The sequence below is a fragment of the Petropleomorpha daqingensis genome (genome assembly GCF_013408985.1).
In the GTDB taxonomy this organism is placed as follows: Bacteria; Actinomycetota; Actinomycetes; order Mycobacteriales; family Geodermatophilaceae; genus Petropleomorpha; species Petropleomorpha daqingensis.
In genome coordinates this window covers 1,463,409-1,574,351 of sequence record NZ_JACBZT010000001.1, presented here as the reverse complement: position 1 = coordinate 1,574,351, position 110,943 = coordinate 1,463,409, and the positions used below count along the sequence as shown (strand labels likewise).

Below are 110,943 nucleotides of genomic sequence, written 5' to 3'. Positions count from 1 at the left end.
TCGGGCAGGGACGAGGCGCTCACGAGCCCGAATGTAATCGCGGGTGCCGACGGCGTCGCGGGGCTCAGGAACAGCTCACCCGGCCCGACCGCATCCGCGGAGACACCGTGCCGATCCCGCCGCGTCCGCGGATCGAGACGCTGCACCGACGTTGCACCCGGAGGCTCCCCGGTCGTCGCCGAAAACCAGCGGCGGATCGTCGTCCGGCGTTGCTACCGTCGATGTCGCCACCCGAGAGACCGGCGGGGCAAACCCCGCACTCGCTTGTGGCCAGGAAGCGCGAGAACAGCCGTGTCCGCCCGCACCGTCTTTCGTCCCTACGCCTCGCTGTTCGCCGTCCCGGGCGCCCTGGCCTTCTCGCTGGTCGGCTGGCTGGCCCGGCTGCCGATCCCGATGATCGGCCTGGGCACCGTCCTGCTGGTGGCCGGCGAGACCGGCAGCTACGGCCTGGCCGGCGCGCTGTCCGGGGCGCTCGCCCTGTCCTTCTCGGTGGTCAGCCCCCAGTGGGCGCGGCTCACCGACCGGCGGGGGCAGAGCTCGGTGCTGCGCGTGCAGGTGAGCGCCTACCTGCTCTTCGGCGCGGCGTTCGCGGTCGCCGTGATCGTCGGCGGCCCGCACTGGCTGTGGTTCGCCCTGGCCGCGCTGACCGGCGCCACCTCGCCGAACATCGGGGCGCTGGTCCGCGCCCGGTGGGCGAACGCGCTCGACGGCGCCGGCCGGCAGACCGCCTTCGCGTACGAGGCCGTGGTCGACGAGGTGGTCTTCGTCGTCGGTCCCCCGCTCGTCACGCTGCTGGCCACGCTGATCTCCCCACCGGCCGGCTACCTCGCCGGGCTGGCCATCGGCGTGATCGGCGGCTTCTGGTTCGCCGGGCTGCGCGCCACCGAGCCGCCGATCCACGCGGCCGACCCCAGCGGGCCGTCCCGGCGCCGGGCGCTGCTCAGCCCGACCGTGCTCGTCGTGGTCATCGTCTACGTCGCCATGGGCACGGTCTTCGGCGCCATGGACGTCGTCGTCGTCGGGTTCGCCCAGGAGGCGGGCAGGGCGGCGATGGCCGGCGTCGCGCTCGCCGCCTTCGCGTTCGGCAGCCTGGTCGCCGGGCTCGTGTACGGCCTGGCCCGGCTGCCCGGGTCGCTGGCCGCGCGGTTCCTCGGGTGCGCCGTGCTCTTCGGGATCGCCGTCCAGCTGGTGCTGGTCGTGGGCTCGCTCGCCGTCCTCGTCCCCGTCGCGTTCGTCGCCGGGCTGTCCATCGCGCCCGCGCTCGTCTCCGGCACGTCGCTGGTCGAGGCGCGGGTGCCGCGGTCGGCGCTGACCGAGGCGCTCTCCTGGACGACGACCGGGCTCACGCTCGGGGTGACCGCGGGGTCCGCGCTGGCCGGGGCCGCGGTGGACGCCTGGGGTGCGGAGAGCGCCTTCGCCGTCCCGGCGCTGGCCGCGGGCGTGGCCGGCGTGCTGGCCCTGGTCGGTGCGCCGTTGCTGCTGCGGGCCCGATCGGTGGACCATCCCGCCGAGCCTCTTCCCGCCGCTTCCGGCGCTGGGTGATGCTGGCCCGGTGAGCACCCGGCGACTGCACGGCGCGGCAGCGCATCCCGACGAGGGCCCGGCGGAGCCGATCGTCGAGTTCGCCGAGGCGACGCCGTACGAGCAGTACGTCGGCGTCCGGCAGCTCCAGGCTCTGGTGCGGACGGTCACCGACCACCCCGCCGAGCCGTCGTTCCTCGTCGTCACCCAGGTCATGGAGCTCTGGTTCATCCTGCTGCGCCGCGAGTGGGAGCTCGCCCAGCGACGGCTGCGGGTCGACGACCTGGACGGCGCGATCGCGGCGATTCAGCGCTCGGTGCACCACCTGCGCTCGCTCAACGCCTCGTGGGGTTCGCTGCTGTGGCTCACGCCGAGCGAGTTCAACGGCTTCCGCGACCAGCTGGGCGAGGCCTCGGGCTTCCAGTCCTACGAGTACCGGCACGTGGAGTTCCTGCTCGGGCTCAAGGCGGAGTCCGTCGTCCGGCCGCACAAGGGCCTGCCGGCCGTGCACGCCGACCTGGAGAGGGCGCTGGCCGCGCCGTCCCTGGAGGACGACGTCCTTGCCTACCTGGCGCGACGCGGGCTGGCGGTGCCGGACGACGTCCTGACCCGCGACCGAACCGAGACGCACGACGCGCACCCCGCCGTCACCGAGCTGTGGGCGGAGATCTACCGCGACCCGCGGCCGGGCGACGAGCTGTTCGTGCTGGGCGAGGCGCTGACCGACGTCGCCGAGGAGTTCACCACCTGGCGGCAGCGGCACGTCACCGCGGTGCGCCGCTCGATGGGCGCCAAGCCCGGCACCGGTGGCTCGGCCGGGCTGGCCTGGTTGGAGCGCAGCGCCGCCCGCGTCGTCTTCCCGGACCTGTGGGCCGCCCGCACCGTGATCTGAGCGACCGGTTGAGCGCGCGGTCGACGGGTAGCCGACCGGCACCGGACGAAAGGAACTTCTCGTGGCATCCGTGCCCACCATCGCGCTCAACAACGGCGTCGAGATCCCCCAGCTGGGATTCGGCGTCTTCCAGATCAAGCCCGCCGACACCGTCGAGGCCACCGTCGCCGCGCTCGAGGTCGGCTACCGGCACATCGACACCGCCGAGATGTACGGCAACGAGAAGGAGGTCGGCGAGGCCATCCGCCGCTCCGGCGTCCCCCGCGAGGAGGTCTTCGTGACCTCCAAGCTGAACAACGGCTTCCACGCCCGCGAGGCCGCGCTCACGGCGTTCGACGGCACGCTCGAGGCCCTCGGCTTCGACTACCTCGACCTGTTCCTCGTGCACTGGCCGCTGCCGGGCATCGACGTCGACTACGTCGAGACGTGGAAGGCGATGGAGGAGATCTACGCCGGCGGGAAGTGCCGCGCGATCGGCGTCTCCAACTTCAAGCAGCACCACCTGAACCGGCTGTTCGACGAGACCGAGGTCCGGCCGGCCGCGAACCAGATCGAGATCCACCCCTACCTGGCGCAGGACGACCTGCGCGCCTTCGACGCCGAGCACCAGATCGTCACCGAGGCCTGGTCGCCGATCGCGCAGGGCAAGGTGCTCGACGACCCGGCCATCGTCGCGATCGCGGAGAACGTGGGGCGCACGCCGGCGCAGGTCGTGCTGCGCTGGCACGTCCAGCGCGGCGACGTCGTGTTCCCGAAGTCGGTGAACCGGGCGCGGATGGAGGAGAACTTCGCGCTGTTCGACTTCGAGCTCGCCGAGGGCGACATGGCCACGCTGACCGGGCTGGACCGCGGCGAGCGCACCGGCCCCGACCCGGACTCGTTCAACTACATCCCGAAGTGAGCCCGTGCGGAGGCTGAGGAGCGAGGTTTCCTCGCTCCTCAGCCTCCGTCAGTCGGTGGTCACGAAATCGATGAGCTCCTCGACCCGGCCGATGAGCGCCGGCTCGAGGTCGGTCCAGGTCTTCACCCGGGCGAGGATGCGCTGCGCCCAGACGTAGCCGGTGTCGTCCTCCCAGCCGAGCCGGCGGCAGACGCCCTCCTTCCAGGACTCGCCCTTCGGCACGGTCGGCCACTCGCGGATGCCGACCACCGACGGCTTGACCGCCTGCCAGATGTCGATGAACGGGTGGCCGACGACGAGCGCGTGCTGGCCGGTCACCTGCTCGGCGATGCGGGACTCCTTGGACCCGCGGACGAGGTGGTCGACGAGGACGCCGAGCCGCCGTCCCTGGCCGGGCCGGAAGTCGCGCACGATCGCGGGCAGGTCGTCGACGCCGTGCAGCGGCTCGACGACGACGCCCTCGATGCGCAGGTCGTGGCCCCAGACCTTCTCCACGAGCTCGGCGTCGTGCTTGCCCTCGACGTAGATCCGCCCCTCGCGGGCGACCCGCGCCTTGGCCCCGGCCACGTAGGTGGAGCCGGAGGCGCTGCGCGCCGGCCCCTTCGGCGCCTCGATCCGCGGCCGCACCAGCACGACCGGGCGGCCGTCGACCCAGAAGCCGGGGCCGAGCGGGTAGGCGCGGACGCGGCCGTTGCGGTCCTCGAGGTGGACGACGTCCTTCTCGCACCGGACGACGGCGCCGACGAAGCCGCTGCTGGGGTCCTCGACGACGAGGTCTCGCTCAGCGGCGATCTGCGGCACCTGCTTCTTCACGGTGCGGGGGTGGACCAGGTTGTCGTACGGCGAACGGGGAGGCACCCGACCATGCTGAGCAGAACCTGTCCGCCACGGGCGCAGACGCGCCGTGACACGCCCGGGGAGCATCCGCCCGCTCGAGTTCCTCAACCCGGGACGACGTGGTGTCAATCGAGTGGCGCGCGACCGTATGGCGCGTCCCACCTGCGGCGTCACCGCGCCCGACGGCGGAAACCTGCGGCGCCGCGACACCCCCGGGCGTGCCGTCCTCAAGGGACGAATTCGTTTCGCGTCCTCTGCCACGGTCACCCCTGTCGGCGACCAGATCGAACGAGCCAAGACGGGAGCCCACCATGATCGGCACCGAGACCATCGACCGCGTGATCGGCAAGGACGTCTACGACGCCTCCGGCGAGAAGATCGGCTCCGCCTCCGAGGTGTACCTCGACGACGAGAGCGGCCGGCCGGAGTGGGTGACGGTGCGGACCGGCCTGTTCGGCACCAAGGAGTCCTTCGTCCCGATCCGGGACGCCGACCTCACCGACGACGGCGTGCGGGTACCGGTGAGCAAGGACCGGGTGAAGGACGCACCGAAGATCGACGCCGACGGCCACCTCTCGCCCGAGGAGGAGCAGGAGCTCTACCGCTACTACGGCAACGTCAGCGATGGCTACGCAGGCACCGACACTGCGGGTATGCAGACGGCGCGCACGGACGCCGCTGGCACGGTCGGCCACGACACCTCGGGTCCGACCACGGACCACGCCATGACGCGTTCGGAGGAGCGGCTCGAGGTCGGCACCCGCTCGGAGGAGATCGGCCGGGCGCGGCTGCGCAAGTACGTCGTCACCGAGAACGCCACCGAGACCGTCCCGGTCGCCCGCGAGGAGATCCGCGTCGAGCGCGAGCCGATCACCGACGCCAACGTCGGCGCCGCGATGGACGGCCCGGCGATCAGCGAGGAGGAGCACGAGGTCACGCTCCGCGCCGAGCGGCCCGTGGTGGAGAAGGAGGCCGTCCCGGTCGAGCGGGTACGCCTGGACAAGGAGACGGTGACCGACACCGAGACGGTGTCCGCCGACCTCCGCAAGGAGCAGATCGAGGTGGACGGCGCCGCGGATCGCGACCGCGGTCGCTGACCCCGCAGGCCCACCGACGACGGTGGCCGGCCGAGGACCAGACTCGGCCGGCCACCGTTTCCACGTGCAGTGGGATGCTCGGTGGCGTGACCGACCCCACCCCGCCGGTGCAGGACCTGCCCTCGGACCTGTCCAGCCCGGAGAAGCTCGCCGCGGCGCTGGAAGCGACCGGCTACCTGCCCGACGAGGGGCTGGCCACCGCGGCCTACCTGGCGCTGGTCATGCACCGCCCGCTGTTCCTCGAGGGCGAGGCCGGCGTCGGCAAGACCGCGCTGGCGCACGCGCTGGCCGAGGTCACCGGCCGGCCGATCTACCGGCTGCAGTGCTACGAGGGTCTGGAGGCCAGCCAGGCGCTCTACGACTGGGACTTCGGCCGGCAGCTGCTGCACCTGCGCGCGGCCGAGGCGGCGCACGTCAACGACAACCCGGACGCGCTCGAGGCCTCCCTGTACGACCGCCGGTTCCTGCTGGCCCGGCCGCTGCTGCAGGCCCTGGAGGACTCGCCGTCCGTGCTGCTGGTCGACGAGGTCGACCGCGCCGACGACGAGTTCGAGGCGTTCCTGCTCGAGGTGCTGTCGGACTTCACCATCTCGATCCCCGAGCTCGGCACGGTCCGGGCGGTCACCCCGCCGCTGGTGATCCTCACGTCCAACCGGACCCGTGAGGTGCACGACGCCCTCAAGCGCCGCTGCCTCTACCACTGGCTGCAGCACCCGGACTTCGACCGCGAGGTGGCGATCCTGCGCCGGCGGCTGCCCGAGGTCACCGAGCAGCTGGCTCGCGAGGTCGCGCGGGCGACGGCGAAGCTGCGCACGCTGGACCTGCTCAAGCCGCCGGGGATCGCCGAGGCGATGGACTGGGCGACCGCGCTGCACACGCTCGGCGCCCGCGACCTCGACCCCGACGTCGCCGCCCGCACGCTCGGCGCGGTGCTGAAGTACCGCGAGGACACCGAGCGCGTGCAGATGCAGGTGCGGGGGGCGCTCTTCGGTGGCGGCTGACGTCGTGGCGCGCGATGTCGTCGACACCGTGCTGGGCTTCGCGCGCACGCTGCGCGCGGCGGGTGTGGCCGCCTCCCCGGACCGCGTCGAGGCGATGCTGGCCGCCGTCGGCTCGCTCGACGTCCTGGACGCCCGGGACGTCTACTGGGCCGGCCGGCTGACGCTGTGCTCCGGCCCCGACGACCTCGACCGCTACGACGCCGCGTTCACGGCCTACTTCGCCGGCGAGCGGCCGCGGCCGACCCGCACCGCGCCACCGGAGCAGCAGATCGTCTCGGCGATGGCCCCCCTGACCGAGGGCTCGGGCGAGGGCGACCAGTCCTCCGACGCCCAGGAGCTCGCCGTGCAGGCCAGCGCCGCGGAGGTCCTCCGCCACCGCGACGTCTCCGAGCTGACCGTCGCCGAGCGCGAGCACCTGCGGCGGCTGTTCGCCCTGCTCCAGCCGGCCTCGCCGATGCGCCCGGCGCGGCGTCGTCGTCCCAGCCCGGTCGGCTCGGTCCACCCTGCCCGCACCGTCCGCCGCGCGCTCCGCGACGGCGGTGAGGTCACCCGCCTGCTGCACCGCCGGGCCGCGCCGCGCCCGCGCCGCGTCGTCCTGCTGGTCGACGTCTCCGGGTCGATGAGCCCGTACGCCGACGCGCTGCTGCGCTTCGCGCACGCGGCGGTGCGCGCCCGGCCGTCGTCCACCGAGGTGTTCACGATCGGCACCCGGCTGACCCGGGTCACCCGCGAGATGCGGCTGCGCGACCCCGACAAGGCGCTGGCCGCCAGCGGCTCGGCGATCCCGGACTGGTCCGGTGGCACGCGCCTGGGCGAGGTGCTCAAGGCGTTCCTGGACCGGTGGGGTCAGCGCGGCATGGCCCGCGGCGCGGTGGTCGTCGTCTGCAGCGACGGCTGGGAGCGGGGCGGCACGGAGCTGCTCGGTGAGCAGATGGCCCGGCTGCGGCGGCTCGCGCACGCGGTCGTCTGGGTCAACCCGCACAAGGGCCGGGAGGGCTACGAGCCGCTCACCGGCGGGATGCAGGCCGCCCTGCCCTCGGTCGACCACTTCGTCTCGGGGCACAGCCTCGCGGCGTTCGAGGAGCTGACGGGAGTGATCGAGCGTGCGTAGGACGTTGTGGAGTGCCACGGGCGCGTTTTCCGCGCCGTGGCACTCCGAGATGAGGAGTCGGAATGCGTGACGTGCTCGACGACCTGGTCGGCTGGTGGCAGGCGGGACAGACCGTGGGGATGGGCACCGTCGTCGCCACGTGGCGTTCGGCGCCGCGCCCGGCCGGCGCCTCGATGCTGGTCGGCCCCGACGGGACAGCGGTGGGCAGCGTCTCCGGTGGCTGCGTCGAGGGCGCGGTCTACGAGGAGGCCAAGGACGCCGTCGAGACCGGCGAGGCGACGCTGCAGCGCTACGGCGTGAGCGACGACGACGCCTTCGCCGTCGGGCTGACCTGCGGCGGGATCCTCGACGTTTTCGTCGAGTCGGTCTCCCGCGAGTCGTTCCCCGAGCTGGGGGAGATCAAGGACTCCGTCGACCGGCACGAGCCGGTCGCCGTCGTCACCTGCGTGAAGGGTCCCGACGACCGGCTGGGACGGCGGATGGTGCTCTGGCCCGACCGCACGTCGGGCTCGTTCGGCCTGCAGCGCATGGACGACGCCGTGGCCGCCGACGCCCGCGGCATGCTCGCCGCCGGCCGCACCGGGATGCTGCACTTCGGCCACGACGGCGAGCGCCGCGGTGACGACCTCGAGCTGTTCGTGAACTCCTTCGCGCCGCCGGCGCGGATGGTGGTCTTCGGCGCGATCGACTTCGCCGCCGCGGTGGCACGGGTCGGCTCGTTCCTCGGCTACCGGGTGACCGTCTGCGACGCCCGCCCGGTGTTCGCGACGCCCAAGCGCTTCCCGGACGCCGACGAGGTGATCGTCGAGTGGCCGCACCGCTACCTGCAGGGCGAGGTCGACGCCGGCCGGATCGACGAGCGCACCGTCCTCTGCGTGCTCACCCACGACCCGAAGTTCGACGTCCCGCTGCTGGAGGTCGCGCTGCGGCTGCCGGTCGCCTACGTCGGCGCGATGGGGTCGCGGCGCACGCACGAGGAGCGGCTGGCGCGGCTGCAGGAGGCGGGCCTGTCGAAGGAGGAGATCGCCCGGCTGTCCTCGCCGATCGGCCTCGACCTGGGCGCCCGGACGCCGGAGGAGACGGCCGTCTCGATCGCCGCGGAGATCATCGCCGGCCGGTGGGGCGGGTCCGGCGAGCGGCTGTCCGGCATCGAGGGCCCCATCCACGCCACCGCCGAGCGCTGACCCCCGTGGTTTCGCGCGCTTAACCGCGCGCGGTCAAGCGCGCGAAACCGTGGCGGCCATACCGGATGAGGTATACCGTTTCCGGTATGGCTCCGTCGCGTCGCAGTCGCTTCCCGGGTCTGGATGGCCCAGGGGAGCGCCGCCGCGAGCTGATCGAGGAGCTGGCCCGGCTCCGCCGCGAGAGCGAGCTCAGCCAGACCGAGATCGCCGCGCGCATGGGGACGTCGCAGTCGGCCGTCGCCCGCCTCGAGAGCGGCGAGCTGGACGCCCGGCTGTCCACGGTGGAGCGCTACGCGGCCGCTCTCGGCCGCACCGTCGACTGGCAGGTCCGCACCAGCGAGGAGTCGCCATGACCCGAGCCACCTGGCCGCCCGTTCCCCCGGGACCGCCGCCGCCCCCGTTCCCGCCCCAGCCGCCGCAGTACCCGCCGCCCTCGCCGTGGCGGGTCGAACCGCGGCCCGGAGTGCCATCGGGGCCGTCGGTGTCCGTCGTCGTGGGCGCCGACAACTGGCTGGCCGAGCGGCTGCTCGAGCAGCGGGTGGTCGCGCTGTCCGGCGCGCTCGACGCGGACGACGTCAACCGCGCGGTCGCCGAGCTGGCGCTGCTCGACTCGTCCGGCGACGAGCCCGTCCAGCTGCGCCTGTCCGGCGTGAGCGCCGACCTCGACGGGGCACTCACCCTCGTCGACGCCCTCGACCTCATGGGGGCGCCCGTCCACGCCACCGTCCTCGGCACGCTGACCGGGGCGGCGGTCGCCGTCCTGGCCGTCGCCGACCGGCGGACGGCCGGCGCGCACGCCGTCGTGCACCTGACCGAGCCGCGCAGCCCGCGCCGCGGGCTCGGCCGGGACGTCGAGGCGCTCGCCGCCGAGCACGCCCGGCAGCTGCGCCGGCTGCAGGAGAGGCTGGCCGCGGCGACCGGGCGGGACGTCGAGCAGATCGCGGCCGACATGCGCACCGGGCGGCTGCTGTCGACCGAGGAGGCCCAGGAGTACGGGCTCGTAGACCGCTGAGCAGGGCGTCGCCAGAATCTGCCCGTGACGACGATCCTCCTGGTGGACGACGAGGCGGCGATCACCGACAACCTCGCACCGTTCCTCAAGCGCGCCGGGTTCTCGGTCGTCGTCGCCGCCACCGGCGAGGAGGCGCTCGCCCGGCTGCCGGCGGTCAGCCCCGATCTCGTGGTGCTCGACGTCCTGCTGCCCGGCATGGACGGCCGCGAGGTGCTGCGCCGGGTCCGGCACGAGCGGCGGCAGGTGCCGATCATCCTGCTCACCCAGGTCGGCGAGTCCGGCGAGCGGACGATGGCCCTGGAGGAGGGCGCGGACGACTACCTCAACAAGCCGTTCGACCCGTACGAGCTGGTCGCCCGCATCCGCGCGGTGCTGCGCCGCGGCGGGCGCAACGACCCTTCGCTGCGCGGTGCCCAGCGGCTGCGCAGCGGCGACGTCGTCCTGGACCGGGCGTCCCAGCGGGTGTTCAAGGCCGACCGCGAGGTGGCGCTGACCCCGCGGGCCACGGTGCTGCTCGGCTACCTGATGAGCCATCCCGACGAGGTGCTCACGCGCGAGCGGCTGCTCGAGGCGGTCTGGGGGTGGTCGTACCAGAGCAGCACCCGCTCGGTGGACACCCGCATCGCCGAGCTGCGGCGGGCGCTGGAGCACGATTCCGGCTCACCGGAGCTGATCACCACGGTGCCGGGCCTCGGCTACCGCTTCTCCGCCCGGGTCGAGAGCGTCTGAGCCGTGCGCCTCACCCGGTGGCTCCTCGCCCTGCTCCCCCTCGCCGTCGGCATGGGGCTCTGGGTGGCGGCCCGTGCCGGCGCGTACGCGAACGACCGGCTGCTGGTCAGCGCCAGCGCGTACCGCGGCGACTGGCTGCTCGCCATCGGCGCCGTCCTCAGCCTGCTGGCCTGTGCCGGGCTCGCGATCGCCGGCCGCCGCGACGCACACGCCCGGCGGGAGCTGCGGGAGCAGGCCGACGCCTATGCCCGGGATAGAAGGCTGCTGCTCTCCCGCCTCGACCACGAGCTGAAGAACCCGCTGACCGCCATGCGCGCCGCGGTGGCGAACGTCGCGGCCGCCGGGCCGGACGCCGACCGGGCCGCTGCGGTCCGCAGCATCGAGGAGCAGGTCCTGCGCCTGTCCCGCCTCACGGCCGACCTGCGCAAGATCGCCGACGTCGAGAGCGGGTCGCTGGACCGCCGTCCGGTCGACGTCACCGCGCTGCTCGAGGAGGCGGTGGACGTCGCCCGCGAGCAGCCCGGCGCCGACGGGCTGGAGATCAGCCTCGACCTGCCGCGCGCGCCCTGGCCGCTGCCCAAGGTGTCCGGCGACGCCGAGCTGCTGTCGCTCGTGGTCGGCAACCTGCTGGACAACGCGGTCAAGTTCACGCCGGCCGGCGGCCGGGTCGAGGTGCGGGCCCGGGAGGCCGGCGGCGACGTCGTCGTCGAGGTCGCCGACACCGGCTCCGGGATCGAGCCCGCCGACGAGGCCCACATCTGGGAGGAGCTGTACCGCAGCCCCCGCGCGCGCACGGTCCCGGGCAGCGGGCTGGGGCTGGCGCTGGTCCGCACCGTGGTGGAGCGCCACGGGGGCACGGCGACGGCGGAGAGCCGGGTGGGCCGCGGCACGGTGGTCCGCGTCCGGCTCCCCGCCGGGGCCGGCGAGGGCTGAGCTCAGAACGCCGCGGAGCCCGCGACGTAGGCGTTCTGCTGGATCAGCCCGTGCTGGCAGACCGGGCCGAACGACCACGACCGCAGCAGCGCCGACGTCTGGTCCGGAGGCGTGACGACGACGCCGGTCGCCGTCGGCTCGCAGGCCGCGCCGTTCTCGTCGGCGGCCGGGATCGCCGCCCAGTGCAGCAGCGAGCGGGCGGAGGCGCCGGGGGCGAGGGTCACGGTGTGCGGGGCCGGGGAGGAGACCCGGCGCAGGTCGGTGGGCACGCCCTGGCCGGGCGCGCCGAGCAGGGCCAGCCCGCCGTAGCCGGTCACCGAGCAGGTGCGTCCGCCGGCGTTGGTGAGGACGACGGTGGCGTACCGCTGGCCGGCGCCCGGGGAACCGGGCAGCAGCTTCGCGCTCAGCTCGGCGGTGCTGCACTCCGGCGTGGTGCTGCTGGCCCCGGCCGGTGCGGCTGCCGCGGTGATCAGGCCGAGGCCCAGCACCGCGGCGCCGACCAGCCCGATCGCCCGCAGTCTGGTTCGCAGGTTCATCGTTGCCTCCCTCGAGTCGTGGTGAGCTCGACGCTAGGAAGGCGGTGTGGCGCCGTGATGCCGTTGATGTCCAGGGTTCGACACCGCGTGTGCCGGTTTCGGCACAGCTACCCGGCGGCGTAGGGCTGCTGGTCGATGGTGCCGGCCTCGCAGACCGGGCCCTGCGTCCACGGGATGGAGAGCGGCGCGGTCTCGTCGGGCGGGATGACCTGCAGCGCGCCGGGCGTGGGCTGGCAGTCCCCGCTGGTCGAGTCGCCGGTGCCCGGGACGGCGGCCCAGTGCAGCTGCGAGCTCGCCGAGCCGCCGGGCCTCAGCGTCACCGTGGTGGGCGAGGGGGAGACGCGGTTCTGGTGGGTGGGCAGCGCCGCGCCGGAGGCGTTCACCAGACCGATCCCGCCGTACCCCTTGATCGTGCAGGAGCGGCCGCTGGTGTTGCGCAGCACCACCGTGGCGTAGCGCTGCCCGGCGCCGGGGCTGCCCGGCTGCAGGCTGCCGGCCAGGTCGGCGGTGTGGCAGCGGCCGGTGGTCCCGCTGCCGGAGGTCGTCGACCCGGCAGGCGACCCGCTGGACGAGCCGCCGGACGAGGAGCCGCCGGCCGACGAGCCGCTGGTCACCGGCGCGGCCGAGGACGACGTCGCAGCGCTGCTGCTCGTCGTCGTCCTGCTGGAGGACGAGCTCGAGCCGCTGCCGGCGTCGGTGACCGAGCCCTGGAAGGAGCAACCGGCGACGGCGACCAGCGCCAGAGCCGGCAGGAACAGCCTGGAGAGCCTCACCGCTCCCACGCTAGAGATCTCGTGTGACCGTGGACCGGTTGTCGCGTTCCGATTCCGGGACGTCGTGCGACGGATCCGACACAGGGAAGAGGGCTGGATGCGGTACCGGTACGACGTCGAGATCGTCGGGCTGCTCGCCTCGCCGGAGCACCGCTACGACGGCCGCCCGGGGAACCTCGTCCCGCCCCAGGACGACGACCGCCGCACCGAGCTGACCGTGCGCGGCGGGGTCGGCATCGTCGGGGACCGCTACTCCGGCCGGCCCGCGCACCGCGACGCCCAGGTCACGGTGCTGGGCGTCGAGGGGATCGAGTCGCTCGCCGCCGAGCTGGGGCTGCCGGTCCCGGACCCGCTGCTCGCCCGCCGCAACGTCGTCCTGCGCGGGGCGGAGGTGGAGGCGCTGCGCGGCGAGGAGTTCTCGCTGGACTGCGGCCAGGGGGAGGTGCAGCTCCGCGGCGGCCGGCCGGCCAACCCGTGCGCCTGGCTGGACGTCGCGCTCGGCCCGGGGTTCCACCGCGGGTTGCGTGGCCGGGCCGGCATCCGGTGCGCGGCGCTGACGGACGGCGTCCTGCGGCTCGGCCCCGCCGTCCTGCGCTCCGCCGTCCCGCTCGACGCGACCCGGGCCGGCGAGGTCCACCGACTCCAGCCGACCCGCCGCTGACGTTGCACCGACGCTGCCCGGAGCTGGCCTTCGGAGCCGCCGGGTAGTAGGGACGACAGCATGTCTGCGACCGACGTCTACCGCGCCGCCCGCGACCAGCTGCTGGCCCTGCACGGCGACCACGCCAAGGCCGTCGCCGAGTTCCGCTGGCCGGAGTTCGACGGGCCGTTCAACTGGGCGATCGACTGGTTCGACGCCTACGCCCGCGGCAACGGCGGCACCGCCCTCCACATCGTCGAGGAGGACGGCCGCTCGGCCCGCTACAGCTTCGACACGATGGTCCGCCGCTCCGACCAGGTGGCGGCCTGGCTGCGGTCGCACGGCGTCGGCACGGGCGACCACGTCGTCCTCATGCTCGGCAACCAGGTCGAGCTGTGGGAGCTGATGCTCGCCGTGATCAAGCTGGGCGCGGTGATCATGCCGACGACGACGGCGCTCGGGCCGGCCGACCTGACCGACCGCATCGAGCGCGGCGGCGCGAAGCACGTGATCGTCAACGCCGGGGACGCGGGCAAGTTCGACGGCGTCCCCGGCGACTACACCCGGATCGCCGTGGGGGAGGCACCGTCGGGGTGGCTGGCGTACTCCGACTCGGAGACCGCCGACGACGCCCCGACCGCGCATCCGGGCACGCTGCCCGGCGACCCGCTGCTGCTCTACTTCACCAGCGGGACGACGAGCCGGCCCAAGCTGGTCGAGCACACCCAGGTCAGCTACCCGGTCGGGCACCTGTCGACGATGTACTGGCTGGGCGTCCGGCCCGGCGACGTGCACCTGAACATCAGCTCGCCCGGCTGGGCCAAGCACGCGTGGAGCTGCTTCTTCGCGCCGTGGATCGCCGAGGCGACGATCTACCTCTACAACTACACGCGCTTCGATCCCGCAGCCCTGCTCGGCCGGATCCGCGAGGACGGCGTCACCACCTTCTGCGCGCCGCCCACGGTCTGGCGGATGCTCATCAAGGCCGACCTCTCGGGCGGCCCGGGCACGATCCGCGAGGCCGTCGCCGCCGGCGAGCCGCTCAACCCCGAGGTGATCGAGCAGGTCAGGGCCCAGTGGGGGCTCACCCTGCGCGACGGCTACGGCCAGACCGAGACGACGGCGTCGGTGGGCAACACCGCCGGCAGCGTCGTCAAGCCCGGCTCGATGGGCCGGCCGCTGCCCGGCGTCCCCGTCGTCCTGGTCGACCCCGTGACCGGGCAGCTCGCCGACGAGGGGGAGATCTGCCTCGACCTGTCGGCGTCCCCGCTCACCCTCATGACCGGCTACCAGGGCGACCCCGAGCGCAACGACGAGGCGATGGCCGGCGGCTGGTACCACACGGGCGACGTCGCGAACCGCGACGCCGAGGGCTACATCACCTACATCGGGCGCACCGACGACGTCTTCAAGGCCAGCGACTACAAGATCAGCCCGTTCGAGCTGGAGAGCGTGCTCATCGAGCACCCGGCGGTCACCGAGGCGGCCGTCGTCCCGGTCCCCGACCCGGTGCGCGCGGCGATCCCCAAGGCCTACATCGCGCTGGCGCCCGGGTACGAGCCCACGCGGGAGACGGCGTTCTCGATCCTCAAGCACGCGCGCGAGAACCTGGCCCCGTTCCTGCGGGTCCGCAAGATCGAGTTCTGGGAGCTGCCCAAGACGATCAGCGGCAAGATCCGCCGGGTCGAGCTGCGCGAGCGCGAGGAGCAGCTGGCCCCGCAGGGCAGCGACGGCGAGTACACCGACACCGACTTCCCCGAGCTGCGCGGCTGACCGGTCACAGCCCGTCCAGCAGCCGGTCCAGGCCCCAGCGGAACTGCGCATCGCCGTTGTAGGCGGCCACCACGTCGGCGGCCGCCGCGGTCCGCGGCAGCAGCGCGGGATCGGCGCCGCCCAGCGCCCGGCGGCGCTCGGCGGTCCGCGCGGCATCGTCGGGCCGGGCGGCCCCGGGCGGTAGCTCGGCCGCGTCCAGGGCCACCGTTCCGAGCACGTAGGTCTGCAGCAGGTAGGACGCCCGGGCGGTGTCGTCGGCGGGGAGTCCGCCGCGGGACAGCAGCTCCAGGAGGACCTCCCCGGCGACCAGTGCCCGCGGGCCGGCGAACCCGGCGTGCAGGAGCAGCGGGACGACGCCGGGGTGCGCGAGCAGCGTGGCGCGCAGGTCCGCGGCCAGCCGGACGACGGCCGAGCGCCAATCGGCGTCGCCGAGCGCCGCGTCCAGATCGAGGCGGCCGAGGAGGTCGTCGCCCAGCGCGGCGACCAGGTCGGCCTTGGTGCGGAAGTACGTGTAGAGCGCGTTGGGCGCGACACCCATCTCGGCGGCCACGCTGCGCACCGAGAGCGCCTCCGCGCCGCCGGCGTCCACGAGCCGGAGGGCCGCGTCGAGGATGGCCCGCTCGGTGAGGCCGCGACGCGGACCCGGGCGCGAACGCGGCGGAACGGATTCGGTCACGGAACTCCCTTGACGACATCTCTGTACGGCGTACAAACTACCGCCATCCAATCTTGTACACCGTACAGAGATGAGTCGGCCGTGACCCTCCCCACCCCTCGGACCACCGGCACGCTGTTGATCGGCGCCGCCGTCCTCGCCAACGCCGCCTTCGTCGGGCTGAGCTCGGTGTTCGGCTACCCCGACGTGCTGCAGCTGCCCGCCCAGGAGGCGCTGGCGCGGTTCGCCGAGCAGGCCCCGCTGGTCCCGGCGCTGTTCGTCGTCCTCGCGGCGGCCGCCGCCCTGCTGGCTCCGGTCGCGCTCGGGCTCTCGCGGTTGGGCGCGGGCCGGTGGCGGCGGGTCGTCCTCGCGGCCGGCGTCGGGGCCGCGCTGGTCCAGGTCGTCGGGTTGCTGCGGTGGCCGCTGCTGGTGCCCGGTCTCGCGGCGACCGCCACCGACCCGTCGGCCTCGGTGGCCGCGCGGGCGGCGGCGGGCGACCGGTTCGAGACGCTGGGCACCGTGCTCGGCCAGGTCGTGGGCGAGTCCGGCGGCTACCTGCTGACCGCGGTGTTCACCGTCGCGGTCGTGCTGGCGCTGCGCGAGCGCTTCCGGCTGTCGCGGCTGCAGGTCGTGCTCGGGCTGGGCTCGGTGCCGCTCGTGCTCGTCGGGCTCCTCGTGCCGCTGGGCGTCCCGGGCGCCGACGCGGCCAACTTCGCCGGGTACGTGGTCTGGACCGCGTGGTGCATCGTGCTCGGTGTGCGCCTGGTGCGGACCGGCGAGCCCGGCCGGCCCCTCGGCACCGAGGCGCCCGCCCTCTCCGAGCTGCACGCCTGACGCGGACGGGGAAGGCTGGACGACGTGGAGTACCGGACCCTCGGGCGCAGCGGCTGCGCCGTCTCGACCCTGACCCTCGGCACGATGACGTTCGGCAACGAGACCGACGAGGAGGGCTCGCACGCCCAGCTCGACCGGTTCCTCGAGGTCGGCGGCACGCTCGTCGACACCGCCGACGTCTACACCGCCGGTGCCAGCGAGGAGATCATCGGCCGCTGGCTGGCCAAGCAGCCGTCCGGCGTCCGGGAGCGCGTCGTCCTGGCCACCAAGGGGCGCTTCCCCATGGGCGAGGGGCCCAACGGGGTGGGGCTGTCCCGCCGGCACCTCGCCGACGCGCTCGAGGGCTCGCTGCGGCGCCTCGGCGTCGACACCGTCGACCTGTACCAGGTCCACGCGCACGACCCGTGGACGCCGATCGACGAGACGCTGCGCTTCCTCGACGACGCCGTCGGCGCGGGCAAGATCCACTACGTCGGGCTGTCCAACTTCACCGGCTGGCAGCTGCAGCGCGCCGTCGACGTCGCCGAGCACCGGGGCTGGTCGGTGCCGGTGACCCTGCAGCCGCAGTACAACCTGCTGGTCCGCGAGATCGAGTGGGAGATCGTGCCGGCCGCGCAGGCCAACGGCCTGGGGCTGCTGCCCTGGTCGCCGCTGGGCGGCGGCTGGCTCACCGGCAAGTACCGGCGCGACGAGGAGCCGACCGGCGCCACCCGGCTCGGGGACGACCCGAACCGCGGGATGGAGGCCTACGGGCGGCGCAGCACGGTCGAGCGCACCTGGGACGTCGTCGACGCGGTCCGCGGGGTCGCCGAGGCGCGCGGCTGCTCGATGCCGCAGGTCGCGCTGGCCTGGCTGGTCGACCGGCCGGCGGTCACCTCGGTGATCCTCGGGGCGCGCACGCTCGAGCAGCTCGAGGACAACCTCGGCGCCGCGGACCTGCACCTCAGCGACGAGGAGACCGCCCGGCTGGACGCCGCCAGCGACCCGGCACCCCCGGACTACCCCTACGGCGAGCTCGGCGTCGACCAGCGCAGCCGCAAGATCGGGGGCGGTCGCTAACCCAGCAGGTCCCGGACGGCGGCCGGCGCCTGCGACGGTCGGTGCAGCGGGGCGACCCGACCGCCCCCGGCCGAGGCCAGCGCGGCGCAGGAGGTCATCGCCTCCTCGTCGGCCGACAGCGCGAGGACGTGGAGGCGGGCCGGGACGCGGGCCAGCGAGGAGGCGGCGTCGACCGGATCGGGGCTCTCGGTGGCCAGGCCGTCGGAGAGCAGCAGCACCTGCCGGTCGGCGGCGCGGGAGCGGGCCACCTGCGCCGCGGCCGTGCGCAGCGCCAGCTCGAGGTCGGTGGTGCCGCCACCGCGCAGGTCGCAGAGCCGGTCGACGACGACGTCCACCCGCGGATCGGCCGACAGCGGCCGCAGGACGACGGCCTTCGACCAGAACGCGACCACGCCCAGCTCGTCACCCGGCCGCAGCCGCTGCACCAGCGCCGAGGCGGTCAGGACGGCGGCCGCCAGCTCGTCGCCGGCGACCGAGCCGGAGGCGTCGACCAGCAGCAGCATGGCCCGGCCGGTGGAGCGCCAGCCGCGGGTGTGCAGGTGGGCGGCGCGCCAGTGCGGTTCCGCGCCGCGGGCGGCGAGCGTGGCGTCGAGGTCGACGTCGGAGCCGGTGGGATCGCGGCGGGTGACCATCCGCGACACCCCGGGGCGGTCGGCGACGCCGGTCCGCGGGTTGCCGAGCGGGAGCCGGGCGGCCAGCGCCCGGGCCGCGGCGCGCAGCGCGGGGTCGAAGGCCCTGGCGGCGTCGGCGAGCACGCGCAGGGCGGCGTCCGGGTCGCGGGCGGCGAGCTCGGCGACGGCGGCGGCGTCGAGCTGGCCGGCCTCGGGGGAGACCGCGTCGAAGTCGGGGTTGCTGCGGGAGAGCTGGTCGCGGCTGGCGCGGCGGGCGGCCGAGTCGCGCAGCAGCTGCTCGACCTCGGCGGGGTCCTCCACCACGCGCGGGCGGCCGCTGGGCGGTGCGCTGCCCGCCTCCCCGGGGGACGGCGGCGCGTCGTCCCCCGGCGTCAGGCTTTTCCCGGCTCCTCACCGGCCCGGCGCCAGATGTCGGCGACGACGTCCTCGACCGGGCGCGTGACGCCGTCGGCGAGGGTGACCTTGCCGGTGAGCGCGGCCAGCGCGGCGTCCAGGCCGGTGTCGCCGTCCGTGCCGGTGCCGCGGACGACGGCGAGCTCGAGGGCGATGAGCACGGTGTCGATGGCGCCGCGGACCGAGGCGCCGATGCGCAGCTCGGGGGAGTCGCGGGTGATCCGCACGGCGCGCACGGCCTGCGTGACCAGCTCGGCCGGGCCCTCGGTGACCGCCGCGACGATGTCCAGCTCGGCGTGCTCGTCCTGGTAGCCCATGGCGACCCGGCAGGAGCGGTCGTAGAGGGCGGGGGTGACCCGCGCGGTGCCGACGGCGTCGAACGGGTTCATCGCCGCGACCAGCCGGAACGTCGGCCGCGCGGCGACCCGGCCGTAGCGGGGCACGTGCATCTCGCGCTCCGAGAGCACCCCGAGCAGGACGTTCATCGTCTCCTCGGGCACCCGGTTGAACTCCTCGACGTAGAGCAGCGCGCCCTCGGTCATCGCCCGGGTGAGCGGGCCGGGCACGAAGTTCTCCGGCCGGTAGTCCTCGGACAGCACGCGGGAGGCGTCGTGGTGGCCGACCAGCCGGGTCGGCGTCAGCTCGGCGTTGCCCTCGACGAGCACGAGCGGGACGCCCGCGCCGTCGGCCAGCGAGCGCAGCAGCGTCGTCTTTCCGGTGCCCGGGGGTCCCTCAAGGACGACGTTGCGGCCGGCCGAGAGCGCGGCGGCGACCACCTCGGCCTCGCGCAGCCGGGCGACGACCCGCTCGCGGGCGATCCGGACCATGCCTCCGACGTCCAGCCGCGACGCGGTCGTGCTCCCCACAGGACCTCCTGACGGCAGAAGTCGCGATTCCTGCCGGGCAGGAATCGCGACTTCTGCGATGGGCTCAGTCGTCGTAGATGATCACGCCGCGGATGTTCTTGCCCGCGTGCATGTCCTCGTAGCCCTGGTTGATCTCGTCGAGCTTGTACTTCTTGGTCACCAGCTCGTCGAGCTTGAGGTTGCCCTCCTGGTAGAGCCGCAGCATCCGCAGGATGTCGGCGTGCGGGTTCGAGTCGCCGAACAGCGCGCCCTTGATCTCCTTGGCGAACAGCGTCAGCTCGCCGATGGAGATCGGCAGGCCCACCTCGGTGATGTTGCCCAGGCCGGTGACGACGACGGTGCCCGCCTTGCGGATCGAGGAGAACGCCTGGGCCACGTGCTCGCCCTTGGTGACGCCGATGGTGACGATCGCCTTGTCCGCGCCCTGGCCGTTGGTGACGCTGCGGGCGAACTCGGCTGCCTCCTCGATGCTCTCGAACGCCTCGGTGGCGCCGAGCTCCATCGCCTTCTCCCGCTTGAACGGGACCGGGTCGACGGCGATGACGTGGCTGGCGCCGGCGTAGGCGGCGCCCTGGACGGCGTTGATGCCGATGCCGCCGACGCCCATGATGATCGCGGTCTCGCCGGGGGAGACCTTCGCGGCCTGGACCGAGGAGCCCCAGCCGGTGCCGACGCCGCAGCCGGTCAGGCAGGCGACCTCGAGCGGGATGTCCTTCGGGATGACGACGGCGGACTCGGCGTTGACGGTGGTCACGCCGGCGAAGGTGCCGAGGCCGCACATCTGGCCGACCGGCGTCCCGTCCGACGTGGTGAAGCGGAAGCTCTCCAGGTCGTCGAAGCGGGCGCCGACGAGCAGCCCGGCACCGAGGTCGCACAGGTAGGACATGCCGTTGGCGCACCAGCGGCACTTGCCGCAGGCGGGCAGGAAGGAGAAGACGACGTGGTCGCCCTCCTTGTAGCCCTTGGTGTTCGGGCCGACGGCGGTGACGACGCCGGCACCCTCGTGGCCGCCGGCCATCGGGTAGTGCGCGACCGGGATGTCACCGGTCGCCAGGTGGTCGTCGGAGTGGCACATGCCGGACGCGGCCAGCTTGACCTGGATCTCGCCCGGGCGGGGGTCGTCGGAGACGAGGTCGACGACCTCGAACTTGCCGGGAGCTTCGCGGATGATCGCGCCGCGGGTCTCTACGGGCACAGGGAACCTCCTCGTCGCCCTCGTCGAGGGCCCGTGTCTGGGCATGCGCGAGCGCGCAGGCTGCCCCGCACGTTATGGCCCCCGTCACATCGGGGGAAGAGTCGTGCAACGTTCATCGCTACGTTTGCGCCGCGACCGTCGTCCGTAGCACGTCAGACTGGGCCGGTGCAGCGGGTGGTCGTGGTGGGCGCGGGCCCGGTCGGGCTGACCGCCGCGCTGCTGCTCGCCCGCCGCGACGTGCCCGTTCTCGTGCTGGAGCGCTACCCCGAGCCGTATCCGCTGCCGCGCGCCGTGCACCTGGACGACGAGGTGCTCCGGGTGCTGCAGGACGCCGGCGTCGCCGACGAGGTGGTCGCCGGCAGCCGGCCGATCGCCGGGATGCGGCTGGTCGATCGGCAGCTGCGCACGCTCGCCGAGTTCCCCCGCCGGGCCGAGGACGGCGTGCACGGCTGGCCGCCGGGGATCCTGTTCCGCCAGCCCGACCTCGAGGCCGTGCTGCGGGCGGCGGTGGCGCGGACCCCCGGCGTCGAGCTGCGCCCGGGCTGCACGGTGACCGGTCTCGAGCAGGACGACGACGGGGTGACGCTCACCGTGGACGGCGGGACGGAGCGGTCCGTCTTCGCCGCGTACGTCCTGGGCTGCGACGGCGCGGGCAGCACGGTGCGGGAGCTGCTCGGCGTCCGCATGCGCGACCTCGGCCGGCCCGACCGCTGGCTGGTCGTGGACGCCCGCTGGCCCTCGGCGCCTGCTGTCTGGCCGGGGGTCCACCAGGTCAGCGACCCGGCACGGGCGGCCACGTTCATGCCTCTTCCCCGCGACCGGTACCGCTGGGAGTTCCGGCTGCACGCGGGGGAGACGGCGTCGTCGGTCGACCTGCCCGGTCTGCTGGCGCGCTGGAACGCCACCGACGTCGAGGTGGAGCGGGCAGCCGCGTACGAGTACCGGGCGGCCGTCGCCGATCGGTGGCGGGTCGGGCGGGTGCTGCTCGCCGGCGACGCGGCGCACCTGACCCCGCCGTTCATCGGGCAGGGGCTGGGGCTCGGGCTGCGCGACGTCCACCAGCTCGCATGGAAGCTGGAGTCGGTGCTCGCCGGGCGGGTGGACGCCGGGCTGCTGGACACCTACGGCGCCGAGCGCGAGCCGCACGCGCGGGCGCTGATCGGGGTCGCGCTGCGGCTCGGCGGGCTGATGACCGGCGGTGGGCGGGCGGCTGACGTCGTCCGCCGGGTGGTCCTGGCCGGCTACCGCCGGGTCCCGGTGGCGGCCGCGCTGGCGCGGGGGAGCCGCACGCCCGCGCTGCGCCGCGGGCCGCTGGTCCTCACGCGGGGTGCCGGGTCGCTGGTCCCCCAGCCCGAGGTGGAGGTCGACGGACGACGGTGCCGGCTCGACGACGTCCTCGGCCCGGACTGGGCGCTGCTCACCGCGGGCGGCCTGCCGCTGTCGCCGCCGCTGGCCGACCCGGTGCGCGTCGTCCGGGTCGGGTCGGGGCCGGGGGAGGTGCGCTCACCAGAGCTGGTGAACTGGCTGGGCGGGCGCTCGGTGCTGCTGCGCCCCGATCGCATCGTGGCCGCCGTCAGATCTGCCTGAACTTTGAAGTTCCTTAGCGTCGCCTTGGGGTGGTCGGTCCGAGGCTTCCCGCCATGAAGAAGACAGTTCTCGCCGCAGCCACCGCCACGCTCAGCGCCGGCCTCATCGGCCTGGCCGCCGTCGCCTCCGCGAGCGGGCCGTCGTCGTCGGGCTCGGACGACGTCTCCCCCGCGTCGTCGTCCACGGTCGAGCTCCGCCACGGCGCCGACGACCCGGTCACCCACGACGTCGGCGACGACCACGGCTCCGCCGGTCAGGGGGCGGACGACGTCCCGGCGGTGACCCCGTCGGCCGTGCCCGCTCCCGCCCCGGCGGCTGCCCCGGCTCCGGTCGCCGTGCCGGCCGCCCCGACCGCCGGCGGACGCCACGGCGCCGACGACCCGGTCGGCCACGACGTGGGCGACGACCACGGGGTGGACGACCCGGCCACGCACGACATCGGCGACGACCACGGCGGCCTCAGCGGAGGCCACGGCGCGGACGACCCCGCGAACCACGACGCCGGTGACGACCACGGTGGCCACCGCCACGGGTCCGACGACTGAGAGGACCGCTCAGACCGGCCGGACGTCCACCGGGGCGTCCGGCCTGTCGTCGCCGAGGCGCCGCTCGAAGCCCGGCGGCAGCACGACGTCGGCCCGGCAGAACTGGTCGATCGACTCCCGGCCCAGGCCGACCATCGCGGCGCCGAGGCCGTCGCGCAGCAGGTCGAGCACGTTCTCCACGCCGGCCTGCCCGTTCGCGGCCAGCCCCCACAGGTAGGCCCGGCCGATCATCACGGCCTTCGCCCCCAGCGCCAGCGCCTTGGCGACGTCGGCGCCGCGGCGGATGCCGCCGTCCAGGAGAACCTCGACCTGGTCCCCGACCGCCTCGGCCACCGCCGGCAGCGCGCGGATCGAGGCCGGGGTGCCGTCGAGGTTGTTGCCGCCGTGGTTGGACACCGAGATCGCGGTGACCCCGGCGTCGACGGCACGCTGCGCGTCGTCGACCCGCATGACGCCCTTGAGCATGAACGGCGCATCCGGCCACTGGGCGCGCAGCCAGGCGACGTCCTCCCAGGTCGGCATCGGGGACTGCATCCACATCCCGTAGGCGCCGAAGAAGGTCGGTGCCGGGTCGCCCGGGGTCGGCACCATGTTCGGCACGGTGAGGTCGGGCAGCTTCTTGGTCTTGGCGAAGTCCCACAGCCAGCGCGGCTTGAGCGCGACCTGCGGGGCGTACCGCCGGACCGCCTCGAGGTTGATCTTCTCCGGGATGAACGGGCTGCCCCAGTCGCGGCCGTAGGAGAACGACCAGTCCAGCGTGGCGATGATCCCTGCCGCGCCGGCGCGACGGGCCCGGTCGACCTTGGCCGCCATGACGTCGCGGTCGCCGACCCAGTAGAGCTGGAAGAACGTCTTCGAGTTGGCCGCGATGACCTCCTCCATCGGCTTGCTCGCCATGGAGGACAGCCCCATCGCGGTGCCGCGGGCGGCCGCGGCGCGGGCCACGGCGACCTCGCCGTCCGGGTGCACCGCCTGCACGCCGGTGGGGCTGATCAGCACCGGCAGCGAGACCTCCTGGCCCATCACCGTGGTGGCCATGCGCTTGGCGTTGGCCAGGTCGGCGGTGTGCGGGGCGAAGCCGACCTCGTCGAACGCGGCGATGTTGTCCGCGGCCGTCAGCCCCTTCTCCGCGCCGGCGACCAACGCCCCGTACACGCCCTTGGGCAGCCGCCGCTTGGCCCGCCGCTGTGCCTCGGCCACCGTCTCGAACCAGGGATTCGCCATCGCGGTCATCGTGGCACTCAGTGCCACGGCCCCGTCAAGGGCCGGGGGTCCTGAGGGCCGGGAAGGCGCCGGCCAGCTCCGCGAAGGCGGCGTGCAGGTCGTCGGTCAGCCGCGTCCGCCCGTCGGCGAGCCAGACCTCGAACGCGGTCGTCGCGGCGGCCCGGGTGGTGGTGGCGACCAGGCGGGGGAGCAGGTCGTCGGGGCGGGCGCCGGTCCGCCGGGCCACGTGCTCGGCCACCGCGCGGTCGATCTCGGCGTAGCGCAGCTCGGAGTGGGCCAGCAGCGCCGGCTCGCCGAGGATCAGCCGCATCCGCTCGCGCAGCACCGGCAGGTCGGCCTGCGCGTAGTCGTTGACCTCGACGTAGGCCGCGCACACGCGCTCGAGCACCGGGCGGCCGTCGTCCTCACCGGCGAGCAGCCGCTCCAGGCGCGCGACGTGCGCGCCGAAGTCGCCCCACACGGCGTCGGCCTTGGTGGCGAAGTAGCGGAAGAACGTCCGGCGGCTGATCCCGGCGGCAGCGGCGACGTCGTCGATCGTGACGTGCTCGAAGCCCTTGAGGCAGAAGAGCTCGAGCGCCGCGTGCTCGATCCGGGCACGGGTGTCCGCGCGGGCGTCCGACCCCGTCTCGGTCACGCCGCGCATTGTGCGCCATCGCGGCCCCCGGCGGTTGCCCGTGGCACCCGGTGCCACTAGCGTCCGCGACGTCCCCACCGCACCTGCTCCGGAGGCCCGCATGCCCGAGACGACGACCGTTCCTGACGTCGAGGCCGACGTCGAGACCGAGGTCGAGGCCCCCGCCGCCGAGGAGGCGCTGGTGGAGGAGTCGCTGGTCGAGGAGGTCTCGATCGACGGCATGTGCGGCGTCTACTGATCCCTGCCGTGGACGAGTTCGACCCGGGCCTGGCCTGGCGCCGGTCAGCCTCGGTCGCCCTGCGGCCGGAACCGTTCGGCGCGCTGGTCTACTCCTTCCGCAACCGCAAGCTGTCGTTCCTCAAGTCGCAGCAACTGGTGACCGTGGTCGAGTCGCTGGCCGACCACCCGTCGGCGACGGCGACCCTGGCCGCCTGCGGGGTGGCCGAGGCGCAGCGCCCGGCGTACGTGAAGGCGCTGGCCGACCTGGCCCGCTCGGAGATGATCGAACCCCGGGAGTCCGTGTGACCGCCGTCCTGCCGGCCCGATCGCAAGTTGGGCGGCTGATCGACCAGTTCGAGTACGGGCTGGACGCGCCGATCTGCCTGACCTGGGAGCTCACCTACGCCTGCAACCTGGCGTGCGTGCACTGCCTGTCGTCGTCGGGACGGCGGGACCCCCGCGAGCTGACCACCGCCGAGGCCGAGGCGGTGATCGACGAGCTGCAGCGGATGCAGGTCTTCTACGTCAACGTCGGCGGCGGCGAGCCGACCGTGCGGCCGGACTTCTGGCACCTGCTCGACTACGCGATCGACCACCAGGTCGGGGTCAAGTTCTCCACCAACGGCGTCAAGCTGAGCCGCTCGCGCGCCGCCCAGCTGGCGGCTACCGACTACGTGGACGTGCAGATCTCCCTGGACGGCGCGACCGCCGAGGTCAACGACCGGGTCCGCGGCGCCGGCTCGTTCGCCACCGCGGTGCGCGCCCTGGAGAACCTGGCCGAGGCCGGGATGAAGGACTTCAAGGTCTCCGTCGTCGTCACCCGGGAGAACGTCGCCCAGCTCGACGACTTCAAGGCCCTCACCGACCGGTACGGCGCCCAGCTGCGCATCACCCGCCTGCGCCCGTCCGGCCGCGGCGCCGACGTGTGGGACCAGCTGCACCCGACCCAGGCCCAGCAGCGCGAGCTCTACGAGTGGCTGCTGGCCAACGGCGACGACGTGCTGACCGGGGACTCCTTCTTCCACCTCTCCGCCTACGGGCAGGCGCTGCCGGGGCTGAACCTGTGCGGTGCGGGGCGGGTGGTCTGCCTGATCGACCCGGTCGGCGACGTGTACGCCTGCCCGTTCGCCATCCACGAGCAGTTCCTGGCGGGCAACGTGCGCTCCCCGGGCGGTTTCCAGGCCGTGTGGCAGCAGTCGGAGCTGTTCGCCGAGTTGCGCAGCCCGCAGACCGGCGGCGCGTGCACGAAGTGCGGGCACTTCGACGCGTGCCGCGGCGGCTGCATGGCGGCGAAGTTCTTCACCGGCCTGCCGCTGGACGGTCCGGACCCGGAGTGCGTGCAGGGCTTCGGCGAGACGGCGCTGGCCGCCCGCGACGGCTCGACGGCCACGCCGAAGAGCCACCTCGACCACTCGCACTCCGGCCCGGTCCGCGGCCAGCCGACGTTGCTGGGCATGCCGACCATCCCGGCCAAGATCTGCGACGAGTCCCCGCTCGCCGGCGTGCCCCGCGTCTGATCAGGTGACCTGATCGAACGCTGTCCTCCCGCAGCAACGCTGGTGAGGGAGGCCAGTCATTGCTGCGGGGGGACGTCGCGCGGCCGGCACGGATCAGAGGTCGACGCGCTCGTTCTCGCCGCCGTCGTAGGGCTGCCCGGTCAGCTTGGCCTTGGCGAAGCTGATCACGCTGGCCAGCCGGCCGCCGGGGGAGTCCCAGTACTCCGCCGACGCGGCGTCGACCCGCAGCAGGACGACGTCCGGGTCCTCCGGTCCGTCGGGGAACCACGCCTCGACGACCGTGTTCCAGAGCGTGCGCTTCTTGTCCAGGTCGTCGATGACGACGGCATGCCCGGTCAGCGACACCCAGCTCGAGCTCCCCGACGTCGAGACGTTGACCTGCGGGTTCGCCGTGATGTGCGCGACCTTGCGCGAGTTCCGCTCCGCGAAGAACCACAGGTCGCCGTCGAACTCGACCTCCTGCATCGCCATCGGCCGGCTGATCAGCGTGCCGTCGGGCGCGATCGTGGTGAACAGGCCGGTCCGCTCGTCCTTCAGCAGGTCCGCGACCTTCGTCGTCTCTTCCGTCGTCATGCGCCCTCCCTGCCCGCGACCCGGGGTTCCTAAGCTGCGGTGATGAGATCGCTGGCCGGTGCGGTGTGGCCCGACCTGACCCACCGGCCGCTGCTCGTCGTCCCGCTGGGGTCGGTCGAGCAGCACGGCCACCACCTGCCCCTCGCCACCGACACGGTCGTCGCGTGCGCGGTGGCCGAGGCCGCGGTCGGCGAGCTGGACGACGCCCTGCTCGCGCCGGCCCTCGCCTACGGCGCGAGCGGCGAGCACGAGGGCTTCCCGGGCACGATCTCGCTCGGCACCGAGGCGCTCACCGGGCTGCTCGTCGAGTACGGCCGGTCGGCCTGCCGCTGGGCGTCGCGCGTGCTGCTGGTCAACGGGCACGGCGGCAACCACGAAGCCCTGGCGGCGGCGGGCGGCGTCCTGCGCCGGGAGGGCCGCGACGTCGCCTGGTTCCCCTGCGGCGTCCCGGGCGGCGACGCGCACGCCGGGCGCACCGAGACCTCGCTCATGTTGCACGTGGAACCAGAGGGAGTCCTGGGGGATCAAGCGGTCGCGGGGGAGACCCGGCCGATCGGGGAGCTCATGCCCCGGCTGCGCCGCGAGGGGGTGCGTCCGGTCAGCCCGACCGGCGTCCTCGGCGACCCGGCCGGCGCCTCCGCCGAGGAGGGCAAGGAACTGCTCGGCGCGCTGGTCGAGGGCCTGCTCGCCGCCGTCGCCGGCTGGGACGTCGACGCGACCGGCCGCCTGCGCCCTCGCGCTTTGTCGCGGTAAAGCGCGTCGTTAGGGTTCCGCGTCATGACGCAGCAGCCGACCCGCGATGTGGTCTCCGAGGCCGCGACCCCGCGGGTCGCCGTCGAGACCAACGGCATCAACGTCATCGCCGAGGAGGAGCGCAAGGGCCGGCCGGCGCAGCTGTTCTGGCCGTGGTTCGGCTCGAACGTCAGCGTCTTCGGCCTGGCCTACGGCTCCTTCCTGCTCGGCTTCGGCATCTCGTTCTGGCAGGCGATGATCGCCGGGATCATCGGCATCGTCGTCTCGTTCCTGCTCTGCGGGCTGGTCGCGATCGCCGGCAAGCGCGGCTCGGCGCCCACCCTCGTGCTCAGCCGCGCCGCCTTCGGCGTCAACGGCAACCGGGTCCCGTCGATCCTGTCGTGGGTCCTCACCGTGGGCTGGGAGACGGCGCTGGTCTCCCTCGCGACGCTGGCCACCGCGCAGCTGTTCGACCAGCTCGGCTGGAGCGGCGGCACGGTCACCAAGGTCGTCGCCCTGCTCGTCGTCGCCGCGCTGGTGGTCGGCGGCGGCGTCCTCGGCTTCGACGCCATCATGCGGATGCAGACCGTCATCACCTGGGTGACCGGCATCCTCACCGTCGTCTACATCGTGCTGGTCGCCGACCACGTGGACTGGTCGACGGTGTCGTCGCTGCCCAGCGGCACGCTCGCCGCCTTCGTCGGCGCGCTGGTCCTGGCGATGACCGGCTACGGCTTCGGCTGGGTCAACGCGGCCGCCGACTACTCCCGCTACCTGCCGCGCTCCGCGTCCTCCCGCGGCGTCGTCGGGTGGACGACGTTCGGCGGCGCGCTCGCCCCGGTGATCCTGCTCATCGCCGGTGGCCTGCTCGCCGGCTCGGACCCCGAGCTCTCCGCGAACATCGGCCTGGACCCGATCGGCGCCCTGGGCACTCTGCTGCCCACCTGGTTCCTCGTGCCGTTCATCGTCGTCGTCCTGCTCGGGCTGATCGGCGGCGCGCTGCTGGACATCTACTCGTCCGGCCTGTCCCTGCTGGCCGCCGGCCTGCGCGTGCCGCGCCCCGTGGCCGCCTCGATCGACGGCACGCTCATGGTGCTCGGCACGATCGCGGTGGTCTTCTTCGCCGACAGCTTCATCGGACCGTTCCAGGGCTTCCTCATCACCCTGGGCGTCCCGATCGCGGCCTGGTGCGGCATCTTCCTCGGCGACCTGGCGATGCGCCGGCGCGACTACGCCGAGCGCGACCTGTTCGACGCGCGCGGCCGTTACGGCAGCGTGCAGGCAGTTCCGCTGGTGCTGCTCGCCGTCGGCACCTTCCTGGGCTGGGGCCTGGTCACCAACACCTACGCCGGCTGGCTGAGCTGGCAGGGGTACCTGCTCGGTCCGTTCGGGCTGGGCGGCAAGGACGGCGCCTGGGCCTTCGCCAACCTCGGCGTGCTCGCCGCGTTCCTGGTCGGCCTGCTGGGCATGCTGCTGCTGCGCCGTTCCGCCGTCCGGGCGCAGGAGGCCGCGTGACCCCGCCGGGCTGGCTGGTCGTCGTCGACATGCAGCGGGTGTTCGGGGACGCCGGCTCCCCCTGGACCACGCCGCGGTTCGAGGAGGTGCGGCCGCGCATCCAGCGGCTGGTCGAGGCCTTCGACGGCCGCGTCGTCGTCACCCGGTTCGTCGCACCCGCCGAGCCGGTGGGTGCCTGGCGCCAGTACTACGACACCTACCCCTTCGCCCTGCAGCCGCCGGACGCGCCGCTCTACGAGCTGGTCGACGACCCGGGCTCGGCGAAGGTGCTGACCGCGACCACGTTCGGCAAGTGGGGCCCCGACCTCGCCGAGATCGTCGGCGACGGCCCGCTCACCGTCACCGGCGTCGCCACCGACTGCTGCGTGATCTCGACGGTCCTGCCCGCCGCCGACGCCGGGCTGCCGGTCCGGGTGGTCACCGACGCCTGCGCCGGGTCCACCGACGACGACCACGACCGCGCGCTGCGGCTCATGTCGCTCTACGAGCCGATCGTCCGGCTGACCACCACGGCCGAGGTCCTCGCGGGTTGACCGTCGGTCCGCCGCCGTCGGGCCGGCTGCCCGACGGGTTCGCCGTCCGGCTGGATCCCGCGGTGCAGCGGCGGGACGACGGCGCGACGCTGCTCGGCGGCTCGCCCCTGCGGCTGATGCGGCTCTCGGCCCGCGCGCGGGCGCTGCTCGCCGACCGGCTGACCGTCCGCGACGCGACCACCGCCGAGCTGGCCGCCCGGCTGCTCGACGCCGGCCTGGCGGTTCCCGCGGTGGTGCCACGCCGTCCGGACGACGTCACGGTCGTGATCCCGGTCCGCGACCGCGCGCCCGAGCTGGCCCGGCTGCTGGCGGCGCTCCGGGCCGAGCCGGCGACCGCGCAGGTGCCGGTGATCGTGGTGGACGACGGCTCCGTCGAACCCGTGGTCGCGGACGGCGCCACGGTGCTCCGGCACGCGAGCGCGCGTGGCCCCGCGGCCGCCCGCAACACCGGGTTGCGGGCCGCGACGACCGCGACCGTGGCCTTCCTCGACTCCGACTGCGTGCCACGACCCGGCTGGCTGGCGGCGCTGAGCCCGCACCTCGACGACCCGCGGCTGGCGCTCGTCGCCCCGCGGATCGTCGGGCTGCCGGCCGCCCGGCCGACCTGGCTGACCCCGTACGAGCACGCGGTCAGCGCGCTGGACATGGGCGACCGGCCGGCCGCCGTCCGTCCCCTGTCCGCCGTCTCGTACGTGCCCAGCGCCGCGCTGCTGGCCCGGCGGGCTGCGCTGGGCGACGGGTTCGACGAGTCCATGCCGGTCGCCGAGGACGTCGACCTGGTCTGGCGGCTGGCCGCGGCCGGCTGGCGGGTGCGCTACGAGCCGGCGGCGCTGGTCGCGCACGAGCACCCCGCCGCGCCGAGGGCCTGGCTGCGGCGGCGCGCGTTCTACGGCACGGGGGCCGCGCTGCTCGCCGGCCGGCACGGCTCCGCGGTCGCGCCGGTGGTGATCTCGCCGTGGTCGGCCGCGGTGTGGGGGCTGCTGCTCGCCGGCCGCCGCGGCGTGCTGCCCGCCGCCGGGGTGCTGGCCGTGGCGTCGGCCCGGCTGGCCCACCGGCTGCGCCGGCCCGGCGACCGGGTGCCCGCCGGGTTCGCGGCCGGCCTGGTGCTGCGCGGCACCGCCACCGCCGGGACGACGCTGGCCCGCTCCCTCACCCGGCACCACTGGCCGCTCGCGCTGATCGCCGCGGTGGTCTCCCGCCGCGCCCGCCGGGTGGTGCTCGCGGCCGCGGTCGCCGACGCGGGGCTCGCGTGGTGGCCGCACCGTGCCGAGGTCGGACCGCTGCGCTTCGCCGCCGCCCGCCGGCTCGAGGACCTCGCCTACGGCGCCGGACTGTGGGCCGGTGCGCTGCGGGCCCGCGACGCCCGTGCTCTGCTGCCCGCCGTCCCCCCGAGGTTCTAGAGCCCGCCGGCGACGCGCAGCACCGCGCCGCTGATGTAGGAGGCGCGCGGGTCGAGCAGCCACCCGATGGCGGGGGCGATCTCGTCGACCTCCCCCGGCCGGCCGAGCGGGATGCGGGCCGCGACGCGCTCGGGGCGTCCGGGGTCGCCGGCGGCGGCGTGGATCTCCGTGCGCACCGTGCCCGGCGCGACGGCGTTGACCCGGATGCCGTCGCCGGCCAGCTCCTTGGCCAGCCCGATCGTGAGGGCGTCGACCCCCGCCTTCGCCGCGGCGTAGTGCACGTACTCGTGGGCGGAGCCCAGCGTCGCGGCGGCCGACGACACGGTGACGATCGCCCCGCCGGAGCCGCCACGGCGGGTGGACATCGTCCGGGCGGCCCGGCGGCAGCACAGCAGGACGCCGAGCAGGTTGACGTCGAGCACCCGCCGGATGACCTCGACGGAGGTGTCCGCGAGGTCCCCGACGTGCAGGGTCGCGCCGGCGTTGGCGACCACGCCGGTCACCGGGCCGAGCTCGGCGGCGGCGTCGAACAGCCGGTCGACGTCGTCCTCGTCGGTCACGTCCGCCCGGACGGCGACGGCCCGCGCGCCGTGCCCCGCGGCCTGCGCCGCGACCGACTCGGCCGCCGCGCGGTCCCGCCGGTAGCCGAGCACGACGTCGTGGCCGGTCCCGGCGAGGTGCCGCGCCGTCGCGGCGCCGATGCCGCGACCCGCTCCGGTGATGACGGTGACCGGTCGTCGGCTCGTTGGCACGGGGCCATGCTCCCCTGACCAGGCCGGTTGTCCACAACCGGAGAGCTGGTGCAAACGCGTCGCAGCGGTCACGATGAGCGCGATGAGTTCTCGCAGCGTGGCGGAACGATGACGACGGTGAACCCCTGGCTGGCGCTCCCCGAGGGCCGCCCCAGCCCGGGGCTGACCAAGCGGCTGCGCGCTGCCCACGAGACGCTCGTGACCTCGGGCCCCGGGCCGGCGCGCGGCGACGTCCGCACCGTCGTCTGGGACTCCTGGCGGCGCTGTCTCGGCAGCGGCGTCGATCCCGACGGCACGGCCCCACCGGTCGACCTGCTCGACGGCGACCTGCTCGCCTACCGCGCGGCGCACCCGCTCGCCCCGGTCATGCCGGTGATCCGGCGGCTGCTGGTCGAGGACGCCGAGGCCGATCAGATGATCGTCGCGGTCACCGACGCGACGGGGCGCATGCTCTGGGTCGAGGGCGACCACCGGCTGCGCTCCCGCGCCGCGGGGATGAACTTCGTCGAGGGTTCCCGCTGGGCCGAGGAGGTCGCGGGCACCAACGCCCCCGGGACGGCGCTCGCGGTCGACCACGCCGTCCAGATCTACGGCAGCGAGCACTTCCGCCGGCCGGTGCAGCCGTGGTCGTGCTCGGCCGCGCCGGTGCACGACCCGGTCAGCGGGGTGCTGCTCGGCGCGATCGACGTCACCGGCGGCGACCACGTGGCCAGCCCGCACGTGCTCACCCTCGTCCGCGCCACCGTGGCCGCCGTCGAGTCCGAGCTGCTGCTGCAGCGGCGCGCGCACGCGGGGCAGACCTTCCACCCGCCGCCGCCCGTGCTGCGCACCGTCCCCCAGCTCGACGTGCTCGGCCGCGAGCGGGCGCGGCTGACCCTGCCCACCGGCGTCCAGGAGCTGTCGCTGCGGCACTCGGAGCTGCTGCTCCTGCTCGCCGAGGCGGCCGCGGCGGGAGAGGGCCGGTCGGCCGAGCAGCTCGCCGCCGAGTGCCACGCGGGTGGGACGGCGGCGGTCACCGTGCGCGCCGAGCTGTCGCGGCTGCGCCGGCTGGTCGGCTCGTCGCTGGTGGGCTCGCGCCCGTACCGGCTGCTCGGGCCGCTGGACACCGACCTCGACCGCGTCCGTCGAGCCCTGAGCCGGGGCGCCGTCGGTGCCGCGCTGGAGCGCTACGCCGGCGGGGTGCTGCCGTCGTCCCGGGCGCCCGGCGTCGTCGCTGCCCGCGAGCGGGTGGCCGCGCTGCTGCGGCACCACGTGCTGCGCAGCCGTCGTCCGGAGCTGCTGATGAAGTACAGCGCGCTGCCCGAGGCACGCGACGACGTCGCCGTCTGGCAGGCCTGCCTCGAGCTGCTGCCGCCGAGCTCGCCGCGGCGGGCCGAGGCCGCCGCCAGCCTGATGCGCCTGCGCCGGGGCGTCCGCCCCCGCTGACGCCCCGGTCACATCCGTCCCACCTGGGAATGCGGCTCGCCGGACGGCGCCTTGGCAGTACTACGTGAGTTCCGAGCCGACGTCCGCCCCTTCCCGAGTCGACCCCCGGGCCGTCGTGGCGATCGCCGCGCTGGCGGTCGGCGGCTTCGCGATCGGCACCACCGAGTTCGTGACGATGGGCGTGCTGCCCGACATCGCCGACGGCGTCGGCGTGAGCATCCCCGAGGCCGGGCACATCGTCAGCTTCTACGCGCTCGGTGTCGTCGTCGGCGCCCCGATCATCGCCGCGCTGTCGGCCCGGCTGCCGCGCCGCGCGCTGCTCGTCGCGCTCATGGCCGCCTTCCTCGTCGGCAACGCGGCCAGCGCGCTCGCCCCCGGCTTCGCCACGCTCTCCCTCGCCCGATTCGTCAGCGGCCTGCCGCACGGCGCGTTCTTCGGCGTCGCCTCGCTGGTCGCCGCCTCCCTCGTGTCGCCACGGCTGCGCGGCCGCGCGGTCAGCTCGGTGCTGCTCGGCCTGTCGGTCGCGATGGTCGCCGGCGTCCCGCTGGCCACCTGGCTCGGTCAGCAGGTCGGCTGGCGCGCGGCGTATTGGCTGGTCGTCGTCCTGGCGGCGCTGACGATGGCCGCCGTCCTCGCCGTCGTGCCGCACTCCCCCGGCAACGCCGACGCGACCGTCCGCGGGGAGCTCGACGCGCTGCGCCGTCCGCAGGTGCTGCTCACGCTGCTGGTCGGGATCGTCGGGTTCGGCGGCATGTTCGCCCTGTACAGCTACATCGCGCCGGTCGCGACCGACGTCGCCGGCTTCGCCCGCGGCACGGTCCCGTGGGTGCTGCTCGCCTACGGCGTGGGCGGTCTCGTCGGGACGGCGCTCGGCGGCCGGCTGGCCGACCTGGCGCTCTTCCGCTCGCTGGTCGGCAGCATCGTCGTCCTCGGGGTGCTGCTCGCCCTGGTCGCGCTGACCTCGCCGTGGAAGCCGGCGCTGTTCGTCGGCGTCTTCCTCGTCTCGGTCGCGGCCTCCTGCCTGGCGATCTGCCTGCAGCTGCGGCTCATGGAGACCGCCGGCGAGGCGCAGATGCTGGGCGCCGCGCTCAACCACTCGGCGCTGAACCTGGCGAACGCGCTCGGCGCCTGGCTCGGCGGCCTGGTCATCGCCGCGGGCCTCGGCTACCGCGCGCCGAGCGTGGTCGGCGCCGGTCTCGCCGCCGCCGGGCTCGTGCCGCTGGCGGTGTCCGCGGTCCTCCGCCGCCGGTGGCACCAGGAGGCCGCCGTCCGGCAGCGCGAGGAGCTCGTCGCCCTTCGCTGACCGGTCGGGCTCGCCTTGCGAAACTGCCCGGTTGCTTTCCGTTAGTGCGCGCCCCTAGGTTGTGCCGCGGATCACATCCCGCCGGTACGGACCAGAGGGGCAGGGCGACATCTCCATGCGCATCCAGGGGGCACGCGGCACCGTTCGATCGGTCCTCGTCGGGACCGCCCTCGTCCTGGCGGTGGCGGTCGTGCCGGCGGGCACGGCCGGTGCGGCTCCCCCCGCGCCACCGGGGGTGCCCGATCTCGGCCCCAACGTGCACGTGTTCGACCCGAGCATGCCGGTCGCGGAGATCCAGGCGGCCGTCGACGCCGTGTACGCGCGGCAGGTCGACAACCAGTTCGGCACCGAGCGGGACGCGCTGCTCTTCCTGCCGGGGACCTACGGGTCGGAGGCCACGCCGCTCGACGTCCGGGTCGGCTACTACACCGAGGTCGCCGGTCTCGGCCAGGACCCGGGCGCGGTCACCATCAACGGTGGGGTGACCGCCACCGGCCAGAACGGCAGCGGTGCGCTGAACACCTTCTGGCGTTCGGTCTCCAACCTGACGATCCACGTCGTCCCCACCGCCGACGGCTGCCACACCGGGAACGAGATGTGGGCGGTCTCGCAGGCGGCGCCGATGCGCCGGGTCCACGTCGAGGAATACACGACCTTCATGCCCTACTGCGAGAACCCGAACTTCGCCAGCGGGGGCTTCGTGGCCGACTCCCGCCTCCAGGGCGGCGCGCTCAACGGGTCGCAGCAGCAGTTCTACGTGCGCAACAGCGATCTCGGCGCGGGCTGGTCCAACGGCGTGTGGAACCAGGTGTTCTCCGGCGACCTCAACGCCCCGCCGCAGGACTTCGGGGTCGGTCCCAACCAGTACACGACGCTGGCCACGACGCCGGTCTCCCGGGAGAAGCCGTACCTCTACGTCGACGCGAGCGGTCGCTGGAACGTCTTCGTGCCGTCCGCGCAGCAGAACTCGGTCGGTACCACCTGGGCTGCCGGCCACACCCCGGGCCGATCGATCCCGATCGGCGACTTCTTCGTCGCGACGCCGAACTCCTCCCTCGCGAAGATCAACTCGGCGCTCGCCCAGGGCAAGAACCTGCTGCTCACGCCGGGCGTCTACGACGTCGACCGCACGATCGCGGTGAAGCGGGCCGACACCGTCGTCCTCGGCCTGGGCCTGGCCACCCTCACCGCCCAGAACGGCGCCACGGCACTGTCGGTCGCCGACGTGCAGGGCGTCGACATCGCCGGTCTGACGATCGACGCCGGCCCGGTCAACTCCCGGGTCCTGATGCAGGTGGGCTCCGGTCAGGACAAGGGCGGCCCGCACGTCGCCGACCCGGCGAACCCGACCGCGTTGCAGGACGTCTTCTTCCGCATCGGCGGCCCGCACCTGGGCAAGGCCACGGTCAGCCTCGAGGTCAACAGCGACCACGTCGTCCTCGACGACATCTGGGCGTGGCGGGCCGACCACGGCAACGGCGTGGGCTGGACCCAGAACACCGCCGACACCGGTCTCGTGGTCAACGGCGACGACGTCACGGCCACCGGCCTGTTCGTCGAGCACTACCAGAAGTACGAGGTGATCTGGAACGGCGAGCGCGGTCGCACCGTCTTCTTCCAGAACGAGCTGCCCTACGACCCGCCGAGCCAGGCCGCGTGGCAGCACGACGGGATCCCCGGCTGGGCGGCCTACAAGGTGGGCGACCAGGTGCGCACCCACCAGGGCTGGGGGATGGGCAGCTACATCTTCATGAACCAGGGCCTGGACATCCACGAGGCGCACTCCTTCGAGGTGCCGGTGACCCCGGGGGTGCAGATGCGCGACCTGGTCACCGTCTTCCTCGACCCCACCAACGGCAACGGGACCATCGAGCACGTCGTCAACGACACCGGCGGCTCGGCTTCCAAGGCCAATCCGGACGTCCCGGTCGACGTGATCAGCTACCCCTGAGCCGGAGGGGATGGTCAGCCGCGTGACCGGAGGGCAGCCGCGCCGTGGTTCAGCTGTCCATCCGGTCGCGCGGCTACCGCTGCCCTGCAACGACCCTGCAACGTTGCAGCTCGCCGCGATCCGGAGCGTCGTCCGCTGCTCGCCTCCGCATCTGCGGAACCTGACGCCCCAAACCTCCGCTGGCGCGGAGCGGCTCCGCAGGCCCGCTCAGGTAAGCGTGGCCTAAGTCAGGGACGGCGCGTAAGACTCCGCTCGCGTGGCCGCGGCGTGACGGCGGCCACACGAACCTGCGATCGAAGCGGAGGATTCGTGACTCAGATTTCCGTGCGGGTCGACGGCGCGAACTACACCGACGACGTCGAACCGCGGACCCTCCTGGTCCACTACCTGAGAGAGCAGCTCGGCAAGGTCGGCACCGTCGTCGGCTGCGACACGAGCAACTGCGGCGCCTGCACCGTCCACCTGGACGGCGAGGCGGTGAAGAGCTGCACGGTCCTCGCCGTGCAGGCCGACGGCAGCGAGATCACGACCATCGAGGGGATCGCGGAGAACGGTTCCCTGCACCCGGTGCAGAAGGCCTTCCACGAGCTGCACGGTCTCCAGTGCGGCTTCTGCACGCCCGGGATGATCATGGCCTCGATCGACCTGCTCAAGGACAACCCGAACCCCAGCGAGGACGAGGTCCGCGAGGGCATCGAGGGCAACCTCTGCCGCTGCACCGGCTACCAGAACATCGTCCGCGCCGTGCAGCAGGCCGGACGCGAGATGAGCGGCGCCACCGAGGCCGCCGAGCCCGCGGGAGCGCAGGCATGACCGTCACCGAGGAACGCCCGGTCGAGACCCCGGCCCGCGAGGTCGGCAAGGCCCGCCGGCGCAAGGAGGACGCCCGGCTGATCACCGGCCGGACGCAGTGGACCGACAACCTGGTGCTGCCGGGGATGCTGCACCTGGCGATCGTGCGCAGCCCCGTCGCCCACGCCAAGATCGGCAACGTCGACCTCGAGGCCGCCCGCTCGGCGCCCGGGGTCATCGCCGTCTTCAGCGGTCGCGACTTCGCCGAGGAGCAGGGCTCGATCCCCTGCGCCTGGCCGGTGACGCCGGACATGGTCAACCCCGGCCACCCGTCGCTCGCCGTCGAGGAGGTCAACCACGTCGGCGAGGCGGTCGCCGTCATCGTCGCCCGCAGCAAGGCCGCCGCCCAGGACGCCGTCGAGCTCGTCGACGTCGACTACGACCGGCTGCCCGTCGTCCTGGACATGGAGAAGGCGCTCGCCGAGCAGGGCGCCGACCTCTGCCACGACCACCTGAGCTCGAACGAGAGCTTCCGGTTCGTCTTCGAGTCCGGCGCGGCCGGCACCGGCCAGGACACCGACCAGGCCTTCGCCGACGCCGAGGTCGTGGTCAGCCGGCGGTTCGTGCAGCAGCGGCTGATCCCGGCGTTCATGGAGCCGCGGGCCACCGTCGTCCAGCCCCAGGGCGACAACTACACGATGTGGTCCTCGACCCAGATCCCGCACATCCTGCGGCTGATGCTGGCGATGGTCACCGGCACCCCCGAGCACAAGATCCGGGTCATCGCCCCCGACGTGGGCGGCGGGTTCGGCGGCAAGCTGCAGATCACCCCGGAAGAGATCATCACGCTCCTGGTGGCCAAGCGGCTCGGCAAGCCGGTCAAGTGGACCGAGACCCGCAGCGAGTCGCTGATGAGCGCCCACCACGGCCGCGACCAGATCCAGTACATCGACATCGCCTCCGACCGCGAGGGCAACGTCAAGGGCCTGAAGGTCCACATCCTCTCGGACATGGGCGCCTACCTGCGGCTGGTCAGCCCGGGCGTGCCGATCCTCGGCGCGTTCATGTACCCGGCGATCTACAAGTTCCCGTCCTACCGGTTCGACTGCCAGGGCGTCTTCACCAACAAGACGCCGACCGACGCCTACCGCGGCGCCGGCCGTCCCGAGGCGACCTTCGCGATCGAGCGGATCATGGACGAGCTCGCCCTCGAGCTCGGCATGGACCCGCTGGAGCTGCGGCGCAAGAACTGGATCAAGGCCGAGGAGTTCCCGTTCACCACGATCGCGGGCCTCGAGTACGACAGCGGCGACTACGAGCAGGCCACGCGGGAGGCGCTCGAGCTCATCGGGTACGACGAGCTCCGCGAGGAGCAGCGCCGTCGCCGTGAGTCGAACGACCCGGTCCAGCTCGGCATCGGCTTCTCCACCTTCACCGAGATGTGCGGCCTGGCGCCGTCCCGGGTGCTCGGCTCGCTGTCCTACGGCGCCGGCGGCTGGGAGCAGGCGTCGATCCGGATGCTGCCCACCGGCAAGGTCGAGGTCGTCACCGGCTCCAGCGCCCACGGGCAGGGGCACGAGACGGCCTGGAGCCAGCTGGTCGCCGACGAGCTCGGCGTCCCGTTCGAGGACATCGAGGTGCTGCACGGCGACACGTCGGTCTCCCCCCGCGGCCTGGACACCTACGGGTCCCGGTCGCTGGTGGTCGGCGGCGCCGCGGTGGTGAACGCGGCGCAGAAGGTGGTCGCCAAGGCCCGCAAGGTCGCCGCCCACCTCCTCGAGGCCAACGAGGACGACCTCGAGTTCAGCGACGGGAAGTTCGCCGTCCGCGGCACCCCGGGGACGGCGCTGTCGATCCAGGAGATCGCGCTGGCCACCTTCGCGGCGCACAACTTCCCGGAGGGCGTGGAGCCGTCGATCGACGCCGACGCGACCTTCGACCCGGTCAACTTCTCCTTCCCCCACGGCACGCACATCTGCGCCATGGAGGTCGACACCGAGACCGGGCTGGTGAAGATCCGCAAGTACGCCTGCGTCGACGACGTCGGGAAGATCGTCAACCCGCTGATCGTCGAGGGCCAGGTGCACGGCGGGCTCGCCCAGGGCATCGCGCAGGCCCTCTACGAGGAGGCCGTGTACGACGCCGACGGCAACCTCACCACCGGCACCTTCGTCGACTACCTGGTGCCCTCGGCCGCCGACCTGCCGCACTTCGACACGGGCAACACCGTGCACGAGGCACCCGGCAACCCGATCGGGGCCAAGGGCGTGGGTGAGGCGGGCTGCATCGCCAGCACACCCGCCGTCGTCAACGCCGCCCTGGACGCCGTCCGGCACCTGGGGGTCTCCGACATCCTGATGCCGCTCACCCCCGAACGCGTGTGGCGGGCGATCCACGAGGGCGGGGACGGCGGCGGCCGCGCCACCGCCGGCACCAACGCCTACGGCGGCGCGCAGACCGAGACCACCGCCGGCGTCTCGACGCCGGAGTCGTCGCTGGGAGGCGACCGATGATTCCTGCAGCATTCGACTACGCGCGCCCGTCGTCGGTGGACGAGGCGCTGCAGGCGATCGCCGCCGGCGGGGAGGACGTCAAGATCCTCGCCGGCGGGCAGTCCCTGATCCCGGTCATGCGGCTGCGCCTGGCCGCTCCGTCGACGGTGGTCGACCTCGGGCGGGTGCAGGAGCTGCGCGGCGTCCGGGACGACGGCGACGCGATCGTGATCGGCGCGATGACGACGCACGCCGCCGTCCTCGAGGACCCGCTGGTCAAGCAGCACGCGCCGCTGATCGCCGAGGCGACCGAGACGGTGGCCGACCGGCAGGTGCGCCACCGGGGCACGTTCGGCGGGGCGCTGGCCCACGCCGACCCGGCCGGTGACCTGCCGGCGGTCGCGCTGGCGCTGGACGCGGAGTTCGTGGTCGCCGGCCCGAACGGGCGGCGCACGGTGCCGGCGCGGGACTTCTTCGTCGACTACCTCACCACCGCCCTCGAGGACGGCGAGCTGCTGGTCGAGGTGCGCATCCCGAAGCTCTCGGGCGAGTGGGGCATGCACTACGAGAAGTTCAACCGGGTCGCGCAGGCCTGGTCGATCGTCGCGGTCGCCGCTGCGGTGCGCCGGGAGAACGGGCACATCGCCGAGGCGCGGATCGGGCTGACCAACATGGGCCCGACCCCGCTGCGGGCGACGGCCGCCGAGCAGGCACTGGCCGGCGCCGACGCCAGCGCGGAGGCGATCGCGTCCGCCGCGGACCACGCGGCGGAGGGCACCGAACCGGTCAGCGATCTCAACGGCCAGGCCGACTACCGGGAGCACCTCGCGCGGGTGCTGACTCGCCGGGCGGTCAGCGCGGCCGCCGGGTTGTAACGTCCGGCTAGCCGCCCCGGTCGTATCGCACCGGTCCGTACCGTTCCGTCTCGGCCGGCCCGCCCTACCCGGGCGGACCGGCCGAGCCGCAACTCTGTCGCAGGAGGTTCGCGTGCAGCTCGAGAACTCGTTCACCGTGCCCGTGCCGATCGACGAGGCGTGGCGGGTGCTGCTCGACATCGAGCGCATCGCCCCCTGCATGCCCGGCGCGGCTCTCGACTCGGTCACCGGCGACGACTTCACCGGCCGGGTGAAGGTCAAGCTCGGCCCGATCAACCTGACCTACCAGGGCAAGGCGTCGTTCGTGGAGAAGGACGAGGCGGCGCACAAGGCGGTCATCGACGCCCGCGGCAAGGACCAGCGCGGCAACGGCACGGCGGCCGCCGTCGTCACCGCCCAGCTCAAGCCGGAGGGCGACGCCACGCGGGTCGACGTCCTCACCGACCTGAACATCACCGGGCGGCCGGCCCAGTTCGGCCGCGGCGTGATGACCGACGTCGGCAACAAGCTGCTCGGCCAGTTCGCCGACAAGCTCGCCGCGCAGCTCGGCGCCGGGGAGTCGGCGCCCGAACCGTCGGCCCCCGCGAAGGCGGCGGCGACGGCCGGCGGCGCGGTGGAGGAGGTCGCCGCCGCGGCCGAGCAGGCCGCGCCGGAGGGCCCGGCCAAGAAGGCCGCCGCGGCGACGAAGAAGGCCGCCGCCTCGACCACCGACCGGGTGACCGCGAACAGCACCGTGCCGGCGAAGAGCGAGACCCCGGAGAAGGCCGCGCCGGCCAAGAAGGCGGCTCCGGCGACCCCGGCTGCGGCCGCCCCGAGCACGCCGGCCGCCCCGGCGACCGCGCCGACCGCCGTCCCGAGCCGGCCGCGGCCGGTGTCCGAGCCCGAGCCGATCGACCTGCTCGAGGTCGCCGGAGGTGCGGCGGTGGCCCGCTACGCCAAGCCCGCCGCCGGCCTCGGCCTGCTCCTGCTGCTGATCTTCCTGGTCGCCCGCCGCCGCCGCGACTGAGCTCTCTGCGCTTTATCGCGATAAAGCACGCGTGCTTTATCGCGATAAAGCGCGGGATCAGCGGGTGTAGTAGCCGGACTCGAGGTCGGCGAGGAGGCCGGGGCCGCTCGGCTGCCAGCCGAGCAGCTCCTGCGTGAGCGCGCTCGACGCCGGGATGTCGGCGGCGAGGAACGCGCCCAGCCAGCCGAAGTGCTCGGCCGCCTGCTCCGCCGGGATCGACACCACGGGCAGATCGAGCTTGCGGCCGATCACCTCGGCGATCTCGCGGATCGGGATGCCCTCGTCGCCGGCGCCGTGCAGCACCGACCCGGCCGGCGCCTGCTCCAGCGCCAGCCGGAAGAGCCGGGCGGCGTCGAGCCGGTGCACGGCCGGCCAGCGGTTGGCGCCGTCCCCGATGTAGCCCGAGACACCCTTCGTCCGCGCGATACCGGCGAGAGCGGCAATGAAGCCGGAGTCGCCCTCGCCGTGCACCGACGGGGCCAGCCGCACCACCGAGGAGCGCACGCCGCGCTCGGCGACGGCGAGCGCGGTGCGTTCGGAGGCCGCCCGCGGGGAGTCGGCGACGATGGTGTCCCGCTCGGTCGCCGGCCGCCCGAACGACATCCCGGCCAGCCCGGCGGTGTTCACGAACGGCCGGCCCGAGCCCTCCAGGGCGGCGCCGAGCGTCTCGACCGCCCGCAGGTCGGTCCCCACGGAGCGCTGGTAGTCGGAGAAGTCGTGGATGAAGGCCAGGTGGACGACGCCGTCCGCGGCCTCGGCGCCCCTCCGCAGGACGTCGAGGTCGTCGAGCGTGCCGCGCAGCACCTCGGCGCCGGCCGCCTCGAGCTTCCCGGCGGAGGCGTCGGAGCGGGCGAGCCCGACGACGGTGTGCCCCGCGCCGAGCAGTTCTGGGACGACGGCCGAGCCGATCCAGCCGGAGGCGCCGGTGACGAACACGCGCATGGTGATCTCCTTGATGTCAGTGACTGACATGAGCCTAGTCCGACATGTCAGTCCCTGTCATCACCTACGATCGGCGGCATGAGCCGCTGGGAGCCCGACGCGCGTGGCCGGCTCGCGCAGGCGGCGATGGAGCTCTACCGCGAGCGCGGCTACGAGCAGACGACGGTGGCGCAGATCGCCGAGCGCGCGGGGGTCACCGAGCGGACGTTCTTCCGGCACTTCGCCGACAAGCGCGAGGTGCTCTTCGACGGCGGTCAGGCGTTGCAGGAGCACATGGTGGCCGCGGTCGAGGCAGCCCCGCCGTCCGAGAGCCCGCTCGACCTGCTGGCTGCGGCGCTCGACGCGGCCGCCGGGCAGTTCGCCGAGATGCCGCCGGAGTTCCCGCGCCGGCGGCAGGAGGTCGTCGCCGCCCACCCGGCGCTGCAGGAGCGCGAGCTCATCAAGCTGGCCCGCCTCTCCGCCGCGCTGAGAGAGGCGTTGCGCCACCGCGGGGTGGCCGAGCCCGCCGCCGGCCTCACCGCGGAGACCGGTGTCGCCGTCTTCCGGGTCGCCTTCGAGCGCTGGGCGGCGGGTGAGGCCGGCCCCGACCTCGCCGTCGTCCTCCGCGACTCCCTCGCCGAACTCCGCGCTCTATCGCGGTAGAGCGCGCAGCCAGGGGACGACGGCGGCCGCCACGGCGGCGGTGTCCTTCTTCAGCGCGTGGTCCCCCCCGACACCGGCCACCTGCGCGTGCGGGGCGGCCGCGGCGACCTCGGCCGGTCCGCCGAACGCGTCGGTCTCGCCCTGCACCACCAGCAGCGGGACCTCGACCAGCGCGAGCTCGCCGGCGCGGGACTTCTCCGGCCGTCCCGGCGGGTGCAGCGGGAACGCCAGCGCGAGCACACCCGCCGCCCCCTGGGCCGTCGCCGTCCGGCAGGCCACCCGCGCCCCCGCGCTGCGACCGCCGAGCACCAGCGGGCCGGCGAGCGCATCGAGGGACCGCAGGTGGTCCAGCACCGCCGTCCAGGCGAGATCGAGTCGCGGCGGAGCGGGCGCGATCCGCTTGCCCGCCACCCGCCACGGCTGCTCGACCCCGGCAACCCGCCAGCCCGCGCCGCAGGCGGCCTCGGACACGGCGTCCAGGTCGGGTGCGGCGATGCCGCCGCCCGCGCCGTGCCCGAGCACGAGCGTCCCCCGCGGCGGACCGGCCGGATCGCGGAGCAGCACCCGCGCCGGGCCCAGCGGGGTCTCGACGTTCACGCGTCCGGCAGCGCCAGCAGCGCGCCCACCGCCCCGGCCAGGTCGGCGGCGGTGACGTGCGGCGGGTCGAACACCTCGGGGTAGACCCGCTCGCTGCGGGAGAACCAGGCGCCGGTGAGCCCGGCCCGCTGCGCACCCTGCACGTCCCAGCCGTGCGCGGCGACCAGCGCGCAGCGGTCCGGCGGCACGTCGCAGACGCCGGCCGCCCACAGGTAGACCTCGCGGTTCGGCTTCCAGGCGCGGATGGCCTCGCTCGACAGCGTCCGCTCGACGAGGGGCGCGATTCCCCCGCGCTCCAGCGCCGCCTCGGCCACGCCTGGCGAGCCGTGCGAGAGGGTCACCACCCGCACGCCGGCCTCGGTCAGCGCCCGCAGCGCCGGCTCGACGTCCGGGTGCGGGGCCAGCTCGCCGAACGCGTCGGCCACCCGGGCCCGGTCGACCGGCGACAGGTCGGTGGTCTGGGCGAGGGCGGTGTCGAACGCGTCGCGGAACCGGCACCAGCCGCCGACGGTCGCGGCGGCGAACCCGGTCAGCAGGGTCCGGGTGAAGACGGCGGGCAGCAGGTGATCGGGCTCGCCGGCCTCGATCAGCGCGGCGCGCACCGGCGCGAGGTCGAGCAGCGTCTCGTTGACGTCGAAGGCGACGACGGAAGGCCGGAGCCGGGCGGCGGTCACCCCTCCAGCCTGCTGGAACGCCGCCGCAGCCGCCTACCGACCCCCAGCCCGACCACCAGGACGACGCCCACCACCAGGACCACGTCGAGGACGCCGACCCACCGCTCCACCAGCTCGTGCTGCGTCCCCAGCGCCGCGCCCGCGCCGATCAGGGCGCCGTTCCACACCGCGCTCCCGATCAGCGTGTACGCCAGGAACTGGGGCATGCGCATGCGGACCACGCCGGCCGGCACCGAGACGAAGCTGCGCACGACGGGGACCAGCCGGCCGAGCAGCACCGCCGAGCGGCCGTGCCGCTCGAACCAGGCGAACGTGCGGTCGACGTCGGCGGCGTCCACCAGCGGCAGCCGGGCGAGCATCCGCCGGCTGCGGGACGGCCCGAGCCAGGCGCCGAGCTGGTAGAGCAGCGCCGCGCCGAGCAGGGAGCCGGCGGTGGCGGCGAGGAACGCCGCGACCAGCGACATCCGGCCGGTCTGCGCGAGGTAGCCCGACAGCGGGAGCACCACCTCGCTGGGGATGGGCGGCACCACCGTCTCGACCAGGATCGCCAGCCCGACGCCGACGGCGCCGAGGGCCTCCATCGCGTCCAGCACTGTTCCCGTGAGCCCGCCCGGGTCGGCGGCAGCAGCCGTCGGCACGTCCGGCCAACGGGCGGCACCGAGAGGGAAGTTCCTGTGCGGCCCCCTGCAGGGCCCCGGCGCGAGCGTGCGAGCGTTGGGGGGCAGGGGGTCCTTATAACGTTCCGCCATGCAGCGCTTCACCGCCCGTGCCGTCGTCGTCGGTGACCGGGCCGGCACCGTCGTCCCCGATGCCGTGCTGGACGTCGACGACGGCGAGATCCGCTGGGTCGGGCCGGCCGCCGACGCCGCCCCGGCCCCCGACGCCGAGACCGTCGACCTGCCCGGCGTGCTGCTCCCGGGCCTGGTCAACACCCACTCGCACGCGCCGATGGTGCTGTTCCGGGGGCAGGCGGAGGGGCTGCCGCTGGACCGGTGGCTGGGTGAGGTCATCTGGCCGCGGGAGGCCCGCCTCACCGGGGACGACGTCGAGGTCGCGATGACGGCGGCGTCGGCCGAGATGCTCCGGAACGGCGTCACCACCAGCGTGGAGATGTACTTCTCGCCCGAGCGGATCGCCGCCGCCGTCACCGCGACCGGCGCCCGGGCGGTGATCGCGACGCCGCTGATCCCGCTGCCGGGCATGCCGCCGCTGGAGGAGCAGCTGCAGCACTCCGTCGAGCTCGCCGCGGGCACCCCGACCGGCGGCACCGTCGAGTACGGGCTCGGCCCGCACGCGGCCTACACGCTGCCGCTGTCGATCCTCACGTCCGCCGCCGCGGCCGCCCGGGAGCACAACCTGCTGCTGCACCTGCACGTCGCCGAGACCGCGACCGAGGGCGACGAGCTGCTGGCGCGGCACGGGCTGTCGGTGCCGACGCTCCTGGCCGCGCACGACGTCCTCGGCGGGCGGGTGCTGGCGGCGCACTGCGTGCACATGGACGACGCCGACCTCGAGCTGTGGCAGGAGTACGACGTCGCCGTCGCGCACTGCCCGGCCTCGAACGCGAAGCTGGCCAGCGGCGTGATGCGGCTGCGCGAGATGCTCGACCGCGGCATCCGGGTGGGGCTGGGCACCGACGGTCCGGCGTCCAACGACGGGCTCGACCTGCTCGCCGACGCGCGGCTGGCCGCCCAGCTGGCCCGGCTGCGGGAGGCCGACCCCACCGCGCTCACCGCGGCCGAGGCGTTCTGGCTGGCCACCGGTGCGGCGGCCGACGCGATCGGCCGCCCCGACCTGGGCCGGCTCACCCGCGGGCGGCAGGCCGACCTCGTGCACGTCGACACCCGCGACCTGCGCTTCGAGCCGGTCGGCGACAAGGAGGACCTGCTCACCCACCTCGTGTGGTCGGGCATCACGCCGCTGGTCCGCGACACCTGGGTGGCCGGCCGGCAGGTGGTCCGCGACGGCGTCTGCACGACCGTCGACGCCGAGGCGCTGCGGGCCGACGTCGCCGAGCGCGCGGCGCGCCTCGCACACGGAGGCTGAGAGCGGAGGAAACCTCGCTCGTCAGCCTCCGAAGCGGGCCGACAGCCAGGCGTCGAACTCGGTGGCCACGATCCGCTCGTCGTGCACTCCGGCGCCCTCCGGCGAGCACAGGAACCGGATCGGCGGACCCATCACCGCCGGGGCGAGCAGGCCCGCGCGGTGCTCCGGCGGGAAGTCGTCGGGGATCATCCCGGTCGCCGTCGCCCCGCCCGGCAGCAGGATGTTCGCGGTGACGCCGGAGCCGGTCAGGTCGGCGGCCATGATCCGGGCCAGCGCCTCGGCGCCCGCCCGCGCGGGTCCGTACGGCACGAAGCCGCGCCGGTTCATCGTCGAGTGGTTCATCGAGACGTTGACCACCCGCCCGGCGCCGGCCGCCAGGAACCGGGGGACCACGGCGCGGGCGACGAGGAAGTAGCCGGTGAGGTTCGTCGCCACCAGATCCCGGAAGCCCTCGGGCGACACGACCCAGAACGGCTGCGGGTCGGTGAGGAAGCGCGGGTTGACCGTGCGCATGCCGATCCCGGCGTTGTTCACCAGGACGTCGAGGCCGCCGAGCAGCTCGTCGGCCCGGTCTACCCCGCGCGCGACGTCGTCCTCGTCCCGGACGTCCATGCCGATGCCCGCGCACCCGAGCTCCGTGGCCGCCGAGGTCGCCCGGCCGGCATCACGGCCGGTGATGGCGACGGTGGCGCCGGCCTCGAGCAGGGCCCGGGCCATGGCCGCACCCAGCCCGCTGGTCCCACCCGTGATCAGCACCCGCACCCCGTCGGCTCGGAAGTCCGCGGTCATCGGAGGCTGATCCGCTCCCCGCGGTGCACCGTGCGGATCTCCCCCGGCAGCTTCCGCTTCGCCACCTCGGCCACGAACTCGCCGAGCGGGCTCCTGAAGCGGGAGTAGTCGTCGAAGTGCACCGGCACGGTGACCGGCGGCTTGAGCAGCTCGACCAGGTCGGCGCCCTGCCTCCCGTCCATGGTCACCGTGACGCCGAGCGCCTTGGTCCCGCCGAGATGGGGGACGACGACGTCCAGCCGGCCGAAGCGCTCCAGCACCTCGCCGAGGAAGGGCCGGAAGATCGTGTCGCCGCTGATGTAGCCGCGCCAGCTCACCGTGCCGCCCTCGACCAGCTCGAGCACGCTGCCCATCACCGGCGGCAGCAGCTTCGCCATCGGGCCGGGGCCGTGGACGCCGGGTGCCGAGGTGATGCGCAGCGTCCGGCCGTCGCGGCTGAACTCGTGCGACTCCCACGGCCGCAGGTCGGCGGTCGCGCTGAAGCCACGGCGGGTCAGGGCCTGCGCAGCGGCCGGCGTGGTCAGCACCGGTGTCGACTTCGGCAGCGATCGGGTGGCGATGCGGTCCCAGTGGTCGGCGTGCAGGTGCGAGAGCACGATGCCGTCGAGCGCGGGCAGCTGGGTGGGCTGCAGCGCCGGCTCGGTGAGCCGCTTGGCCCACAGCCCCTTGCCCAGGTAGGCGCGCTGCCCGCGGTGCAGGAAGTTCGGATCGGTGAGCAGCGTGAACGGGCCGATCCGCAGCAGCATCGTGGCGTTGCCGCCGAAGGTCATCGTGACGTCGTCGGCGGGCACGCAGAAACGGCTACCCGCTGCGGCGGCCCCCTACCCTGACGGCGTGCGAACCGCCGCCGAGCTGCTCGAACGCATGGTCCAGGGCGTCTTCGACGAACCGGATCCCGACCGGCGGGCGGCGGTGATCGAGGAGATCTTCACCGTCGAGGTCATCTTCACCGATCCGCACGCCACCGTCGTCGGACGGGAGGCGCTGGGCGCCGCCGTCACCGCGCTGCGGGAGCGGATCGGGGCGGCCGCGTTCACCCCGGCCGGCCCACCGCGCGAGGTCGGGGACCTCGGCATGCGGGCCTGGCGGCTCGGCGTCGAAGGCCAGGAACCGGTGGGCAGCGGGCTCGACGTCGTCCTCGTCCTGGACGGCCGGATAGCCCGGCTGTGGACCTTCCTGGACTGAGGGTCCCGGCTGGTAAACAAGGGGGATGCCCGGCCGAACCGTCGACGAGTCCTTCCTGGCGCTGCCGCTGTCCGCGCTCACCGACGCCGCGCTGACCCGCGCGGTCGACCTCGGCTGCGAGCACGCCGACATCCGGGTGGAGCGGATCCGCACGCAGACGATCAGCCTGCGCGACGCCCGCCTGGAGTCGCTGGCCGACGGCGAGGACCTCGGCCTGTCCGTCCGGGTGGTCCACGAGGGGACGTGGGGCTTCGCGGCCGGCGTCGTCCTCACCGCCGCCGAGGCCGTGCGGCTGGCCGAGGAGGCGGTCGCCGTCGCCCAGGTGTCGGCGTCGATCAACACCGACCGGGTCGAGCTCGCCCCCGAACCGACCTACGACGGCGAGTGGGTGTCGGACTACGCCGTCGACCCGTTCGAGGTCGCCGACGCGGAGAAGACCGGCCTGCTCACCGAGCTGTCCGAGCAGCTGCTGGCCGCCGACGGCGTCGAGCACGTGCAGTCGGGCTGCATGCACGTCAAGGAGCAGAAGTACTACGCCGACACCGCCGGCACCCGCACCCGGCAGCAGCGCGTGCGCATCCACCCCGAGTTCACCGCGCTGACCGTCGACCGCAGCACCGGCGCGTTCGAGAGCATGCGCACGCTGGCGCCGCCGGTCGGCCGCGGCTGGGAGTACCTCACCGGCACCGGCTGGGACTGGCGCGGCGAGCTGGCCGAGATCCCCGAGCTGATGATGGAGAAGACCAAGGCGCCGTCGGTCGAGCCCGGCCGCTACGACCTGGTCATCGACCCGTCGAACCTGTTCCTCACCATCCACGAGTCGATCGGCCACGCCACCGAGCTCGACCGGGCGCTCGGCTACGAGGCCGCCTACGCGGGCACCAGCTTCGCCACCGTCGACAAGCTCGGCACGCTGCAGTACGGCTCGCCGCTGATGAACGTCACCGGCGACCGCACCGCGCCGCACGGCCTGTCCACGGTCGGCTGGGACGACGAGGGCGTCGCCGGCCAGCAGTGGGACCTGATCGAGGACGGCGTCCTCGTCGGGTACCAGGTCGACCGGAACATGGCGCGGCTGCGCGGCCTGCCCCGGTCCAACGGCTGCGCCTTCGCCGACTCCCCCGGTCACGTGCCGGTGCAGCGGATGCCCAACGTCTCGCTCCAGCCGGCCCCGGGCGGGCCGTCGACCGAGGAGATCATCGCCGGCGTCGAGCGCGGGATCTTCGTCGTCGGCGACAAGAGCTGGTCGATCGACATGCAGCGCTACAACTTCCAGTTCACCGGCCAGCGGTTCTACCGGATCGAGAACGGGCGGCTGGCCGGCCAGCTGCGCGACGTGGCCTACCAGGCGACGACGACGGACTTCTGGGGCGCGATGTCGGTGGTCGGTGGCCCGCAGACCTACGTGCTGGGCGGCGCGATGAACTGCGGCAAGGCCCAGCCCGGGCAGACGGCGCCGGTCAGCCACGGCTGCCCCGCGGCCCGCTTCGACCAGGTCAACATCCTCAACACGGTGCAGGAGGGCGGCCGATGAGCACGCTGAGCCCGCAGGACGTCGTCGAGAAGGCGCTCGCCGCCTCGACCGCCGACGGGCAGGTCGCCTTCGTCGTCGAGAGCTCGGAGGCCAACCTCCGCTGGGCGGGCAACAGCCTGACCACCAACGGCTCGATGCGCTCGCGCCAGGTCGTGGTCGTCTCGTTCGTCGACGGCGGCGCCGGCATGGCCACCGGCACGGTCGCCCGCACCGGCATGCCCGACATCGCCGAGCTGGTGGCGGCCAGCGAGCGTGCCGCCCGCGACGCCGGGCCGGCCGAGGACGCCGTCCCGCTGATCAGCGAGGCGCCGCCGGGGGCGGGGGACTGGGACGCGGAGGCCGCGCAGACCTCGATCGGCGTCTTTCGCGACTTCGCGCCCGCGCTGGGGGAGGCGTTCCGCGGCGCGCAGGACCGCGACGAGCTGCTCTTCGGCTTCGCCGAGCACCAGATGGCGACCACCTACCTCGGCACCTCCACCGGCCTGCGGCTGCGCACCGACCAGCCGACCGGGCGGGTGGAGCTCAACGGCAAGAGTCGCGACTTCAGCCGGTCGGTGTGGGCCGGCATGGGCACCCGGACCTTCGCCGACGTCTCGGTGGCCGACCTCGCCGCGCAGGTGCAGCAGAAGCTGGCCTGGTCGCAGCGCCGCATCGACCTGCCGGCCGGCCGCTACGAGACGGTGCTGCCGCCGTCGGCCGTCAGCGACCTGTTCATCTACGCCTACTGGACGATGACCGCCCGGGACGCCGACGAGGGGCGCAGCGTCTACGCCAAGGCCGGCGGGGGCAACCGGATCGGCGAGCGGCTGGCCGCCCTGCCGCTGACCCTGCGCAGCGACCCGGCGGCGCCGGGGCTGGAGACCGCGCCGTTCCAGGTGGTCGGCGCGTCGTCCGGGTCGGCGTCGGTGTTCGACAACGGCATGCCGACCCCGGCGGTCGACTGGATCCGCGACGGCGTCCTGGCCAACCTGATCCGACCGCGCGCCTGGGCCCTGAAGACGACGGCGCCGGCCGTCGGCGCCGTCGACAACCTGATCCTCGAGGACCCCACCGCCACCGCGACGCTGGACGACATGGTCGCCGGCACCGAGCGGGGGCTGCTGCTGACCACCCTCTGGTACATCCGGGAGGTCGACCCGCAGACCCTGCTGCTGACCGGGCTGACCCGAGACGGGGTCTTCCTCGTCGAGGGCGGGGAGGTCACCGGGGCGGTGAACAACTTCCGGTTCAACGAGTCGCCGATCGACCTGCTGGCCCGCGTCACGCAGGCCGGACGCACCGAGCGCACCCTTCCGAGGGAGTGGAACGACTGGTTCACCCGGACGGCGATGGCCCCGCTGCGGGTGCCGGACTTCAACATGAGCAGCGTCAGCCCCGCGAGCTGACGGCGGGCGACCTCCCCGATTGGCACATGGTGCCAATGGGCGCGCGGAGAACACGCCGCCCGCCTCAACATGTGCCCGCGGGTACTCCCATCGGGTGTATTTGCGTTGTTACGCTGCGTCCACTGCACTGAACGCACCCGCTCAAGTACAGGGTGTGACGCGCCGATGGTGACGCTGCGGTGCAGAGGAACACCGCACACCCGGTTCCGACGAGCCGGGACCGTCGAGGGGGGAGGCTCCCATGAGCCGGAGTCGTAAGCCGTCGGTCTTCCAGATCGGCAAGATCCGGGACGACGGCCGCACGGTGGTCATCTCCGGTTGGGGTCTGGGCCTCTGCGCGTCCGCGTGCACCTGCCACCGGCACCCCGTCGCCGGTCACCTCGCCATCGCCGAGGACCAGGCGGGCGGCACGCTCGGCCTGGTGAGCTTCCGCGAGGACGGCTGCGACTGCTGCGAGCCGTGGACCGCCGACGAGCTCGCCGGTGTGCTGCGCGACTTCGAGACGCTCTCCCGCCTGGACGCCGCCGAGCCCCTGGCCGGCTGACACAGCCCACAGCGCTTCCGCAGGGCCCGCGACGGATCGCCGTCGCGGGCCCTGCGCACGTCCGGGGTGTGACAGCTGGGGCAGGTGCGCGCCGGGGCGACCACTGGGACGCAGGAGGTTGAGCCGAGGACTTGACCAGCGCGCCTACCAGTACTTGTCGACATCGGATCCCTACCGTCCGTTGTGGCGCGCGGAGAACGTCGTCCCTTCCCCGGACGCGGCGCGACCACCCGGATGGAGGCTCGACGGTGCAGCGCACTCGGACGACGACCCGCCGTTGGAGGCGAGCGGTTCTCGTGCTGACGGCGGCGCTCTCGGCCTCCCTCGCCGGCACGCTCACCCCCGCCGCCGCGGCGCCCAGCAGCGCCGCCGACGCGAAGACCCTCGTCGAGCAGACCGGCGCCCAGCTCTCGCAGCTCGACGAGCAGGTCCACCAGGCCGAGGCCATCGTCGCCCAGCAGCAGCAGGCCGCCACCGACGCCGCCGCCCAGGCCGCGGCCGCGAAGGCCGCCGTCGACGCCTACGGGCCGCAGCTGCAGGCGATCGCGAAGAGCGGCATCAGCGGCTCCACCCAGTCGCGGCTCGCGGCGTTCCTCACCAGCGAGTCCGCCGCCGACCTCGTCGACCAGATGACGACGCTGGACATGATCGCCTCCCACGTGCAGGGCGTGATCTCCGCGGTCGCCGCCGCCCAGGCCCAGGCCGCCGCCGCGCAGGCGGCCGCCGACCAGGCCGCGGCGCAGGCCCAGTCCTCGCTCGCCCAGCTGCAGGCGCAGCAGCAGCAGCTGCAGCAGCAGGCCGACCAGTACGAGGCCGACTTCAAGCGGCTGAGCGCGGCCGAGCAGGCGCAGGTCTCCACCGCGCTGGGCGGCCCGTCGCTGTCCGCGCCGAACGCCGACGTCATCGTCTCCGGCGTCGCCAACGAGGTCATCGCGACGGCGATCCGCACCGCCCTGGCGCAGGTGGGCAAGCCCTACGTCTTCGGTGCCTCGGGCCCCAACGGCTTCGACTGCTCGGGTCTGACGATGTTCGCCTACGCTGCGGCCGGTGTCTCGCTGCCGCACTCCAGCTCCGCGCAGTCCCGGCTCGGCGTCGCCGTCTCCCGCTCGGAGCTGCAGCCCGGCGACCTCGTCTACTTCTACTCGCCGGTCAGCCACGTGGGCCTCTACATCGGCAACGGGATGATGGTGCACGCCCGGACCTACGGGCAGCCCGTCGCCGTCACCACCGTGGACATGAACGGCTACGCCGGCGCCCGGCGCATCATCACCGGCGGCTGAGCGCCCCCGCGCAGCGTGGATCAGGTCACCTGATCCACGGCTTCCTCAGTGGATGGTGCGGCCCTCGGCCAGCATCTGCGCCAGCGTGGCGATCCGTTTCGCGCGCGTCTGCGGGCTGGCCGCGGTGTGCACCCGCCACAGGACGGCGTAGCGGTTGGTGCTGTCGAGCTTCTCGAAGAACTCCGTGGCGCCGGGGTGCTCGGCCAGCGCCGCGGTGAGGTCGTCGGGAACGGTGATGGACGCCGGTCCGGCGTAGGCGCGGTCCCACCGGCCGTCGGCCTTGGCCGCCTCGACCGCGGCCATGCCCGCCGGGCGCATCCGGCCGGCCTCGACCAGCCGACCCACCCAGTCGACGTTCTTCTTCGACCACACGCTCTTCGCCCGTCGTGGCGTGACCCGCACGGTGAAGTGGTGGTCGTCGAGCTTGTTGGCGCGCCCGTCGATCCAGCCGAAGCAGAGCAGCGACTCGACCATCTCGGCCTGCTTGAGCGTCGGCTCGGGCGCGCCCTTCTTGGCGATGACGACGTAGATGCCGGGCGCGCGCTCGTGCTCGGCCTCCAGCCAGGCCTCGAACGCCGCCTGGTCGGCGAACCGGTGAACGGGCAGGTCGGTCGGGGCAGTCACGGGGCCCATCCTGTTTCACGGCACCGACAGTCGGCTAACGGCCTGGCGTGGGCGGACAGCGGGTTCCGGGACCGGCGGCCGTGTGGCTGGTGCGGCACGGCGAGAGCATCGGCAACGTGGCCGACGCCGAGGCGCACGTGCAGGGCGCCGGTCGGCTGAAGCTCGACGTCCGCGACCCCGACGTACCGCTGTCGGAGACCGGCTGCTCCCAGGCCCAGGCGCTCGGCCGATGGATGGCCGACCTGCCCGAGGAGGAGCGCCCGACGGCGGTGCTCAGCTCGCCGTTCACCCGAGCGCTGACGACGGCGCAGCTGGCCGCCGAGCCGCTCGGGTTGCGGGTGCGGATCGACGAGCGGCTGCGCGAGCGGGACTTCGGCGCGTTCGACGGGATGACCGGCGCCGGGATCCGCGAGGAGTACCCGCAGGAGGCCGAGCGGCGGGACCTGCTCGGCAAGTTCTACTACCGGCCGCCGGGCGGCGAGAGCTGGGCCGATGTCGCGCTGCGGATCCGCAGCATCCTGGCCACCGAGGCGCTGCGGCACGACGGCGAGCGGCTGCTGCTCGTCGCACACCAGGCGGTGATCATGGTCTTCCGGTACGTGCTGGAGGAGCTGACCGAGCAGGAGCTGCTGGAGATCGACGGCGCCGAGCGGGTCGCCAACACCTCGCTCACCCGCTACGAGACCGAGGACGGCGAGCTGCGGCTCGTGCAGTTCAACGCCGTCGACCACCTCGCCGCCGAGGACGAGGACGTCACGAAGGAGCCGCATGCCGCCGAGCAGACCTGAGCCCGCGCTGGTCACCCCGCCGCTGCTGCGGGGGTGGGCCCTGCCCGAGCCGACCGGCGGCAAGGAGGCGCGCGGCTCGATCCTCGTGATCGGCGGCAGCAGCCAGACGCTCGGCGCGGTCCTGCTCGCCGCCGAGGCGGCGCTGCGCGCCGGCGCCGGCAAGCTCCAGGTGGCGACGGCGGAGTCGGTGGCCCCGTTCGCCGCCACGGCCCTGCCCGAGGCGCTGGTGCAGGCGCTGCCGCAGAGCGACAGCGGGGCGATCCTCGCCGAGGCCGCCGACGTCGTCCGCGAGCTGGCCGAGGCGGCCGACGCCGTCCTGATCGGTCCCGGCATGCAGGACGTCGAGGAGACCCAGGGCTTCGGCGACCGGCTGCTGCCGCACCTGCGGGGCCCGGTCGCCCTCGACGCGCTCGGGCTGGCCAGCGTCACCGCCGACGTCGACTGCCTGCGCCACCTGGACGCCCGCGTCGTCCTCACCCCGAACCCGACCGAGCTGGCGATCGCGTTGCACGTGGAACAGGACGAGGTGGAGGACGACCCGTCCGCGGCGACCCTCGAGCTGGCCGGGCGGGCGAAGGCTGCCGTCGGGCTGGGCGGCGCGACGGCGTGGATCGCCGCACCCGACGGCCGGCTGTGGCGCGACGACAGCGGTGGGGCCGGGCTGGGTGTCTCCGGCTCCGGCGACGTCCGCGCCGGGATCGTGGCCGGGCTGCTGGCCCGCGGCGCCGAGCCGGCGCAGGCCGCGGTCTGGGGCTCGCACCTGCACGGCCGCGCCGGCGAGCGGCTGGCCGCCACCATCGGCCGGCTCGGCTTCCTCGCTCGCGAGCTGCCCTACCAGATCCCCGCCGTCATCGACGACATCGCGATCTAGCTCACCACGGCACGACGCCGGCGTCCTCGAAGAACCCGCCGGTCGGGCCGTCGTCGGGCAGCGTCGCCAGCCGGATCGCGACGGCCGCGCCCTGCTCGGGCGTGCGGACCCCGCGGAACCCGTTGAGGTCGGTCGCGACGTAGCCCGGGCAGGCGGCGTTGATCAGGACGTTCGTGCCCGCGAGCTCCTTGGCGTACTGGACCACGAGAGCGTTGAGGAACGTCTTCGACGGCGAGTACGCCCCGGAGATGGGGCCGGTGTCAGCGCCCGGGGTGGTCTGCCGGGTCAGCGAGCCGACCCCGCTGGACATCATCACGATCCGCGGCGCCGCCGAGCGCCGCAGCATCGGGAGCACCGCGTTCGTGACCCGGAGCGCGCCGATCACGTTGGTCTCGACGACCGTCCGGAGCTGCTCCGGGAGACAGCGGTCGGGTTCTGCGGCAGACCTCCGGTGATGGCGGCGTTGTTGACCAGCACGTCGAGGCCGCCGCCCTCCTCGAGGAGCGCGGCAGCGGCGGCCACGCTCGCGTCGTCGGTGACGTCCAGGGGGACGCCGAACGCGTCGGCCCCGCCGGCACGCAGCTTCTCTACCGCCGTCTCGCGGCGCCGCTCGTCCCGGGCGCCGACACCGACCCGCCAGCCCAGCGCGCCGAGTCCGGCCGCGATCTCGTACCCGATGCCCTTGTTCGCGCCGGTGACCAGCGCGATCGTCTGTCCGCTCATGCGATCCAGCCTGCGCCGGACGCCCGGCGGCGGCCAACACCGATCGGGTCGCGACCGATACCTCACGGGTATGGGCCGCGTACCGTCGCCGGGGTGGAGACGCGGGAGCTGCGGTACTTCGTGGCGGTCGCCGAGGAGCTGCACTTCGGCCGGGCGGCACAGCGGCTGGGCATGGCGCAACCCCCGCTGTCACGGGCCATCGCCCAGCTCGAACGGCGGCTCGGAGCGGCGCTGCTGGAACGCACGAGCCGCGGGGTCACCCTGACGACGGCCGGGGCCGTGCTGCTCCGCGAGGCCCGTGCCGCGCTGGACGCGGTCGACGCCGCCGAGCGGCGCACCCGCCGTGCCGCGGGGGGCGCCCCGGGCGTCGTCCTGGTCACCAAGGCTGCCGCGTCCGCCGAGCTGCTGGCGAGGCTGCTCGACGCCTACGCGGCCGAGCCCGGCGCGGTCCCCGTCGAGGTCCTCCTGTGCGGCCCCGGCGAGCAGGAGCGGTTCCTGCGCGACGGGCGGGCCGACGTCGGCCTGCTGCACCGGCCGTTCGACGCCACGGCGGGGCTGGACGTCGAAGAGCTCGGCACGGAGGGCCAGGTCGTGCTCCTGCCGGCCGGCCACCCGCTCACCGGCCGGCCGTCGGTGCGGCTGGCCGACCTCGAGGAGCTGCCCGGGCTGCCGGCCGCCCGCTGGCCGCGCCGGGACGGCACCTACCCCGAGGGCCCCGGTCCGCAGGTCCGCGATCACGCCCAGCTGCTGCAGCTGATCGGGCTGGGTCGCACGTCGGCGGTGCTGCCGGAGTCGGTCCGGCGGCACCTGCGCGACGAGATCGCGGCCGTGCCCGTGGTCGACGCGCCGGCCGTCACGACGGTGATCGCCTGGCCGCCGCAGAGCCGGTCCCGCGCGGTCGCCGATCTCGTCCGGACGGCGACCCGCGTCTACAGCTCGCCGCGCACGATCTCCGCGGCCTGAGCCAGGGAGCGCATCTTCCCGGCGGCCGACGCGCGAGGCAGGTACTTCAGGCCGCAGTCGCTGGACAGGATGAGCTTGTCGACGTCGACGTCGTCCAGGGCCCGGCGGACACGGTCGGCGATCACCTCGGGCGTCTCCACCTCCGGCGTGGACAGGTCGAGGACGCCGAGGGCGATGCCCTTGCCGCGCAGCGGACGCAGCGTGGCGGGGTCCAGGTGCGACTGCGCGGTCTCCACCGAGATCGCGTCGGCCGGGGTGTCGGCCAGCTCGGGCAGGAACGAGTAGCCCTCGGGCCGCTCGGAGACCATCGCGGCGTAGCCGAAGCACAGGTGCACGTGCACCGTCCCGGCCGCTCCCTCCAGGGCGCGCGACACGGCCTCCGCGCCGTACTTCCGGGCCACCTCCGGGCGGGCCTGCAGCCACGGCTCGTCGATCTGCACGATGTCGGCGCCGGCCGCGAACAGGTCGGCGATCTCCTGCCGGACGACGTCGGCGTAGGCCAGCGCCAGCGCGCGGTCGTCGCCGTAGTGGTCGTCCTGCGCCTGCTGCGCCATGGTGAACGGCCCCGGCACGGTGATCTTGACGATCCGGTCGGTGGCCGCGCGCAGGAAGCGCACCTCCTCGGCCTGGATCGGCGCCGGCCGGCGGATGTCCCCGACCACCCGCGGCACGGGGATCGGCTTGCCCGACCGGTTGAGCACGCTGCCGGGGTTGTCGAGGTCGATGCCGTCGAGCGCGGTGGCGAAGTGGTTGGAGTAGGACTCCCGGCGGATCTCACCGTCGGTGACGATGTCCAGGCCGGCCTCCTCCTGCGACCGGATCGCCACCAGCGTGGCGTCGTCCTGGGCCTCGTCGAGGAGCTCCGGCGGCACCCGCCACAGCTCCGCGGCGCGCACCCGGGGCGGGAACTGGTGGGCCAATCGGTCGCGGTCGATCAGCCAGTCGGGCTGCGGGAGGCTGCCGACGACGGAGGTGGCCAGCTTCGGGAGCGGACGAGGCATGGCCCCATCCTCTCGCGCGACCAGCCCACCTCTGCCACGGTGGGCCTGTGGCGGAGAACTACATCGCGGAACTCGACTTCGGCGCGCCGAAGATCGACGACGAGGCGTTCGTGGCGCCGACGGCCGTGGTCGTCGGCGCGGTGACGATGGGGCCTCAGTCCAGCATCTGGTACGGCGCGGTCGCCCGGGCCGACCACGAGGTCATCGAGATCGGGGAGGGGTCGAACGTGCAGGACGGCTGCACGCTGCACTCCGACCCCGGCTTCCCGCTCGTGCTCGGCCGCGGGGTCACCGTCGGCCACAACGTCGTCCTGCACGGCGCCCACGTCGAGGACGACGTCCTCGTCGGCATGGGCAGCGTCGTGATGAACGGCGCCCGGATCGGCACCGGCTCGATCGTCGCCGCGGGCGCCGTCGTCACCCCTGGCACGCAGGTGCCGCCGGGGTCGTTGGTGGGCGGCGTCCCGGCCAAGGTGCTGCGCCAGACGAACGACGACGACCTCGCGCACATCAAGGGCAACGCGGCCAGCTACGTCGAGCGGCTGCCCACCGCCCGCCGGGTGCGGCCGGTGGTGCGGCACAAGCTGCCCCCGGCCGGCATGGTGCCCGGCGACGACATGAGCTGACCGCTCAGCGCAGGAAGTCGGCCAGGCCGGTGACCAGCCGGTCGACGTCGTCGGCGTCGGTGTAAGGCGCGAGCCCCGCCCGCAGGCCGCCGGCGTCGCCGAGACCGAGCCACCGGCTGGCCTCGATCGCGTAGAAGTTGCCGGCGGGCGCGTTGACGCCCCGCTCGGCGAGGAACCGGTACGCGTCGGCGGCGTCGCGGCCGTCGAAGGTGAGCAGCACCGTCGGCGTGCGCCGGGCCGCCCGCGACCAGACCGTGACGCCGGGCAGCTCGGCGATCCCGGCCTGCAGCCGCTCCAGCAGCGCGTCCTCGTGCTCCTCGAGCGCGGTGAGCGAGGCGACCAGGCGGTCGCGACGGTCCGCCGCGTCGCCGGGCACGAGGTCGGCGAGGAAGTCGACGGCCGCCGTCGTCCCGGCCATGAGCTCGTAGGGCAGCGTGCCCAGCTCGAACCGCTCCGGGACGGCGCCGGTCGAGGGCAGCAGCTTCGCCGGGTGCAGCCGCTCGAGCAGCGACGGCGCCGCAGCCAGCACGCCGCAGTGCGGGCCGAGGAACTTGTACGGCGAGCAGGTGTAGAAGTCCGCGCCGAACGCGGCGACGTCGACGGCGACGTGCGCGGTCAGGTGGACGCCGTCGACGGCGAGGAGCGCGCCGGCGTCGTGCACCGCTGCGGCGATCTCCGGCAGCGGCGGGCGGGTGCCGATCAGGTTGCTCGCCCCGGTGACCGCGACCAGCGTCGTCCGGTCGGTGAGCACGGTGGCGACGTCGTCCAGCTCGCCGGTGGCCGGGTCGAACGGCAGCCAGCGCACGGTCGCGCCGGCCGCCTCGGCGGCGAGCACCCACGGCCGCACGTTGGCGTCGTGGTCGAGCCGGGTCACCACGACCTCGTCGCCGGGGCCCCAGCCGGCGGCCAGGGTGCGGGCGAGGTCCATGGTCAGCGCGGTGGCGCTGCGACCGAAGACGATGCCGCCGGGGTCGGCGTGCAGCAGGTCGGCCATGGCGGTCCGCGCGGCCAGGACGACGTCGTCGGCGTTGCGCTCCGCCTGGGTGGTGCGCCCGCGGTTCGCGATCGGCGAGGTCAGCGTCTCGGCGACGGCCCGGGCGACCGCCTCGGGAACCTGCGTGCCGCCGGGCCCGTCGAAGTGCGCGGTGCCGGCCTTCAGCGCCGGAAAGGCCGCTCGGACGGCCTCGACGTCGTAGCTGCTCATAGGCATCGGAAGCTATACCCCGTGCGTGCGTTGATCTTCGAGGCCTTCGGTGGACCGCTGAGCGTCCGCGACCTGCCCGCTCCCGACCCGGCGACCGACGGCGTCGTCGTCGAGGTGGCCGCGAGCGGGATCTGCCGCAGCGACTGGCACGGCTGGCAAGGCCACGACCCGGACGTCGTCCTCCCGCACGTGCCGGGCCACGAGCTGGCCGGGACCGTGGCCGCGGTGGGCCACGGCGTGCGGCGCTGGCGGGTCGGAGACCGGGTGACCGTGCCGTTCGTCAACGCCTGCGGCCGCTGCGCCCAGTGCGCGGCCGGCGAGCACCAGGTCTGCCCGAACCAGACCCAGCCCGGCTTCACGCACTGGGGATCGCTCGCGCAGTTCGTCGCGCTCGACGCCGCCGACGTCAACCTGGTCGCGCTGCCCGACGAGCTGTCGATGAGCACCGCGGCCACCCTCGGCTGCCGCTATGCCACGGCGTTCCGGGCGGTGGTGCAGGTCGCCGGCGTGCGGCCGGGCGAGTGGGTCGCCGTGCACGGCTGCGGCGGCGTCGGGCTCTCGGCGGTGCAGATCGCGGTCGCCGCCGGTGCCCGGGTGGTCGCGGTCGACGTCGCGGCCGGCGCGCTGGAGCTGGCCCGGCGGTTCGGGGCGGCGGCCACGGTCCACGGGGACGACGACGTCCCGGCCGCCGTGGCCGACCTGACCGGCGGCGGCGCGCACGTCTCGCTCGACACCCTCGGCGCGGCGCTCACCTGCACGAACTCCGTGCGCAGCCTCCGGCCGCGGGGCCGGCACGTGCAGGTCGGCCTGCTGCCGCCCGCGCAGGGCCGCCCCGAGGTGCCGATGGAGCGGGTGATCGCGCTGGAGCTGGCGCTGCTGGGCAGCCACGGCATGGCCGCGCACGCCTACCCCGAGCTGCTCGGCCTGGTCGCCGACGGCCGTCTGCGGCCGCAGGAGCTGGTCACCCGCGAGATCGGCCTCGACGACGCCGGTGCCGCGCTGGCGGGGATGGGCGCCGAGCCCGGCATCACCGTCGTCACGGCCTTCGGCTGACCTCAGCTGGTCGGCGCGGGAACCGTGGCCGAGGGGACGCTGACGCCGGTCGAGGACCGGCCCGGGGTCGACGACTCCGGCGCCGTGGTGGTCGCGCCGCCGGTCGTCTGGTCGGTCGGGGTGCTCGGCTCGGTCGTCGTCTCGCGCGGGGGCGTCGTGGACCCGCTCGGGGTCGGCGTCGGTGCCTCGGACGTCGTCGTCGGCACCGAGGACGAGGTCGCCGGGGCGACCGGTCCGTTGACGTCGCCGGTCGTCCCGGCCGGGGAGGCCACGGCTGGGGGGCGGACGTACACCCACAGCACGAAGACGGCGACGAACAGGACGGCGAGCACCACGGTGGAGGTGCGGGCGCGGCCCAACCGCGAGGGGACGTTGGCGAACCGCCAGCGGGCGCGCGGGGGAGCGGTGGTGACCTTCGGCGTCGCCAGCGCCTCGGTCTGCGGCTGCTCCTCGTGCGGCGTGGTCATCGCAGCACCTCGGTGGGCGCGGCGTCGTCGTCCGACTGGGGCGGCAGCGTCATCCCCTGCCGACGGAACGCGAGCACGATCCGCGCACGCAGGTCGCGGCCGACCTCGAACTGCTTGCCGGGCAGCGTCCGGGCGACCACCCGCACGCTGACCTGGTCGAGGTCGAGGCTCTCCACCCCCATGACGCTGGGCGGGTCGAGCAGCAGCTTGCGCAGGGCCGGGTCGCGGAAGGCCTCGTCGCCCACCTCGCGGAGGATCTCGTTGACCCGGTTGACGTCGCTGCTGGTCGGCACCGGGACGTCGACGACCGCCCGCGCCCAGTCGCGGGAGAGGTTGACGACCTTGACGATCTGCCCGTTCGGGACGGTCACGACCTCGCCGTTGGCCGAGCGCAGGCGGGTGATCCGCAGCGTGACGTCCTCCACCGTGCCGGTGGCCGGCTCCCCCGCCCCGACGACGGCGATCGCCACGACGTCGCCGAACCCGTACTGCCGCTCGGTGATGATGAAGAACCCGGCGAGGATGTCGCCGACGATCCGCTGAGCGCCGAAGCCGAGACCGACGCCGAGCACGGTCGCCGGCGCGACCAGGCCGGTGACCGGCACGCCGAGCGTCTGCAGCACGAGGAAGACCGCGATCGAGTAGATCAGCACGACCGCGACCCAGGTGAGCACCTGGGTGAGCGAGTGCCGGTGCTTGGCCGCCTCGGAGCGCACGATCGCGTCCCCGCCGCTCGCGCGGGAGTCGATCTGGTCGGTGATCTTGGCGCCGACCCACTGCACGAAGCGGGCCAGCAGGACCGACCCGAGGATGATCAGGACGACCACCAGCCCGCGGCCGGTCACCCAGTCCCGGATGTCGGTCAGCGGCGCGATCGCGAACACGTCGGTGGAAGCAGCCATCGCCCGCCCACCCTTCCGAATGCGGGGTGCCGCCGCCAACCCGGGGTCAGCGCGGCTCCACGAACAGCGACTGGGTGGAGCGGCCGATCCGGCCCGAGACGTCGTAGAGGTCGGCGAAGCACTGGGCGGCCCCGGTGCCGCCGAGCGTCGTCCGGGCGTCCATGCCCAGCCAGTCGCCGGCCGGTGGGCGGTGCAGGGCGATGCAGAGGTCGACGTTGGCGAACGTCGAGGTGGTCCAGTCCAGCTCGGTGGAGATGCCGCTGGCCGCGTCGGTCATCACCAGCAGGTGCTGCAGCGGGGTGATCTCCTCGCCCTGCACCAGGTCGCAGGCGGGGCGGGTCCACGCCGCGGCCGGGCCGGGGGCGTTGAAGCTGCCGTGCGCGAAGCGCCAGTCCAGCGCCCGGTGGTAGGCGACGTCCTGCGTGAAGAACCCGGCGACCTCCGCCCGGCTGTCGTACGGCCCGGGGATGGCGACCGGGACGACGACCTCCCCGCCAGGGGCGTCGTCGCGGACGCGCATCCGCCAGGCGGACAGCCGCATGAGCGGGCGCTCGTCCCCGGTGTCGAGCACCGCCTCGACCAGCTCGATGCGCCGGCCCGGCCGGACGACGGACGCCCGCACCCGCACCGGCCCGACCGGCACCGGCGCGAAGATGTCGTAGGCCAGCCGCACGGTCTGGCCGGCCTCGATCCCGCTGGCCCGCTCCGCCTCGCGCAGCAGCAGCGCCGCCGGCGGCCCGGCGTGCTGGAAGCCGGCGTCCCAGGGGCCGATGGTCAGCGCGGTGGCGACGAAGCCGTCGCCGGTGGGCAGGTAGAGCTCGCCGGGAACGTCCATGCCCGCAGTCTCGCCGGTGCCGGTCAGCCGCCCGACCGGCGGCTCCCCCAGACCGCGAACGCCGTCCACGCCGCGGCGGCGACCGAGGCGAGGATCCACACCCAGCGCAGCGACTCCCCCGCGTCGGACAGCGCCAGCAGGACGGCGACCACCAGCACCGACCCGGCCAGCGGCGGCATCCGCAGCAGCCGGCCCAGGGTGTCCGGACCGGGGATGGCGATGAACACCACCGTCGCGGCGACCAGCAGCAACCCGCACACGGCGGCGGCGAAGCCGGACAGCACACCGAACTCGTCGGGCAGCGTGAATGCTCCCACCCCGGTCAGGACGACGGCGATCCCGAGCCCGAGCAGCAGCTTCTTGCGCCGTCCCGACCACGACCGGCGATCAGGCGGCGGTCCCCACGCCTGCGGAGCCATGCCCCCGAGTGTGGCTCACCCGTTCTGCTCGTACGCAGCGCGCAGGAGACGGCGGAGCTCGTCGTCCACCTCTGCGACCGAGGCGAGCGCGACCTTGTGCGTGGCCTGACCGGGTGCGCCGGCCGGCTGCAGCCGGTCGCTCGCCGGCGGGTCGACGAACCGCAGCCCGAGGTCCAGCCGCGCCGCCGTGGCCGGTGCCGCCGCGGCGAACTGCCGCGTGCGGACGAACGGCGTGTACGTGCCGCGCCCCTCGAGGACGACGTCGTCCCCGAGCGCCTCGGCGACGGCCCGGACGGCGTCGAACACCGGGCGCAGGCCGGCCTTCTTCCCGGCGTACTGCCCGTCGATGTACTGCTCGACCGTGGGCCGCTCCCAGCCCGCGGCGCGGGCGGCGGCGTCGGCGATCGTCCACTGGCTGTTCTGCTTCACGCCGTGCACGTCCTTGAGCCAGCGGCGGACGGCGTTCTGGTCGAGCGGGTCGACCCCGGAGCCCTGCACCAGCCCGACCCACTGCTCCAGCGTGCGGCCGGTGCGCTCGGCCAGGGACTCGCTGACCGCGCTCATCATGTCGTCGGGACCGGGCACGGTCGGGAACGGTAGCTCGGAGACGTCTGGCCCGATACCAGAGTTGAGACCCTTAAATCAAGATCAAACTCTTTACCCGGTACTCCCCGTTCCGTACCGTGACCATGTCCGGGCGGACGAGGTTGGGGGAGCGCCCATGGTCCTGTCGCACGAGTGGGACGTCTCGCGCCGGCTGGCGCGCTCGCCGCGCAACCGGCGACCGTGGTGGGTCTCCCACCCGGTGCCCGAGACGCCCTCGATCACGCTCGAGGCCGAATCGGCGGCCGCCCGCGTGGTCGTGCTGGTCAGCGGGGAGATCGACGCGCTGACCGCCCCGCACCTCGAGGCCTTCGTCGCCGGGCGCTCGCTGGCCGGCTGCGCCGTCCTCGAGCTCGACCTGGCCGGCGTGACCTCCATCGCCTCGGCCGGGCTCTCGGCGCTGCTCGGGCTGCGTCGCTGGTGCCAGCAGCGCGGCATCGACCTGCGGCTGCGCGGCGCGCAGCCGTCGGTGTGGCGGGTCTTCGAGGCGACCGGGCTGCACCGGGTCTTCCCCGACGGCGACGGGCCGGCCGGTCCCGGCCCGACACAGGAGCTCGCCCTCTTCTGAGTAGGTGTCGAAAAGCTCTTTGGGGACTACGGTGACGGGGTGCCCCCGGTCGCCCGTCCCGCAGTCGGCTACGGGCTCACCGTCCTCGCCGCCGCGTTCTTCTCGGTCAACGGCACCGTCTCGACCCTCGCCCTGCAGGCGGGTATCGAGCCGACCCGGCTGACCGCGCTGCGCTGCACCGGCGCGGCGATCGGGCTGCTGGCCGTGCTCGCGGTCACCGCGCCGGGCCGGTTGCGGCTGGCGCTCCGCGACGTGCCGTTCCTCGCCGTGTTCGGGATCGTCGGCGTCGCGCTGACCCAGTACCTGTACTACGTGGCGATCGGCCGGCTGCCGGTCGGCATCGCGCTGGTGTTCGAGATGACCGCGCCGGTGCTCATCGCGCTCTACGTCCGGCTGGTGCGCAAGGAGCGGGTCCGTCGCCGGCTGTGGGCGGCGCTGCTGCTCTCGCTGTCCGGGCTGGTGTTCGTGGCGCAGGTCTGGCAGGGCGGCGGGTCCCTCGACCCGCTCGGCGTCGCCGCGGCGCTCACCGCTGCGGCCTGCCTGGCCACCTACTACCTGATGGGCGAGCGCGGCGCGGCCGGCCGCGACCCGGTCGCGCTCACCTGCTGGAGCTTCGTGGCCGCGGCGGTGTTCTGGGCGGTCGCCGCGCCCTGGTGGCGGTTCGACCCGGGCGTGCTCGCCGAGCGGGTGCCGGTCGAGCTCGGCGGGTTGACCGTGCCCCTGTGGGTGCTGGTCGTCTGGATCGTCGTCCTCGGGGCGATGGTGCCGTTCTGGCTGTCGCTGGCCGCGCTGCGGCACCTCACGCCGACCACCGCCGGGCTGGTGGCCACGATCGAGCCGGTCTTCGCGTCGGTCATCGCCTGGACCTGGCTCGGGCAGGTGCTCACCGGCTGGCAGGTGCTCGGCGGCGTCGTCGTCCTGGGCGGGATCGTGCTGGCCCAGACGGCGCGGCGGAGCACACCGGCCGCGCTGCCCGACCTGCCGGTTACCCTGCCCGCGTGACGGTCCGGACCGGGATCGTCCTCGACGACGTGTCGAGGGCGATCATCGAGCAGCTCCAGGAGGACGGCCGGCGTCCCTACGCGCGGATCGCGACCGCCGTGGGGCTGTCGGAGGCCGCCGTGCGCCAGCGCGTCCAGCGGCTGCTCGACGCCGGCATCATCCAGATCGTCGGCGTCACCGACCCGATGCAGGTCGGCTTCGCCCGCCAGGCGATGGTCGGCATCCGCACCCGCGGCGACACCCGCAAGGTGGCCGACGCGCTGGCCGCCTTCGACGAGGTCGACTACGTGGTGGTCACCGCGGGCTCGCTGGACGTGCTCGTCGAGGTGGTCTGCGAGGACGACGACCGCCTGCTGGACACGATCAGCCGGATCCGCGACGTCGACGGCGTGGAGTCCACCGAGACGTTCGTCTACCTGGGGCTGCGCAAGCAGACCTACGCCTGGGGCACCCGCCGCCCCGAGCCGCCGGTCGCCGCCGACGTGTGAGCAGGGTCCTCGACCGCGCCCGGGCGCTCGCCGACGAGGTGCTCTGGCCGGCAGCTGAGGAGATCGAGGCCGCCGGCCTGGTGCCGCGCCGCCTGCTCGACGCGCTCGCGAGCGCCGGCCTGTACGGGCTGACCGGTCCGGCGGACGTCGGGGGACTGGAGGCCGACCCGCCGACGGTCGCCCGCGTGATCGAGGAGGTCGCCGCGGGCGATCTCTCGACGGCGTTCGTCTGGCTGCAGCACCTCGGGGTCGTGGCGGCGGTCGCCCGCTCGGAGCTCCGGGGGGCGCACCTCGCCGACCTGTGCGCCGGCCGGCTGCGGGCCGGGGTGGCGCTGCAGGCGGCCACCCGCCCCGGGCCCTCTACCGTGGTCGTGCGGGCCGCGCCGGACGGCTTCCTGGTGGACGGCGACGTCCCGTGGGTCACCGGCTGGGGCCTGGTCGACGTCGTCCTGCTGGCCGCCCGCGACGCCGACGACGTCGTCCACCTGTTCTGGACCGACGCGGTCGAGAGCCCGGCGCTGACCGCCGTGCCGCAGGAGCTGGTCGCCGTGACCGCGAGCAGCACCGTGCAGCTGCACCTGCGCGGCCTGGCGCTGCCCGCGGACCGGCTGGTGGCGACGGTGCCGCTCGCGGACTGGCAGGCCGGGGACGCCGCGGGGCTGCGGCCCAACGGCTCCCTGGCCCTGGGCGTGGTCGCCCGGTGCGCGCGGCTGGCGCCGTCGCCGCTGGACGGCTCGCTGACCGCCGAGCTCGACGCCGTCCGGACCCGGCTGGACACGGCGAACCCGGCCGAGCTGCCGGCCGCCCGCGCCGCCGCCTCGGCACTGGCCGCCCGGGCCACCACCGCGCTCGTCGTCGCCACCGGCAGCGCGGCCATCGCCGCCGGATCCCCGGTGGCGCGGCTGGCCCGCGAGGCGCTGTTCCTGCAGGTCTTCGGGACCCGGCCGGCGATCCGCGCCGCCCTGCTGGGCGAGCTGACCTAGGGCGCCCAGGACGGCGCAGGACCGAGGCCGAGGCGCCAGCGCGCCGCCTCCTCCGAGGGGCTGCGCGGTCCCAGCACCAGCTGCAGGGCCTGCAGCTGGGCGCGGGTGACGACGAGCTGCCCGTGCTCGGCGAGGCCCCGCATCGCGCGCCCGGGTACGCCGGCGAACGGGGCCGCGGACGGCGACACGAGCAGCTCCGCGGCGGCGGACAGCCCCGCGTAGAACACCCGCTCGGCCGGTCCCAGCCCGGGCGGGGCGGAGAGGAACGCGCGCAGCTCGGCCGGCACCGGTTCCAGCGAGGGCACGCACTCGGCCAGCGCCTCGGTCAGCTCGGCCCGCGTCCGCGGCAGGTCCGTGGCGCCCAGGGCCTCGGCGCTGCGGGCCCAGTCGCCGACGTACCGATCGGGCCACGTCCGACCGAACCGGCGCATGTCGCGGCCGACGGCCTCCTGCGCGGCGAGGAAGGCGTCGGTGAAGGCCAGGTGCACCCAGCGCAGCAGCGCAGGGTCACCCGCGGAGTACGCCCGTCCCCGCGCGTCGCTGCCCTGCACCCGGCGGTGCATCGCCCGCACCCGCGCCGCCTCGCGCTCGGCCAGCTCTGCCGAGCCGAACGTCGTCACGACCAGCCAGCGAGCGGTGCCGGCCAGCCGCTGCCACGGGTCGGAGCGGTAGTCGGAGTGCTGCTCGACGCCGGCCAGCGCCCGCGGGTGCGCGGCCTGGCCGAGCAGCGCGGTCACCCCGCCGACGAGCGTGGACAGGTCGCCGTGCACCCGCCAGACGACGCCGTCCGGCTCGAACCAGCCCGGGCCCTCCCCGACCTCGGCGATCGACCGCACCCAGGCCGGGACGCCGGAGGGCTCCCCGGAGACGCGGGAGCGGAAGGAGGCGCGGACGCCGGCCAGGAGGGGACCGGAGAGCGGCAGGCGCAGCACCCCGCCCAGACTGCGCTCAGGATTCGATGTTCGCCATGACGTGCTTGATGCGGGTGTAGTCCTCGAACCCGTACATCGACAGGTCCTTGCCGTAACCGGAGTGCTTGAAGCCGCCGTGCGGCATCTCGGCGACCAGCGGGATGTGCGTGTTGATCCACACGCAGCCGAAGTCCAGCCGCTTGCTCATCCGCATCGCCCGGCCGAAGTCCTTGGTCCAGACGCTGGAGGCCAGGCCGTACTCGACGCCGTTGGCCCAGCGCACGGCCTCGTCCTCGTCGGTGAAGCGCTGCACGGTGATCACCGGGCCGAACACCTCGCGCTGGACCATCTCGTCGTCCTGCCGCAGCCCGACGACGACGGTCGGCTCGACGAAGAAGCCGCGGTCGCCCTGCCGGTGCCCGCCGGCGGTGATCTGCGCGTGGTCCGGGGCGCGGTCGAGGAAGCCGGTGACGTGGGCCAGCTGGTTGGCGTTGTTGACCGGCGGGACGAGCGCGTCCTCGTCGCCGGCCCCCTTGTCATAGGTCGTGGTCGTGCCCTTGGCCTGCTCGGTGAGCGCCGCGACGAAGTCGTCGTGGATGCGCGGCGCGGCCAGCACGCGGGTGGCCGCGGTGCAGTCCTGCCCGGCGTTGAAGTAGCCGGCCACGGCGATCGCCTCGGCGGCGGCCTCGAGGTCGGCGTCGTCGAACACCACCACCGGCGCCTTGCCGCCGAGCTCCAGGTGCACCCGCTTGACGTCGTGGGACGCCGCCTCGGCGACCTGCATGCCGGCCCGCACCGAGCCGGTGATGGCCACCAGCTGGGGGATCTCGTGCGACACCAGCGCGCGGCCGGTGTCGCGGTCGCCGCAGATCACGTTGAGCACGCCCGGCGGGAGCACCTCGGCGGCCAGCTCGGCCAGCCGCAGCGTGGTCAGCGGGGTGGTGTCGGACGGCTTGAGGACGACGGTGTTGCCGGCCGCCAGCGCCGGGCCGATCTTCCAGACCGCCATCATCATCGGGTAGTTCCACGGCGTGACCTGGCCGACGACGCCGATCGGCTCGCGGCGGACCCAGGAGGTGTGACCGGCCATGTACTCCCCGGCCGCCTTGCCCTCCAGCGTGCGGGCGGCACCGGCGAAGAAGCGGATCTGGTCGACCATCGGCGGGATCTCCTCGCTCGCCGTCAGGCCGAGGGGCTTGCCGGTGTTGCGGCTCTCGAGCCGGACCAGCTCGTCGGCGTGCTCCTCGACCAGGTCGGCCAGCTTCAGCAGCGCCTTCTGCCGTTCCGACGGCGTCGTGTCGCCCCACGACTCGAACGCCGTCGCCGCCGCCCGGTAGGCGCGGTCGACGTCCTCGGCGGAGGAGACCGGCGCGGTGGCGAACACCTCGCCGCTGGCCGGGTCGACCAGGTCGGACCGTCGGCCGTCGGTGGCGTCGACGTGCTCGCCGCCGACGAAGTTGCGCAGCTCCAGCTTCTCGGTCACGCCGAGAACTCCACCGGGGTCTGTCCTGCTTGTCAACGGATACAGTCGCTGGGCAGTCCGTCTCGCGCGGAAACAGTCGTACCCGGAGGTCGCGATGACCGAGGTGCTCACCCCTTCCGGCACCCTTCCCCAGGAGCGGCGGCTGGTCACCGAGCTGCCCGGGCCGCGCTCGCGGGAGCTCATGGCCCGCCGGACGGCGGCGGTGTCGTCGGCCGTGGGCGGCACGCTGCCGGTCTTCGTCGAGAAGGCGGGCGGGGGAGTGCTGGTCGACGTCGACGGCAACTCGCTGATCGACATGGGCTCGGGCATCGCCGTGGTCAGCGTGGGCAACGCCGCGCCCGCGGTGGTCGAGGCGGTGAGCGAGCAGGTCGCCGCGTTCACGCACACCTGCTTCATGGTCGCGCCGTACGAGGGGTACGTCGCCGTCTGCGAGGAGCTCAACCGGCTCACCCCGGGCGGCCACGAGAAGCGCTCGGCGCTGTTCAACTCCGGGGCCGAGGCGGTGGAGAACGCCGTCAAGGTGGCCCGCGTGGCGACCGGCCGCTCCGCCGTCGTCGTCTTCGACCACGCCTACCACGGCCGGACCAACCTCACGATGGCGCTGACGGCCAAGGCGATGCCCTACAAGTGGGGCTTCGGGCCGTTCGCGCCCGAGGTCTACCGGGTGCCGATGTCCTATCCCTTCCGCGACGGCCTGGACGGCGCCGAGGCAGCCCGGCGGGCGCTGGGCGTCGTCGAGAGCCAGATCGGGGCGGCGAACGTGGCCGCGGTGCTGGTCGAGCCGATCCAGGGGGAGGGCGGCTTCGTCGTCCCGGCGCTGGGCTTCCTGCCCGCGCTGGCCCAGTGGTGCGCGGCGTCGGGCGCGTTGTTCGTGGCCGACGAGGTGCAGACCGGCTTCTGCCGCACGGGGAGCTGGTTCGCCGGCGAGCACGAGGGTCTCGTCCCCGACCTGGTGACGACGGCGAAGGGCATCGCGGGCGGCCTGCCGCTGGCCGGCGTGACCGGTCGCGCCGAGCTGATGGACGCCGTGCACGCCGGCGGGCTCGGCGGCACGTACGGCGGCAACCCGGTGGCGTGCGCGGCGGCGCTGGGGACGATCCGGACGATGCGGGAGCTGGACCTGTCCGCCGCCGCTCGGGCGATCGAGGCGACGATGCTGCCCCGGCTGCGTTCTCTGCAGGAGCGACACCCGGAGATCGGTGACGTGCGGGGTCGGGGCGCGATGCTGGCTGTGGAGCTGGTGAAGCCCGGGACGCTCGAGCCGGACGCCGCGCTGACCGGGGCGGTCGCGCGTGCCTGCCATGCCCGCGGTGTCCTCGTCCTCACGGCGGGGACCTGGGGCAACGTGCTGCGCTTCCTGCCGCCGCTGGTGATCGGCCAGGACCTGCTCAGCGAGGCGCTCGACGTCCTCGACGAGGCCTTCGCCACCGAGACCGCAGCTTCCCGACGGTCCTAGTGCGCTGCCCCGCCGGACGGGCTGAGCACTAGGACGCCAGGGTGTCCTCGGCCGGCTCGTCGAGCGCGGCGAAGCGCTCCAGGGGGACGTCGAGCGCGCGGGCCAGCGCGGCCACGGTGAAGAACGCCGGCGTCGGCACCCGGCCGGTCTCGATCTTGCGCAGCGCCTCGAGGCTGACGCCGGAGAGCGCGGAGATCTCGGCGGGGGAGCGGTCGCCGCGCGCGGCGCGGATCAGCGCGCCGAGCCGGCGCCCGCGTTCGCGCTCGGCGGGCGTCAGCGGCGGTCGCACCATGCGCGTGATACTAATACCGGGATAGAAATACCGGAGCCGACGCGAAGGAGGACGCCGTGCTCGAGCTGCGCACGCCCGGCGAGATCGACGCCATGCAGGCCGCCGGCGAGGTGGTGGCACGGATGCTCGCGGCCACCCGGGCCGCCGCGGTCCCCGGCGTCCGGCTGCGCGAGCTCGACGAGATCGCCCGCAGCGTCCTGGCCGACGCCGGCGCGGGAGCGCCGTTCCTGCACTACCAGCCGCACCCGGGCATGCCGCCCTACCCCGGCGTCATCTGCACCTCGGTCGACGACGTCGCACTGCACGGCATCCCGACCGGACGGCGGCTGGCCGAGGGCGACCTGCTCAGCATCGACGCCGGCGCCAGTGTCGACGGCTGGGTCGGTGATGCGGCGATCTCGCTGACCATCGGGGCCGGGCGCGACGAGGACGGCGCCCTGATCGCCACCGCCGAACGCGCGCTCGAAGCGGGCATCGCCGCCGCGGTCCCGGGCGGACGGCTCGGCGACGTCTCCGCCGCGATCGGCGCCGTCGGCAGGAGCGCCGGCTGCGGCATCAACACCACGCACGGCGGCCACGGTGTCGGCCGGCGCATGCACGAGGAGCCGTCCGTGCCCAACGAGGGCCGCGCCGGCCGCGGCCTGAGGCTCAGGGCCGGCCTGGTCATCGCCATCGAGCCGTGGTTCATGGCCGGCGGCGACGACCGGTGCTGGATCGACGACGACGGCTGGAGCATCCGCACCGGTGACGGCAGCCGCGCGGCGCACGTCGAGCACACCGTCGCGGTCACCGACGACGGCCCGCGGATCCTCACCCGGCTCAGCCGAACGGCGACGTCACCTTCTCCGGGGCGATCCTGACGAGCAGGCGCACCTGGTCGCGACCGCCGAACCACGGGTACGGCCGGCCCATGTAGCGGTGCGACAGCTCGTCGATGTGCTCGCGGGCGCCGTCCTCGGTCACGTCGACCACCCGGCCGCGCACCTCGAAGTACCGGCTCGGGTCGTCGGGGTCGGTGACGTTGACCGCTACCCGCGGGTCGCGCCGCATGTTGCGCACCTTCTGGTGCCTGTCGACGGTGTTGACCAGCACGTGGGTGCCGTCGGTGTCGACCCACGTCTGCGTCATCTGCGGCGACCCGTCGGGCATCAGGGTCGCGAGGAAGCAGGGGCTGGGGCGGCGGAGCAGGTCGATCAGACCGTCGGGCAGGGTCACGCGGGCAGTCCTTCCAGGGAGTGAACCCTGCCCCTACCCCGCCATTCCTGGATGTAGCGTGCCGCCGCCGACGAGAGGAGACGGGTATGGCCGGCTATGCCGACGAGCGCCGCTGGCGCGAGGAGAACCTCGACTGGCTGCACGAGCAGCACGAGCAGCTGACGCGGCAGACAGAGCTCATGGAGCGGCAGACTGCGACTCTTGAGCGGATCAGCCGGCACACCGCGTTGCTCTACGGCATCGGGATCACATGGATCGTGCTGACCTGCGTCGCATTGTTCTATTGGATGTTCTTCGTCTACGGCAGGTGATTGCGGAGGGGCTCACCCACCCTCGCGCATGCCCCACGGTGAGCCGTAGGCGCCGAGCAGGTCGAGGAACGGCACCGCGTCGAACGCCTCCGGCCCGAGCACGCCGCTCCCCTGCCAGACCCCGGTCGCCAGCAGCTCGAGCGCGACCACCGGGTTGATCGCCGTCTGCCAGACGACGGCCTGGGCGCCGTACTCGCTCATCGACCAGGCGTTGTCGACCACGTGGTACAGGTAGACCTCCCGCGGCCCCCCGTCCTTCCCGGTCCCCCGCACCCACAGCCCGGCGCAGGTCTTGCCGCTCATCAGCTCGCCCAGCCCGGCCGGATCCGGCAGGCAGGCGGCGACGACGTCCCGGGGTGACACCTCCACCCCACCGACGCGCACCGGCGTCGTCCGGTCCAGGCCCAGCTTGTGCAGCGTCTTCAGGACGCCGATGAACTCCTCCCCGAGGCCGTACTTGAACGTGACCCGGCGGGCCTGCACCCACCGCGGCATGAGGAGGACCTCCTCGTGCTCCACGTTCACGCACTCGACCGGGCCGATCCCCTCGGGGAAGTCGAAGACCTCCGGCTCGCTGAACGGCGCCGTGGTGAACCAGCCGCGGTCGGCCTCCCACACCACCGGCGGGTTGAGGCACTCCTCGATCGTCGTCCAGATGCTGAACGACGGGGCGAAGTCGTAGCCGCGGACGGACAGGTCCGCCCCGTCCCGCACGCCGAGCTCCTCGATGGAGGAGAACAGGTGGTCGGCGGCGTAGCGGGCGAAGACGTCGGAGAGCCCGGGCTCGACGCCGATGCCGACCAGCGCCAGCTGGCCGCGCTCCTCCCACTCGCCGGCGAGCTCGAACTGCTCGTCACCGAGCTTCACCCCGGTCAGCTCGTACGGCTGCTCGGGGTGGGGGCGCGACAGCGACATCGCCATGTCCAGGTACGTCGCGCCCGCGGCCAGGGCGGCCCGGAACAGCGGCATCACGAAGCGGGGGTCGGTCGCGTTGAGCAGGACGTCGCAGCGGTGCTCGGCGAGCAGCGCCCGGACGGCGGCCTCGTCCGCGGCGTCCACCCGCGCGGCGACGAACCGGGGGTCGCCCACGGCGGCCACGGCCTTCTCGGCCCGGACGACGTCGTAGTCGGCGACCACCATCGCCTCGAAGAACGGTCGACGGGCCGCGATGCCCGTGATCGCTCCCCCCACTCCCCCCGCACCGACCAGCAGGATCCGCATCCGGCAACCCTCTCAGCTCAACGACATCCGTGGTGCATCCCTACTTGTGACACGCGAACCCTTGTGCACGGAGGGTTCTGCTGCGATAACCGTCGCATGAGCGCTGAGCCGACGAGCGTGGACACCGCCGCACCGCCCCCGGGCGGGCAGCCTCGGGCGGACGGAAGGGCGGTCGACAAGGGCCTCAAGCGCGGGACCGTGGGCCTGCTGTCGTCGATCGTCATCGGGACGGCGTCGACCGCACCGGCCTACAGCCTCGCCGCGACGCTGGGCTTCGTCGTCATCGCCGTCGGCGTCAAGGCGCCCTCGATGATGCTGCTGGCCTTCATCCCGATGTACTTCATCGCGGTCGCCTACGCCGAGCTCAACAAGCGCGAGCCGGACTGCGGGACGACGTTCACCTGGGCCGCCCGCGCGTTCGGCCCGCGGACCGGCTGGATGGGCGGCTGGGGGATCATCGCCGCGGACATCATCGTGATGGCCAACCTGGCCCAGATCGCCGGCTCCTACGGGTTCCTGCTGTTCGGCCTGGACAGCCTGGCCGCGAGCACCTTCTGGACGACGTTCGCCGGCGTCGTCTGGATCGCCGTCATGACCTGGGTCTGCTACATCGGCCTCGAGGTCTCCAAGCGCGTGCAGTACGTGCTGCTCAGCGTCGAGCTGGTCACGCTGGTCGCCTTCGCCGTCTTCGCGCTCGTGCACGTGTACAACGGCACCGCGCCGGAGGGGTCGCTGCACCCGTCGTGGTCCTGGTTCTGGCCGTCCGGGCTGGACTGGTCGTCGGTCACCGAGGCCGTGCTGCTGGCGATCTTCATCTACTGGGGCTGGGACACGGCGGTCACCATCAACGAGGAGAGCGACAACCCCGAGAAGACGCCGGGCCGCGCCGGGATCATCTCCACGCTCCTGCTGCTGGGCACCTACGCCATCGTCTCCGTAGCGACCGTCGCCTACGCCGGCGTCGGGACCTCGGGCATCGGCCTGGGCAACGAGGACAACGCCGACGACGTCTTCAACGCGATGGGCTCGTCGGTGTTCGGCAGCAGCGCGATGGGTCACGTCTTCGAGTCGCTGCTGATCATCTCGGTGCTCACGTCGTCGGCCGCCTCGACCCAGACGACGATCCTGCCGACCGCCCGGACGTCGCTGTCGATGGGCGCCTACCGGGCCATCCCGAAGATGTTCGCCCGGATCCACCCGAAGTACCTCAGCCCGTCGGTGTCCACGGTGTGGATGGGCGCCCTGTCGATCATCTTCTACGTCGGCCTGACGCTGGTCAGCCAGAACGTCCTGCAGGACTCGATCCTCGCCGTCGGGATCATGATCGCCTTCTACTACGGGCTGACCGGTTTCGCGTGCGCCTGGGAGTTCCGGCACGACCTGAAGACGCCGCGCGACGTGCTCATGCGCCTCGTGATCCCGCTGCTCGGTGGCCTCCTGCTGCTCGGCGTCTTCATCGAGGCCTGCATCCAGTACGCCGACCCCGACTACGGCTACACGGTGCTCTTCGGCGTCGGCGGCGTGTTCGTCATCGGCATCGGCACCCTCGTGCTGGGCGCGATCCTGATGCTGGTCTACGGGCGGATCGCCCCGGCGTTCTTCAAGGGCGAGACGCTGCGGGAGGGCACGCCGGACCTGCTGCTCGAGGTCCCGGAGGAGGGGCCGACGCTGCGGCTGCCCGACTCCCACGAGGAGACGGTGATCGCCCCCGACCGCAGCAACCTCCCGCCCGGCCGCGAGCCCTACGAACCCTGACCGACGTGGTTTCGCGCGCTTAACCGCACGCGGTTAAGCGCGCGAAACCGCATGTCAGAGGCGGGACCAGGCTTCCGTCAGGACGCTGCGGAGGATCTGCTCCATCTCGTCGAACTCGGCCTGGCCGCAGATCAGCGGCGGGGCGAGCTGGACGACGGGGTCGCCGCGGTCGTCGGCGCGGCAGTACAGGCCGGCGTCGAACAGCGCCGTGGAGAGGAATCCGCGCAGCAGCCGCTCGGACTCGGCGTCGTCGAAGGTCTCCTTCGTCGCCTTGTCCTTGACCAGCTCGATCCCGTAGAAGAACCCGTCGCCGCGGACGTCGCCGACGATCGGCAGGTCCAGCAGCTTCTCCAGCGTCGCCCGGAACGCGCCCTCGGTCTCCAGCACGTGCCCGTTGAGGCCCTCGGCCTCCATCAGGTCGAGGTTGGCCAGCGCCACGGCGGAGCTGACCGGGTGACCGCCGAACGTGTAGCCGTGCGGGAAGCTCGCCGTCCCCTGCAGGAAGGGCTCCATCACGCGGTCGGAGGCGATCATCGCGCCGATCGGGGAGTAGCCGGAGGTCATCCCCTTCGCGCAGGTGATCATGTCCGGCACGTAGCCGAACTTCTCGCAGGCGAACGTCGTCCCCAGCCGGCCGAAGGCGCAGATGACCTCGTCGCTGACCAGCAGGACGTCGTAGCGGTCGCAGATCTCGCGGACCCGCTCGAAGTACCCGGGCGGCGGCGGGAAGCAGCCGCCGGCGTTCTGCACGGGTTCGAGGAAGACGGCGGCGACGGTGTCGGGGCCCTCGAAGAGGATCTGCTGCTCGATCTGGTCGGCGGCCCAGCGGCCGAACGCCTTCGGGTCGTCGCCGAAGACCGGCGCCCGGTAGATGTTCGTGTTCGGCACCCGGAACGCGCCCGGGACCAGGGGCTCGAAGACGTCCTTGAGGGCCGGCAGGCCGGTGATCGACAGCGCGCCCTGCGTCGTCCCGTGGTAGGCGACGGCCCGGCTGATGACCTTGGTCTTCATCGGCTTGCCGACGAGCTTGAAGTACTGCTTGGCGGCCTTCCACGCGGTCTCGACCGCCTCGCCGCCGCCGGTGGTGAAGAAGACCCGGTTGAGGTCGCCGGGCGCCGCGGCCGCGAGCCGGTGGGACAGCTCGATCGCCGCGGGGTGCGCGTAGGACCAGATCGGGAAGAAGGCGAGCTGCTCGGCCTGCGTGGCCGCCGCCTCGGCGAGCACCTTGCGCCCGTGCCCGGCCTGGACGACGAACAGCCCGGCGAGCCCGTCGAGGTAGCTCTTGCCGCGGTCGTCGTAGATCCGGGCTCCTTCGCCGCGCACGATCACCGGCGGGGGAGCGTCGGCGTAGGCGCTCATCCGCGAGAAGTGCAGCCACAAGTTGTCCGTGGCGTCCCGGCCGAAGGGGGAACCGCCGCTAGTGACGTCCTGCTCGGTGGTGGTCATGTACGGATCCAGTCGTCAGACGCGCTTTTCGGTACGTAGATCGTAGCCGGACGGCGCGCTGAGCAACGACCCCGTCGCGCGCTCACAGATAGGCGGGATCCGGCAGGCGCAGCATCTGCTCGACCAGAGCCTCGCCGCCCTCGGGCCGGGCGCACAGGCCGACGACCAGCAGCCGCAGCTGGGCCGGCCGCCGGGAGGTGTCGCGCACGCAGCCGGCCAGCTCCATGGCGTCGCGCGGATCGGCTCGCCGGTGCACGGTGCCCTCGGCCTGACCGCGTGCCCACAGCGCGGCCAGCGCCGCGTCGTAGCCCGCCTTGGCCGGCACGAGGACCGCCGTGGGCGACCGGCCGACCTGCCACCCCGCCCCGGCGATGAGCCGGTCGTCGGCCGAGACCATCCGGGTGAAGGTGTCGAGGAGCAGCACGATCCGGGCCAGCGTTCCGCCCGGCGGCACCGGGCGCTCCGCGAGCGACCGCATGGTCGACCAGCGGTGCACGGCGACACCGTCGATCAGCGCCGCCTTGTCGGCGAAGTGCCGGTAGAGCGTGGTCACGCCCACGCCGGCGCGCTCGGCGATCGACCGGACGCCGACGCCGGCGCCCTCCTCCCCCACCGCGTCCCGCGCAGCCCGCAGCAACCGCTGGACGTTCTCCTCTGCGTCGCTGCGCACCACGGCGGCTCCCTCGTACGGCGCCGAAGCGGGAACGATAGTCCGTCGCCGTTCCCGGTTGGGCGTCCTGCCGAGCGGCCGGTCCCAGACTGGGACACCGTGGGCGAACCCTGGACGGCGAGCATCGCCGAGCTGCAGGCGGCGATCGCCGGCGGCGCGACCAGCCGGGCGGAGATCGTGGCCGCGCACCTGGACCGCATCCAGCGGGTCAACCCGCTGACAAACTCGTTCGCCGAGGTGCGGGCCGAGGAGGCGCTGGCGGAGGCGGGCAAGGCCGACGCGCAGCACGGGCGCGCGCTCGCCGGTCCGCTCGACGGCGTGCCGATGTCGATCAAGGACAGCTTCGCCGTCCGGGGACTGCGCCGGACCGACGGCCTGCCGGTGCACGCCGGCCGGATCGCCGACGGCGACGACGTCGTCGTCACGCGGCTCCGGGACGCCGGCGCCCTGGTGATCGGGCACGGCAACGTGCCGGACCTCTGCATCCGCTGGAACACGATCAGCGGCCTGTACGGTGCCTCCCGCAACCCGCGCGACCTCACGCGGTCGACCGGCGGCAGCTCCGGCGGCGACGCGGCGAACGTGGCGGCCGGGCTGGCGACCGTGGCCCTCGGTCAGGACCTCGGGGGATCGATCCGGGTGCCGGCGAGCTTCTGCGGCGTCTACGGGCTGCGGACCAGCGCCGGCGTCGTGCCGAACGTGCCGGTCATCCCGGCGTTCCCGTCGAGCACGACGGTCGACGCGATGGGCACGTTCGGCCCCTTCGGCCGGTCGGTGGCCGACCTCGCCGCCGTCCTTCAGGTGATCGCCGGCGCGCACCCGTACGACCCGGTGTCGGTGCCGGCCCCGCTGGTGCGCAGCGAGCACCCGCTCCCGGTGGCGGTGCTGCGCACCGAGACCGGGGCGGTGCTGGAGCCGGAGATCGAGCGGCGGCTGGACGCCACGGTGGTCGCCCTGCAGGAGGCGGGCCACGACGTCGTCGAGGCCGTCTTCCCCGATCTGCGGCGGGCGCCGGAGGTGTGGGCGGAGATCATCGGCACCGACCTGCTCAACGTGACGCTGCCGGAGGTCGGCTCCCAGGTGCTCGCGAGCGGGCGGGTGCACATCGACGAGATGTTCGGGCTGTTCGACCTCGGTCCGGACGTCCGCCGCTACGGCGCGGCCTGGCTCGAGCGGCGCGCGCTGCAGGACCGGCTGGTGCGGTTCCTCGAGGAGTACCCGCTGGTCGTGGCGCCGGTCGTGGGCATGCCGACGCCGCCGCTGGACTTCGACGACCACATCGGCGTCGAGGCGTCGGCCGCGCTGTTCCAGCGGATGCGCTGCGTGATGTGGGTGAACCTGTTCGGCCTGCCCGGGCTGGCGCTGCCGAACGGGATCCAGCTGGTCACCCGCCGGTTCCACGAGCCGGACCTGCTGGCGACCGCCGCGGCGATCGAGCCGCTGCTGCCGCCGGTCGAGGTCGCCGAGCCGTACGGGGGCTGATGCGGAGTGCCACGGACGCGGGTTCCGCGCCGTGGCACTCCGCATCAGGGGAGGAGGGCCTCGATCGCCGTCCGGACCTCGGGGGCGTCGGGCTGGGTGCGCGGGCGGAACCGCGCGACCACCGAGCCGTCGCCGTCGACCAGGAACTTCTCGAAGTTCCACTGCACGTCGCCGGCCTCCCCGCCGGCGTCCGGGGTCTCGGTGAGCCGCTGGTAGACCGGGTGCGCCGCTGCGCCGTTGACCTCGGTCTTCTCGGTGAGCGGGAAGGTGACGCCGTAGGTGGTCGAGCAGAACGCCTCGATCTCCTCGGCGGTGCCCGGCTCCTGGCCCATGAACTGGTTGCACGGGAAACCGACGACGGTGAACCCGCGCGGCCCGTACTCCTCCTGCAGCGCCTCCAGCTGCGAGTACTGCGGGGTGAGCCCGCAGCGGCTGGCCACGTTGACCACCAGCGCCGGCCTGCCGCCGGTGAGTGCGCCGAAGGTGGTCTGCTCGCCCTGCAGCGTCGTCACGGGCGCGTCGAGGAGATCGCTCATGCCCGCGCCAGCGCGCGGGCACGCAGGTTCATTCCAGGCCGCTGACGTCGTCCGGGACGTCGACGGCGTGCTGGCGCAGCGCCTCCAGCGGCACCACCTCCAGGGCGCGGACGTTGGTCGCCGCCAGGACGACGCCCGCCGCGACCCCTGCCTGGTAGGCCTGCAGCCACCGCACGGCGACGACGCACCAGCGGTCGCCCGGCCGCAGCCCCGGGAAGGCGAACTCCGGCCGCGGGGTGGTCAGGTCGTTGCCGAGCTCCCGCTGCATCTCCAGGAACTCCGCCGAGACGACGGTGCAGACCGTGTGGCTGCCGACGTCCTCCGGCCCGCTGGCGCACAGCCCGTCGCGGTAGAAACCGGTGAGCGGGTCGGTGCCGCAGGGCTCCAGCTCGCCGCCCAGCACGTTGCGCTGCTCGGACACGGACGGCTCTCCTCGCGTGACGCGGTGGGTGCACATGATGGCATCGTGCGGACGTGAACGATGCGCCCGAGGTGCTCTGGACACCGACGCCCGAGTCGGCCCGCGCGACCCGTGTCGCCGCGTTCGCCCGGTGGGTGCGCGAGCGGCGTGGCCTAGATTTCGGCGACCCGCCCGACTACGACGCGCTCTGGCGCTGGTCGACCGAGCACCTCGAGCAGTTCTGGGCCGACGTCGCCGCGTGGACCGGTGTGCTGCCGGGCGTTCCCGACGACCGCGTGCTCGGGCAGCGCCGGATGCCCGGCGCCGAGTGGTTCCCCGGGACGACGCTGAACTACGCCGAGCGCGCCCTGGGCTGGGACGACGAGCACCCCGCGCTGGTCGTCGTCGCCGAGGACACCGAGCCGGTCGAGGTTTCGTGGTCGCAGCTGCGCGGGCAGGTCGGCGCGTTCGCCGCGACGCTGCGCCGGCTGGGCGTCCGGCCCGGCGACCGGGTGGCCGGCTACCTGCCGAACGTGCCCGAGGCGGTCGTGGCGTTCCTCGGCGCGGCGTCGATCGGCGCGGTGTGGGCCTCCTGCGCGCCGGACTTCGGCACCCGCGCCGTCCTCGACCGGTTCGCCCAGATCGAACCCGTCGTCCTGGTCGCCGTCGACGGCTACCGCTTCAACGGCAAGGCCCACGACCGGCGCGACGTGGTTGCGCAGCTGCGCGAGAACCTGCCCACCGTCCGGACGACGATCGCCGTCCCCAGGCTGCACCCCGACGAGGTCCCCGACGGCGCGCTCCCCTGGGCCGACGCGATCGCCGAACCGACCGAGCCGGTGTTCGAGCAGCTGCCCTTCGACCACCCGCTGTGGATCGTCTACTCGTCGGGCACGACCGGGCTGCCCAAGGGGATCGTGCACGGGCACGGCGGCGTGGTGCTCGAGCAGGTCAAGCAGGCGGCCCTGCACATGGACGTCGGCCGCGGCGACCGGCTGTTCTGGTACAGCTCGACCGCCTGGATCATGTGGAACATCTCGACCTCGGCGCTGCTGTCCGGCGCGACCGTGGTGGTCTACGACGGCGCCCCGGCGTACCCGTCGGCCGGTGCGCAGTTCGCCCTCGCCGAGCGCACCGGGATCACCTACCTGGGCACCAGCCCCGGGTACCTGATGGCCGCCGAGAAGGCGGGCGTGCGGCCGGGGGAGACGCACGACCTGTCGACCGTGCGCTCGATCGGGGTCACCGGGTCGCCGTTGCCGGCGGCGTCCTTCCGCTGGGTGTACGACGCGGTGAAGCCGGATGTCTTCCTCGGCTCGCTGTCGGGCGGCACCGACGTCGCCACCGGCTTCATCGGCGCCACCTCGCTGCTGCCGGTGACCGCCGGCGAGCTGCAGCGGCCGATGCTGGGCGTCGCGGCGGCGGCGTGGGACGAGGACGGGCGGCCCGTCGTCGGCGAGCTGGGCGAGCTGGTGATCACCGGGCCGATGCCGTCGATGCCCCTGTCGTTCTGGCGCGACCCGGGGGACCAGCGGTACCTGGAGTCGTACTTCGACCCGTGGCCCGGCGTCTGGCGGCACGGCGACTGGCTGGAGATCACCGACCGCGGCACCTGCCTGATCACCGGCCGCTCGGACTCCACGCTCAACCGCGGCGGCGTGCGCATGGGGACGGCGGACATCTACGCCGCCGTCGAGACGATCCCTGCGGTGGTCGACTGCGTCGTCCTCGGGGTGGAGCAGCCCGACGGCGGCTACTGGATGCCGCTGTTCGTGCAGCTCGCCCCGGGGGAGGAGCTCACCGACGCGCTGGTCGCGGAGATCACGCAGGCGATCCGGACGACGGCGAGCCCGCGGCACGTGCCCGACGAGGTGATCGCCGTCCCCGGAGTGCCGCACACCCGCACCGGCAAGCGGCTGGAGGTGCCGCTCAAGCGGCTGTTCCAGGGCGTGGACCCGGCCAAGGCGGTCAACCGGGGCGCCGTGGACGACGCCTCCCTGGTCGACCACTTCCTCGACCTGGCCCGCCGCCGCGGGGTCAGCCGGTAGCCGCGATCCCGGCGAGGAGGCGCTGCAGGCCGAACTCGAACAGGGCGTCGAGGTCCATGTCGAAGTCCATGCCGCTGAGCACGTGCGTGAAGTTCGGGTGCCGACCGTCGGCGACGAGGGCCGCTAGCGCCTGCTCCTGACCGCTCATCCACTCGTCGTCCGTGAGCCCGCTGGCCGCCTCGGCCTCGGACTCCAGCTCGAGGTTCATCGCCAGCCCGCGGACGAACGTGAACACGGTCAGGTGCGTGGTGAACGTGGTCAGCGGGTCCCAGCCGGCCCGGGTCAGGACGCCGAGCACCCACTCGCTGTACTCCAGCGCGCCCGGGAGCAGCTGCGGGCGGGTCAACGACAGCGCGGCGGGCAGCCACGGGTGCCGGCGGAAGCCGGTCCACAACGCGCGGGCGGCGATCTCCAGACCCTCCCGCCAGTCGGCCGGGGGCTCGGGCAGCGCCACCTCGGAGATCGCGGCGTCCATCATCTGCAGGAGCAGCTCGTCCTTGTCCCGCACGTGCCGGTACAGCGACATCGGGGCCGCGTCCAGCTCGGCGGCGACCCGGCGCATCGAGAGCGCGGCGAGGCCCTCGGCGTCCGCGACGACGGTCCCGGCAGCGACGATCGCGGCGACGCCGAGCGCCCCCTCCGGGGAGCTGCTGCGCCGCCGCGCCGGACGCTCCACCGGCGCACCGGCCACGACGCTGCCCACACCCGGGACGGTCCGGATCAGCCCCTCGTGCTGCAGCGTCGTCAGCACCTTGGTCGCGGTGGCCATCGCCACCCCGTACCGCTGCACGATCGCCCGCGTCGAGGGCACGCGAGCGCCGGGAGCCAGCTCGCCCGCGGTGATCCGCCGGCGCAGCTCCGCGGCGACCCGGGCGGACGCCGGTGCGCCGTCCTGGCTCATCGATCCTCCTCTGCACTAGTGCACCGCCGGTCGGAGTGCCCTAGTGCACTAGCGCGGAATCTGCCAGCACTCTCTTGGTAGTGCGATGCGTACACCATACGCTGACCGGCATGACGACTCGCAGCGTACTGATCTCCGGCGCCGGTATCGCCGGCCCCGCACTCGCCTCCTGGCTGACCCGCCGCGGCATCGCGGTGACCGTGGTGGAGCGCGCCCCGGCGCCCCGCCCCGGCGGACAGGCGGTCGACCTCCGCGGCGCGGCCCGCACCGTCGCCGAGCGCATGGGACTGCTCAGCGAGATCCGCGCGGTCTCCCTCCAGCAGAAGGGCATCGCCTGGGTGCGGGCCGACGGCTCGATCGCGGCCCGGATGCCGGTCGACGCGTTCGGCGGCGAGGGCATCGTCTCGGAGATCGAGGTGCTCCGCGGCGACCTCGCCGACGTGCTGCACCGCGCCACGGCCGCGACCACCGAGTACCTCTTCGGCGACAGCATCACCGGCCTGGACGAGGACGGCGACGGGGTCACGGTCACCTTCGAGCACGCGCCGCCGCGGCGGTTCGACCTGGTCGTCGGCGCCGACGGCAGCCACTCCGTCGTCCGTGCGCTGGCCTTCGGGCCGGAGGCCGGCTGCACCCGGCCGCTGGGCCTCTACGGCTGCTGGTTCACCGCGCCCGCGGATCTCGACGTCGACGGCTGGTTCCTCATGCACAACCTGCCCGGCGGCCGCGTCGCCGCCGTCCGCCCCGGCCGGCTGCCCGGCGAGCTCAAGGCCGGGCTGACGTTCCGGTCCGAGCCGCTCGACCACGACAGGTACGACGTCGCCGCGCAGAAAGAGCTGGTCGCCGAGCGGTTCGCCGGTGGGGGCTGGGCGGTGCCGCAGCTGGTCGCCGCGATGCGCGAGGCGGCCGACTTCGGGTTCGACTCCCACGCGCAGGTGCAGCTGGAGGCGTGGTCGCGCGGCCGCGTCGTCCTGGTCGGCGACGCCGCGTGGAGCCCGACCCCGCTGACCGGGCTCGGCACGAGCCTGGCCCTGGTCGGCGCCTACGTGCTGGCCGGCGAGCTGGCCGCCGGCGACCTGCCCACCGCGCTGCGCCGCTACGAGGAGGTGCTGCGGTCCTACGTCACCACCGCGCAGAAGCTGCCGCCGGGCGGGGTCAACGCCTTCGCGCCCACCCGCGCGCTCGACATCCGGCTGCGGCAGGCGAGCATGCGGCTGATGCTGCGCCGGCCGTTCAAGCAGCTCATCGCCGCGCAGTTCGACAAGGCCGGCGACATCGAGCTGCCCGACTACGCGCTGCAGCCGGTCTGAGCGAACGGTCCGGACAGCGCCGCCCACTGCAGCAGGAGCATGGTCTTGGCATCGGCGATCTCGCCCGTGCCGACCATGGCCAGGGCCTTCGCGAAGGGCAGCTCGACGACCTCGATGTCCTCGCCCTCCTCCGCGAGCCCGCCGCCGTCGCCGGTGCGGTCGGCCGGCGTGCAGGGCGCGGCGTAGCAGTACAGCCGCTCGGTCACCGACCCCGGGCTGGTCCACGGCGCGAAGACCAGCTCGACCGGCCCGACCTGCACGCCGAGCTCCTCGGCGGCCTCCCGGCGGATCGCCGTCTCCGGGTCGTCGTCGTCCAGCAGGCCGGCGGCGGTCTCCACGAGCATGCCGTCCGGGTGGCCGTTGACGTACACCGGGAAGCGGAACTGGCGGGTGAGCAGCACGGTCGCGCGGCCGCGGTCGTACAGCAGGATCGTCGCCCCGTTGCCGCGGTCGTAGGTCTCCCGCTGCTCGGTGCTCCAGCGGCCGTCGCGGTGGCGCTGCTCGAAGGTCGTCCGGCGCAGCACGTGCCAGCCGGCGGCCAGCAGCTCGACGTCGGTGACGACGACGTCCGGGTTGCCGGTCAGGTCGCGGCCGACCCGGTCCAGCCCGGTCCGGCCGCGAGCATCGGGGACGTCGACGCCCGGGGTGCTCATGCCGCCGGGACCTCGGCGACGTCGGTGTAGACCGGGATCCCCCGGGCCCGTGCCAGCTCGACCATCTCGTCGGAGCCGGCCGAGGCGCCGGGTAGCCGCAGCACCGCGTCGACCCGGGCGACCAGCCGCCGGCCCACCGGGTGGAAGACCTCGTCGAACGCGGTGTCGCCGACCCGCGTCGAGCCCGCGAGGTCGGCCAGCGGGAGGGCGACGTCCTCACCGTTGACCGCCAGGTGCCCGGCACGGAAGAGCTCCAGGCAGGCCTGCTGGATGCGCCGGTGGTTGGCGGCGATCCTGTCCGGGTCGTCGCCGGTGCCGCTGCGATACGGCCCGGCGACCAGGATCAGCTGGCTCATGCGGTGGTGACCTCCACGTCGGCGTTCTCCAGGGCGGCGAGGGTGTCCTGGGCCGCCGGGGTCAGTTGGGGGTCGCGGGCGCTGGCGTCGGTGACCAGCCGCTCCACCGCGCCGAGCCCGGCCACCCGGGCGAAGGCCCGGACGCCGAGCTTCGAGGCGTCGGCGACGACGAACGAGCGCGCCGCCTGCCGCAGCCCGGCCTGCTTCACGGCGGCGTCCTCGAGCGTGAACTCCGACCAGCCGGCCGCGGTGATCCCGCCGATCGACATCACGAAGACGTCGAAGGACAGCGTCGCCAGCACGGCCGCGGTCACCGGCCCGGCCAGGCTGCGCTCGCCGGGGCGCACCTCGCCGCCGAGCACGAGCAGCCGGATGCCGGGCTGGTCGGCCAGCGCCTCGGCCACCGGCAGGCTCAGCGTGGCGATCGTCAGCGGCGCCCGGTCGAGCAGGGCCCGGGCGACGTGCACGGTCGTCGTCCCGGCGTCGAGCAGGACGGTCGAGCCCGGCTCGACCAGGGCGGCGGCCGCGCGGCCGATCCGGTCCTTGAGCCCGGCCTGCCAGCCGGCCCGCGCGGCGAACCCGTTCTCCGGGACGTCGACGGCGGTGGCGCCGCCGCGGATCCGGGTGACCAGCCCGCGGCGCTGCAGTTCGTCGAGATCGCGCCGCACGGTCATCTCGCTGACGCCCAGCCGGGAGGCCAGGTCGTCGAGCTTCGCCGTCCCCGCGTTGCGGACGAGCCGGAGCGTCACGTCCAGACGCTGCGCCACGGCCACGGGCCTATTTTCACAGACTGTTGATAGATCTGTGAAGAACGTGTTCGCCCATGGCGTCGATCACCTTTCCGACTGAGCCCGGCGTGCGCGGGGAACCGGGCACCGCCAGAGTGATCGCGTCTTCATCGAGGAGGACCGTGCAGATGAGCTCGACCGACGAGACCTGGGACCCGCAGCCGCCCGTGCTGCTGCCGCCGTGGCACACGCCCGAGCGGGAGAAGCTGCAGGAGCAGGCGCGGCGCTTCGCGATGGACGAGGTGCTGCCGGTCGCGAACGAGCTCGATCCGCAGAAGGGCGAGATCCCGGCGTCCCTGCTCGCCCGGCTCGCCGAGCTGGGCTACTTCGGCATCACCGTGCCCGCCGAGCAGGGCGGGCTGGGGCTCGGCGTCTTCGAGTACTGCATGGTGTCCGAGGAGCTCGCCCGCGCCTGGATGTCGACGGCCAGCATCCTGGCGCGCTCCCAGGGCCTGGGGACGGCGGTCCCCGACGCCGACCGTCGCGCCGAGCTCCTCGGCCGCAGCGCTCGGGGGGAGTGGATCGGCGCGATCGCGCTGTCCGAGCCGGACGCCGGCTCCGATCTCGCGGGAGTCTCGACCCGCGCCGTCCGCGACGGCGACGAGTGGGTGGTGAGCGGGCGCAAGCGCTGGTGCGGCAACGCCAAGGCCGCCGACTTCATCCAGGTGCTGGTGCGCGAGCGCGACCCGGAACCGGGGGAGTCGCGCTCTGCGGGCCTGGTCAACCTGCTGCTGGAGAAGGAGCGCGGCGAGTTCCCCGAGGGCCTGACCGGCTACCCGATCGACAAGGTCGGCTACCACGGCTTCCTCACCTGGGACCTGACCTTCGACGAGGTCCGGATTCCCGAGGACAACGTGATCGACGAGGCCCGGGCGGCGCGGGAGGACAGCGACGAGGAGGGCGAGGCGGCCAAGCAGGCGGGCTTCGCCGAGGCGCAGAAGTTCCTCAACACCGCCCGCGTGCACACCGCCGCCCGCGCCGTCGGTCTGGCCCGGGCCGCGCTGGAGGACTCGATCCTGTACCTGCAGGAGCGCGAGCAGTTCGGCCGGCCGATCGGCGACTTCCAGGCGCTGCGGTTCGCGATCGCCGACATGGCCGCGCAGGTGGAGCAGTCACGCGCCTTCTACCGGCAGGTCGCGCACCTGCTCGACCTCGGCCTCCCGTGCGCGAAGGAGGCGTCCATGGTCAAGCTCGAGGCGACCGAGATGTCGGTGCGGGTGACCAACCAGGCCATGCAGCTGCACGGCGGCAACGGCTACACCACCGAGCGGCAGGTGGAGCGGCACTGGCGCGACGCCCGGCTGACCACGATCTTCGAGGGCACCAGCGAGATCCAGAAGCGGATCATCAGCGACCGCCTGCTCCCCCGCAGCCCCCTGTCCTGATGCGGAGTGCCACGGCGCGGACAACGCGCCCGTGGCACTCCGCTCACCAGGTGTGGTGCACGGCCTCGACGTTGTTGCCGTCCGGGTCGCGGAGGAAGACGCCGTAGTAACCCGGGTGGTACTCGGGCCAGATCCGCGGCTCGTGCAGGATCTCCGCGCCGGCGTCCTTGGCCAGCGCGAACACCTCGTCGACCGCCGCGCGGGACGGCGCGGTCAGCGCCAGGTGCACCGGGCGGTGCCCGTCGTCGACGAGGCCGCCGAGCCACAGCCGCGGCATGCCGTCGGGGCCGGACAGCCCGGCCACGGGACCATCCGGGCTGTCGAACCGCATCGCCTCCGTGACGCCGAGCGGGGCGAACACGCGGACGTAGAAGCCGGAGGCCGCGTCGACGTCGGCGACCTGCAGGGCGAGGTGGTCGATCACCCGGCGCACGGTAGCGGCACCGCTCACATATTCGGCTGCGTTCTGTCGTACCTGTCGGAGACCCTGTTCCTCTCCGCCCGACCCGAAGGGATCCGACCATGGCCCGCCTGCCGCGCGCGTTGGCGCCGCTGCGGCACTCCGCCTACCGGCTGCTCGCCGTCTCGATGGCGCTGTCGCTGCTGAGCGCGGGGCTGTGGGCGATCGCCGTGGTCTGGCAGGTCGTGGCCCTCGGTGGGGGCCCGGCGGCGCTGTCGCTGGTCAGCGGCCTGTCCGCCGGCGGCATGCTGGCCAGCACGCTGCTCGGCGGCGCGCTGGCCGACCGGCTGCCGCAGCGGCACATCCTGCTGGCCGTCTCGCTGGTCCAGGCCGGCTCGGTCGGGGTGGTCGCCGCGCTGTCGCTGACCGGCGTCGTCACGCTCGGCGAGCTGGCCGCGGTGGCGCTGGTCGGCGGGATCGCCACCGGCCTCTACTACCCGGCCTACTCGGCGCAGGTGCCGGCCCTGGTGCCGGAGGGCGACCTGCTCGCCGTCAACGGCCTCGAGGGCATGGTCCGCCCGATGCTGCAGAACGCGGCCGGCCCCGCGGCGGCCGGGCTGCTCGTCGCGGCCCTCTCCCCCGGCGCCGCCCTGGCCGCGACCGCGGTCGTCTCGCTGCTCGCCGCGGCGTGCCTGGCGGCGCTCCCGGCCACCCCGGCCCGGCGCGCGCCGCTCGAGGAGGGGGCGCCGCGCCCGGGGCTGCTCACCGACGTCCGCGAGGGCTTCGGGTACATGGCCCGGACACCGTGGCTGCTGGCGACGCTGCTGTTCGCGGCGTTCATGCTGCTGGCGTTCATGGGGCCGCTCGAGGTGCTGGTGCCCTTCGCCGTCCGGGAGTCCGGCGGCGGCCCGACGCAGCACGGCTACGTGCTGGCGGCGTTCGGGCTGGGCGGTGCGGTCGGCTCCCTGGTCGTGGCCTCGCGGCGGCTGCCCCGCCGCTACCTGACGGTGATGAACCTGCTGTGGGCGCTCGGGTGCGTGCCGATCGTGGTGTTCGGCTTCGGCGCCTCCCTGGTCGTCATGGTCGTCGCCGGTGCCGTCATGGGCGCCATGTTCGAGGCGGGCATGGTCATCTGGGGCACGCTGCTGCAGCGGCGGGTGCCGCCGGCGCTGCTCGGGCGGGTGTCCAGCCTCGACTTCTTCGTCTCGCTGAGCTTCATGCCGCTGTCGATGGCGCTGGCCGGCACGGTCAGCCAGGTCCTCGGCCTGACGGCGACGTTCCTCGTGGCCGGGCTCGCGCCGCCGGTGCTCGGGCTAGTCGCGATCCTCGCGGCGCGGCTGCCGGCCGACGAGCTCGCGCACCCGCTCGACGTCCCGGCGCGCGAGCAGGAGCCCGAGCCGGTCGAGGAACCAGCTGTGCTGGTCGAGCCCGTGCTCGACTGCGTCTGAGGTCGGAGAGCCCGGCGCCGTCGGTCCTGCTTGGATGGGACGACGGCGCCGGGACCGCCCCGGTGCGGGAAGGAGCACCGTGGCCGAGCTGACCCGACCGGACGTCGATCCGCCCAGCGGTCCTGCGCCGGACGACCTGGTGATCGAGGACATCGTCGTGGGCGACGGCCCGGAGGCCACGCCCGGCAGCCTGGTGAGCGCGCACTACGTCGGCGTCACGCACGACGGCGGCGAGACGTTCGACGCATCCTGGGACCGCGGCGATCCCTTGGAGTTCCGGCTCGGCGTCGGCATGGTCATCCAGGGCTGGGACGAGGGCATCACCGGCATGAAGGTCGGCGGCCGCCGCCGGCTGACGATCCCGGCGCACAAGGCCTACGGCGACCGCGGCGCGGGTGGCGTCATCAAGCCGGGCGCCACGCTCGTCTTCGTCGTGGACCTCGTGGGCGTGCGGTAGCCCGAGGTTCAGGGGCGCCCGGAGGGGGCACCGACGGCCCATGGCCAAGGTGACCGCCGACGACTCGGCGTCGACGCCCGGACCGCCCGTTCCCGCGGCGCAGGGTGACGTCGGCAGCCCCGAGCACGACACGGGCGGGGAGAGCACCGGCACCGTCGTCGTAGCGGGGCTGGCCAACTTCGGCATCGCCGTCGCCAAGTTCATCGGCGGCATGATCAGCCACTCCTCGGCGATGCTGTCGGAGGCCGCCCACTCGGTCGCCGACACGATCACCGAGATCCTGCTGTTCGTCGCCCTCAAGCGCGGCAACCGGCCGGCCGACGACAAGCACCCCTTCGGCTACGGCCGGGAGACCTACTTCTGGGCGTTCCTCGCCTCGCTGGCGACCTTCGCCCTCGGCGCCGGCTTCTCGATCTGGCAGGGCGTGACGACCATCGTCAACGGCGAGGAGCAGGGCTCGCCGCTGGTCTCCTACATCGTGCTCGCGGTCTCCTTCGTCCTCGAGGGGACGTCGTGGCTCAAGGCGGTGCGCCAGGTCCGCGGCGCCGCGCGCAAGTGGCAGGTCACACCGGGCCGGTACCTGCGGGCGACCACCGACACCACCGTCAAGGCGGTGACCTTCGAGGACACCGCGGCGCTGATCGGGCTCGTGTTCGCCGCGATCGGCCTGTTCCTCGAGCACATGACCGGCAACCCGATGTGGGACGGCATCGCAGCCATCACCATCGGCGTCCTGCTGCTCCTGGTGGCCATCTCGCTGGCCCGGGCCAACGTCTCGCTGCTGATCGGGCAGTCGGCGTCGCCGCGGATCGAGGAGGAGCTGCGCCAGGAGATCAACGCCCTGCCGCACGTGGCGGAGGTGCCCTTCCTCATCACGTCGGTGATCGGCCCCGGTCAGCTCGTCGTGGCCGCCAAGGTGGACTTCGCCGACGACGCCACCGCCGACGACATCGAGCAGACGGCGGACGAGGCCGAGCGGCGGCTGGTCGCCCGGCACGACGGCGTGCGCTACGTGTTCCTCGACCCGACGGCGGGGGACGGCAACGCGCAGGTCCAGGCTCACCGCCCGGAATGATCCCGGATCGTTGAACGTTCATCCGACCATGCAGATCGAGGTGTGGTCCGACGTCGTGTGTCCCTGGTGCTACATCGGCAAGCGTCGCCTGGAGACCGCGCTGGAGAAGTTCCCCCACCGCGACCAGGTCGAGGTCGTCTGGCGCTCCTTCCAGCTCGACCCGACCATCCCCGAGGGGACGACGTTCCCCACGCTGCCGGCGCTGGCCGAGAAGTACGGCCGCTCCGTCGACGAGATGCGCCAGATGCAGGGCCGCGTCGAGGAGATGGCCGCGGGCGAGGGGCTGCGGTACGACCTGGCCAACGGGATCAGCGGCAACACCCTGCTCGCGCACGAGCTGCTCCACCTGGCCACCGAGAAGGGCAAGGGCGGCGAGATGAAGGAGCGGTTGCTCCACGCCCACTTCGAGGAGGGCCGCACGGTCTTCTCCGTCGACGACCTCGTGCCGCTCGCCGTCGAGATCGGTCTCGACGAGGCCGAGGTCCGCGAGGTGCTCGCCGACCGCCGCTACCTGCCCGCCGTCCGCGAGGACGCCGCGACCGCGCAGGCACTCGGCGCGACCGGCGTCCCGTTCTTCGTCGTCGACCGGAAGTACGGCGCCGCCGGCGCCCAGCCGGCCGACCTGCTGCTGCAGCTCCTCGAGCGCGCCTGGGCCGACGCCCACCCGCTGATCACCGTGCCGGACGCCGACGGCTGCGAGGGCGACAACTGCGCCGTGTAGGTCTCAGAACCGGAAGCGGCTCAGACCGCCCGGTTCCGCCGACACGACCGCCGTCGCGGAGCGCGGCTCGATCCGGTACACGAGCCACGGCGGCGGCCCCTGCGACGGTGCGTTGAACGGGGCGGTGATGCCGGTCCCGCTCGCGTCCGGCTCCGCCGGCCAGCCGCCGTCCGCCCACGCCCGGGCGATGCGCGCCAGGGCGCCGGGCTCGGTCACCCGTGCGGCGTCCCCCTCGACGACGATGTCCGCGTCCCGCACCGACACGGCGACCGAGCAGCGGGGATCGCGTGCGACGTTGCGCCCCTTCCGGGTCGTGGCGCCCGTCTGGAACCAGAACGCGCCGTCCAGCCAGAGCGCGCCGACCGCCGTCACGTGCGGGCTGCCGTCCTCGTTGAGGGTGGTCAGCCACGTGGTGCGGGAGTTCGGCGCGTCCGGTGCCGGCGCCGACCGCGCGTCGAGCTTCTCGACGACGGTCGCCCAGTCCACCGGGGGCAGCCCGTCCCGTGCGCCCAGGTTGATGGTCTCCATCGCGTCCCTCCTCGCTCCGGACAGCCGTCGGGTCGACGGCCCGTCCTAGCGGAGACGACCGGCGACCCGACAACTCATCGCGGAGGGACGGTCTCGTCGGCTACTCGACGCCGCCACCGGTGACGTCGCCACCCCCGGCGTCGTCGGCGGGCGTCCGACCGGCCTGCAGCTCGTCCTCGCCGGTCGCCGTGGCGTCGTCCTCGGTCGAGGCGAGGTCCTCGCCCTGCGCGACGGCGCCGGGGTCGGCCTGCGTCGTGCGCGGGTCGTTCAGCGGATCCGGGACGTCGGGGTCGGTGACGGTCATGCCGCTCGCATGCCCCGGTCCCGGAGCGGCCAACCCCTGGTCCGACGCGTAACCGATGTGTTACACATCTCCGCGTGAACGCCCTGGCCGCGATCGCCGACCCCACGCGGCGGGAGCTCCTCGAGCTCCTGGCCGCCGGCGAGATCGCCGCCGGTGACCTCGCCGACCGGTTCCCGGTGAGCCGGCCGGCGATCAGCCGCCACCTGCGCGTGCTGCGCGAGGCGGGCCTGGTCCGGTCCCGCACCGAGGGACGACGGCGGCTCTACGCCCTCGACCCGGCCCCGCTGCGCGAGCTCGACGCCTGGCTGGAGCCTTACCGCGACCTCTGGGCGCAGCGGCTGGACGCCCTCGACACCGAGCTCGCCCGCGGTCGGCGGGCCCGCCGGATCGGAGAACCCGCATGACCGACAGCCCCGACGACCGCCGCGGCGTCGTCACCCCCGAGCCCGACGGCGGACGGCGGCTGGTCTTCCGCCGCTCCTGGCCCGACCCGATCGACGACGTCTGGTCGGCGCTCACCGACAACGAGCGGACCGTCCACTGGATCGGCACCTACGCGGGCGAGCGCGGCTCGGGCGGCACCGGCACCTTCTCGATGACCCACGAGGCCGGCGACGAGGGCATGCCGATGACGATCGTCGAGTGCGAGCCCCCGCGCAGGCTCGTCCTGCAGTGGCCGGAACCGCTCTCCTGGCGGGTCGAGCTGGACCTGACCGAGGAGGAAGGCCGCACCGTCCTCGTGTTCACGCAGGTGCTCCCCGGCGTGGACGGCCTGGGCGACATCGCGACCGGCTGGCACTGGTACCTCGACGGGCTCGACGCCGAGCTCACCGGAGGCCCCCGGCCGCCCGAGTGGGACGAGTTCGTCGCGCAGCTCGGCCCGGTCTACGCCCCGGACCGCTCCTGATGCCCGAGCACGGCCATCGCCGCGGCCAGGCCCAGCCCGGCGACGGCGATCGGCGTCTCGACGGCGTCCCAGCCGGAAGGCCGTAGCCGCCGCCGGTCGGCCCGCTCCATGAGGTAGCCCGGCACCATCAGCGCCCCGAGCGCCCCCAGGGCGCGACGGGCGCCGTCGTCCGGACCCTGCGCGAGCGACCGGATCGCCGCCGCCTGCGCCACGAGCATGGGCGCCGGCGCGCTGTACGCCGTCCCCATCCAGAGCGAGTCGCGCCCCACGTGCTCGGGACGTCCGCTGAGGAACGGCAAGTCGTACGGGGTCCGGCGGCGCAGCGCGACGACCTGGCCGAGCAGGCCGACGGCCAGCTGGGCAGCGGACAGGACGACGAGCAGCCGGCGCGGCGACATGGCCGCGCAGGTTACGACCTGGGAGCCTCCACTTGGACCGGATCCGGCCCGGTCCACGGGCCGAGCCGGTTCAGCAGCCGCGCGCGCCCGGCCAGCCGCGGCCCTGCCTGCACCGGGTACGCGTCGAACGAGCCGCCGTCCAACGAGCGCAGCGCGTGCACCGCGAAGTTCGGGTCGTCCTGCGCCTCGCGGGCGAACGCGACCAGGTCTGCCCGCTCCGCAGCGACGACCGCCTCGGCCTGCGCGGCGTCCACCAGCAGCCCCACCGCCATCGTCGCGATCCCCGCCTCCGAGCGGATCCGCTCCGCGTAGGGCACCTGGTAGCCGTAGCCGATCGGGTGCTCCCAGCCGCCGCCGACCCCGCCGCCGGACACGTCGACGACGTCGACACCGACTGCCTCGAGCTCGCGGCAGAAGGCCACGGTGTCCTCGATCGTGATGCCCTGACGGGAGCCGTCCACCGCCGAGACCCGCACGAACAGCGGCCGGTCGTCCGGCCAGGCCTCCCGAACCGCCGAGACCACCTCGAGCGGGAAGCGCATCCGCGCCTCGGGCGAGCCGCCGTACTCGTCGTCCCGGTGGTTGGACATCGGCGAGAGGAACTGGTGCAGCAGGTAGCCGTGCGCGGCGTGGATCTCGACGACGTCGAAGCCCGCCTCGACCGCCCGCCGGGTGGCGGCCACGAACGCCTCGCGCACGTCGTCGAGCTCGGCGACGGTCAGCGCGTGCGGCAGCGGACCGTCGGGCACCGCGGCCACGGCGCTGGCCGAGACCGTCGGCCACGGATCCTCGCCCGGGTTCGCGTTCTCCGGCGTCACCGGCCCGCCGCCCTCCCAGGGGCGGCGGCTGCTCGCCTTGGCGCCGGCGTGCGCCAGCTGGACGCCGGCCAGCGCGCCCTGCCCGTGCAGGAAGTCGGCGATCCGGGCCAGCCCGGGCACGTGGGCAGCGGACCAGAGCCCGACGTCGCCGTGGCTGATCCGCCCGTCCGCGGTGACCGCGGTCGCCTCGACGATCACCAGCCCGAAGCCGCCGAGCGCGAACCGGCCGAGGTGCACGAGGTGGTAGTCGCCGACCAGCCCGTCGCTGACCGAGTACTGGCACATGGGGGCGACCACGAGCCGGTTGGGCAGCGTCCGGTCGCGGAGGGTCAGGGGCTGGGACAGGGCGGGGGGCGTCACGGAGTGCAGTGAACGCCCCAGCGTGGCAGAGCCTTCCGGCCGGTCTCCGAGACGTCCTATACGTAATGTTTCTCACGGTTACAGGACGGCGCGCCCTCGGTAACCTCACCGGATCCGGAGACTCAGACGTCTAGGTCGTCTCCGCAAACCAGCAGCTTTCCCGCATGGATGGAGATGCCGTGACTTCTGTGGCCACCCCCGGGCTCGACACCGCCCCGACAGCTGCACCGACGCGGCACCCGCGCCTGCTGGCGTGGGTCCAGGAGATGGTCGAGCTGACGACGCCCGACCAGGTGGTGTGGGTCGACGGCAGTGACGAGGAGTGGGAGCGGCTCACCCAGAAGCTCGTGGACGCCGGCACCTTCACCCGCCTGGAGAAGAAGCCGAACTCCTTCTGGTGCGCCTCCGACCCGAGCGACGTCGCCCGCGTCGAGGACCGCACGTTCATCTGCTCGGTCGACGAGGCCGACGCCGGTCCGACCAACAACTGGATGGAACCGGCCGAGATGAAGTCGGTCATGACCGAGCTGTACCGCGGGTGCATGCGCGGCCGGACGATGTACGTCATCCCGTTCTGCATGGGCCCGGTCGAGGCCGAGAGCCCGATGTTCGGCGTCGAGCTCACCGACTCCGAGTACGTCGTCGTCTCCATGCGGGTCATGGCCCGCATCGGATCGCACGTCCTCGAGGCCATGGGGGAGTCGGCCGACTTCGTCCCCGCCATGCACTCCGTCGGTGCCCCGCTCGAGCCGGGCCAGGACGACGTCCCGTGGCCCTGCAGCCAGACCAAGTACATCGTCCAGTTCCCCGAGGAGCGGATGATCTGGTCGTACGGCTCGGGCTACGGCGGCAACGCACTGCTGGGCAAGAAGTGCTACTCGCTGCGGATCGCCTCGGTCATGGCCCGCGACGAGGGCTGGCTCGCCGAGCACATGCTGATCCTCAAGCTGACCAGCCCGCAGCAGAAGACCTACTACATCGCGGCCGCCTTCCCGAGCGCCTGCGGCAAGACCAACCTGGCGATGCTCGAGCCGACCATCCCCGGCTGGAAGGTCGAGACCCTCGGCGACGACATCGCCTGGATGCGGTTCGGCGAGGACGGCCGCCTGTACGCGGTCAACCCCGAGTACGGCCTGTTCGGCGTCGCCCCCGGCACCGGCTGGGACACCAACCCGAACGCCATGCGCACCATCGACCAGGGCAACTCGGTGTTCACCAACGTCGCCCTCACCGACGACGGCGACGTCTGGTGGGAGGGCATGACGGAAGAGCCGCCGGCCCACCTGACCAGCTGGAAGCACCAGGACTGGACGCCGGACTCCGCCGAGCCCTCCAGCCACCCGAACAGCCGCTTCTGCACGCCGATCAGCCAGTGCCCGATCCTCGCGCCGGAGTACGACGACCCGAAGGGCGTGCCGATCTCGGCGATCCTCTTCGGCGGCCGCCGGAAGACGACGATCCCGCTGGTCACCGAGGCCCGGGACTGGAACCACGGCGTGTTCATGGGCGCGACGCTGTCCTCGGAGACGACGGCGGCGGCGACCGGCGCGGTCGGCGTCGTCCGCCGCGACCCGTTCGCGATGCTGCCGTTCATCGGCTACAACGCCGGCGACTACTTCGGCCACTGGGTCGAGACCGGCAAGCAGCACGACGCGGCGAAGCTGCCGCGGATCTTCTACGTGAACTGGTTCCGGCGGGACGCCGACGGCGGCTTCCTGTGGCCCGGCTTCGGCGAGAACAGCCGCGTGCTCAAGTGGGTCATCGAGCGCCTCGAGGGCACCGCCGCCGCCGAGGAGACCGCCGTGGGGCACGTCCCGACCCCGGACTCCCTCGACGTCAGCGGCCTGGACATGACCGCCGAGCAGGTCGAGCAGGCGCTCGCCGTCGACAAGGACGAGTGGCGCCAGGAGATCCCGCAGATCACCGAGTGGTTCGAGAAGTTCGGGGACAAGCTCCCGAGCACCCTCTGGGACGAGCTCGAGATCCTGAAGCACCGCCTGTCCTGACCCTCCTCAGCGGTGATCAGCTGACCTGATCGAACGCTGTCCTCCCGCACCAACGCTGCTGCGGGAGGACAGCGTTCGATCAGGGAACCTGATCACTGGCGGGCCGCTGATCTGCGGAGGAGCACGTCCGACGCGCCACCGGGGGCGTCCGTCGGTTAGCGTGGCGGCGCTGACCCCCCTGTGACGGAGACTTCCCCGCTCGTGGCCAACCCCTATCTGAAGGTCCTGCGCACGCCGCATGCGCTGCCCATGGTGCTGGCCGCGTTCATCGGCCGGCTGCCGCTGTCGATGGTCGGGCTCGGGTCGGTGCTGCTGGTGGCCGACGAGACCGGCTCCTACGGCTTCGGGGGAGCGGTCGCCGCGGCCGGCGCCATCACCACCGCGCTGGCCGGGCCGGTCATCGGCCGGCTGGCCGACACCTTCGGGCAGCGGCGGGTGCTGCTGCCGGTGGTCGCCGTCTTCGTCGCCTCCGGCGCGCTGTTCCTCGCCGCGGTGAAGGGCGACTGGCCGCGCTGGATCGTCTTCTTCGCCGCCGGCGTCGCCGGGGCGTGCATCCCTCCGGTCTCCTCGATGATCCGCGTCCGCTGGACCCACCTGCTGCGCGGCAGCCACCGGCTGCCGACCGCGCTGGCCATGGAGTCGGTGGTCGACGAGTTCGTCTTCATCGTCGGCCCGGTCCTGGTCACCTTCCTGTCCACCACCGGGCACGCGACCTCCGGCGTGGTCACCGCGTTCGCCCTGGCCACCATCGGCGCGCTGCTGTTCGCCGCCCAGCGCCGGACCGAACCCCCGGCGGGCGGCCACGAGAGCCGGTCCGGCCCCTCGGCCATCCGGACCCCGGGCCTGCGGGTGCTCTTCGTCGTCGGCGCCGCGGTGGGCGCGATCCTCGGCACGCTGGAGATCGCCCTGGTCGCCTTCGCCGACGAGGTCGGCGCGATGTCGCTGTCGGGCGTGCTCATCGCCGGCCTCGCGGTCGGCTCGATGGCCAGCGGCATCGGCTGGGGGACCGTGCACTGGCGGCAGCCGCTGCGCCACCGCCTGCTCGGCGTCCTGACCCTGCTCACCCTGCTGACCGTGCCGCTGACCCTCATCGGCGACATCTGGCTGATGATCCCGTTCGTCGTGATCACCGGTGTGGCGGTCTCGCCGTCGCTGATCAGCTCGTTCACGTTGGCCGAGCTGCTGGTGCCGCGGGCGGCGGTGACCGAGGCGTTCACCTGGATCGGGACGGCGCTCGGCCTCGGCGTGGCGCTGGGCGCCTCGGTGGCCGGCAAGATCGTCGACGTGGCCGGCGCGAACGCCGCCTTCCTCGTCGCGACCGTCTCGGCCGGGGTCGCGGCGATCTGCGTCGGGGCGTTCCAGAAGCTGCTGCACGTGCCCGCCGAGCACGCGGCCCAGCCGGCCCTCGCCGCCTGACCGCCGCCGGACACGCCCAAAGCGCACCAATCAAGTAGACATTGAGCGCCGCGCCTGGTTGAGTCGTGGGCGTGATGCGCACGCTCCTCCTGCACCGCCGGTCCGACGTGGACCTGCTGCGGACGGCCAGCGCGCTGTGTCCGGGTCGCTGAGCGCCTCCTCCTCACGACCCCCTGGCCGCCCGCGCGGCCCTTCTCCCAAGGACTTCCTCCCCGCATGTCTCTCGCCGAGCTGTCCCCTGCCGTCCTGTCCGATCCCCGTCTCGCGCCGCTGGTGGCCGCGGCCGCCACCCGCCCGACCGGCTCCGCCGCGCTCGCCGTCGCCCTCGCCGTCCGCACCGATCTCTGGGAGCCGCGCATCGGCTTCCGCGAGGAGTCGCGGTGGACGGCGCTGCTCGAGCCGGGCGACGTCCGGCCCTACCTCGACCCGTCCCTGCACGCCGAGCTCGCCGACGCGCAGATCTGGCTGCTGACCTGGCTGCCCGGCCAGGGGACGCCGCTGCACGACCACGGCTCGTCCGCCGGCGCGTTCGCCGTCGCCCGCGGCACGCTCACCGAGCGCGTCATCGCCGCCGGGGGCCCCGGCCGCCCGCGCGAGACCGAGCACGACCTGGAGACCGGGCGGGTGCGGTTCTTCGGCCCGCACTACGTGCACCAGGTGACCAACCGGCACGCCGAGCCGGCGGTCAGCGTGCACGTCTACGCGCCCCGGCTGACCGTCATGCACACCTACCGGGTGGACGACGACGGCCTGATCCGCACCGGCCGCGAGCGGGCGGGGGTGGACTGGTGACCCTCTCGCTGGACCGCCCGACCGGTGCCCGCTCGATCGACGAGCTGCTCGCCGAGGCGCGCAGCCGCCTGGTGCGCCTCTCCCCCGCGCAGGCCGCGGCCCGGGTGGCCCGCGGTGCGCTGCTGGTCGACATCCGCCCGGCCGCGCAGCGGGCCCTCGAGGGCGAGGTGCCCGGGTCGCTGATCGTCGAGCGCAACGTCCTCGAGTGGCGCTTCGACCCGGCGTCGGCCGCCCGGCTGCCCCAGGCCACCGGGTACGACGTCGAGGTCATCGTCCTGTGCTCCGAGGGCTACACGTCGAGCCTCGCGGCCGATGCGCTGCGTTCCCTCGGGCTCACGCAGGCGACCGACGTGGTCGGCGGGTTCGTCGCCTGGCAGGCCGCGGGGCTGCCGACCCGCTGACAAGGAGGGTCCTCCTGCCCTAGGGTGCGCGGCGCACATCTGCCCCACGCACCACCCAGGAGCCCATCCCCCCAGGTCCGGAGCGAGGCGCCATGTCCGCGTCCACCCGCACACGTCCCTCCGACGTCCGGGTGCGTGGTGCGGTCGCCGTCCTCGGTCTGCTGCTCGTCGCCGGCGTGGTGAGCGCGGCCCCCGCGCTGGCGGCCGGGACGGTCTCCGACAGCTTCAGCCGCACGGTCTCCGGCGGGTGGGGGACGGCGACCTCCGGCACGCCGTGGTCGGTGGGCACGGCCTCCCGGTTCGCCGTCTCCGGGGGCGTGGGCACGGTCTCGCTCACCACCGACGGCGCCACGCAGCGCGCGACCCAACCGGCGACGGGCGTGAACAACGACGTCGTGGTCACCGTGTCGCTGTCGAAGACGCCGACCGGCACCGGCGCCTTCATCTCCGTCAGCCCGCGCCGGACGAGCACCGGCCAGTACGCGGCCAAGGTGCGCTTCCTGCCCACCGGCGCCGTCTCGCTGACGCTGTCCCGGCTGAGCACGAGCTGGGCCGAGACGGTGATCGTCAAGGAGGCGACCGTCTCCGGCGTCAAGGGCACCGCCGGGTCGCAGGTCCGGGTGCGGGTGCAGACCTCGGGCACCGCGCCGACGACGCTGCGCGCGAAGGTCTGGCAGGCCGGGAGCAGCGAGCCGTCCGGCTGGGCGGCGACCGCGACCGACAGCGCGTCGGGCTACCAGGCGGCCGGCGGGCTGGCGCTCGACAGCTACCTGTCCCGCAGCTCGGTCGCGCTCACCGTCCGCTTCGACGACCTGGCCGGCACGCTCGCCGACCCCGTCGTCGTCCCACCGCCGCCCCCTCCCCCACCGCCGCCCCCTCCCCCGCCGCCGCCCCCGCCGCCGGTCCCCCCGGCGAACCCGGACGGGCGGCCCAGCGTCACCGCCGGTGCCGCTCCGCTCGGCACCACCGAGTACGCGGCCCCGGCCGACGCGCGCTACGTCTCCCCCACCGGCGACGACACCGCGGCCGGCACGCTCGACGCGCCGTGGCGCACGCTGGCGAAGGCGATCGCGACCGCGCCGTCCGGGGCGACGGTCGTGCTGCGGGCGGGCAGCTACACCGAGAACGTCACGATCCCGACCGGCAAGCAGCTGACCGTGCAGTCCTATCCGGACGAGGAGGTCTGGCTCGACGGCAGCAAGGTCCTGACGAACTGGGCGACGGACGGCGCCGCGTGGCGCTCGGACGGCTGGACGTACTCGTTCGACCACAGCCCGACCTACACGAAGGGCGCCCCGGACGGCACGGGGACGTGGCGGTGGGTGAACCCCGCCTACCCGCTGGCGCCGTACCCGGAGATGGTGTTCGTCGACGGCGTGGCCCAGCGGCAGGTGGCCTCGCGCTCCGCCGTCGTCCCGGGGACGTTCTACGTCAGCGACTCCACCGACAAGCTCTACCTGGGCAGCGACCCGACCGGGCACGAGGTGCGGGCCAGCATCCTGACCAGCGGGCTCACCATCCGTGGCTCCGGCAGCGTGATCCGGGGGATCGGCATCGAGCGCTACGCGACGCCGGTGCCGGAGAAGGGGGCGCTGCGCTCCCTCGCGCCCGACGTGACGATCGAGAACGTCGTCGTCCGCGACAACGCCACCCAGGGCATCTACGTCGGCGGCGTGCGCCTCGGCGAGCGCAACACCCTGCGGCACGTCACCGTCGAGCGCAGCGGCCTGATGGGCGTGGAGTCCTCCTACTCGGACGGGCTCGTGGTCGACGGGCTGGAGGCGGTGCACAACAACACGGAGCACTTCAACCCGGCGCCCGTGGCCGGCGGGATCAAGATCTGCAGCGCCCGTGGCGTCACGGTGGTCAACAGCCTGATCGCCGACAACGAGGGCCCGGGGCTGTGGTTCGACGAGTCGGTCTACGACGGCGCCGCCGTCGCCAACGACATCCTCCGCAACACCGGCGACGGGCTGACCTACGAGATCTCCGCGAAGGGCTTCCTGGTCGACAACCTGGTGGCCGGCAACGGCACGGCCGGCATGCGGCTGAACAACGCCTCGGACCTGACCGTCTGGAACAACACGGTGCTGGACAACGCGAGCCGACCGATCTGGCTGGTGCAGGACTCGCGGCGGGCCAGCAACACCTCGACCGCCGGCCACGACCCGCGCCAGCCGCTGCCCGACCCGACGGTCACCTGGCTGCTCGGGCCGGTGTCGATGGGCGACAACCTGATCGGCGGCGCGACGACGGCGACGTGCCTCCTCTGCGTGCAGGACACCACCCTGCGGCGGACCCCGGCCCAGATCGGGATCACCGCCGACGGCGACGTCTACTCCCGCGCCACGGCGACCAGCCCGGCGAGCACCGTCACCTGGCCGACCGGGACCAGCACCACGCTGACCTACGCCTCGCTGGACGCGTTCCGCGCCGCCACCGGGGGAGAGCCGAACGGCGGCGAGTTCACCGGGGACCCGGTCGTCGACGCCGACTTCCGGCTGGCGACGGCGGTCGCGGCGGTGGAGACGGCGATCGCCCAGCCGCTGCCCGACGCGATCGCCGCCCGCACCGGCCGGACGGCGGGGGAGGAGCACCTGGGCGTGAACTTCGCGCCCTGACGCCGTCCCGGCACCGCCCTGCGATGCTCGGCGGGTGAGCCGACCCCGTCCCGCCGCCGGCGGAGGCCGCACGCTCGGCGTCGCACCGGAGCGGCTGGGGCGGTGGCTGGACGGCGTCGCCGACCGGCACGGTGCGTTCACCGAGGTCGCGCTGGACGACGGCGCCGTCCGGATCACCTGCGCCGACACGACCACCGTGGTGCTGCGGGCGCCGTTCTCCTGGACACCGGCGGCGGCGCTGCTGAGCGGGTTCACCGCGGACGCGCGGCAGCCCCGCCGGGCCGCGGTGCTGCTCGTCCGGCGCGGTCGCTGGGCGGTCGGCGTCTTCACCGGCACCGAGCTGGTCGCCTCGAAGGTGGACACCCGGCTGGTGCAGGGCCGGACGGCGGCCGGGGGCTGGTCGCAGCAGCGCTTCGCCCGCCGCCGCGCCAACCAGACCGACGCGGTGGTGGACGCCGCCGCCGACACCGCCGCCCGCGTGCTGCTGCCGCACCCGGTCGAGGCGCTGTTCACCGGCGGCGACCGGGGGCTGGTCGACGCCGTCCTGGCCGATCCGCGGCTGGCCCCGCTGGCGGCGCTGCGGAAGGAGACCGCGCTCGAGGTGGGCGAGCCGACCAAGGCGGCGCTGCTCGCGACCCCGCAGCAGTTCCGCGCCGTCGCCGTCCACATCGTCGAACCGGGGGAGCGGTGATTCCGGCGGAAACGCGTCGTCTCCCGCCGCGAGGGGGCGTAACGTCCTGCGACCGTGTCCGTCGAGGCTGATCCCGTCCTCACCGCCGAGCGCGCGCACCTGGCACGCGCGGCCGACTGCCTGACCGAGATGCGTGCCGCCGCGCACGCCGTCACCGATGCCGGCGTCGACGCCTGGGCATCCGAGCGCCTCGGCGCCGCCCGGGCCGAACGGCTGCGGCACCTCGCCGCCGATCCCGGCGTCCCCCCGTTCTTCGGGCGCACCGACAGCGGCGCCGAGACCTTCCACATCGGCCGCCGGCACGTGCGCGACGCCGGCGGCGACCCCGTCGTCATCGACTGGCGGGCCCCGATGAGCCGGCCGTTCTACCAGGCCAGCGCCGCCGATCCCCAGGGCCTGGTCCGCCGGCGGCGGTTCGGCTTCGCCGGCGGCGAGCTGACCAGCTACGAGGACGAGCTGCTCGGCGAGGGCGACCAGCAGGCGGCCTCGCTGCAGGGGCCCGCCGCGAGCTCGCGAGCGGTGGGGGGCAGCGAGGTCCTTTCGCTCCTGCTCGAGGAGATCGAGCGCCCCCGCAGCGGCCCGATGCGCGACATCGTCGCCACCATCCAGCCCGACCAGGACGAAATCGTCCGCGCGCCGCTCACCGAGTCGATCTGCGTGCAGGGCGCCCCCGGCACCGGCAAGACCGCTGTCGGCCTGCACCGCGCCGCTTACCTGCTCTACACGCACGGCGGCCAGCTGGCCCGCACCGGCGTCCTGGTGGTCGGGCCCAACCGCGCGTTCCTGCGCTACATCGAGCAGGTGCTGCCCACCCTCGGCGAGGTCGACGTCGAGCAGACGACGGTGCGCGACCTGACCGCCCGGGTGCCGGTCCGCGCCACCGATCCCGCGGAGCTCGCCGTCCTCAAGGGCGACGCCCGCATGGCCGAGGTGCTGCGCCGGGCGCTGTGGGGCGGCCTGGTCAAGCCGACGGACTCCATCCAGGTGCCGCTCGCCGGGCGCAAGTACCGCATCCCGGTCGAGCGGCTCAAGCGTTACGTCGACGACCTGCGCCGCCGCGGGCAGCTGACCGACGACCTGCAGACCCTGCACTACGCCGCGGGCCGCGAGCGGCTGGCGCAGAGCCTCGCCGAGGACGCCCGCCGGCAGAAGGAGCTGGCCGGCGGCAGCCCCACCGACGCCGAGACCCGCCGCGCCGCCCGCAGCCCCGAGGTCCGCGCGTTCTGCGACGAGGTGTGGCCGGCCTGGGACGCCGACGCGCTGGTGTTCGCGCTGTTCACCGAGCCCGGCCGGCTGGCCCGCGCGGCCCGCGGCCTCCTGGACGACGACGAGCAGGCCGCCCTGCACCGGCCGGCCCGGTCGGTGCGGGCCTTCCCCTGGACCGAGGCCGACGCCGTGCTCGTCGACGAGGCCGCCGGCCTGCTGGAGCGCACCCCCGGCTACGGCCACGTCGTCGTCGACGAGGCGCAGGACCTCTCGCCGATGCAGTGCCGCGCCATCGCCCGCCGCCTGGCCGCCGGCTCGCTCACCGTGCTCGGCGACCTGGCCCAGGCCACGAGCCCCTGGTCGTCGGGCACGTGGGCCCGCACGCTCGACGGGCTGGGCCGGCCCGACACCGTCGTCCGCCCGCTCACCCAGGGCTACCGGGTGCCGGGCGAGGTGCTCGACTTCGCCAACCGGCTGCTCCCGGCGATCGCCCCGGACCTGCCGCCCGCCACCGCGCTGCGCCACGAGCCCGGCTCGCTCACCGTCCGCCCGGTGGGCACGCTGGCAGGCCCGCTGCAGGAGGTGGTGGGTGAGCTGGTGGCCGGCGAGGGGTCGATCGGGGTGGTCGCCGCGGACGGCGAGGCCGACGAGGTGGTCCGGCTGCTCGGGGACGCCGGGCTGCCGGCCGCGCTGCTCCGGGACGACGGCGAGGCGGCAGCGCGCGTCGCCGTGGTACCCGCCACACTGGTCAAGGGTCTGGAGTTCGACGCCGTCGTCGTGGTGGACCCCGCGGCGATCGTGGCGGCCGAACCCCGGGGCCTGCACCGCCTCTACGTCGTGCTGACGCGGGCGGTGAGCACCCTGGTCGTGCTGCACCGGGACGATCTCCCGGCTGAACTGGCCGCCTGAACAGGGGACGTCGCAGCGGGGGTGGTTGTGGACCGGCCCGTTTCCTGTTGAGGTGTGGGCCCAGTCCGAAGGGGAGGGGGCGATGGATCGGCCCAAGGCGGTCAGCACGCTGCTCAAGCTGCTGTCGACGATCGTCGTCGCCGGAGTCCTCCTGGCCGGTCTGCTCTTCCCCTGGATCGGCGGCCCCGCGCTGGGCGCCCAGAGGTCCACCGGCCTGCTCGGCGCGCCCCCCGTCGAGCTGACCGACGAGCCGCCGGCGCCCAACTCGGTCATGCTCGCCGCGAACGGCGAGGTCATGACGCAGTTCTACGAGCAGAACCGCGCACCGGTCGCCGGCGACCAGATCGCCCAGGTCATGAAGCAGGCCATGGTGGCGATCGAGGACGCCCGCTTCTACGAGCACCACGGCCTCGACGTCCAGGGCACCGTGCGCGCCCTGCTGACCAACATCGTCAACGGCGGCGTGGAGGAGGGTGGGTCGACGCTCACCCAGCAGCTGGTCAAGCAGACCCTGCTGCAGACGGCCACGACCCCCGAGGAGCGCGACGCCGCCGTCGAGCAGACGGTCGGCCGCAAGCTCCGCGAGGCGCAGCTGGCGCTCGCGCTGGAGGACAAGTACAGCAAGGACGAGATCCTCACCCGCTACCTGAACATCGTGTACTTCGGGCAGAACGCCTACGGCATCCAGCCCGCAGCACGCGCGTTCTTCGGCATCGACGCCACGGCGCTCACCCTCCCGCAGGCCGCCCTGCTGGCCGGCCTCGTGCAGAGCCCGACCCACTTCGACCCGTTCACCGAGCCCGACAAGGCCACGGCGCGGCGCAACGAGGTCCTCTCGCGGATGGCCGACCAGCACTACATCACCCAGCACCAGGCCACCGAGACGGCGGCGACGCCGCTGGGCCTGAACCCCGCGCCGCCCCCGCCCCGCGGCTGCGTGCAGGCCACCGTCGGCGCGTACGTCTGCGACACCGTGCAGAAGTACCTGATCCAGACGCTCGGGATCAGCCAGCAGGACCTCGAGCACAACGGCTACACGATCCAGACGACGCTGGATGCGGACCTGCAGCGCTCGGGCGATGCCGCCGTCCTGGCGACCCTGCCGCTGGGCAACTCGCTGGCCGGCATGTTCTCGGCCGTGGAACCCAAGACCGGGCACCTGCTCGCGCTCAGCGTCAACCGGGTCTTCGGCTACGACCGGAACGACCCGACGCAGGAGTCGTTCAACCTCTTCGAGGCCTCCAGCAAGGGCTCGGGCTCCACCTACAAGGTGTTCACCGCCGCCGCCGCCCTCGCCCGCGGGTTCGGCAGCCACTACACGCTGACGACCGGCGATCCGTACACCTCGCGCGTCTACAAGGACGGCGGCAAGCCCTACACGGTGAGCAACGCCGGGCACTACGCCGCCACGCTGGACATGACGACGGCGCTCTACCAGTCGTCGAACACCTACTTCGTCGGCCTGGAGGACGCGCTCGGCAGCGTCGCCGACCCGGTGCACATGGCCGAGAAGATGGGCCTGTTCCAGTTCAGCGACCCCGCCCTGCCGCAGCAGATCATCGACGACAACCGCGGCTCGTTCACCCTCGGCGCGGAGGCCACCAGCCCGCTGGGCCTCGCCTCCGCGTACGCCACCGTGTTCGGCAGCGGCACCCAGTGCGACGTCGTCCCGGTGACCCGGCTGATCGACCGCAACGGCAAGGACGTCCTCGGGGACGACGGCCAGCCGCTCGTGCACGACAGGTGCACGCCGGAGGCGATCGCACCCGGGATCGCGAACACGCTGACCCAGATGCTGCGCAAGGACGTCGAGCCGGGCAATCCCGGTCAGACCGCGCGCCGGGCGTACGTGCCGGGTCACCAGATCGCCGGCAAGACCGGTACCTCGCAGGAGAACTTCTCGGCCGCGTTCGTGGGCTCCACGCCGGAGATCACGGCCAGCGTGATGGTGCTCAACCCCCGGGAGAGGCAGAACGTCGGTGGCTTCGGCGGTAACAAACCCGCCACCATCTGGCACGACGCGATGGCGCCGATCCTCGACGCCCGGGGCAGCGGCGTGTTCCCGCCCGAGGACCCGGTCGTGGCCAACGGCAACACCAAGCCGCTGCCGCGGTGCACGAGCGTGAGCGCCTGCAAGGCGGCGCTGACCAGCGCCGGGTTCCAGTACGCCACGGCCAGGGTCGACAGCGACAAGAAGGAGGGCGAGCTCGTCGGCCTCAGCCCGAGCAACCGCGCCGTCCCCGGGCAGGTCGTGACCATCCGGATCAGCAACGGCAAGAACTACGTCGAGCCGCCGCCGGAGCAGACCCCGCCACCCCAGCAGCAGCCGCCGCCACCCCAGCAGCAGCCGCCCCCCACCTCCAACGGCAGCACCCCCGGCGGGAACGGGGGCAACGGGAACGGCAACGGGAACCCACCGGGCGGCGTCGTCCCGGGTTTCCCCGGTTTCCCGGGTGGCGGCCGTCCCGGCAACGGCTGACCCCGGCCGAGGTCAGCGCGGGGTGAGCAGGTGGCGGGCGGCGGCGTAGCCGCCGAGCCCGCTGACCGCGCCGCCGCGCACGGTTCCCCCGGACGACGCCGACACGACGCGCGGGTGCGCCGTGGCCACGCCCCAGGTGCCGACCTCGTCGGCGGTGCGCGCCTCCGGCCAGGACAGGTCCCCGTGGAAGATGTGCCCGCCCGGCATGGCCAGCGAGGCCTCGACGTCGACCGGTGAGGCGGCCTGCAGGCACGGCTGCCCCTGCGCGTCCCGCGCCAGGCAGTCCAGCAGCGGCTCGTCCAGGTGGGCGTCGAGCTGGGCGACCACCCGCCGGACCGCCTCGGCCCGGGTGCCCTCGTTGTCGGCGCGGTAGAGCTCGGCGGGCGTGTGCAGCCCGAACAGGGTCAGGGTGTGCAGCCCGGCCGCCCGCGCCGACGGCCCGAGGATCGACGGGTCGGTGAGGGAGTGGCAGTAGACCTCGAACGGGATCACGTCCGGCAGCCGTCCGGCGGCGGCCTGCGCGTACGCCGCGTCGAGCTGCGCGGCGGCCTCGTCGACGTGGAAGGTGCCGGCGAACGCGGTCGCCGGGTCGGCGCCCGACCGCAGCCGCGGCAGCCGCGCCAGCACCATGTTGACCTTCAGCTGCGATCCGCTGGGCCACGGACCGGGATCGGTGCCCAGCAGCTCGGCCAGCACCGTCGGTGCCGCGCCCACCACGGCGTGCCCGGCGTCGGCGGCACGGGTCGCGCCGTCGTCGTCCGTCCAGTGCACCGTGACGCCGTCCCGGCGGGCCTCCAGCGCCGTCACCGTCGCCCGGGTGACCAGCTCGGCACCGGCGCCGCGGGCGGCGTCGGCCAGCGCGGCCGAGACCGCGCCCATCCCGCCGACCGGTACCCGCCAGAGCCCGGTGCCGTTGCCGATCAGGTGGTACAGGAAGCAGCGCCCGGCGGGGCTGCCCGCGTCGTGCAGGTCGGCGAACGTGCCGATCAGCCCGTCGGTGAGCGCCACCCCGCGGACGACGTCGTCGGACAGGTGGTCGGCGACCACGTCGGCGAGCGGGCGCTCCCGCAGGTCGTGCCACAGCGCGGGGTCGCGCAGCCGGGCGGCGAGCTCGTCGGGGGCCAGCAGCGGCTCGGTGAGCGTCGGGGCGAGGTCCTCGGCCAGCGTCGCCAGCCGTGCGTAGAAGCGCTGCCAGCCGGCGAGCTCGTCGTCGGACCCGGTGAGCGACCGGAAGGAGGCCGCCGTCGCCGGGCCCTCGTCCCGCTCCACGAGCAGGCCCTGCGAGCGGCCGTTCCGCTCGACGGCGGTGTAGGAGGCGACCGACCGGTCGGCGAGGCGCAGCCGCAGGCCCAGGTCGGCGACGACGCGGTCGGGCAGCAGGCTGACCAGGTACGAGTAGGCCGAGAGCCGGACGTCGACGCCGTCGAAGACCTGGCGGCTGACCGCCGCGCCGCCCAGCTCCGCGAGCCGCTCCAGCAGGAGGACGGAGCGACCGGCGCGGGCGAGGTAGGCGGCGGCCGTGAGGCCGTTGTGTCCACCTCCGACAACGACCGCGTCGTACCGGGGAACTGCCACGTGCGCACCGTAACCGGGGGTCGGCGGGCCGTTTCCGCAGGTCGCCATGTTCACGTTCACACGGGGTGGGACGGAGCGGTCCGCCCCCAATCGTCACTCTGAGTCCCGAGTGAAGTGCAACCTGTTGTGAAGGTCTGCACAAATTACAAGCAGGTGATTGTCACGCCGGGGTAACGCCCTTACGGTCTGTATGTCCGTCGGGGCGGTGCGTGACTGTCCGACAGCCCGACTGGCAAGCCCTCGGCCACCGCCCCCGATTGGAGAGCGCCCGCACCATGGCGACCGCTCGGACGTCCTTCCCGCGCCCGAACCTCCCGCTGCGCCCCCTCCGCACCGTCCGCCGGACGGTCCTCGTGCTCACCGGTGCGATCGCCGTCTCGGCCGGCATCGCCTTCGTCCCGCAGGTGGCCTCCGCCGCTCCGGACGCGCCGGCGACCGCGAAGGAGGCCGCCGAGCTGATGGCCGCCCGGGCCCACGACCTCGAGGTCGTGACCGAGCAGTTCAACACCGCGCGGTCCGAGCTGGAGACCCAGCAGGCCGCGGCAAAGGCCGCCGCCGACGCGGTCGCCAAGGCCCAGGCCGACCTGGCCACCGCGCAGGCGCAGGTCCGCGGGATCGCCCGCAGCGCCTTCACCGGCGGCACCACCAACGGCTTCTCGGCGATGATGACCAGCGACAGCGCCGACGAGTTCGTGGACAAGATGTCGACGCTGCAGATGGTCGCCGACCACCAGAACGCGATCCTCGACCAGGTCGCCGCCGCCAGCCAGGCCGCCGCCCAGGCGCAGACCGTGGCCGCGAAGTCCGCCGCCGATGCGCAGTCCAGGTACGACAAGGTGGCCGCCCAGCAGGCCGACCTGCAGGCCCAGGTGAACAAGTACCAGGCCGACTTCAGCCGCCTCTCGGCCGCCGAGCAGCAGGCCGCCGTCCAGCTCGCCAGCACGCACGGCAGCGACCGCGCCAGCCGCGACGACCGCTCCGAGCCGGCGCCGACCGGGCCGATCGTGGCCGACAGCGCCGCGGCGCAGACCGCCGTCGACACGGCCATGGCCCAGCGTGGCAAGCCGTACGTGTGGGCGGCGGCCGGCCCCAGCTCCTTCGACTGCTCCGGCCTGGTGCTGTACGCCTACAAGGCCGCGGGGATCAGCCTGCCGCACTCCAGCTTGCAGCAGTCGCGCATGGGCCAGGCGGTCTCGCGCAGCGACCTGCGGCCCGGCGACCTGATCTTCTTCTACAGCCCGGTCAGCCACGTGGGCATCTACATCGGCAACGGCCAGATGGTGCACGCGCCGACGTCCGGCGACGTGGTCAAGGTGGCCAGCATCGACGCCGTCGGCGGGATCACCGCCATGCGCCGCATCGCGGGCTGACCGCTCCCGCACCCGTTCCGAGCCCCGGCCGCGTTCGCGCGGCCGGGGCTCGTGC

Annotated in this window: 117 protein-coding genes (1 of these 117 cut by a window edge); 70 read left to right on the top strand and 47 right to left on the bottom strand. The window is 73.9% G+C overall.

The genetic code is table 11. The features are described 5' to 3' along the window. Positions 1–23: the 5' end (the start) of a GTP 3',8-cyclase MoaA gene (moaA, locus tag GGQ55_RS07865; RefSeq protein WP_179715886.1), read on the bottom strand. Its footprint begins 1,027 nt before the window's first position; the window shows 23 of its 1,050 coding nt (coding positions 1–23); its start codon is at positions 21–23; its stop codon lies off the left edge, out of view. A gap of 268 nt (positions 24–291) precedes the next feature. On the opposite strand from moaA, the gene GGQ55_RS07860 reads away from it, so the two are divergent. The 3 genes from GGQ55_RS07860 to GGQ55_RS07850 all read left to right on the top strand — a co-directional run bounded on the left by GGQ55_RS07860 (position 292) and on the right by GGQ55_RS07850 (position 3,314). Continuing rightward, positions 292–1,542 carry an MFS transporter gene (locus GGQ55_RS07860; protein WP_179715885.1) on the top strand — a complete coding sequence of 417 codons (1,251 nt, stop codon included), beginning with the start codon at positions 292–294 and terminating at the stop codon, positions 1,540–1,542. Between the two features lie 10 nt (positions 1,543–1,552). Then, positions 1,553–2,413 (top strand): tryptophan 2,3-dioxygenase, encoded by an 861-nt coding sequence (locus tag GGQ55_RS07855; RefSeq protein ID WP_366488973.1) that lies wholly within the window; start codon positions 1,553–1,555, stop codon positions 2,411–2,413. A 61-nt stretch (positions 2,414–2,474) separates the two neighbouring features. Then, positions 2,475–3,314 carry an aldo/keto reductase gene (locus GGQ55_RS07850; protein WP_179715884.1) on the top strand — a complete coding sequence of 280 codons (840 nt, stop codon included), beginning with the start codon at positions 2,475–2,477 and terminating at the stop codon, positions 3,312–3,314. A gap of 48 nt (positions 3,315–3,362) precedes the next feature. On the opposite strand, the gene GGQ55_RS07845 is transcribed toward GGQ55_RS07850, so the two are convergent. Next, positions 3,363–4,172: a DUF3097 domain-containing protein gene (locus tag GGQ55_RS07845; protein WP_179715883.1), complete on the bottom strand. Its 810-nt coding sequence runs from the start codon at positions 4,170–4,172 to the stop codon at positions 3,363–3,365. A 290-nt stretch (positions 4,173–4,462) separates the two neighbouring features. Here GGQ55_RS07845 and GGQ55_RS07840 point away from each other — a divergent pair, with 290 nt between their 5' ends. From GGQ55_RS07840 to GGQ55_RS07805, 8 genes are all read left to right on the top strand, one after another. Further along, positions 4,463–5,248, top strand: coding sequence for a DUF2382 domain-containing protein (locus GGQ55_RS07840; protein ID WP_179715882.1), 786 nt, complete (start codon positions 4,463–4,465; stop codon positions 5,246–5,248). Positions 5,249–5,334: 86 nt separating this feature from the next. After that, positions 5,335–6,249 carry an AAA family ATPase gene (locus tag GGQ55_RS07835; RefSeq protein WP_366488971.1) on the top strand — a complete coding sequence of 305 codons (915 nt, stop codon included), beginning with the start codon at positions 5,335–5,337 and terminating at the stop codon, positions 6,247–6,249. Continuing rightward, a complete protein-coding gene (locus tag GGQ55_RS07830; RefSeq protein WP_179715880.1) occupies positions 6,239–7,360 on the top strand; it encodes a vWA domain-containing protein in 1,122 nt (373 codons plus the stop codon). Before GGQ55_RS07835 ends, GGQ55_RS07830 begins: the two co-directional genes overlap by 11 nt. A gap of 62 nt (positions 7,361–7,422) precedes the next feature. Next, entirely contained in the window at positions 7,423–8,544 is a 1,122-nt protein-coding gene (locus tag GGQ55_RS07825; RefSeq protein WP_179715879.1) for an XdhC family protein, read from the top strand. Between the two features lie 86 nt (positions 8,545–8,630). Beyond that, on the top strand, positions 8,631–8,897 hold the full coding sequence (locus GGQ55_RS07820) for a helix-turn-helix domain-containing protein (RefSeq protein WP_179715878.1): 267 nt from the start codon (positions 8,631–8,633) through the stop codon (positions 8,895–8,897). Continuing rightward, positions 8,894–9,556 (top strand): ATP-dependent Clp protease proteolytic subunit, encoded by a 663-nt coding sequence (locus tag GGQ55_RS07815; RefSeq protein WP_179715877.1) that lies wholly within the window; start codon positions 8,894–8,896, stop codon positions 9,554–9,556. Before GGQ55_RS07820 ends, GGQ55_RS07815 begins: the two co-directional genes overlap by 4 nt. A gap of 24 nt (positions 9,557–9,580) precedes the next feature. Then, entirely contained in the window at positions 9,581–10,285 is a 705-nt protein-coding gene (locus GGQ55_RS07810) for a response regulator transcription factor (RefSeq protein ID WP_218859206.1), read from the top strand. Positions 10,286–10,288: 3 nt separating this feature from the next. Continuing rightward, positions 10,289–11,218 (top strand): sensor histidine kinase, encoded by a 930-nt coding sequence (locus GGQ55_RS07805; protein ID WP_218859205.1) that lies wholly within the window; start codon positions 10,289–10,291, stop codon positions 11,216–11,218. A 2-nt stretch (positions 11,219–11,220) separates the two neighbouring features. Here the strand turns inward: GGQ55_RS07805 and GGQ55_RS07800 are convergent, their stop codons facing one another. After that, a complete protein-coding gene (locus GGQ55_RS07800; protein ID WP_179715876.1) occupies positions 11,221–11,754 on the bottom strand; it encodes a DUF4232 domain-containing protein in 534 nt (177 codons plus the stop codon). Positions 11,755–11,861: 107 nt separating this feature from the next. Beyond that, complete coding sequence (locus GGQ55_RS27640; RefSeq protein WP_179715875.1) at positions 11,862–12,527, bottom strand: DUF4232 domain-containing protein; 666 nt, start codon at positions 12,525–12,527, stop codon at positions 11,862–11,864. Positions 12,528–12,624: 97 nt separating this feature from the next. Between GGQ55_RS27640 and GGQ55_RS07790 the strand changes: the two genes are divergently transcribed. Together GGQ55_RS07790 and GGQ55_RS07785 are read left to right on the top strand one after the other, a co-directional pair. After that, positions 12,625–13,188 carry an MOSC domain-containing protein gene (locus GGQ55_RS07790; RefSeq protein ID WP_179715874.1) on the top strand — a complete coding sequence of 188 codons (564 nt, stop codon included), beginning with the start codon at positions 12,625–12,627 and terminating at the stop codon, positions 13,186–13,188. Between the two features lie 60 nt (positions 13,189–13,248). Then, a complete protein-coding gene (locus GGQ55_RS07785; protein ID WP_179715873.1) occupies positions 13,249–14,940 on the top strand; it encodes an AMP-binding protein in 1,692 nt (563 codons plus the stop codon). Between the two features lie 4 nt (positions 14,941–14,944). Here the strand turns inward: GGQ55_RS07785 and GGQ55_RS07780 are convergent, their stop codons facing one another. Beyond that, positions 14,945–15,616 carry a TetR/AcrR family transcriptional regulator gene (locus tag GGQ55_RS07780; RefSeq protein WP_179715872.1) on the bottom strand — a complete coding sequence of 224 codons (672 nt, stop codon included), beginning with the start codon at positions 15,614–15,616 and terminating at the stop codon, positions 14,945–14,947. 81 nt (positions 15,617–15,697) lie between these two features. On the opposite strand from GGQ55_RS07780, the gene GGQ55_RS07775 reads away from it, so the two are divergent. Next, positions 15,698–16,429: a DUF4386 family protein gene (locus GGQ55_RS07775; protein WP_218859204.1), complete on the top strand. Its 732-nt coding sequence runs from the start codon at positions 15,698–15,700 to the stop codon at positions 16,427–16,429. Positions 16,430–16,453: 24 nt separating this feature from the next. Continuing rightward, positions 16,454–17,488 (top strand): aldo/keto reductase, encoded by a 1,035-nt coding sequence (locus GGQ55_RS07770; protein WP_179715871.1) that lies wholly within the window; start codon positions 16,454–16,456, stop codon positions 17,486–17,488. Here the strand turns inward: GGQ55_RS07770 and GGQ55_RS07765 are convergent. From GGQ55_RS07765 to GGQ55_RS07755, 3 genes are all read right to left on the bottom strand, one after another. Then, complete coding sequence (locus GGQ55_RS07765) at positions 17,485–18,423, bottom strand: vWA domain-containing protein (protein ID WP_366488967.1); 939 nt, start codon at positions 18,421–18,423, stop codon at positions 17,485–17,487. The genes GGQ55_RS07770 and GGQ55_RS07765 overlap by 4 nt on opposite strands. Before the next feature lie 68 nt (positions 18,424–18,491). Further along, positions 18,492–19,379 (bottom strand): AAA family ATPase, encoded by an 888-nt coding sequence (locus GGQ55_RS07760; RefSeq protein ID WP_366488966.1) that lies wholly within the window; start codon positions 19,377–19,379, stop codon positions 18,492–18,494. Between the two features lie 64 nt (positions 19,380–19,443). Further along, positions 19,444–20,574 (bottom strand): NDMA-dependent alcohol dehydrogenase, encoded by a 1,131-nt coding sequence (locus tag GGQ55_RS07755; protein WP_366488964.1) that lies wholly within the window; start codon positions 20,572–20,574, stop codon positions 19,444–19,446. A gap of 165 nt (positions 20,575–20,739) precedes the next feature. Here GGQ55_RS07755 and GGQ55_RS07750 point away from each other — a divergent pair, with 165 nt between their 5' ends. Both GGQ55_RS07750 and GGQ55_RS07745 read left to right on the top strand, forming a co-directional pair. Beyond that, positions 20,740–22,161: a bifunctional 3-(3-hydroxy-phenyl)propionate/3-hydroxycinnamic acid hydroxylase gene (locus GGQ55_RS07750; protein ID WP_179715869.1), complete on the top strand. Its 1,422-nt coding sequence runs from the start codon at positions 20,740–20,742 to the stop codon at positions 22,159–22,161. A gap of 53 nt (positions 22,162–22,214) precedes the next feature. Next, complete coding sequence (locus tag GGQ55_RS07745; RefSeq protein ID WP_179715868.1) at positions 22,215–22,706, top strand: hypothetical protein; 492 nt, start codon at positions 22,215–22,217, stop codon at positions 22,704–22,706. Positions 22,707–22,715: 9 nt separating this feature from the next. On the opposite strand, the gene mftD is transcribed toward GGQ55_RS07745, so the two are convergent. Both mftD and mftR read right to left on the bottom strand, forming a co-directional pair. Next, positions 22,716–23,930, bottom strand: a complete 1,215-nt coding sequence (gene mftD / locus GGQ55_RS07740; protein WP_179715867.1) for a pre-mycofactocin synthase MftD — start codon at positions 23,928–23,930, stop codon at positions 22,716–22,718. Between the two features lie 34 nt (positions 23,931–23,964). Continuing rightward, entirely contained in the window at positions 23,965–24,564 is a 600-nt protein-coding gene (gene mftR, locus GGQ55_RS07735) for a mycofactocin system transcriptional regulator MftR (RefSeq protein ID WP_366488962.1), read from the bottom strand. A gap of 100 nt (positions 24,565–24,664) precedes the next feature. Between mftR and mftA the strand changes: the two genes are divergently transcribed. Genes mftA through mftC form a run of 3 tightly spaced genes read left to right on the top strand, consistent with a single transcriptional unit; the run spans position 24,665 to position 26,300 of the window. After that, a complete protein-coding gene (mftA, locus tag GGQ55_RS07730; RefSeq protein ID WP_179715865.1) occupies positions 24,665–24,802 on the top strand; it encodes a mycofactocin precursor MftA in 138 nt (45 codons plus the stop codon). Between the two features lie 8 nt (positions 24,803–24,810). After that, positions 24,811–25,089, top strand: coding sequence for a mycofactocin biosynthesis chaperone MftB (gene mftB / locus GGQ55_RS07725; protein WP_366488959.1), 279 nt, complete (start codon positions 24,811–24,813; stop codon positions 25,087–25,089). Next, a complete protein-coding gene (mftC, locus tag GGQ55_RS07720) occupies positions 25,086–26,300 on the top strand; it encodes a mycofactocin radical SAM maturase (protein ID WP_179715864.1) in 1,215 nt (404 codons plus the stop codon). Before mftB ends, mftC begins: the two co-directional genes overlap by 4 nt. A gap of 93 nt (positions 26,301–26,393) precedes the next feature. On the opposite strand, the gene GGQ55_RS07715 is transcribed toward mftC, so the two are convergent. After that, positions 26,394–26,873, bottom strand: a complete 480-nt coding sequence (locus GGQ55_RS07715; RefSeq protein WP_179715863.1) for a pyridoxamine 5'-phosphate oxidase family protein — start codon at positions 26,871–26,873, stop codon at positions 26,394–26,396. A gap of 42 nt (positions 26,874–26,915) precedes the next feature. Here GGQ55_RS07715 and mftE point away from each other — a divergent pair, with 42 nt between their 5' ends. From mftE to mftF, 4 genes are read left to right on the top strand one after another with little or no spacing between them, the layout of a single operon-like run. Continuing rightward, on the top strand, positions 26,916–27,626 hold the full coding sequence (mftE, locus tag GGQ55_RS07710) for a mycofactocin biosynthesis peptidyl-dipeptidase MftE (protein WP_179715862.1): 711 nt from the start codon (positions 26,916–26,918) through the stop codon (positions 27,624–27,626). 24 nt (positions 27,627–27,650) lie between these two features. Further along, a complete protein-coding gene (locus tag GGQ55_RS07705) occupies positions 27,651–29,120 on the top strand; it encodes a purine-cytosine permease family protein (protein ID WP_179715861.1) in 1,470 nt (489 codons plus the stop codon). Next, the gene (locus tag GGQ55_RS07700; RefSeq protein ID WP_179715860.1) at positions 29,117–29,653 is read left to right on the top strand and encodes a cysteine hydrolase family protein; all 537 of its coding nucleotides are present in this window, start codon (positions 29,117–29,119) and stop codon (positions 29,651–29,653) included. The genes GGQ55_RS07705 and GGQ55_RS07700 overlap by 4 nt, the downstream gene beginning before the upstream one ends. Continuing rightward, a complete protein-coding gene (gene mftF / locus GGQ55_RS07695) occupies positions 29,650–31,053 on the top strand; it encodes a mycofactocin biosynthesis glycosyltransferase MftF (RefSeq protein ID WP_179715859.1) in 1,404 nt (467 codons plus the stop codon). The genes GGQ55_RS07700 and mftF overlap by 4 nt, the downstream gene beginning before the upstream one ends. Here mftF and GGQ55_RS07690 read toward each other — a convergent pair. Next, positions 31,050–31,805, bottom strand: a complete 756-nt coding sequence (locus tag GGQ55_RS07690) for an SDR family oxidoreductase (RefSeq protein ID WP_179715858.1) — start codon at positions 31,803–31,805, stop codon at positions 31,050–31,052. The genes mftF and GGQ55_RS07690 overlap by 4 nt on opposite strands. A gap of 108 nt (positions 31,806–31,913) precedes the next feature. Between GGQ55_RS07690 and GGQ55_RS07685 the strand changes: the two genes are divergently transcribed. From GGQ55_RS07685 to GGQ55_RS07655, 7 genes are all read left to right on the top strand, one after another. Continuing rightward, positions 31,914–33,230 (top strand): sigma-54-dependent transcriptional regulator family protein, encoded by a 1,317-nt coding sequence (locus GGQ55_RS07685; protein ID WP_179715857.1) that lies wholly within the window; start codon positions 31,914–31,916, stop codon positions 33,228–33,230. Positions 33,231–33,294: 64 nt separating this feature from the next. Further along, positions 33,295–34,533: an MFS transporter gene (locus tag GGQ55_RS07680; protein ID WP_179715856.1), complete on the top strand. Its 1,239-nt coding sequence runs from the start codon at positions 33,295–33,297 to the stop codon at positions 34,531–34,533. 115 nt (positions 34,534–34,648) lie between these two features. Next, positions 34,649–36,484: a pectate lyase-like domain-containing protein gene (locus GGQ55_RS07675; RefSeq protein WP_179715855.1), complete on the top strand. Its 1,836-nt coding sequence runs from the start codon at positions 34,649–34,651 to the stop codon at positions 36,482–36,484. A 309-nt stretch (positions 36,485–36,793) separates the two neighbouring features. Continuing rightward, on the top strand, positions 36,794–37,297 hold the full coding sequence (locus GGQ55_RS07670) for a (2Fe-2S)-binding protein (protein ID WP_179715854.1): 504 nt from the start codon (positions 36,794–36,796) through the stop codon (positions 37,295–37,297). Then, the gene (locus tag GGQ55_RS07665; RefSeq protein ID WP_179715853.1) at positions 37,294–39,789 is read left to right on the top strand and encodes a xanthine dehydrogenase family protein molybdopterin-binding subunit; all 2,496 of its coding nucleotides are present in this window, start codon (positions 37,294–37,296) and stop codon (positions 39,787–39,789) included. Before GGQ55_RS07670 ends, GGQ55_RS07665 begins: the two co-directional genes overlap by 4 nt. Continuing rightward, a complete protein-coding gene (locus GGQ55_RS07660) occupies positions 39,786–40,643 on the top strand; it encodes an FAD binding domain-containing protein (protein WP_179715852.1) in 858 nt (285 codons plus the stop codon). The genes GGQ55_RS07665 and GGQ55_RS07660 overlap by 4 nt, the downstream gene beginning before the upstream one ends. 112 nt (positions 40,644–40,755) lie before the next feature. Then, positions 40,756–41,649, top strand: coding sequence for an SRPBCC family protein (locus GGQ55_RS07655; protein ID WP_179715851.1), 894 nt, complete (start codon positions 40,756–40,758; stop codon positions 41,647–41,649). 57 nt (positions 41,650–41,706) lie between these two features. Here GGQ55_RS07655 and GGQ55_RS07650 read toward each other — a convergent pair whose 3' ends face one another. Further along, positions 41,707–42,591: an SDR family oxidoreductase gene (locus tag GGQ55_RS07650; RefSeq protein ID WP_179715850.1), complete on the bottom strand. Its 885-nt coding sequence runs from the start codon at positions 42,589–42,591 to the stop codon at positions 41,707–41,709. Between the two features lie 78 nt (positions 42,592–42,669). On the opposite strand from GGQ55_RS07650, the gene GGQ55_RS07645 reads away from it, so the two are divergent. Then, on the top strand, positions 42,670–43,233 hold the full coding sequence (locus GGQ55_RS07645) for a TetR/AcrR family transcriptional regulator (protein WP_179715849.1): 564 nt from the start codon (positions 42,670–42,672) through the stop codon (positions 43,231–43,233). Here GGQ55_RS07645 and GGQ55_RS07640 read toward each other — a convergent pair. Genes GGQ55_RS07640 through GGQ55_RS07630 form a run of 3 tightly spaced genes read right to left on the bottom strand, consistent with a single transcriptional unit; the run spans position 43,222 to position 45,142 of the window. Then, on the bottom strand, positions 43,222–43,830 hold the full coding sequence (locus GGQ55_RS07640; RefSeq protein WP_179715848.1) for an alpha/beta hydrolase family protein: 609 nt from the start codon (positions 43,828–43,830) through the stop codon (positions 43,222–43,224). The two genes, GGQ55_RS07645 and GGQ55_RS07640, sit on opposite strands and share 12 nt — an antisense overlap. Next, entirely contained in the window at positions 43,827–44,504 is a 678-nt protein-coding gene (locus tag GGQ55_RS07635) for a haloacid dehalogenase type II (protein ID WP_179715847.1), read from the bottom strand. Before GGQ55_RS07635 ends, GGQ55_RS07640 begins: the two co-directional genes overlap by 4 nt. Continuing rightward, positions 44,501–45,142, bottom strand: coding sequence for a DedA family protein (locus tag GGQ55_RS07630; protein WP_366488953.1), 642 nt, complete (start codon positions 45,140–45,142; stop codon positions 44,501–44,503). Before GGQ55_RS07630 ends, GGQ55_RS07635 begins: the two co-directional genes overlap by 4 nt. A 109-nt stretch (positions 45,143–45,251) precedes the next feature. Here GGQ55_RS07630 and GGQ55_RS07625 point away from each other — a divergent pair, with 109 nt between their 5' ends. Next, complete coding sequence (locus GGQ55_RS07625; RefSeq protein WP_179715845.1) at positions 45,252–46,550, top strand: amidohydrolase family protein; 1,299 nt, start codon at positions 45,252–45,254, stop codon at positions 46,548–46,550. Between the two features lie 21 nt (positions 46,551–46,571). Here GGQ55_RS07625 and GGQ55_RS07620 read toward each other — a convergent pair whose 3' ends face one another. Both GGQ55_RS07620 and GGQ55_RS07615 read right to left on the bottom strand, forming a co-directional pair. Then, a complete protein-coding gene (locus GGQ55_RS07620) occupies positions 46,572–47,339 on the bottom strand; it encodes an SDR family NAD(P)-dependent oxidoreductase (RefSeq protein WP_179715844.1) in 768 nt (255 codons plus the stop codon). Continuing rightward, positions 47,336–48,130 (bottom strand): MBL fold metallo-hydrolase, encoded by a 795-nt coding sequence (locus tag GGQ55_RS07615; protein WP_366488951.1) that lies wholly within the window; start codon positions 48,128–48,130, stop codon positions 47,336–47,338. The genes GGQ55_RS07620 and GGQ55_RS07615 overlap by 4 nt, the downstream gene beginning before the upstream one ends. A 43-nt stretch (positions 48,131–48,173) precedes the next feature. Between GGQ55_RS07615 and GGQ55_RS07610 the strand changes: the two genes are divergently transcribed. The 5 genes from GGQ55_RS07610 (at position 48,174) to GGQ55_RS07590 (ending at position 53,267) form a co-directional block, all read left to right on the top strand. Beyond that, the gene (locus GGQ55_RS07610; RefSeq protein ID WP_179715843.1) at positions 48,174–48,524 is read left to right on the top strand and encodes a nuclear transport factor 2 family protein; all 351 of its coding nucleotides are present in this window, start codon (positions 48,174–48,176) and stop codon (positions 48,522–48,524) included. Positions 48,525–48,549: 25 nt separating this feature from the next. Continuing rightward, the gene (locus tag GGQ55_RS07605) at positions 48,550–50,058 is read left to right on the top strand and encodes a TldD/PmbA family protein (protein WP_179715842.1); all 1,509 of its coding nucleotides are present in this window, start codon (positions 48,550–48,552) and stop codon (positions 50,056–50,058) included. Beyond that, the gene (locus GGQ55_RS07600) at positions 50,055–51,443 is read left to right on the top strand and encodes a metallopeptidase TldD-related protein (protein ID WP_179715841.1); all 1,389 of its coding nucleotides are present in this window, start codon (positions 50,055–50,057) and stop codon (positions 51,441–51,443) included. Before GGQ55_RS07605 ends, GGQ55_RS07600 begins: the two co-directional genes overlap by 4 nt. Positions 51,444–51,684: 241 nt before the next feature. After that, positions 51,685–51,987: a hypothetical protein gene (locus GGQ55_RS07595; protein ID WP_179715840.1), complete on the top strand. Its 303-nt coding sequence runs from the start codon at positions 51,685–51,687 to the stop codon at positions 51,985–51,987. A gap of 296 nt (positions 51,988–52,283) precedes the next feature. Continuing rightward, positions 52,284–53,267: a C40 family peptidase gene (locus GGQ55_RS07590; protein WP_366488948.1), complete on the top strand. Its 984-nt coding sequence runs from the start codon at positions 52,284–52,286 to the stop codon at positions 53,265–53,267. Between the two features lie 45 nt (positions 53,268–53,312). Here the strand turns inward: GGQ55_RS07590 and GGQ55_RS07585 are convergent, their stop codons facing one another. Next, a complete protein-coding gene (locus GGQ55_RS07585) occupies positions 53,313–53,891 on the bottom strand; it encodes a YdeI/OmpD-associated family protein (RefSeq protein WP_366488947.1) in 579 nt (192 codons plus the stop codon). 80 nt (positions 53,892–53,971) lie between these two features. Between GGQ55_RS07585 and GGQ55_RS07580 the strand changes: the two genes are divergently transcribed. Beyond that, positions 53,972–54,679, top strand: coding sequence for a histidine phosphatase family protein (locus tag GGQ55_RS07580; RefSeq protein WP_366488945.1), 708 nt, complete (start codon positions 53,972–53,974; stop codon positions 54,677–54,679). Next, a complete protein-coding gene (locus tag GGQ55_RS07575; RefSeq protein WP_179715836.1) occupies positions 54,660–55,550 on the top strand; it encodes an NAD(P)H-hydrate dehydratase in 891 nt (296 codons plus the stop codon). Before GGQ55_RS07580 ends, GGQ55_RS07575 begins: the two co-directional genes overlap by 20 nt. Before the next feature lies 1 nt (position 55,551). Here GGQ55_RS07575 and GGQ55_RS27635 read toward each other — a convergent pair whose 3' ends face one another. Both GGQ55_RS27635 and GGQ55_RS27630 read right to left on the bottom strand, forming a co-directional pair. Continuing rightward, positions 55,552–55,935, bottom strand: a complete 384-nt coding sequence (locus GGQ55_RS27635) for an SDR family NAD(P)-dependent oxidoreductase (RefSeq protein ID WP_366488944.1) — start codon at positions 55,933–55,935, stop codon at positions 55,552–55,554. Further along, positions 55,932–56,273: an SDR family NAD(P)-dependent oxidoreductase gene (locus GGQ55_RS27630; protein WP_218859202.1), complete on the bottom strand. Its 342-nt coding sequence runs from the start codon at positions 56,271–56,273 to the stop codon at positions 55,932–55,934. Before GGQ55_RS27630 ends, GGQ55_RS27635 begins: the two co-directional genes overlap by 4 nt. A gap of 93 nt (positions 56,274–56,366) precedes the next feature. On the opposite strand from GGQ55_RS27630, the gene GGQ55_RS07565 reads away from it, so the two are divergent. Further along, positions 56,367–57,236, top strand: a complete 870-nt coding sequence (locus tag GGQ55_RS07565; protein WP_179715835.1) for a LysR family transcriptional regulator — start codon at positions 56,367–56,369, stop codon at positions 57,234–57,236. On the opposite strand, the gene GGQ55_RS07560 is transcribed toward GGQ55_RS07565, so the two are convergent. Next, a complete protein-coding gene (locus tag GGQ55_RS07560; RefSeq protein WP_179715834.1) occupies positions 57,203–58,237 on the bottom strand; it encodes a uroporphyrinogen decarboxylase family protein in 1,035 nt (344 codons plus the stop codon). The two genes, GGQ55_RS07565 and GGQ55_RS07560, sit on opposite strands and share 34 nt — an antisense overlap. Before the next feature lie 47 nt (positions 58,238–58,284). Between GGQ55_RS07560 and GGQ55_RS07555 the strand changes: the two genes are divergently transcribed. Continuing rightward, positions 58,285–58,863 carry a gamma carbonic anhydrase family protein gene (locus GGQ55_RS07555; RefSeq protein ID WP_179715833.1) on the top strand — a complete coding sequence of 193 codons (579 nt, stop codon included), beginning with the start codon at positions 58,285–58,287 and terminating at the stop codon, positions 58,861–58,863. Between the two features lie 4 nt (positions 58,864–58,867). On the opposite strand, the gene GGQ55_RS07550 is transcribed toward GGQ55_RS07555, so the two are convergent. Continuing rightward, positions 58,868–60,067 (bottom strand): cysteine desulfurase-like protein, encoded by a 1,200-nt coding sequence (locus GGQ55_RS07550; protein WP_218859201.1) that lies wholly within the window; start codon positions 60,065–60,067, stop codon positions 58,868–58,870. A gap of 21 nt (positions 60,068–60,088) precedes the next feature. On the opposite strand from GGQ55_RS07550, the gene GGQ55_RS07545 reads away from it, so the two are divergent. After that, positions 60,089–61,120 carry a zinc-dependent alcohol dehydrogenase family protein gene (locus tag GGQ55_RS07545; protein WP_179715831.1) on the top strand — a complete coding sequence of 344 codons (1,032 nt, stop codon included), beginning with the start codon at positions 60,089–60,091 and terminating at the stop codon, positions 61,118–61,120. 2 nt (positions 61,121–61,122) lie between these two features. On the opposite strand, the gene GGQ55_RS07540 is transcribed toward GGQ55_RS07545, so the two are convergent. Genes GGQ55_RS07540 through GGQ55_RS07520 form a run of 5 tightly spaced genes read right to left on the bottom strand, consistent with a single transcriptional unit; the run spans position 61,123 to position 64,328 of the window. After that, positions 61,123–61,587, bottom strand: a complete 465-nt coding sequence (locus GGQ55_RS07540; protein ID WP_179715830.1) for an Rv3103c transmembrane domain-containing protein — start codon at positions 61,585–61,587, stop codon at positions 61,123–61,125. After that, the gene (locus tag GGQ55_RS07535) at positions 61,584–62,489 is read right to left on the bottom strand and encodes a mechanosensitive ion channel family protein (protein WP_179715829.1); all 906 of its coding nucleotides are present in this window, start codon (positions 62,487–62,489) and stop codon (positions 61,584–61,586) included. The genes GGQ55_RS07540 and GGQ55_RS07535 overlap by 4 nt, the downstream gene beginning before the upstream one ends. A gap of 46 nt (positions 62,490–62,535) precedes the next feature. Beyond that, positions 62,536–63,324 (bottom strand): thioesterase family protein, encoded by a 789-nt coding sequence (locus GGQ55_RS07530; protein ID WP_179715828.1) that lies wholly within the window; start codon positions 63,322–63,324, stop codon positions 62,536–62,538. 23 nt (positions 63,325–63,347) lie between these two features. Next, positions 63,348–63,743, bottom strand: coding sequence for a hypothetical protein (locus tag GGQ55_RS07525; RefSeq protein WP_179715827.1), 396 nt, complete (start codon positions 63,741–63,743; stop codon positions 63,348–63,350). 15 nt (positions 63,744–63,758) lie between these two features. Then, positions 63,759–64,328, bottom strand: a complete 570-nt coding sequence (locus GGQ55_RS07520; protein ID WP_218859200.1) for a DUF5655 domain-containing protein — start codon at positions 64,326–64,328, stop codon at positions 63,759–63,761. 136 nt (positions 64,329–64,464) lie between these two features. Here GGQ55_RS07520 and GGQ55_RS07515 point away from each other — a divergent pair, with 136 nt between their 5' ends. Genes GGQ55_RS07515 through GGQ55_RS07500 form a run of 4 tightly spaced genes read left to right on the top strand, consistent with a single transcriptional unit; the run spans position 64,465 to position 67,387 of the window. Continuing rightward, positions 64,465–64,914 (top strand): STAS domain-containing protein, encoded by a 450-nt coding sequence (locus GGQ55_RS07515; RefSeq protein WP_179715826.1) that lies wholly within the window; start codon positions 64,465–64,467, stop codon positions 64,912–64,914. Between the two features lie 39 nt (positions 64,915–64,953). After that, entirely contained in the window at positions 64,954–65,916 is a 963-nt protein-coding gene (locus GGQ55_RS28250) for an EamA family transporter (RefSeq protein WP_179715825.1), read from the top strand. Then, entirely contained in the window at positions 65,913–66,404 is a 492-nt protein-coding gene (locus tag GGQ55_RS07505) for an Lrp/AsnC family transcriptional regulator (RefSeq protein WP_179715824.1), read from the top strand. The genes GGQ55_RS28250 and GGQ55_RS07505 overlap by 4 nt, the downstream gene beginning before the upstream one ends. Further along, positions 66,401–67,387 (top strand): acyl-CoA dehydrogenase family protein, encoded by a 987-nt coding sequence (locus GGQ55_RS07500; protein ID WP_179715823.1) that lies wholly within the window; start codon positions 66,401–66,403, stop codon positions 67,385–67,387. The genes GGQ55_RS07505 and GGQ55_RS07500 overlap by 4 nt, the downstream gene beginning before the upstream one ends. On the opposite strand, the gene GGQ55_RS07495 is transcribed toward GGQ55_RS07500, so the two are convergent. Further along, positions 67,384–68,319, bottom strand: coding sequence for an oxygenase MpaB family protein (locus tag GGQ55_RS07495; RefSeq protein ID WP_218859199.1), 936 nt, complete (start codon positions 68,317–68,319; stop codon positions 67,384–67,386). The two genes, GGQ55_RS07500 and GGQ55_RS07495, sit on opposite strands and share 4 nt — an antisense overlap. Positions 68,320–68,335: 16 nt before the next feature. Beyond that, positions 68,336–69,781 (bottom strand): gamma-aminobutyraldehyde dehydrogenase, encoded by a 1,446-nt coding sequence (locus GGQ55_RS07490; RefSeq protein WP_179715822.1) that lies wholly within the window; start codon positions 69,779–69,781, stop codon positions 68,336–68,338. A gap of 94 nt (positions 69,782–69,875) precedes the next feature. On the opposite strand from GGQ55_RS07490, the gene gabT reads away from it, so the two are divergent. Continuing rightward, on the top strand, positions 69,876–71,237 hold the full coding sequence (gabT, locus tag GGQ55_RS07485; protein WP_179715821.1) for a 4-aminobutyrate--2-oxoglutarate transaminase: 1,362 nt from the start codon (positions 69,876–69,878) through the stop codon (positions 71,235–71,237). 28 nt (positions 71,238–71,265) lie between these two features. On the opposite strand, the gene GGQ55_RS07480 is transcribed toward gabT, so the two are convergent. After that, the gene (locus tag GGQ55_RS07480) at positions 71,266–71,529 is read right to left on the bottom strand and encodes a helix-turn-helix domain-containing protein (protein WP_179715820.1); all 264 of its coding nucleotides are present in this window, start codon (positions 71,527–71,529) and stop codon (positions 71,266–71,268) included. Between the two features lie 56 nt (positions 71,530–71,585). Between GGQ55_RS07480 and map the strand changes: the two genes are divergently transcribed. Further along, complete coding sequence (gene map, locus GGQ55_RS07475) at positions 71,586–72,389, top strand: type I methionyl aminopeptidase (RefSeq protein ID WP_179715819.1); 804 nt, start codon at positions 71,586–71,588, stop codon at positions 72,387–72,389. Here map and GGQ55_RS07470 read toward each other — a convergent pair. Continuing rightward, positions 72,349–72,744 (bottom strand): PPOX class F420-dependent oxidoreductase, encoded by a 396-nt coding sequence (locus tag GGQ55_RS07470; protein WP_179715818.1) that lies wholly within the window; start codon positions 72,742–72,744, stop codon positions 72,349–72,351. The genes map and GGQ55_RS07470 overlap by 41 nt on opposite strands. Before the next feature lie 86 nt (positions 72,745–72,830). Here GGQ55_RS07470 and GGQ55_RS07465 point away from each other — a divergent pair, with 86 nt between their 5' ends. Continuing rightward, on the top strand, positions 72,831–73,055 hold the full coding sequence (locus GGQ55_RS07465) for a hypothetical protein (RefSeq protein ID WP_179715817.1): 225 nt from the start codon (positions 72,831–72,833) through the stop codon (positions 73,053–73,055). 12 nt (positions 73,056–73,067) lie between these two features. Here the strand turns inward: GGQ55_RS07465 and GGQ55_RS07460 are convergent, their stop codons facing one another. Next, positions 73,068–74,276, bottom strand: a complete 1,209-nt coding sequence (locus tag GGQ55_RS07460) for a saccharopine dehydrogenase family protein (protein ID WP_179715816.1) — start codon at positions 74,274–74,276, stop codon at positions 73,068–73,070. A 96-nt stretch (positions 74,277–74,372) separates the two neighbouring features. Between GGQ55_RS07460 and GGQ55_RS07455 the strand changes: the two genes are divergently transcribed. Continuing rightward, on the top strand, positions 74,373–76,031 hold the full coding sequence (locus GGQ55_RS07455; RefSeq protein WP_179715815.1) for an APC family permease: 1,659 nt from the start codon (positions 74,373–74,375) through the stop codon (positions 76,029–76,031). Positions 76,032–76,085: 54 nt separating this feature from the next. Here GGQ55_RS07455 and GGQ55_RS07450 read toward each other — a convergent pair whose 3' ends face one another. Both GGQ55_RS07450 and GGQ55_RS07445 read right to left on the bottom strand, forming a co-directional pair. Next, the gene (locus GGQ55_RS07450) at positions 76,086–77,477 is read right to left on the bottom strand and encodes an aspartate aminotransferase family protein (protein ID WP_179715814.1); all 1,392 of its coding nucleotides are present in this window, start codon (positions 77,475–77,477) and stop codon (positions 76,086–76,088) included. An 82-nt stretch (positions 77,478–77,559) separates the two neighbouring features. Continuing rightward, on the bottom strand, positions 77,560–78,147 hold the full coding sequence (locus GGQ55_RS07445; protein WP_179715813.1) for a TetR/AcrR family transcriptional regulator: 588 nt from the start codon (positions 78,145–78,147) through the stop codon (positions 77,560–77,562). Positions 78,148–78,246: 99 nt separating this feature from the next. Between GGQ55_RS07445 and GGQ55_RS07440 the strand changes: the two genes are divergently transcribed. Beyond that, a complete protein-coding gene (locus GGQ55_RS07440) occupies positions 78,247–79,629 on the top strand; it encodes an amidase (protein ID WP_179715812.1) in 1,383 nt (460 codons plus the stop codon). Positions 79,630–79,673: 44 nt separating this feature from the next. On the opposite strand, the gene GGQ55_RS07435 is transcribed toward GGQ55_RS07440, so the two are convergent. Then, positions 79,674–80,165 (bottom strand): glutathione peroxidase, encoded by a 492-nt coding sequence (locus tag GGQ55_RS07435; RefSeq protein ID WP_179715811.1) that lies wholly within the window; start codon positions 80,163–80,165, stop codon positions 79,674–79,676. Positions 80,166–80,193: 28 nt separating this feature from the next. After that, the gene (locus tag GGQ55_RS07430) at positions 80,194–80,586 is read right to left on the bottom strand and encodes a DUF2237 family protein (protein ID WP_366488938.1); all 393 of its coding nucleotides are present in this window, start codon (positions 80,584–80,586) and stop codon (positions 80,194–80,196) included. Between the two features lie 53 nt (positions 80,587–80,639). On the opposite strand from GGQ55_RS07430, the gene GGQ55_RS07425 reads away from it, so the two are divergent. Next, positions 80,640–82,613, top strand: coding sequence for an acetoacetate--CoA ligase (locus GGQ55_RS07425; RefSeq protein WP_366488937.1), 1,974 nt, complete (start codon positions 80,640–80,642; stop codon positions 82,611–82,613). Here the strand turns inward: GGQ55_RS07425 and GGQ55_RS07420 are convergent. Continuing rightward, complete coding sequence (locus GGQ55_RS07420) at positions 82,603–83,514, bottom strand: TetR/AcrR family transcriptional regulator C-terminal domain-containing protein (protein ID WP_179715809.1); 912 nt, start codon at positions 83,512–83,514, stop codon at positions 82,603–82,605. The two genes, GGQ55_RS07425 and GGQ55_RS07420, sit on opposite strands and share 11 nt — an antisense overlap. A gap of 110 nt (positions 83,515–83,624) precedes the next feature. Between GGQ55_RS07420 and GGQ55_RS07415 the strand changes: the two genes are divergently transcribed. Next, entirely contained in the window at positions 83,625–84,824 is a 1,200-nt protein-coding gene (locus GGQ55_RS07415) for an FAD-dependent monooxygenase (RefSeq protein ID WP_179715808.1), read from the top strand. Here the strand turns inward: GGQ55_RS07415 and GGQ55_RS07410 are convergent. The 3 genes from GGQ55_RS07410 to GGQ55_RS07400 are packed head-to-tail and all read right to left on the bottom strand — an operon-like array spanning position 84,803 to position 86,582. Next, positions 84,803–85,477: an NUDIX domain-containing protein gene (locus tag GGQ55_RS07410; protein WP_179715807.1), complete on the bottom strand. Its 675-nt coding sequence runs from the start codon at positions 85,475–85,477 to the stop codon at positions 84,803–84,805. The genes GGQ55_RS07415 and GGQ55_RS07410 overlap by 22 nt on opposite strands. Next, a complete protein-coding gene (locus GGQ55_RS07405; protein WP_179715806.1) occupies positions 85,474–85,833 on the bottom strand; it encodes a DUF4406 domain-containing protein in 360 nt (119 codons plus the stop codon). The genes GGQ55_RS07410 and GGQ55_RS07405 overlap by 4 nt, the downstream gene beginning before the upstream one ends. Continuing rightward, positions 85,830–86,582, bottom strand: coding sequence for a DeoR/GlpR family DNA-binding transcription regulator (locus GGQ55_RS07400; RefSeq protein ID WP_366488934.1), 753 nt, complete (start codon positions 86,580–86,582; stop codon positions 85,830–85,832). The genes GGQ55_RS07405 and GGQ55_RS07400 overlap by 4 nt, the downstream gene beginning before the upstream one ends. A 167-nt stretch (positions 86,583–86,749) precedes the next feature. Here GGQ55_RS07400 and GGQ55_RS07395 point away from each other — a divergent pair, with 167 nt between their 5' ends. After that, entirely contained in the window at positions 86,750–88,006 is a 1,257-nt protein-coding gene (locus tag GGQ55_RS07395) for an acyl-CoA dehydrogenase family protein (RefSeq protein WP_179715804.1), read from the top strand. Positions 88,007–88,049: 43 nt separating this feature from the next. Here GGQ55_RS07395 and GGQ55_RS07390 read toward each other — a convergent pair whose 3' ends face one another. Then, positions 88,050–88,430, bottom strand: coding sequence for a VOC family protein (locus tag GGQ55_RS07390; RefSeq protein ID WP_179715803.1), 381 nt, complete (start codon positions 88,428–88,430; stop codon positions 88,050–88,052). Positions 88,431–88,528: 98 nt separating this feature from the next. On the opposite strand from GGQ55_RS07390, the gene GGQ55_RS07385 reads away from it, so the two are divergent. The 4 genes from GGQ55_RS07385 to GGQ55_RS07370 all read left to right on the top strand — a co-directional run bounded on the left by GGQ55_RS07385 (position 88,529) and on the right by GGQ55_RS07370 (position 92,107). Next, positions 88,529–89,854: an MFS transporter gene (locus GGQ55_RS07385; RefSeq protein WP_179715802.1), complete on the top strand. Its 1,326-nt coding sequence runs from the start codon at positions 88,529–88,531 to the stop codon at positions 89,852–89,854. A 79-nt stretch (positions 89,855–89,933) separates the two neighbouring features. Next, complete coding sequence (locus GGQ55_RS07380) at positions 89,934–90,311, top strand: FKBP-type peptidyl-prolyl cis-trans isomerase (protein ID WP_179715801.1); 378 nt, start codon at positions 89,934–89,936, stop codon at positions 90,309–90,311. A gap of 40 nt (positions 90,312–90,351) precedes the next feature. Continuing rightward, entirely contained in the window at positions 90,352–91,386 is a 1,035-nt protein-coding gene (locus GGQ55_RS07375) for a cation diffusion facilitator family transporter (RefSeq protein WP_179715800.1), read from the top strand. A gap of 28 nt (positions 91,387–91,414) precedes the next feature. Continuing rightward, the gene (locus GGQ55_RS07370) at positions 91,415–92,107 is read left to right on the top strand and encodes a DsbA family oxidoreductase (protein WP_179715799.1); all 693 of its coding nucleotides are present in this window, start codon (positions 91,415–91,417) and stop codon (positions 92,105–92,107) included. A 3-nt stretch (positions 92,108–92,110) separates the two neighbouring features. On the opposite strand, the gene GGQ55_RS07365 is transcribed toward GGQ55_RS07370, so the two are convergent. After that, a complete protein-coding gene (locus GGQ55_RS07365; protein ID WP_179715798.1) occupies positions 92,111–92,635 on the bottom strand; it encodes a pyridoxamine 5'-phosphate oxidase family protein in 525 nt (174 codons plus the stop codon). A 100-nt stretch (positions 92,636–92,735) separates the two neighbouring features. Then, positions 92,736–92,939, bottom strand: coding sequence for a hypothetical protein (locus tag GGQ55_RS07360; protein WP_179715797.1), 204 nt, complete (start codon positions 92,937–92,939; stop codon positions 92,736–92,738). 74 nt (positions 92,940–93,013) lie between these two features. Here GGQ55_RS07360 and GGQ55_RS07355 point away from each other — a divergent pair, with 74 nt between their 5' ends. Together GGQ55_RS07355 and GGQ55_RS07350 are read left to right on the top strand one after the other, a co-directional pair. Next, positions 93,014–93,343: an ArsR/SmtB family transcription factor gene (locus GGQ55_RS07355; RefSeq protein WP_179715796.1), complete on the top strand. Its 330-nt coding sequence runs from the start codon at positions 93,014–93,016 to the stop codon at positions 93,341–93,343. Further along, positions 93,340–93,846, top strand: coding sequence for an SRPBCC family protein (locus tag GGQ55_RS07350; protein WP_179715795.1), 507 nt, complete (start codon positions 93,340–93,342; stop codon positions 93,844–93,846). The genes GGQ55_RS07355 and GGQ55_RS07350 overlap by 4 nt, the downstream gene beginning before the upstream one ends. Here the strand turns inward: GGQ55_RS07350 and GGQ55_RS07345 are convergent. Together GGQ55_RS07345 and GGQ55_RS07340 are read right to left on the bottom strand one after the other, a co-directional pair. Further along, positions 93,825–94,244, bottom strand: a complete 420-nt coding sequence (locus tag GGQ55_RS07345) for a hypothetical protein (RefSeq protein ID WP_179715794.1) — start codon at positions 94,242–94,244, stop codon at positions 93,825–93,827. The two genes, GGQ55_RS07350 and GGQ55_RS07345, sit on opposite strands and share 22 nt — an antisense overlap. Before the next feature lie 11 nt (positions 94,245–94,255). Further along, positions 94,256–95,422, bottom strand: a complete 1,167-nt coding sequence (locus tag GGQ55_RS07340) for an NADH:flavin oxidoreductase/NADH oxidase (protein WP_179715793.1) — start codon at positions 95,420–95,422, stop codon at positions 94,256–94,258. A 179-nt stretch (positions 95,423–95,601) separates the two neighbouring features. Here GGQ55_RS07340 and GGQ55_RS07335 point away from each other — a divergent pair, with 179 nt between their 5' ends. The 8 genes from GGQ55_RS07335 to GGQ55_RS07300 all read left to right on the top strand — a co-directional run bounded on the left by GGQ55_RS07335 (position 95,602) and on the right by GGQ55_RS07300 (position 107,943). Then, positions 95,602–97,428, top strand: a complete 1,827-nt coding sequence (locus tag GGQ55_RS07335) for a phosphoenolpyruvate carboxykinase (GTP) (RefSeq protein ID WP_366488929.1) — start codon at positions 95,602–95,604, stop codon at positions 97,426–97,428. 180 nt (positions 97,429–97,608) lie between these two features. After that, positions 97,609–98,844: an MFS transporter gene (locus GGQ55_RS07330; protein ID WP_366488927.1), complete on the top strand. Its 1,236-nt coding sequence runs from the start codon at positions 97,609–97,611 to the stop codon at positions 98,842–98,844. A gap of 216 nt (positions 98,845–99,060) precedes the next feature. Further along, on the top strand, positions 99,061–99,636 hold the full coding sequence (locus GGQ55_RS07325; protein WP_179715791.1) for a cysteine dioxygenase: 576 nt from the start codon (positions 99,061–99,063) through the stop codon (positions 99,634–99,636). Further along, a complete protein-coding gene (locus tag GGQ55_RS07320) occupies positions 99,633–100,037 on the top strand; it encodes a rhodanese-like domain-containing protein (RefSeq protein WP_366488925.1) in 405 nt (134 codons plus the stop codon). The genes GGQ55_RS07325 and GGQ55_RS07320 overlap by 4 nt, the downstream gene beginning before the upstream one ends. Before the next feature lie 92 nt (positions 100,038–100,129). Further along, on the top strand, positions 100,130–102,658 hold the full coding sequence (locus GGQ55_RS07315) for a right-handed parallel beta-helix repeat-containing protein (protein ID WP_179715790.1): 2,529 nt from the start codon (positions 100,130–100,132) through the stop codon (positions 102,656–102,658). Between the two features lie 34 nt (positions 102,659–102,692). Then, the gene (locus GGQ55_RS07310) at positions 102,693–103,349 is read left to right on the top strand and encodes an acVLRF1 family peptidyl-tRNA hydrolase (RefSeq protein ID WP_179715789.1); all 657 of its coding nucleotides are present in this window, start codon (positions 102,693–102,695) and stop codon (positions 103,347–103,349) included. Between the two features lie 54 nt (positions 103,350–103,403). Continuing rightward, positions 103,404–105,464, top strand: coding sequence for a HelD family protein (locus GGQ55_RS07305; protein WP_179715788.1), 2,061 nt, complete (start codon positions 103,404–103,406; stop codon positions 105,462–105,464). Positions 105,465–105,546: 82 nt separating this feature from the next. Next, entirely contained in the window at positions 105,547–107,943 is a 2,397-nt protein-coding gene (locus GGQ55_RS07300) for a transglycosylase domain-containing protein (protein ID WP_179715787.1), read from the top strand. 12 nt (positions 107,944–107,955) lie between these two features. On the opposite strand, the gene GGQ55_RS07295 is transcribed toward GGQ55_RS07300, so the two are convergent. Further along, positions 107,956–109,518, bottom strand: coding sequence for a phytoene desaturase family protein (locus GGQ55_RS07295; RefSeq protein WP_366488922.1), 1,563 nt, complete (start codon positions 109,516–109,518; stop codon positions 107,956–107,958). Between the two features lie 275 nt (positions 109,519–109,793). Here GGQ55_RS07295 and GGQ55_RS07290 point away from each other — a divergent pair, with 275 nt between their 5' ends. Next, on the top strand, positions 109,794–110,888 hold the full coding sequence (locus tag GGQ55_RS07290) for a C40 family peptidase (protein WP_179715785.1): 1,095 nt from the start codon (positions 109,794–109,796) through the stop codon (positions 110,886–110,888). Positions 110,889–110,943: the final 55 nt, after the last annotated feature.

Bases quoted from the DNA above. Each gene is read 5' to 3' on its own strand.
- GGQ55_RS07650 (WP_179715850.1), bottom strand. From the start codon at position 42,591: ATGCGCGTGTTCGTCACCGGCGCCTCCGGCTGGATCGGCTCGGCCGTC.
- GGQ55_RS07705 (WP_179715861.1), top strand. From the start codon at position 27,651: ATGACGCAGCAGCCGACCCGCGATGTGGTCTCCGAGGCCGCGACCCCG.
- GGQ55_RS07575 (WP_179715836.1), top strand. From the start codon at position 54,660: ATGCCGCCGAGCAGACCTGAGCCCGCGCTGGTCACCCCGCCGCTGCTG.
- GGQ55_RS07420 (WP_179715809.1), bottom strand. From the start codon at position 83,514: ATGAGCCAGGACGGCGCACCGGCGTCCGCCCGGGTCGCCGCGGAGCTG.
- gabT (WP_179715821.1), top strand. From the start codon at position 69,876: ATGACCGAGGTGCTCACCCCTTCCGGCACCCTTCCCCAGGAGCGGCGG.
- GGQ55_RS07550 (WP_218859201.1), bottom strand. From the start codon at position 60,067: ATGAGCAGCTACGACGTCGAGGCCGTCCGAGCGGCCTTTCCGGCGCTG.
- mftD (WP_179715867.1), bottom strand. From the start codon at position 23,930: ATGGCGAATCCCTGGTTCGAGACGGTGGCCGAGGCACAGCGGCGGGCC.
- GGQ55_RS07365 (WP_179715798.1), bottom strand. From the start codon at position 92,635: ATGGAGACCATCAACCTGGGCGCACGGGACGGGCTGCCCCCGGTGGAC.
- GGQ55_RS07410 (WP_179715807.1), bottom strand. From the start codon at position 85,477: ATGAGCACCCCGGGCGTCGACGTCCCCGATGCTCGCGGCCGGACCGGG.
- GGQ55_RS07530 (WP_179715828.1), bottom strand. From the start codon at position 63,324: ATGGACGTTCCCGGCGAGCTCTACCTGCCCACCGGCGACGGCTTCGTC.
- GGQ55_RS07600 (WP_179715841.1), top strand. From the start codon at position 50,055: ATGAGCACGCTGAGCCCGCAGGACGTCGTCGAGAAGGCGCTCGCCGCC.
- GGQ55_RS07385 (WP_179715802.1), top strand. From the start codon at position 88,529: ATGGCCCGCCTGCCGCGCGCGTTGGCGCCGCTGCGGCACTCCGCCTAC.
- GGQ55_RS07560 (WP_179715834.1), bottom strand. From the start codon at position 58,237: ATGCCTCGTCCGCTCCCGAAGCTGGCCACCTCCGTCGTCGGCAGCCTC.
- GGQ55_RS07480 (WP_179715820.1), bottom strand. From the start codon at position 71,529: ATGGTGCGACCGCCGCTGACGCCCGCCGAGCGCGAACGCGGGCGCCGG.
- mftE (WP_179715862.1), top strand. From the start codon at position 26,916: ATGAGATCGCTGGCCGGTGCGGTGTGGCCCGACCTGACCCACCGGCCG.
- GGQ55_RS07460 (WP_179715816.1), bottom strand. From the start codon at position 74,276: ATGCGGATCCTGCTGGTCGGTGCGGGGGGAGTGGGGGGAGCGATCACG.
- GGQ55_RS07645 (WP_179715849.1), top strand. From the start codon at position 42,670: ATGAGCCGCTGGGAGCCCGACGCGCGTGGCCGGCTCGCGCAGGCGGCG.
- GGQ55_RS07665 (WP_179715853.1), top strand. From the start codon at position 37,294: ATGACCGTCACCGAGGAACGCCCGGTCGAGACCCCGGCCCGCGAGGTC.
- GGQ55_RS07315 (WP_179715790.1), top strand. From the start codon at position 100,130: ATGTCCGCGTCCACCCGCACACGTCCCTCCGACGTCCGGGTGCGTGGT.
- GGQ55_RS07595 (WP_179715840.1), top strand. From the start codon at position 51,685: ATGAGCCGGAGTCGTAAGCCGTCGGTCTTCCAGATCGGCAAGATCCGG.
- GGQ55_RS07605 (WP_179715842.1), top strand. From the start codon at position 48,550: ATGCCCGGCCGAACCGTCGACGAGTCCTTCCTGGCGCTGCCGCTGTCC.
- GGQ55_RS07800 (WP_179715876.1), bottom strand. From the start codon at position 11,754: ATGAACCTGCGAACCAGACTGCGGGCGATCGGGCTGGTCGGCGCCGCG.
- GGQ55_RS07625 (WP_179715845.1), top strand. From the start codon at position 45,252: ATGCAGCGCTTCACCGCCCGTGCCGTCGTCGTCGGTGACCGGGCCGGC.
- GGQ55_RS07620 (WP_179715844.1), bottom strand. From the start codon at position 47,339: ATGACCGCGGACTTCCGAGCCGACGGGGTGCGGGTGCTGATCACGGGT.
- GGQ55_RS07790 (WP_179715874.1), top strand. From the start codon at position 12,625: ATGCGGTACCGGTACGACGTCGAGATCGTCGGGCTGCTCGCCTCGCCG.
- GGQ55_RS07450 (WP_179715814.1), bottom strand. From the start codon at position 77,477: ATGACCACCACCGAGCAGGACGTCACTAGCGGCGGTTCCCCCTTCGGC.
- GGQ55_RS07465 (WP_179715817.1), top strand. From the start codon at position 72,831: ATGGCCGGCTATGCCGACGAGCGCCGCTGGCGCGAGGAGAACCTCGAC.
- GGQ55_RS07535 (WP_179715829.1), bottom strand. From the start codon at position 62,489: ATGGCTGCTTCCACCGACGTGTTCGCGATCGCGCCGCTGACCGACATC.
- GGQ55_RS07360 (WP_179715797.1), bottom strand. From the start codon at position 92,939: ATGACCGTCACCGACCCCGACGTCCCGGATCCGCTGAACGACCCGCGC.
- GGQ55_RS07815 (WP_179715877.1), top strand. From the start codon at position 8,894: ATGACCCGAGCCACCTGGCCGCCCGTTCCCCCGGGACCGCCGCCGCCC.
- GGQ55_RS07660 (WP_179715852.1), top strand. From the start codon at position 39,786: ATGATTCCTGCAGCATTCGACTACGCGCGCCCGTCGTCGGTGGACGAG.
- GGQ55_RS07300 (WP_179715787.1), top strand. From the start codon at position 105,547: ATGGATCGGCCCAAGGCGGTCAGCACGCTGCTCAAGCTGCTGTCGACG.
- GGQ55_RS27630 (WP_218859202.1), bottom strand. From the start codon at position 56,273: ATGAGCGGACAGACGATCGCGCTGGTCACCGGCGCGAACAAGGGCATC.
- GGQ55_RS07825 (WP_179715879.1), top strand. From the start codon at position 7,423: ATGCGTGACGTGCTCGACGACCTGGTCGGCTGGTGGCAGGCGGGACAG.
- GGQ55_RS07405 (WP_179715806.1), bottom strand. From the start codon at position 85,833: ATGAGCCAGCTGATCCTGGTCGCCGGGCCGTATCGCAGCGGCACCGGC.
- mftA (WP_179715865.1), top strand. From the start codon at position 24,665: ATGCCCGAGACGACGACCGTTCCTGACGTCGAGGCCGACGTCGAGACC.
- GGQ55_RS07525 (WP_179715827.1), bottom strand. From the start codon at position 63,743: ATGGCTCCGCAGGCGTGGGGACCGCCGCCTGATCGCCGGTCGTGGTCG.
- GGQ55_RS07375 (WP_179715800.1), top strand. From the start codon at position 90,352: ATGGCCAAGGTGACCGCCGACGACTCGGCGTCGACGCCCGGACCGCCC.
- GGQ55_RS07685 (WP_179715857.1), top strand. From the start codon at position 31,914: ATGACGACGGTGAACCCCTGGCTGGCGCTCCCCGAGGGCCGCCCCAGC.
- GGQ55_RS07395 (WP_179715804.1), top strand. From the start codon at position 86,750: ATGAGCTCGACCGACGAGACCTGGGACCCGCAGCCGCCCGTGCTGCTG.
- GGQ55_RS07745 (WP_179715868.1), top strand. From the start codon at position 22,215: ATGAAGAAGACAGTTCTCGCCGCAGCCACCGCCACGCTCAGCGCCGGC.
- GGQ55_RS07370 (WP_179715799.1), top strand. From the start codon at position 91,415: ATGCAGATCGAGGTGTGGTCCGACGTCGTGTGTCCCTGGTGCTACATC.
- GGQ55_RS07290 (WP_179715785.1), top strand. From the start codon at position 109,794: ATGGCGACCGCTCGGACGTCCTTCCCGCGCCCGAACCTCCCGCTGCGC.
- GGQ55_RS07840 (WP_179715882.1), top strand. From the start codon at position 4,463: ATGATCGGCACCGAGACCATCGACCGCGTGATCGGCAAGGACGTCTAC.
- GGQ55_RS07540 (WP_179715830.1), bottom strand. From the start codon at position 61,587: ATGACCACGCCGCACGAGGAGCAGCCGCAGACCGAGGCGCTGGCGACG.
- GGQ55_RS07675 (WP_179715855.1), top strand. From the start codon at position 34,649: ATGCGCATCCAGGGGGCACGCGGCACCGTTCGATCGGTCCTCGTCGGG.
- GGQ55_RS07345 (WP_179715794.1), bottom strand. From the start codon at position 94,244: ATGTCGCCGCGCCGGCTGCTCGTCGTCCTGTCCGCTGCCCAGCTGGCC.
- GGQ55_RS07350 (WP_179715795.1), top strand. From the start codon at position 93,340: ATGACCGACAGCCCCGACGACCGCCGCGGCGTCGTCACCCCCGAGCCC.
- GGQ55_RS07785 (WP_179715873.1), top strand. From the start codon at position 13,249: ATGTCTGCGACCGACGTCTACCGCGCCGCCCGCGACCAGCTGCTGGCC.
- GGQ55_RS07820 (WP_179715878.1), top strand. From the start codon at position 8,631: ATGGCTCCGTCGCGTCGCAGTCGCTTCCCGGGTCTGGATGGCCCAGGG.
- GGQ55_RS07325 (WP_179715791.1), top strand. From the start codon at position 99,061: ATGTCTCTCGCCGAGCTGTCCCCTGCCGTCCTGTCCGATCCCCGTCTC.
- GGQ55_RS07715 (WP_179715863.1), bottom strand. From the start codon at position 26,873: ATGACGACGGAAGAGACGACGAAGGTCGCGGACCTGCTGAAGGACGAG.
- GGQ55_RS07435 (WP_179715811.1), bottom strand. From the start codon at position 80,165: ATGAGCGATCTCCTCGACGCGCCCGTGACGACGCTGCAGGGCGAGCAG.
- GGQ55_RS07455 (WP_179715815.1), top strand. From the start codon at position 74,373: ATGAGCGCTGAGCCGACGAGCGTGGACACCGCCGCACCGCCCCCGGGC.
- GGQ55_RS07515 (WP_179715826.1), top strand. From the start codon at position 64,465: ATGGTCCTGTCGCACGAGTGGGACGTCTCGCGCCGGCTGGCGCGCTCG.
- GGQ55_RS07415 (WP_179715808.1), top strand. From the start codon at position 83,625: ATGACGACTCGCAGCGTACTGATCTCCGGCGCCGGTATCGCCGGCCCC.